The sequence below is a fragment of the Novosphingobium sp. NFX11 genome (assembly GCF_057376415.1).
Genome location: NZ_CP080384.1, coordinates 2,320,991 through 2,434,644 on the forward strand (window position 1 = coordinate 2,320,991; position 113,654 = coordinate 2,434,644).

The 113,654-nt window shown below is 66.5% G+C and carries 100 protein-coding genes, 16 pseudogenes and 1 riboswitch (2 of these 117 running past the window's edge); of the genes and pseudogenes, 49 read left to right on the plus strand and 67 right to left on the minus strand.

Going from position 1 to position 113,654, the window contains the following annotated elements; genetic code table 11:
• A protein-coding gene (locus KZO24_RS11925; protein WP_486486247.1) for a TonB-dependent receptor crosses the window boundary here: on the minus strand, positions 1-1,251 show its 5' portion. 1,092 nt of this gene lie to the left of the window's left edge; 1,251 of the gene's 2,343 nt are visible here — the first part of the coding sequence; its start codon is at positions 1,249-1,251; its stop codon lies off the left edge, out of view.
• Between the two features lie 111 nt (positions 1,252-1,362).
• Here KZO24_RS11925 and KZO24_RS11930 point away from each other — a divergent pair, with 111 nt between their 5' ends.
• The 3 genes from KZO24_RS11930 (at position 1,363) to KZO24_RS11940 (ending at position 2,847) form a co-directional block, all read left to right on the plus strand.
• Complete coding sequence (locus KZO24_RS11930) at positions 1,363-1,980, plus strand: TetR/AcrR family transcriptional regulator (RefSeq protein ID WP_486486248.1); 618 nt, start codon at positions 1,363-1,365, stop codon at positions 1,978-1,980.
• 229 nt (positions 1,981-2,209) lie between these two features.
• On the plus strand, positions 2,210-2,506 hold the full coding sequence (locus tag KZO24_RS11935; RefSeq protein ID WP_486486249.1) for a hypothetical protein: 297 nt from the start codon (positions 2,210-2,212) through the stop codon (positions 2,504-2,506).
• Positions 2,503-2,847 (plus strand): L,D-transpeptidase family protein, encoded by a 345-nt coding sequence (locus KZO24_RS11940; RefSeq protein WP_486486250.1) that lies wholly within the window; start codon positions 2,503-2,505, stop codon positions 2,845-2,847. The genes KZO24_RS11935 and KZO24_RS11940 overlap by 4 nt, the downstream gene beginning before the upstream one ends.
• On the opposite strand, the gene tilS is transcribed toward KZO24_RS11940, so the two are convergent.
• From tilS to KZO24_RS11965, 5 genes and pseudogenes are all read right to left on the minus strand, one after another.
• Positions 2,844-3,818 carry a tRNA lysidine(34) synthetase TilS gene (tilS, locus tag KZO24_RS11945; protein WP_486486251.1) on the minus strand — a complete coding sequence of 325 codons (975 nt, stop codon included), beginning with the start codon at positions 3,816-3,818 and terminating at the stop codon, positions 2,844-2,846. The two genes, KZO24_RS11940 and tilS, sit on opposite strands and share 4 nt — an antisense overlap.
• Positions 3,799-4,791 carry a tetratricopeptide repeat protein gene (locus tag KZO24_RS11950; RefSeq protein WP_486486252.1) on the minus strand — a complete coding sequence of 331 codons (993 nt, stop codon included), beginning with the start codon at positions 4,789-4,791 and terminating at the stop codon, positions 3,799-3,801. The genes tilS and KZO24_RS11950 overlap by 20 nt, the downstream gene beginning before the upstream one ends.
• A gap of 192 nt (positions 4,792-4,983) precedes the next feature.
• Positions 4,984-5,961, minus strand: a complete 978-nt coding sequence (locus KZO24_RS11955; RefSeq protein WP_285021134.1) for a helix-turn-helix domain-containing protein — start codon at positions 5,959-5,961, stop codon at positions 4,984-4,986.
• Positions 5,962-6,113: 152 nt separating this feature from the next.
• A pseudogene (gene ptsP, locus KZO24_RS11960) lies at positions 6,114-8,389 on the minus strand (phosphoenolpyruvate--protein phosphotransferase).
• 142 nt (positions 8,390-8,531) lie between these two features.
• Positions 8,532-8,687, minus strand: coding sequence for a YdcH family protein (locus KZO24_RS11965; protein ID WP_008833012.1), 156 nt, complete (start codon positions 8,685-8,687; stop codon positions 8,532-8,534).
• A 249-nt stretch (positions 8,688-8,936) separates the two neighbouring features.
• Between KZO24_RS11965 and KZO24_RS11970 the strand changes: the two genes are divergently transcribed.
• The 9 genes and pseudogenes from KZO24_RS11970 (at position 8,937) to KZO24_RS12010 (ending at position 15,303) form a co-directional block, all read left to right on the plus strand.
• Positions 8,937-9,137: a YdcH family protein gene (locus tag KZO24_RS11970; RefSeq protein WP_008833013.1), complete on the plus strand. Its 201-nt coding sequence runs from the start codon at positions 8,937-8,939 to the stop codon at positions 9,135-9,137.
• A 271-nt stretch (positions 9,138-9,408) separates the two neighbouring features.
• Positions 9,409-9,864 carry a DUF1465 family protein gene (locus KZO24_RS11975; protein WP_486486253.1) on the plus strand — a complete coding sequence of 152 codons (456 nt, stop codon included), beginning with the start codon at positions 9,409-9,411 and terminating at the stop codon, positions 9,862-9,864.
• Positions 9,865-9,932: 68 nt separating this feature from the next.
• Positions 9,933-10,816, plus strand: a pseudogene (locus tag KZO24_RS11980) (MBL fold metallo-hydrolase).
• A gap of 76 nt (positions 10,817-10,892) precedes the next feature.
• Positions 10,893-11,324 (plus strand): hypothetical protein, encoded by a 432-nt coding sequence (locus KZO24_RS11985; protein WP_486486254.1) that lies wholly within the window; start codon positions 10,893-10,895, stop codon positions 11,322-11,324.
• Positions 11,325-11,347: 23 nt separating this feature from the next.
• On the plus strand, positions 11,348-11,590 hold the full coding sequence (locus KZO24_RS11990) for a hypothetical protein (protein ID WP_486486255.1): 243 nt from the start codon (positions 11,348-11,350) through the stop codon (positions 11,588-11,590).
• 233 nt (positions 11,591-11,823) lie between these two features.
• Positions 11,824-12,810, plus strand: a complete 987-nt coding sequence (gene nadA, locus KZO24_RS11995; RefSeq protein ID WP_008833588.1) for a quinolinate synthase NadA — start codon at positions 11,824-11,826, stop codon at positions 12,808-12,810.
• A gap of 241 nt (positions 12,811-13,051) precedes the next feature.
• Positions 13,052-13,390: a hypothetical protein gene (locus KZO24_RS12000; protein WP_008833587.1), complete on the plus strand. Its 339-nt coding sequence runs from the start codon at positions 13,052-13,054 to the stop codon at positions 13,388-13,390.
• 93 nt (positions 13,391-13,483) lie between these two features.
• On the plus strand, positions 13,484-15,163 hold the full coding sequence (gene ybaL / locus KZO24_RS12005; protein ID WP_008833586.1) for a YbaL family putative K(+) efflux transporter: 1,680 nt from the start codon (positions 13,484-13,486) through the stop codon (positions 15,161-15,163).
• Positions 15,160-15,303 (plus strand): hypothetical protein, encoded by a 144-nt coding sequence (locus tag KZO24_RS12010; RefSeq protein WP_155986379.1) that lies wholly within the window; start codon positions 15,160-15,162, stop codon positions 15,301-15,303. Before ybaL ends, KZO24_RS12010 begins: the two co-directional genes overlap by 4 nt.
• 52 nt (positions 15,304-15,355) lie before the next feature.
• Here the strand turns inward: KZO24_RS12010 and KZO24_RS12015 are convergent, their stop codons facing one another.
• The 7 genes from KZO24_RS12015 to KZO24_RS12045 form a co-directional block, all read right to left on the minus strand.
• Entirely contained in the window at positions 15,356-15,658 is a 303-nt protein-coding gene (locus KZO24_RS12015) for a helix-turn-helix domain-containing protein (protein WP_486486256.1), read from the minus strand.
• On the minus strand, positions 15,624-15,899 hold the full coding sequence (locus tag KZO24_RS12020) for a BrnT family toxin (protein ID WP_486486257.1): 276 nt from the start codon (positions 15,897-15,899) through the stop codon (positions 15,624-15,626). Before KZO24_RS12020 ends, KZO24_RS12015 begins: the two co-directional genes overlap by 35 nt.
• 60 nt (positions 15,900-15,959) lie before the next feature.
• Positions 15,960-16,400 (minus strand): thioredoxin TrxC, encoded by a 441-nt coding sequence (gene trxC / locus KZO24_RS12025; protein ID WP_037522416.1) that lies wholly within the window; start codon positions 16,398-16,400, stop codon positions 15,960-15,962.
• A 38-nt stretch (positions 16,401-16,438) separates the two neighbouring features.
• The gene (locus KZO24_RS12030; protein WP_285021122.1) at positions 16,439-16,987 is read right to left on the minus strand and encodes a pseudouridine synthase; all 549 of its coding nucleotides are present in this window, start codon (positions 16,985-16,987) and stop codon (positions 16,439-16,441) included.
• Between the two features lie 4 nt (positions 16,988-16,991).
• Positions 16,992-17,903, minus strand: coding sequence for a DMT family transporter (locus KZO24_RS12035; protein WP_486486258.1), 912 nt, complete (start codon positions 17,901-17,903; stop codon positions 16,992-16,994).
• A 77-nt stretch (positions 17,904-17,980) separates the two neighbouring features.
• Positions 17,981-18,967, minus strand: a complete 987-nt coding sequence (locus tag KZO24_RS12040; RefSeq protein ID WP_036528042.1) for a TerC family protein — start codon at positions 18,965-18,967, stop codon at positions 17,981-17,983.
• A gap of 75 nt (positions 18,968-19,042) precedes the next feature.
• On the minus strand, positions 19,043-19,225 hold the full coding sequence (locus KZO24_RS12045; RefSeq protein WP_486486259.1) for an HP1242/YdcH family protein: 183 nt from the start codon (positions 19,223-19,225) through the stop codon (positions 19,043-19,045).
• A 396-nt stretch (positions 19,226-19,621) separates the two neighbouring features.
• Between KZO24_RS12045 and KZO24_RS12050 the strand changes: the two genes are divergently transcribed.
• The 3 genes from KZO24_RS12050 to KZO24_RS12060 are packed head-to-tail and all read left to right on the plus strand — an operon-like array spanning position 19,622 to position 21,013.
• Positions 19,622-20,533: an SPFH domain-containing protein gene (locus KZO24_RS12050; protein WP_271182023.1), complete on the plus strand. Its 912-nt coding sequence runs from the start codon at positions 19,622-19,624 to the stop codon at positions 20,531-20,533.
• A gap of 7 nt (positions 20,534-20,540) precedes the next feature.
• A complete protein-coding gene (locus KZO24_RS12055; RefSeq protein ID WP_069709010.1) occupies positions 20,541-20,744 on the plus strand; it encodes a type II toxin-antitoxin system antitoxin in 204 nt (67 codons plus the stop codon).
• A gap of 2 nt (positions 20,745-20,746) precedes the next feature.
• A complete protein-coding gene (locus KZO24_RS12060; protein ID WP_285021120.1) occupies positions 20,747-21,013 on the plus strand; it encodes a hypothetical protein in 267 nt (88 codons plus the stop codon).
• A gap of 214 nt (positions 21,014-21,227) precedes the next feature.
• On the opposite strand, the gene KZO24_RS12065 is transcribed toward KZO24_RS12060, so the two are convergent.
• From KZO24_RS12065 to KZO24_RS12080, 4 genes are all read right to left on the minus strand, one after another.
• A complete protein-coding gene (locus KZO24_RS12065; RefSeq protein WP_486486260.1) occupies positions 21,228-22,079 on the minus strand; it encodes a dienelactone hydrolase family protein in 852 nt (283 codons plus the stop codon).
• A 51-nt stretch (positions 22,080-22,130) separates the two neighbouring features.
• Positions 22,131-22,532, minus strand: coding sequence for a VOC family protein (locus tag KZO24_RS12070; RefSeq protein WP_486486261.1), 402 nt, complete (start codon positions 22,530-22,532; stop codon positions 22,131-22,133).
• A gap of 146 nt (positions 22,533-22,678) precedes the next feature.
• On the minus strand, positions 22,679-23,533 hold the full coding sequence (gene purU / locus KZO24_RS12075; protein ID WP_486486262.1) for a formyltetrahydrofolate deformylase: 855 nt from the start codon (positions 23,531-23,533) through the stop codon (positions 22,679-22,681).
• A gap of 11 nt (positions 23,534-23,544) precedes the next feature.
• A complete protein-coding gene (locus KZO24_RS12080; RefSeq protein WP_008832620.1) occupies positions 23,545-24,570 on the minus strand; it encodes an NAD(P)H-dependent flavin oxidoreductase in 1,026 nt (341 codons plus the stop codon).
• 146 nt (positions 24,571-24,716) lie between these two features.
• Between KZO24_RS12080 and KZO24_RS12085 the strand changes: the two genes are divergently transcribed.
• Positions 24,717-25,079, plus strand: a complete 363-nt coding sequence (locus KZO24_RS12085) for a hypothetical protein (RefSeq protein WP_486486263.1) — start codon at positions 24,717-24,719, stop codon at positions 25,077-25,079.
• Positions 25,080-25,226: 147 nt separating this feature from the next.
• Positions 25,227-26,749: pseudogene (locus tag KZO24_RS12090) on the plus strand (catalase).
• A gap of 185 nt (positions 26,750-26,934) precedes the next feature.
• On the opposite strand, the gene KZO24_RS12095 reads toward KZO24_RS12090, so the two are convergent.
• Together KZO24_RS12095 and KZO24_RS12100 are read right to left on the minus strand one after the other, a co-directional pair.
• Positions 26,935-29,214 (minus strand): glycoside hydrolase family 3 N-terminal domain-containing protein, encoded by a 2,280-nt coding sequence (locus tag KZO24_RS12095; RefSeq protein WP_486486264.1) that lies wholly within the window; start codon positions 29,212-29,214, stop codon positions 26,935-26,937.
• Positions 29,215-29,410: 196 nt separating this feature from the next.
• A pseudogene (locus KZO24_RS12100) lies at positions 29,411-30,671 on the minus strand (aspartate kinase).
• Positions 30,672-30,752: 81 nt separating this feature from the next.
• Between KZO24_RS12100 and ubiG the strand changes: the two are divergent.
• Complete coding sequence (gene ubiG, locus KZO24_RS12105; RefSeq protein ID WP_271182030.1) at positions 30,753-31,502, plus strand: bifunctional 2-polyprenyl-6-hydroxyphenol methylase/3-demethylubiquinol 3-O-methyltransferase UbiG; 750 nt, start codon at positions 30,753-30,755, stop codon at positions 31,500-31,502.
• Positions 31,503-31,735: 233 nt separating this feature from the next.
• On the opposite strand, the pseudogene KZO24_RS12110 reads toward ubiG, so the two are convergent.
• From KZO24_RS12110 to KZO24_RS12125, 4 genes and pseudogenes are all read right to left on the minus strand, one after another.
• Positions 31,736-32,176, minus strand: a pseudogene (locus KZO24_RS12110) (AAA family ATPase); the annotation flags it as partial.
• Entirely contained in the window at positions 32,146-32,721 is a 576-nt protein-coding gene (pnuC, locus tag KZO24_RS12115; protein ID WP_008830559.1) for a nicotinamide riboside transporter PnuC, read from the minus strand. The pseudogene KZO24_RS12110 and the gene pnuC, both read right to left, overlap by 31 nt.
• Positions 32,722-32,761: 40 nt before the next feature.
• Positions 32,762-33,109 carry an arsenate reductase gene (locus KZO24_RS12120; protein WP_486486265.1) on the minus strand — a complete coding sequence of 116 codons (348 nt, stop codon included), beginning with the start codon at positions 33,107-33,109 and terminating at the stop codon, positions 32,762-32,764.
• 111 nt (positions 33,110-33,220) lie between these two features.
• Positions 33,221-33,541 carry an antibiotic biosynthesis monooxygenase family protein gene (locus KZO24_RS12125; protein WP_008830561.1) on the minus strand — a complete coding sequence of 107 codons (321 nt, stop codon included), beginning with the start codon at positions 33,539-33,541 and terminating at the stop codon, positions 33,221-33,223.
• Between the two features lie 156 nt (positions 33,542-33,697).
• Between KZO24_RS12125 and aroC the strand changes: the two genes are divergently transcribed.
• The 4 genes from aroC (at position 33,698) to ahpF (ending at position 37,967) form a co-directional block, all read left to right on the plus strand.
• Complete coding sequence (gene aroC, locus KZO24_RS12130) at positions 33,698-34,777, plus strand: chorismate synthase (RefSeq protein WP_271182032.1); 1,080 nt, start codon at positions 33,698-33,700, stop codon at positions 34,775-34,777.
• A 133-nt stretch (positions 34,778-34,910) separates the two neighbouring features.
• On the plus strand, positions 34,911-35,369 hold the full coding sequence (locus KZO24_RS12135) for a YaiI/YqxD family protein (RefSeq protein ID WP_271182033.1): 459 nt from the start codon (positions 34,911-34,913) through the stop codon (positions 35,367-35,369).
• Between the two features lie 292 nt (positions 35,370-35,661).
• Positions 35,662-36,228, plus strand: a complete 567-nt coding sequence (gene ahpC, locus KZO24_RS12140) for an alkyl hydroperoxide reductase subunit C (RefSeq protein WP_008831739.1) — start codon at positions 35,662-35,664, stop codon at positions 36,226-36,228.
• A 140-nt stretch (positions 36,229-36,368) separates the two neighbouring features.
• Positions 36,369-37,967: an alkyl hydroperoxide reductase subunit F gene (gene ahpF, locus KZO24_RS12145; RefSeq protein WP_486486266.1), complete on the plus strand. Its 1,599-nt coding sequence runs from the start codon at positions 36,369-36,371 to the stop codon at positions 37,965-37,967.
• A gap of 287 nt (positions 37,968-38,254) precedes the next feature.
• Here ahpF and KZO24_RS12150 read toward each other — a convergent pair whose 3' ends face one another.
• The 3 genes from KZO24_RS12150 to KZO24_RS12160 are packed head-to-tail and all read right to left on the minus strand — an operon-like array spanning position 38,255 to position 42,271.
• Positions 38,255-39,730: an FGGY family carbohydrate kinase gene (locus KZO24_RS12150; RefSeq protein ID WP_486486267.1), complete on the minus strand. Its 1,476-nt coding sequence runs from the start codon at positions 39,728-39,730 to the stop codon at positions 38,255-38,257.
• A 4-nt stretch (positions 39,731-39,734) separates the two neighbouring features.
• The gene (locus KZO24_RS12155; protein ID WP_486486268.1) at positions 39,735-41,195 is read right to left on the minus strand and encodes a glycerol-3-phosphate dehydrogenase; all 1,461 of its coding nucleotides are present in this window, start codon (positions 41,193-41,195) and stop codon (positions 39,735-39,737) included.
• Between the two features lie 8 nt (positions 41,196-41,203).
• The gene (locus KZO24_RS12160) at positions 41,204-42,271 is read right to left on the minus strand and encodes a YeiH family protein (RefSeq protein WP_486486269.1); all 1,068 of its coding nucleotides are present in this window, start codon (positions 42,269-42,271) and stop codon (positions 41,204-41,206) included.
• 303 nt (positions 42,272-42,574) lie between these two features.
• On the opposite strand from KZO24_RS12160, the gene KZO24_RS12165 reads away from it, so the two are divergent.
• Positions 42,575-43,708 carry an MFS transporter gene (locus KZO24_RS12165; RefSeq protein ID WP_486486270.1) on the plus strand — a complete coding sequence of 378 codons (1,134 nt, stop codon included), beginning with the start codon at positions 42,575-42,577 and terminating at the stop codon, positions 43,706-43,708.
• Between the two features lie 854 nt (positions 43,709-44,562).
• On the opposite strand, the gene KZO24_RS12170 is transcribed toward KZO24_RS12165, so the two are convergent.
• A complete protein-coding gene (locus KZO24_RS12170; protein WP_486486271.1) occupies positions 44,563-46,878 on the minus strand; it encodes a TonB-dependent receptor in 2,316 nt (771 codons plus the stop codon).
• A 153-nt stretch (positions 46,879-47,031) separates the two neighbouring features.
• On the opposite strand from KZO24_RS12170, the pseudogene KZO24_RS12175 reads away from it, so the two are divergent.
• The 4 genes and pseudogenes from KZO24_RS12175 to KZO24_RS12190 all read left to right on the plus strand — a co-directional run bounded on the left by KZO24_RS12175 (position 47,032) and on the right by KZO24_RS12190 (position 52,191).
• Positions 47,032-49,044: pseudogene (locus KZO24_RS12175) on the plus strand (alpha-glucosidase).
• Positions 49,045-49,188: 144 nt separating this feature from the next.
• Positions 49,189-50,204, plus strand: a pseudogene (locus KZO24_RS12180) (LacI family DNA-binding transcriptional regulator).
• A gap of 97 nt (positions 50,205-50,301) precedes the next feature.
• Positions 50,302-51,118, plus strand: a pseudogene (locus KZO24_RS12185) (aldo/keto reductase).
• Complete coding sequence (locus KZO24_RS12190; RefSeq protein WP_211149693.1) at positions 51,115-52,191, plus strand: LLM class flavin-dependent oxidoreductase; 1,077 nt, start codon at positions 51,115-51,117, stop codon at positions 52,189-52,191. The pseudogene KZO24_RS12185 and the gene KZO24_RS12190 overlap by 4 nt, the downstream one beginning before the upstream one ends.
• A gap of 141 nt (positions 52,192-52,332) precedes the next feature.
• Here KZO24_RS12190 and KZO24_RS12195 read toward each other — a convergent pair whose 3' ends face one another.
• The 4 genes from KZO24_RS12195 to KZO24_RS12210 form a co-directional block, all read right to left on the minus strand.
• Positions 52,333-54,597, minus strand: a complete 2,265-nt coding sequence (locus KZO24_RS12195) for an NADP-dependent malic enzyme (protein ID WP_486486272.1) — start codon at positions 54,595-54,597, stop codon at positions 52,333-52,335.
• A 235-nt stretch (positions 54,598-54,832) separates the two neighbouring features.
• Positions 54,833-56,284: an efflux transporter outer membrane subunit gene (locus KZO24_RS12200; RefSeq protein ID WP_486486273.1), complete on the minus strand. Its 1,452-nt coding sequence runs from the start codon at positions 56,282-56,284 to the stop codon at positions 54,833-54,835.
• 2 nt (positions 56,285-56,286) lie between these two features.
• Positions 56,287-59,475 carry an efflux RND transporter permease subunit gene (locus KZO24_RS12205; protein WP_486486274.1) on the minus strand — a complete coding sequence of 1,063 codons (3,189 nt, stop codon included), beginning with the start codon at positions 59,473-59,475 and terminating at the stop codon, positions 56,287-56,289.
• Positions 59,476-59,481: 6 nt separating this feature from the next.
• Entirely contained in the window at positions 59,482-60,663 is a 1,182-nt protein-coding gene (locus tag KZO24_RS12210) for an efflux RND transporter periplasmic adaptor subunit (RefSeq protein ID WP_486486275.1), read from the minus strand.
• 217 nt (positions 60,664-60,880) lie between these two features.
• Between KZO24_RS12210 and KZO24_RS12215 the strand changes: the two genes are divergently transcribed.
• Complete coding sequence (locus tag KZO24_RS12215) at positions 60,881-61,378, plus strand: TetR/AcrR family transcriptional regulator (protein ID WP_486486276.1); 498 nt, start codon at positions 60,881-60,883, stop codon at positions 61,376-61,378.
• 138 nt (positions 61,379-61,516) lie between these two features.
• On the plus strand, positions 61,517-61,783 hold the full coding sequence (locus tag KZO24_RS12220; protein WP_285021081.1) for a hypothetical protein: 267 nt from the start codon (positions 61,517-61,519) through the stop codon (positions 61,781-61,783).
• A 38-nt stretch (positions 61,784-61,821) separates the two neighbouring features.
• Here KZO24_RS12220 and KZO24_RS12225 read toward each other — a convergent pair.
• Together KZO24_RS12225 and KZO24_RS12230 are read right to left on the minus strand one after the other, a co-directional pair.
• Positions 61,822-62,837 (minus strand): annotated as a pseudogene (locus KZO24_RS12225) (LacI family DNA-binding transcriptional regulator).
• Entirely contained in the window at positions 62,834-64,072 is a 1,239-nt protein-coding gene (locus KZO24_RS12230) for an MFS transporter (protein WP_486486277.1), read from the minus strand. Before KZO24_RS12230 ends, KZO24_RS12225 begins: the two are co-directional and overlap by 4 nt.
• Positions 64,073-64,231: 159 nt before the next feature.
• Between KZO24_RS12230 and KZO24_RS12235 the strand changes: the two are divergent.
• Together KZO24_RS12235 and KZO24_RS12240 are read left to right on the plus strand one after the other, a co-directional pair.
• Positions 64,232-66,698, plus strand: a pseudogene (locus KZO24_RS12235) (TonB-dependent receptor).
• A gap of 286 nt (positions 66,699-66,984) precedes the next feature.
• Positions 66,985-69,476: pseudogene (locus KZO24_RS12240) on the plus strand (glycoside hydrolase family 3 protein).
• Positions 69,477-69,587: 111 nt separating this feature from the next.
• Here KZO24_RS12240 and KZO24_RS12245 read toward each other — a convergent pair.
• The 4 genes from KZO24_RS12245 to KZO24_RS12260 are packed head-to-tail and all read right to left on the minus strand — an operon-like array spanning position 69,588 to position 73,418.
• Positions 69,588-70,739 (minus strand): glycosyltransferase, encoded by a 1,152-nt coding sequence (locus KZO24_RS12245; protein ID WP_486486278.1) that lies wholly within the window; start codon positions 70,737-70,739, stop codon positions 69,588-69,590.
• Positions 70,740-70,750: 11 nt separating this feature from the next.
• Complete coding sequence (locus KZO24_RS12250; RefSeq protein WP_486487172.1) at positions 70,751-71,242, minus strand: DUF2141 domain-containing protein; 492 nt, start codon at positions 71,240-71,242, stop codon at positions 70,751-70,753.
• Between the two features lie 14 nt (positions 71,243-71,256).
• On the minus strand, positions 71,257-72,195 hold the full coding sequence (locus tag KZO24_RS12255; protein ID WP_486486279.1) for a hypothetical protein: 939 nt from the start codon (positions 72,193-72,195) through the stop codon (positions 71,257-71,259).
• Between the two features lie 20 nt (positions 72,196-72,215).
• Positions 72,216-73,418, minus strand: a complete 1,203-nt coding sequence (locus tag KZO24_RS12260; protein ID WP_486486280.1) for a glycosyltransferase — start codon at positions 73,416-73,418, stop codon at positions 72,216-72,218.
• Positions 73,419-73,630: 212 nt separating this feature from the next.
• Between KZO24_RS12260 and KZO24_RS12265 the strand changes: the two are divergent.
• The 3 genes and pseudogenes from KZO24_RS12265 to KZO24_RS12275 form a co-directional block, all read left to right on the plus strand.
• A pseudogene (locus KZO24_RS12265) lies at positions 73,631-74,062 on the plus strand (TonB-dependent receptor plug domain-containing protein); the annotation flags it as partial.
• A 407-nt stretch (positions 74,063-74,469) separates the two neighbouring features.
• Positions 74,470-75,969 carry a TonB-dependent receptor domain-containing protein gene (locus tag KZO24_RS12270; RefSeq protein WP_486486281.1) on the plus strand — a complete coding sequence of 500 codons (1,500 nt, stop codon included), beginning with the start codon at positions 74,470-74,472 and terminating at the stop codon, positions 75,967-75,969.
• A gap of 159 nt (positions 75,970-76,128) precedes the next feature.
• Positions 76,129-77,808, plus strand: a complete 1,680-nt coding sequence (locus tag KZO24_RS12275) for an alkaline phosphatase D family protein (protein ID WP_379525416.1) — start codon at positions 76,129-76,131, stop codon at positions 77,806-77,808.
• Between the two features lie 88 nt (positions 77,809-77,896).
• Here KZO24_RS12275 and KZO24_RS12280 read toward each other — a convergent pair whose 3' ends face one another.
• The 3 genes and pseudogenes from KZO24_RS12280 to KZO24_RS12290 form a co-directional block, all read right to left on the minus strand.
• Positions 77,897-78,466 carry a Smr/MutS family protein gene (locus KZO24_RS12280; RefSeq protein ID WP_271182057.1) on the minus strand — a complete coding sequence of 190 codons (570 nt, stop codon included), beginning with the start codon at positions 78,464-78,466 and terminating at the stop codon, positions 77,897-77,899.
• A pseudogene (mltA, locus tag KZO24_RS12285) lies at positions 78,463-79,702 on the minus strand (murein transglycosylase A). Before mltA ends, KZO24_RS12280 begins: the two are co-directional and overlap by 4 nt.
• Positions 79,703-79,817: 115 nt before the next feature.
• A complete protein-coding gene (locus tag KZO24_RS12290; RefSeq protein ID WP_486486282.1) occupies positions 79,818-80,507 on the minus strand; it encodes a Tim44/TimA family putative adaptor protein in 690 nt (229 codons plus the stop codon).
• 349 nt (positions 80,508-80,856) lie between these two features.
• On the opposite strand from KZO24_RS12290, the gene secB reads away from it, so the two are divergent.
• The 3 genes from secB to trpS all read left to right on the plus strand — a co-directional run bounded on the left by secB (position 80,857) and on the right by trpS (position 84,337).
• On the plus strand, positions 80,857-81,372 hold the full coding sequence (gene secB / locus KZO24_RS12295; RefSeq protein WP_008832774.1) for a protein-export chaperone SecB: 516 nt from the start codon (positions 80,857-80,859) through the stop codon (positions 81,370-81,372).
• Positions 81,373-81,551: 179 nt separating this feature from the next.
• Positions 81,552-83,123 carry a murein biosynthesis integral membrane protein MurJ gene (gene murJ, locus KZO24_RS12300; protein WP_271182060.1) on the plus strand — a complete coding sequence of 524 codons (1,572 nt, stop codon included), beginning with the start codon at positions 81,552-81,554 and terminating at the stop codon, positions 83,121-83,123.
• A 194-nt stretch (positions 83,124-83,317) separates the two neighbouring features.
• Positions 83,318-84,337 carry a tryptophan--tRNA ligase gene (gene trpS, locus KZO24_RS12305; protein ID WP_008833119.1) on the plus strand — a complete coding sequence of 340 codons (1,020 nt, stop codon included), beginning with the start codon at positions 83,318-83,320 and terminating at the stop codon, positions 84,335-84,337.
• A gap of 150 nt (positions 84,338-84,487) precedes the next feature.
• Here the strand turns inward: trpS and KZO24_RS12310 are convergent, their stop codons facing one another.
• Positions 84,488-85,144 (minus strand): MOSC domain-containing protein, encoded by a 657-nt coding sequence (locus KZO24_RS12310; RefSeq protein ID WP_271182061.1) that lies wholly within the window; start codon positions 85,142-85,144, stop codon positions 84,488-84,490.
• 216 nt (positions 85,145-85,360) lie between these two features.
• On the opposite strand from KZO24_RS12310, the gene KZO24_RS12315 reads away from it, so the two are divergent.
• From KZO24_RS12315 to KZO24_RS12325, 3 genes are all read left to right on the plus strand, one after another.
• Positions 85,361-86,047 (plus strand): DUF4136 domain-containing protein, encoded by a 687-nt coding sequence (locus tag KZO24_RS12315; RefSeq protein ID WP_036526466.1) that lies wholly within the window; start codon positions 85,361-85,363, stop codon positions 86,045-86,047.
• A 129-nt stretch (positions 86,048-86,176) separates the two neighbouring features.
• On the plus strand, positions 86,177-86,359 hold the full coding sequence (locus tag KZO24_RS12320; protein WP_008833122.1) for a hypothetical protein: 183 nt from the start codon (positions 86,177-86,179) through the stop codon (positions 86,357-86,359).
• Positions 86,360-86,364: 5 nt separating this feature from the next.
• Positions 86,365-86,529: a hypothetical protein gene (locus tag KZO24_RS12325; RefSeq protein ID WP_271182062.1), complete on the plus strand. Its 165-nt coding sequence runs from the start codon at positions 86,365-86,367 to the stop codon at positions 86,527-86,529.
• 1 nt (position 86,530) lies between these two features.
• On the opposite strand, the gene dut is transcribed toward KZO24_RS12325, so the two are convergent.
• From dut to KZO24_RS12350, 5 genes and pseudogenes are all read right to left on the minus strand, one after another.
• Complete coding sequence (gene dut, locus KZO24_RS12330; protein WP_008833123.1) at positions 86,531-87,001, minus strand: dUTP diphosphatase; 471 nt, start codon at positions 86,999-87,001, stop codon at positions 86,531-86,533.
• Positions 86,985-88,342 (minus strand): annotated as a pseudogene (locus tag KZO24_RS12335) (bifunctional phosphopantothenoylcysteine decarboxylase/phosphopantothenate synthase). Before KZO24_RS12335 ends, dut begins: the two are co-directional and overlap by 17 nt.
• A 37-nt stretch (positions 88,343-88,379) precedes the next feature.
• Positions 88,380-89,387: a hypothetical protein gene (locus KZO24_RS12340; RefSeq protein WP_486486283.1), complete on the minus strand. Its 1,008-nt coding sequence runs from the start codon at positions 89,385-89,387 to the stop codon at positions 88,380-88,382.
• Between the two features lie 121 nt (positions 89,388-89,508).
• Complete coding sequence (gene ubiB, locus KZO24_RS12345) at positions 89,509-91,074, minus strand: 2-polyprenylphenol 6-hydroxylase (protein WP_271182064.1); 1,566 nt, start codon at positions 91,072-91,074, stop codon at positions 89,509-89,511.
• A 7-nt stretch (positions 91,075-91,081) separates the two neighbouring features.
• A pseudogene (locus tag KZO24_RS12350) lies at positions 91,082-91,853 on the minus strand (class I SAM-dependent methyltransferase).
• Positions 91,854-91,984: 131 nt separating this feature from the next.
• Here KZO24_RS12350 and KZO24_RS12355 point away from each other — a divergent pair.
• On the plus strand, positions 91,985-92,323 hold the full coding sequence (locus KZO24_RS12355; RefSeq protein ID WP_271182066.1) for a hypothetical protein: 339 nt from the start codon (positions 91,985-91,987) through the stop codon (positions 92,321-92,323).
• Positions 92,324-92,384: 61 nt separating this feature from the next.
• A complete protein-coding gene (locus KZO24_RS12360; RefSeq protein WP_271182067.1) occupies positions 92,385-92,759 on the plus strand; it encodes a DUF4870 family protein in 375 nt (124 codons plus the stop codon).
• Positions 92,760-92,881: 122 nt separating this feature from the next.
• On the opposite strand, the gene KZO24_RS12365 is transcribed toward KZO24_RS12360, so the two are convergent.
• From KZO24_RS12365 to KZO24_RS12390, 6 genes are all read right to left on the minus strand, one after another.
• A complete protein-coding gene (locus KZO24_RS12365; protein WP_486486284.1) occupies positions 92,882-93,169 on the minus strand; it encodes a DUF1294 domain-containing protein in 288 nt (95 codons plus the stop codon).
• On the minus strand, positions 93,166-93,591 hold the full coding sequence (locus tag KZO24_RS12370; protein WP_271182069.1) for an MAPEG family protein: 426 nt from the start codon (positions 93,589-93,591) through the stop codon (positions 93,166-93,168). The genes KZO24_RS12365 and KZO24_RS12370 overlap by 4 nt, the downstream gene beginning before the upstream one ends.
• Positions 93,592-93,643: 52 nt before the next feature.
• Positions 93,644-94,168: a hypothetical protein gene (locus KZO24_RS12375; RefSeq protein WP_271182070.1), complete on the minus strand. Its 525-nt coding sequence runs from the start codon at positions 94,166-94,168 to the stop codon at positions 93,644-93,646.
• A 165-nt stretch (positions 94,169-94,333) separates the two neighbouring features.
• Entirely contained in the window at positions 94,334-95,383 is a 1,050-nt protein-coding gene (locus KZO24_RS12380; RefSeq protein WP_271182071.1) for a ribonucleotide-diphosphate reductase subunit beta, read from the minus strand.
• Positions 95,384-95,595: 212 nt separating this feature from the next.
• Complete coding sequence (locus tag KZO24_RS12385) at positions 95,596-96,168, minus strand: sigma-70 family RNA polymerase sigma factor (protein WP_486486285.1); 573 nt, start codon at positions 96,166-96,168, stop codon at positions 95,596-95,598.
• 140 nt (positions 96,169-96,308) lie between these two features.
• Positions 96,309-96,569 carry a hypothetical protein gene (locus KZO24_RS12390; RefSeq protein ID WP_271182073.1) on the minus strand — a complete coding sequence of 87 codons (261 nt, stop codon included), beginning with the start codon at positions 96,567-96,569 and terminating at the stop codon, positions 96,309-96,311.
• 255 nt (positions 96,570-96,824) lie between these two features.
• Between KZO24_RS12390 and KZO24_RS12395 the strand changes: the two genes are divergently transcribed.
• Both KZO24_RS12395 and KZO24_RS12400 read left to right on the plus strand, forming a co-directional pair.
• Positions 96,825-97,223: a nuclear transport factor 2 family protein gene (locus KZO24_RS12395; protein ID WP_271182074.1), complete on the plus strand. Its 399-nt coding sequence runs from the start codon at positions 96,825-96,827 to the stop codon at positions 97,221-97,223.
• 68 nt (positions 97,224-97,291) lie between these two features.
• Positions 97,292-97,534: riboswitch (cobalamin riboswitch) on the plus strand.
• 186 nt (positions 97,535-97,720) lie between these two features.
• Positions 97,721-98,773, plus strand: a complete 1,053-nt coding sequence (locus KZO24_RS12400; protein ID WP_486487173.1) for a HoxN/HupN/NixA family nickel/cobalt transporter — start codon at positions 97,721-97,723, stop codon at positions 98,771-98,773.
• A 336-nt stretch (positions 98,774-99,109) separates the two neighbouring features.
• Here KZO24_RS12400 and KZO24_RS12405 read toward each other — a convergent pair whose 3' ends face one another.
• The 5 genes from KZO24_RS12405 to KZO24_RS12425 form a co-directional block, all read right to left on the minus strand.
• A complete protein-coding gene (locus tag KZO24_RS12405) occupies positions 99,110-99,556 on the minus strand; it encodes a hypothetical protein (RefSeq protein ID WP_271182076.1) in 447 nt (148 codons plus the stop codon).
• A gap of 190 nt (positions 99,557-99,746) precedes the next feature.
• Positions 99,747-100,463 (minus strand): alpha/beta fold hydrolase, encoded by a 717-nt coding sequence (locus tag KZO24_RS12410; protein WP_271182077.1) that lies wholly within the window; start codon positions 100,461-100,463, stop codon positions 99,747-99,749.
• Between the two features lie 48 nt (positions 100,464-100,511).
• On the minus strand, positions 100,512-101,657 hold the full coding sequence (locus KZO24_RS12415) for a pyridoxal phosphate-dependent aminotransferase (RefSeq protein WP_271182078.1): 1,146 nt from the start codon (positions 101,655-101,657) through the stop codon (positions 100,512-100,514).
• Between the two features lie 69 nt (positions 101,658-101,726).
• Positions 101,727-102,152, minus strand: a complete 426-nt coding sequence (locus tag KZO24_RS12420; RefSeq protein ID WP_486486286.1) for a nuclear transport factor 2 family protein — start codon at positions 102,150-102,152, stop codon at positions 101,727-101,729.
• On the minus strand, positions 102,149-102,949 hold the full coding sequence (locus KZO24_RS12425; RefSeq protein WP_271182080.1) for an SDR family oxidoreductase: 801 nt from the start codon (positions 102,947-102,949) through the stop codon (positions 102,149-102,151). Before KZO24_RS12425 ends, KZO24_RS12420 begins: the two co-directional genes overlap by 4 nt.
• Positions 102,950-103,077: 128 nt before the next feature.
• Here KZO24_RS12425 and KZO24_RS12430 point away from each other — a divergent pair, with 128 nt between their 5' ends.
• The 3 genes from KZO24_RS12430 to KZO24_RS12440 are packed head-to-tail and all read left to right on the plus strand — an operon-like array spanning position 103,078 to position 104,751.
• Positions 103,078-104,229, plus strand: a complete 1,152-nt coding sequence (locus tag KZO24_RS12430; protein WP_486486287.1) for a sulfotransferase family protein — start codon at positions 103,078-103,080, stop codon at positions 104,227-104,229.
• On the plus strand, positions 104,226-104,360 hold the full coding sequence (locus KZO24_RS12435) for a hypothetical protein (protein ID WP_486486288.1): 135 nt from the start codon (positions 104,226-104,228) through the stop codon (positions 104,358-104,360). The genes KZO24_RS12430 and KZO24_RS12435 overlap by 4 nt, the downstream gene beginning before the upstream one ends.
• Before the next feature lies 1 nt (position 104,361).
• Entirely contained in the window at positions 104,362-104,751 is a 390-nt protein-coding gene (locus KZO24_RS12440) for a hypothetical protein (RefSeq protein WP_486486289.1), read from the plus strand.
• Here KZO24_RS12440 and KZO24_RS12445 read toward each other — a convergent pair.
• From KZO24_RS12445 to KZO24_RS12465, 5 genes and pseudogenes are all read right to left on the minus strand, one after another.
• On the minus strand, positions 104,748-105,557 hold the full coding sequence (locus KZO24_RS12445) for an SDR family NAD(P)-dependent oxidoreductase (RefSeq protein ID WP_271182083.1): 810 nt from the start codon (positions 105,555-105,557) through the stop codon (positions 104,748-104,750). The genes KZO24_RS12440 and KZO24_RS12445 overlap by 4 nt on opposite strands.
• A 13-nt stretch (positions 105,558-105,570) precedes the next feature.
• Positions 105,571-106,355 (minus strand): annotated as a pseudogene (locus KZO24_RS12450) (SDR family oxidoreductase).
• A gap of 86 nt (positions 106,356-106,441) precedes the next feature.
• Complete coding sequence (locus KZO24_RS12455; protein WP_271182085.1) at positions 106,442-107,959, minus strand: hypothetical protein; 1,518 nt, start codon at positions 107,957-107,959, stop codon at positions 106,442-106,444.
• Positions 107,956-108,348, minus strand: coding sequence for a GtrA family protein (locus KZO24_RS12460; RefSeq protein ID WP_271182086.1), 393 nt, complete (start codon positions 108,346-108,348; stop codon positions 107,956-107,958). Before KZO24_RS12460 ends, KZO24_RS12455 begins: the two co-directional genes overlap by 4 nt.
• Before the next feature lie 10 nt (positions 108,349-108,358).
• Complete coding sequence (locus KZO24_RS12465; protein WP_271182087.1) at positions 108,359-109,390, minus strand: glycosyltransferase family 2 protein; 1,032 nt, start codon at positions 109,388-109,390, stop codon at positions 108,359-108,361.
• Between the two features lie 268 nt (positions 109,391-109,658).
• Between KZO24_RS12465 and KZO24_RS12470 the strand changes: the two genes are divergently transcribed.
• A complete protein-coding gene (locus tag KZO24_RS12470; RefSeq protein WP_486486290.1) occupies positions 109,659-110,297 on the plus strand; it encodes a hypothetical protein in 639 nt (212 codons plus the stop codon).
• Positions 110,298-110,318: 21 nt separating this feature from the next.
• Positions 110,319-110,519, plus strand: coding sequence for a hypothetical protein (locus KZO24_RS12475; RefSeq protein WP_271182089.1), 201 nt, complete (start codon positions 110,319-110,321; stop codon positions 110,517-110,519).
• A gap of 324 nt (positions 110,520-110,843) precedes the next feature.
• Here the strand turns inward: KZO24_RS12475 and ruvB are convergent, their stop codons facing one another.
• The 5 genes from ruvB to KZO24_RS12500 form a co-directional block, all read right to left on the minus strand.
• Positions 110,844-111,872, minus strand: a complete 1,029-nt coding sequence (ruvB, locus tag KZO24_RS12480; protein WP_486486291.1) for a Holliday junction branch migration DNA helicase RuvB — start codon at positions 111,870-111,872, stop codon at positions 110,844-110,846.
• A gap of 13 nt (positions 111,873-111,885) precedes the next feature.
• Complete coding sequence (gene ruvA, locus KZO24_RS12485; protein ID WP_271182090.1) at positions 111,886-112,491, minus strand: Holliday junction branch migration protein RuvA; 606 nt, start codon at positions 112,489-112,491, stop codon at positions 111,886-111,888.
• Positions 112,492-112,722: 231 nt separating this feature from the next.
• Positions 112,723-113,199, minus strand: a complete 477-nt coding sequence (ruvC, locus tag KZO24_RS12490) for a crossover junction endodeoxyribonuclease RuvC (RefSeq protein WP_271182091.1) — start codon at positions 113,197-113,199, stop codon at positions 112,723-112,725.
• Between the two features lie 4 nt (positions 113,200-113,203).
• The gene (locus KZO24_RS12495) at positions 113,204-113,554 is read right to left on the minus strand and encodes a DUF3147 family protein (RefSeq protein ID WP_008827994.1); all 351 of its coding nucleotides are present in this window, start codon (positions 113,552-113,554) and stop codon (positions 113,204-113,206) included.
• A 1-nt stretch (position 113,555) separates the two neighbouring features.
• Positions 113,556-113,654 carry the 3' end of a YebC/PmpR family DNA-binding transcriptional regulator gene (locus tag KZO24_RS12500; protein WP_271182092.1) on the minus strand. 666 nt of this gene lie beyond the right edge of the window, so 99 of the gene's 765 nt are visible here — the last part of the coding sequence; its start codon lies off the right edge, out of view; the stop codon is at positions 113,556-113,558.

Genomic DNA, 113,654 nt, shown 5'->3' on the forward strand with positions numbered 1-113,654 from the left:
CTCGGTGAAATCGAAGGTGAATTCGCCGAAGATCGCGAAAGTATTCGTATCGACGTTGGCGCGGGTGAACGCGGTCAACCCGTTGAGCGCGGTGAACAGGCGCACGTCGAAGTCGGTGTCGGCCTTGGCGGTCAGGTAATAGGCGCCCAGCAGGCCCTGCACCATGCCGCCATCGTCCCACAGCAGCTGGACTTCCTGGCTCATCTGCTCGTTGCGGTAGTAGGCGGGCACGTCCACGTCGACGGCGGGCAGCGCGTCGAAGTCGATCGGCGAGGCGGAGTTGTCCTTGCGCCACGAACTGATCGAGCGGAACGTCAGCGCATCAGTGAGTTCGGCGGTGGCGTTGATCGCGAGGCCATAGGCTTCCACCACCTGGCGCGGATCGTTGAGGCCGCCGCGCGTGTCGTAGACGTCGTCCAGCACCGGCGCGCCTGAGACGTAGCCCGGGATCAGGCGATGGCCGCCGCGCGCATTGGACTTGTCCTTGGTGTAGTCACCCGAGATGCGGATCAGCACCGGCTCGCCATAACCGCCGATGTCGACGCTGGCGCGGCCCGCCCAGATGTCCTTGTTGTAGTTGTCCTGCCCCGTCGTCAGGTTCTTGCCGAAGCCCCCGCGCGACAGCCGCGCCACCGACCCGCCGACGCGGATGAGGTCGCTGACCGGCGCGGAGGCGGTGGCGATCAGGTCGGCCTGATCGTAGCTGCCGTAAGTGCCCTTCACCTTGAAGGAGAACTCCTGCGGCAACTGCTTCGTCACGTACTTGACTGCGCCGCCGATGGTGTTGCGGCCGTAGAGCGTGCCCTGCGGCCCGCGCAGCACCTCGATCCGCTCGACGTCATAGATGTCGAGCACGGCGGCCTGCGGGCGGTTGAGGTAGACGTCGTCGAGGTAGATGCCAACGCCCTGCTCGAAGCCCGAGACCGGGTCCTGCTGGCCGACGCCGCGAATGAAGGCCGACAGCGTCGAGTTGGTCCCGCGCGAGGGCTCCAGCGTGACGTTGGGCGAGACGTTGGCGATCTCGGTGATGTCCACCGCGCCGGACTTGGCCAATTGGTCGCCGCTGAAGCTGGAGACGGCGATCGGCACATCGACCAGCCGCTCCTCGCGCCGCCGCGCGGTGACGATGATGTCGCCGCCCTCCGCCGCGGTCGCAGCCGGAGCGCTGTCCTGCGCGCTTGCAGGTGTCACGAAGCCGCCCGACAGAGCCAGCACACTCGAGGAAATGGCGAGGAATCGCACCCTTCGCATCACAGTCACTCCCATTCACGCTTCTTGTTGGCGATCTGCATATTGATAGTTGAATCGATTTTCAACTTTGAAAGTTTGCCATGGGCCACGGTCCGTTCTAACTGTGTCATCGTGAGCACAGAGCAGCCCTCCGCCGAAGGTTCGGCCAGCAAGGTCCCGCGCACCGAGCGCGGGCGGCGCACCTTGCGCAAACTGCTGGACGCGGCCGCGCTCGAATTCGGCGAGCATGGCTTTCACGAAGCCTCGATCACCGGCATCACCCGCCGGGCGGGAACGGCGCTGGGCAGTTTCTACACGTACTTCAATTCCAAGGACGAAATCTTCCGCGCGCTGGTGGACGACCTTTCGGGCAAAGTGCGCGAAGCGGCGCGCAACGCCCGGCAGCAGGACCTGCCCGCGCTGGAGACCGAGCGCGCCTCGCTGATCGGCTTCCTGCGCTTCGCGGCCGAGCACAAGGAAATCTACCGAATCATCGACGAGTGCGAATTCGTCGATCCGGCCAGCTTCCGCCAGCATTACCAGTCCACCGCAACCCGCATCCGCGAACGCCTTTCCGAAGGCATCCGCAAGGGCGAACTGCGCGAAGGGCTGGGCGAGGCGCATGCCTGGGCGATCATGGGAATGAACGTGTTCCTTGGCCTGCGCTACGCGGTCTGGGACGATGCGGAGGCGGAGGAGATCGCGGAACTGGCGAACTCGATCCTGCGCGAGGGGATCGTGAAGCGTTAGCTTACGGCGCGCCCACCCCGTCCGGCTAGGCGGTAAACCGCCAAGCCTCCCGGCCCTCCCGCAAGCGGGAAGGCGAACACGCCTTTTCTGCTCCCCTCCCGCTTGCGGGAGGGGCCGGGGTGGGCCTGCCTTCCTTCCACCACTTATACTGGCACCTAACCGCCATTTACGCGATGCTAAGGCAGTCCTGCCAGAAGCGGATTCGCCAAAGGAATCGGAATAATACCAAGTGGACGCGCGCATCTTCCTAGCCTCGGGCTTCGTCGCCCTTGCCGCCATCGCCGGCGTGCTGATCGTCGCGGCCGAGCCCGAAAAGCCCGCACCCGCATCGCTGGCCGAAGCAAAGCTCTCGCAACCCGCGCCCAAACCTGCAGCAAAACCGCCGATCCCCGCGAAGGACGAGCCTTTCGTGATCAAGCGCATCCTGCCGATCAAGGGCGCGATCAGGTACGGCGAATGGCACTGGGACGAGCATGACGTGCCCCCGGCCCGATCGTCGTCACCGTGGACCTTGAGGCCCGCGTGATCTCGGTCTTCCGCGGCGGTTACGAAATCGGCGCGGCGGCGGTACTGCTGGGCACCGCGGACAAGCCGACCCCGCTGGGGATCTTCCCGATCACCCAGAAGGACAAGGACCACGTCTCCAACATCTACACCGGCGCGCCGATGCCCTACATGCAGCGCCTGACCAACGACGGCATCACCCTGCACGGCTCCGACGTGGCGCTGGGCTATGCCAGTCACGGCTGCGTGGGCATGCCCGACGCCTTCGCCGCGAAGCTGTTCGACACCACGAAGATCGGCGACAAGGTCTATATCACCAAGGGCAAGCAGGTCGGCATGGGCGACAGCCTGGTCGGGGGTTAACCCGTCCGCTTCGGCGCGCGCACCGGCGCCCTGGCAAAGCTCCACCCGCCCGCGTTGGGCCGCGCCACCAGCTTGCCGATAGAGGCCGGCTGGCCTTGCGAAAGCCCGTCGACCAATCGCGCGATCGCCCCGCCCCGCGCGTCCTCGCCGTCGAGTTCGCGCACGATCCGCGCCACCACGCGCAAAGCCACCGCGCGTGGAGCCTGTGGGCGGTACTTCAGCCCCATCGGCTCTTTCGTCACACAGGATCGCCATTCGAGAGCCGCCATCCAGTCGAGCGCAGCATCGGCTTCGGCGATATGGGCGGCACTCTGAGCGATGGCGGCAACATCGAGCCAGTCGGCCTCTGCCAGCGCCTTGCGGATACGCACCCGATCGAAGCGATCGTTGGCGTTGCTCGGGTCCTGCGCGGCCACGAGCCCCGCCGCTTCCACGACCACACCCAGTTCGGCGCGCCGCCAGTCGAGCACCGGGCGCAACAGCAGCAAGTCCGCGTCAGGCACCCTGCTCCGCCCGCGCGCACCGGCAAGCCCCGCAACCCCGCTGGCCCGGTTAAGCCGCATCAGCAGCGTCTCGGCCTGATCGTCGGCATGATGCGCGGTTGCCAGAGCGGCCAGGCCCCGCTCCGCCGCCCATCCCGCCATGGCTTCATAGCGCGCAAGCCGCGCCTCGGCCTGCACGTTGCCGGGCGCGACGTTCACCGCCAGCGTTGCGTGAGGTATTGCCAGACCAGCACAGATGCGAGCGACTTCCTCCGCCTCGCCGGCACTTTCGGGACGCAGGCCATGGTCAACGGTCGCCGCTTCCACCCGCCCCGGCAGCGCCGCATGGGCAAGCAGCAACAGGCCAAGGCTGTCCGGCCCACCGGACACGGCGACGCCCAGACGTGCCGCCCCGTCCTCGATCCGGTCAGCCCAGATCGCGGACAAGCCGACGCGGAAGCGGTCTATCTCAGTTGCAGGCAAGTCCATTGCGCGTGGTGCTGTAGATGCCCGCCAGTCGTCCAGCCGCCTCGGCCGCATACGTTTCGCTGAATTCGGCCAGCGCGATACAGGCGCGCTTGGTGTCCTTGAGCTGCTTCATCGAGACGGCGAGATACAGCAGGCTGTCCGAGGCGCGATCGCCACGCTTGTCGGTCTGGAAATTCTGCAGGAACCATTTTGCCGCCTCGCCCGGGTTGCCGTCGTCCAGGTAAGCGCGGCCCAGCAGGTTGCGGCCAAAGCTGGCGCGCGCATGCTTGGGATACTTCTCGAGGTAGAGCTTCAGCTGCTGCTGCGCCTCGGGATAATACTTGGCTTCCCAAAGACGGAAGCCGTAGCTGTATTCGTCTTCGCCCGGATCGCCGCTCTGTGGCTTGACGATGGCCTTGACCCCATCGATCCGTGAGTTCGAAGGCGCCGTCGGCTTGGGAGCGGTCGCTACGGGTGCAGTCGTCGGACGCGGCGTGGCTGCCACGGGCGTCGGCAGCGGCGCCGCCCCGGAGATTGAAGGTCCGGAAACAGCAGCCCCGGACGCTACAGGAGCAGTCGCCCCGGGGCCGGGCACGAAATCGGACTGAACCGGAGCCGCCGCCGCCAGCTTGGCTTCGAGCTGGCCGATGCGGTTGGTGTTCTGTTCGACTTGCGCGGTCAGCTGCGCCATCCGCGCCTCGACGGCGTCCATCCGCGTGAGAACGTCGGAAAGCGGCGTGGTCGAGGGCGCGCCGGGCGTCGGGGTCGGCGTGGGAGCGGCGTTGATCTGGGGCTCGAAGAACTTGCCGTCGGCTCCGGGGAAGACCTTGCGCTGCAGGGCGCGCACTTCGGCCTCTACCTTGTTGAGCCGCAAGTTGGTGTTGGCGTCCTGCGCAAGGGCCGGAGCCGCGCCGAACAGGACCGATGCCAGCGCCGCCGTGGCCAGCCATTGCGCGCGGGCGGTGCCGCCGATTGCGCCAAGGGTACGTTTCATCGCCAAATCATCTCCATGCCGGGACCATCATTACCCGAACCATGGCCGCGCCATGGCAGCGGTGGGTGAAACCGGGGATTAACCAATGGACCGATTACGGGTGTTGCCCGAGCCGCTCCCGCCTGTCGAGGCGCGGGCGGTCGGAAAGTCGTGGAAAGCGGCCTCTCCAGGCGCTTACTACCTTAGACGTTTTTACTGCGCAGTCGGAGGTAGCAGCGATTCCGGTGTCGGCACTTCGGCGGGTTCGCGCTGGGCGGCATTAGCCGCAGGACGCGCAACCGGGCGGCGGGTGGGCACTAGTGCAGGCGCGCGCGTCGCGACCGGAGCCGGGGAAGTCGCCGCAGCAGGGCCAGCAGCGGGCGAGACGCCCGCGCCCGGAACCGCCGAACCGGCGCCCCGAGCGAGAAGGTCGGCAGGCGCCAGCGAGACGCCGGAAACGAGGCGCGGCTCGGCCGAAAGCGGCGGGATCGCCTTTCCGCCAACGGTGATCTGCAAGGCATCGGGGCGCCCGGTGCGCAACTGCAGCCCGGTAACGCCAGCCGGCACAGCCCAATTCTCACCCTTCGCGAGTTCCTTCTGCAACACCTGGTCGCCCTTGGCATCCGTCACCTTGACCCAGACCCTGTCTCCTGTCGCGGTCAGCACAACCGGACCGGCGGCGGGAACCGGGGGCGGCACAGCGGGTGGCGCGGCCTTGGGCGCAGCCGGGACCGCGGCCTGCTCCGCGACCAAGTCGGGAAGCTGGCCTTCCGGGGAGAGGAAATTGCTCCAGAACAGCAGGAGTGCGCCGATCACGACAACGATACCTATCGCCGCCGCCCATGCGAGGCCCCGCGTCGGAACACGCGCAGGGTCGCCCGGCTCGAAACTCGGTGCATATTCGACGCGCTCACCTGCATCGTGATCGAGCTGTTCGCGCACTTTGGCAGCGATCATCCGCTCGTCGAGCCCGATGGCGCGCGCGTAAGTACGTGCGAAACCCACCGCATAAGTACGTGCGGCCAGATCGCCGAGACGGTCCTCCTCCAGCGCGATCAGGTGGCGTTCGGCGATCTTGGTCTGCGACGCGATGTCCGCGCGGCTCTTGCCCAGCGCTTCACGGCCCGCACGAAGCTGACTTCCGACGCTCTGCGGTCCACGCGCAAGACCCTGGGTTTCGACGTTTTCCAATTCCGCTCCGTTCGGCGTGGTAAATGCGACCTGATCGGCGCCTAACCAAACCGTCTGACCGGATAATGTCAATCAGGCCCTACCTGTTCCGGTCAAATTTATAGGGCAAAATCATCGTCCCGCCCCGGCCGAGGCCAAAGCAGGGCTTCAGATCAGTCGATCGCAATGTCCCGCTCCGCCGCCCACGCGGTCATCACAGCGCGTAAATCGGCTGGAGGTGCCGCAAGCCAGCCCTCCATGGCCGCCGTGATCGCGGGCAGATCGACCTTGCCGACAAGCTCCTTGATCGGGCCTACCGCCGCCGGGGTGATCGACAGGCGCCGGACGCCGAGGCCCAGCAGAGCCAGCGCCTCAAGCCGCCGCCCGCCCATTTCGCCGCAGACGCTGATATCGACCGACGTGCCCTCCAGCGTGCGCACGACACGGCGCAGGAAGCGCAGGATCGCCGGGCTCAGCCAGTCGTAGCGCTCGGCCAGCTTGGGGTTCGAGCGGTCGGCCGCGAAGAGGAACTGCGTGAGGTCGTTCGTGCCGATCGACAGGAACGCGATCTTCGGCGCCAGCAGGTCCAGCTGTTCGGCCAGCGAGGGCACTTCCAGCATCACGCCGTAGCGGATGGCCTCGGGCAGCACCTTCTTCTGGCGGCGCAGATAGGCGAGTTGACCGTCGAACACGGCCTTGGCGGCGTCGAATTCCCAGGGTTCTGCGACCATCGGGAACATGACGTTGAGCGGCCGCCCCGCCGCCGCCTCCAGCAGCGCGCGGGCCTGCGCCTTGAGCAGCGCGTCGCGCTCCAGCGCCACGCGCAGCGCGCGCCAGCCCATCGCGGGGTTCTCCTCTCCCTCGCCGTCGTCGTGGCGCAAGTAGGGAGCGTCTTGTCGCCGCCGATATCGACCGTGCGGAACACGACCGGGCGATCGCCGGCGGCATCCATGACGTCGCGGTAGAGGCGTGTCTGCTTCTCACGCTGCGGCAGCGTGGCCGAAACGAGGAACTGGAACTCGGTGCGGAACAGGCCGATGCCGTCCGCGCCGGTCAGGTTGAGGTTGGCGACATCGTCACGCAGCCCCGCGTTGATCATCACCTTGATACGGGTGCCGTCGAGCGTGGTCGCAGCCACGTCGCGCATGCCCGCGTAGACGGCCTGACGTTCGCGGTTCTTCGCAAAACGTGCCTCGAATGCCTCGACCACGCCGGGCGACGGGCGCACCATCGTCGTGCCCTGATCGGCGTCGAGCAGCAGCGGATCGCCTTCGCGCACGATGCCGCGCAGGCCCCGCACGCGGCCGAGCACCGGGATGCCCATCGCCCGCGCGACGATGACGACGTGGCTGGTGAGCGAGCCTTCCTCGAGGATCACGCCCTTGAGCCGCCGCTTGTCGTATTCCAGCAGTTCCGCCGGGCCAAGGTTGCGCGCGATCAGGATGGCGTCGTTCCGCAACCCCATCGAAGCCGCCGTGCCGATCTGGCCCGAGACGATCCGCAGCAGGCGGTTCGCCAGATCCTCGAGGTCGTGCATGCGGTCGGCGAGGAGCGGGTCGTCGATCTGGCGCATGCGCATGCGGGTGCGCTGCTGCACGCGCTCGATCGCCGCTTCCGCCGTCAGGCCGCTGTCGATCGCTTCGTTGATGCGGCGCGTCCAGCCTTCGTCGTAGGCGAACATGCGGTAGGTCTCGAGCACTTCGTCATGCTCGCCGCCCATGCCGAACTCGGCCTGATTGGCCATCCGGTCGATCTGTTCGCGCATGCGGTCGAAGGCGAGGATGACGCGCTGGCGTTCGGCCTCGGTATCTTCGGCAACGATGTGCTCGATGGTGACACGCGGCTGGTGGTAGACGGCGACGCCCGATGCGAGGCCCTTCACCAGCGTCAGGCCGCGCATCTGCTCCGGCCCGGTCTGGGCGGCAGTGAGCGCGCGCGCATCTTCCTCGTCGATGAGATCGGCATTGACGATGAGTTCGGACAGAACCATCGCCACCGTCTGCAGCGCCTCGATCTCGACCTCTTCGTAGCGGCGCGGCTCGACGTGCTGGACGCAGAGCGCGCCGACCGCGCGTTCGCGGCGGACGATGGGGACGCCGGCGAAGGAGTGGAACTTGTCCTCGCCCGTTTCCGGGCGGTACATGAAGTCGGGATGCGCGGCGGCTTCGGCGAGGTTCAGCGTCTCGATCCGGTCGGCGATGGAGCCCACCAGACCTTCGCCCACCGCCATGCGGGTGACGTGGACCGCCTCCTGCGCAAGACCGCGCGTGGCGAAGAGTTCGAGCATTCCCTCACGCAGCAGGTAGATCGAGCAGACCTCGCTATCGAGGCACTCGCCTATCACTTCCACCACGTTGTTGAGTTTGGTCTGCGCATTGCTGCGCGAGGCCATCACCTCGTGAAGGCTCGTGAGAATGGTTCGGGCTGCTTCGACGGCTCCGCTGGTCATTCTTCTGGCGTAACGCAAAGTCATGGCTTTGGGAACGCAGCGGATGCCGTCGATTCAGCTTATGCGGGTGATATCGGGAATTACCCGGTTGTCCGGTGGAATTCTCCGCGCTCAGGACCCTCTACAAGACTGAGATCGGCGATCAGAACCGCCCGATCTCCTCCTTGATGCGAAGCTTGCGCTTCTTGAGAGACTGGACGACCGCGGCATCAGGGATCGGGCGGCTCAATTCCTCGTGGATCTGCCGTTCGATACCGGCATGCTTGAGCTGCAGAGCGCTGACGTGCGAATTATCCATTGGACGTTCCTCCTTATAGGGGCCGGACCCTTGCCTTACGGCAAACTGCGAACGGTGCTCTTGTAGAGCCATGACGAGCGACCTGATCGGGCGACTCGACACTGGTGGGCCGGCGCAAAAACGAAGGAACCACAATCGGAGGACCTTGCGAAGACCCCACTTGCTTCATATCGGTGAGTTGCGTGAATCATGCGTTCGGCAGGATCCGGTCCCGCCCGTGCACAGGCTTGAAACTTAAGGAATTCCGGCGTGACCGAAGAGGAAATGCGCAAGCGCCTCGAAATCCTGAAAGTCGAACACCGCGACCTCGACGCGGCGATCGATGCGTTGATGAACGCGGGTGGCGGCGGCGACATGCTGCAGATCGCGCGACTCAAGAAGCGCAAGCTGCGGCTCAAGGACCAGATCGCGCAGATCGAGGACTACCTGATCCCCGACATCATCGCGTGAAGCGCAATCCTCCCTGTTCCGTAGGAATGGGGAGGTGGCAGTCGCGCAGCGACTGACGGAGGGGTTGTCTTCCCTCCACCACCGCTTCGCGGCGGCCCCCTCCCCATCGCTGCGCGACAGGGAGGATTTACGGATCCGCGCCGTTTCCGAACCATCAGAATTAACTTTCGTTCACCCTCCGCCGTGCCGTTCAGGGACAGCGCGATATTTGCGCAGGATTATCGATTCGCCCCGCTTGCCGCCGATTCGGCGGTAGGAAATACGAAGGGTCATGTCGAAACCGGCGACCATCAATCCGCGCATCGTCGAGGCGCTCTACTGCGAGGCGCTCATCCTGTCCGACGAGGTGCGCGCAGCGTTCACGTTGTCCGGGCGGATCGACGGAGATCCCGGCCGCGTCGCGCTCTCCAGCGAGGGGCTCCGCACCACGACACGGATGATGCATGCAATCGCCTGGGTGCTCAATCATCGCGCCTACTTCATCGGCGAGATCAGCGACTTGCAGCTACGCCGCCAAGGTCGCCTGTCGCCCGCGATGCGCCAGTCGGACCCTGCGCATGCCCTTCTGCTGGAGCCCGCCACCGCCCGACTCGTCGAGGCGACGCGGGTGTTCTACGACCGCCTGCTGCGCCTCGACCAGTTCTGGCGGCTGACCACACCTGCAGCTTTCGGCGCGATCGAGCACTTGCGTGAGCGCATCGAGACGGAGGTTGCGACCGGCACCTAACGGCACTCGGCGGTGCCATAACCGCCCTCAAGGTCGACACGGCGCTTCATCCACCCCATATCGCGCCCATGAACGCTGCTGCAGAGATCGACCGGCCCTACACGGTGGCCGAAACCATCGGCCCGCTGGTCCGCCGGGTGCTGGCGCGCAACCCGTCGCCCTTCACTTTCACCGGCACCCAGACGTATCTGGTAGGCACCGATGGCGAAGTGGCCGTCATCGATCCCGGCCCGGACGAGGCCGAGCATCTGGGCGCGCTGATGGCGGCGATCGGCGGTGACAAGGTGGTGGCGATCTGCTGCACTCATACCCACCGCGACCACTCGCCCGCCGCGGCCCCCTCGCCGCGCTGACCGGCGCGCCGATCGTCGGCTGCGCGCCGCTGGTGCTGAGCGACGACGGCCCGCGCGCCGACGCGTCGTTCGATGCGAATTACGCCCCCGACCGCGTGCTGGCCGACGGCGAGGCGCTGACCGGGAATGGCTGGACCCTGCGCGCGCTCACGACGCCGGGCCATACTTCCAACCACTTGTGCTTCGCGCTTGAGGAAACCGGCGCGCTGTTCACCGGCGATCATGTCATGGGCTGGTCCACCAGCGTCGTCTCCCCGCCCGACGGCGACATGACCGCCTACATGGAAAGCCTCGCCCGCCTCTACGAGCGCGAGCAGGACGTAGTCTACTACCCCGCCCACGGCCCGGAAGTGACAAAGCCGCGCCAGCTCGTGCGCGGGATGATCGGCCACCGCCGCCAGCGCGAGCGGCAGATCCTGCGCCAGATCGAATCGGGGGTGACCACCATCGCCGCGATGGTGCCGCTGATGTACAAGGGCGTCGACGAAAGGCTCTGGCCCGCCGCCGGGCGTTCGGTCCTGGCCCATCTTCTCGATCTTGAAAAACGCGGCATTACAATGCGCAATGAAGATGAATGGACGCTGATCGCCGCGAATTAGGCGTTCGTCGACAAGTATTCGCCGTACAATCCGCCATGCATTACTATCCGCCACCATCACGGGTGGAGGCAAATTCATGGCGACCGCAGCCGGAGCGCGGGTTTCGCGCGTCTCGTTCTGGGCGAAGATGACGATCGGGCTCAGCCTGTTCATCGTCTTCGCCTTTGCGCAATTCGGTTTGCGCGGCTTCGTGCCCGTCACGCAAGTGCCGGTAATCTTTCATGTCCATGGCGTGGTCATGCTCGGCTGGCTCGCCCTCGTGACGACGCAGGCGCTGCTGGGCAACGGCAGTGGGCTGGAACTGCACCGACGGCTCGGCTGGGCGAGTGCAGTCATGCTGCCCACCATCGCCGTGCTGACCAGCCTGACCTGCTTCGCCGGGCTTCGCACCGGCATGTTCCCTCCGTTCTTCCCGCCGGCTTATTTCCTCGCGCTGATCCATGTCTCGATGCTGATCTTCGTGATGATGGTCGGCGGCGCGGCCGTGCGGACTGGCACAAGCGGCTGATCCTGGGCTCCACCATCCTCATCATGGACCCTGCGCTCGGCCGGGTCCTGCCGATGCCTTTCATCATGCCCTGGGGCGAGTGGCTGTCGATGGCGATCCAGCTTGGCATGGTCGCGCTGATCGTGCGGCACGACCGGCGCACGATAGGCCGCATACATCCTGCCACCGTGACCGTCGCGCTGGCGGTGGTGCTGGCGCATGTCCTTGTCGAGCTGCTGGCGATCACGCCGCCGTGGGTCGCATTCGCGGCGCAATTCGCGGGATAGATGTCCTGCTGTCCTCCCTGTCGCGCAGCGATGGGGAGGGGGACCGCCCGCATAGCGGGTGGTGGAGGGGAGCCCCTCCGTCAGCCCTGCGGGCTGCCACCCCCATCGCTACGCGACAGGGAGGATCAGGCGACGGCCGCGATCTGCGAAAATTCCGCTTGGGTCCTTGGGCCAGCGTCCCTAGATAGACCCCGCCCGCAGCAAGGTTCGGGCGAGGATGTACAGGAACGACCATGACCGTAATGCCCGCCGACCTTTCAGGCATCGACGTGCGCGCCGAGATCGAGCGCCTGCGCAAGGAGCGCAATGCGGTCATCCTCGCCCATTACTACCAGAAGCCCGAGCTTCAGGACCTTGCCGACTTCGTGGGCGACAGCCTCGAACTGAGCCGCAAGGCGGCGGAAACCGATGCCGACGTCATCGCCTTTTGCGGCGTGAAGTTCATGGCCGACACCGCCAAGATCCTCTCCCCGAACAAGATCGTCGTGCTGCCCGATCTCAACGCCGGCTGCAGCCTGGAAGATTCCTGCCCGCCGGAGAAGTTCAAGGCGTTCCGCGAGGCGCACCCCGATCACATCGCGCTGACCTACATCAACTGCTCGACCGAGGTTAAGGCGCTGTCCGACGTCATCGTCACCAGCTCCAGCGCCGAGACGATCCTGCAGCAGATCCCGCTGGACCAGAAGATCATCTTCGGCCCCGACCGTCACCTCGGCGGCTACCTCGCGCGCAAGTTCAACCGCGAGATGCTGCTGTGGCCGGGCGTGTGCATCGTGCACGAGGCGTTCAGCGAGACCGAACTGCTGAAACTGCGCGCCGAGCATCCCAATGCGCCGATCGCCGCGCACCCTGAATGCCCGCCGCACATCGTCGATCATGCGGACTACGTCGGCTCGACCAGTGGCATCCTGCAGTATGCGAAGACCATGCCCGGCGACACGCTGATCGTGGCGACCGAGCCGCACATCATCCACCAGATGCAGCTCTCGATCCCGAACAAGACCTTCATCGGCGCGCCCGGTGCGGACGGCAACTGCAACTGCAACATCTGCCCCTACATGGCGCTCAACAACCTCGAGAAGCTGTACATCGCGCTGCGTGACCTGTCCCCGCGCGTGGAGATCGAGGAACCGCTGCGTCTGGCGGCGAAGAAGAGCCTCGACCGCATGCTGGAGATGGCCAGCGGCACGATCGGCAAGGGCGACCTGGGCGCGCGTTGAGGGCTTCGTCGTCCCGCCTGAAGCGCGATGACCCAACCCTTCGTCATTGCGAGCGCAGCGAAGCAATCCAGGGCGGTGTAAGACTGCTCTGGATTGCTTCGCTGCGCTCGCAATGACGATTCAAGGTAAGGCATCACTCTAAAGACAAGCCACCGGTCCCGGATCAAGTCCGGGACGACGACTGGCGAAACCTCTTCGCGCTTCCTATGTTGTATGGGAACGAACCGGGGAGCCCTGAAACTTGCGTGACGTCCTCATCCTGAGGAAACTGAAGGTCTGGTGCCTGCTGCTGCTGGCCGCCGTCTTCGCACACGCGCTGATCCCGATCGAGGCTCGCGCCTCCGGCTCGGCATTCAGCCCTTCCACGGTCGAGGTATCGACCGGCCACTCCCTGCGTGTGGCTGCCGTGCGCAAGCTCGCCCCCCAGCGCGACCCGCTCGGCAGGGGGATGTTGCTCGCCGCCTCTTCCCAGGACCGGAAAGCACGGGACGCCCGCGCCTGCCCTGCCCCGGCCGCAGCCTCCGGCCCGCCCGGCTGGCGCTGCGCGCTGTCGCAACCCAGAGCCCCGCCCTTCGCCTGACACGCCGCCGGATCGCAATGCCGATCCGACAGTTTCAGCAAGGCCGGAGCGGCGCATTCCAGCGCGTCCCGGCAGCGAAGCACGGGACATCCAATGCCTCATCACACTCCCCTGATCGGCACCATCGTCGCCGGTCTGGTGATCGCCTTCTTCATGGGGGCGCTCGCCCACCGCCTGCGGGTTTCCCCCATCGCAGGCTACCTTCTCGCCGGCGTCATGGTCGGCCCCTTCACGCCCGGCTTCGTCGCCGATGCCGGGCTCGCACAGGAACTCGCCGAGATCGGCGTGATTCTCCTCATGTTCGGCGTCGGCCTGCATTTCTCGCTGCGAGACCTGCTGGCGGTGAAGAACATCGCCATCCCCGGCGCACTGGTGCAGATCGCCGTCGCCACCCTGCTGGGCATCGGCATCGGCTACATGATGGGCTGGGACCTTGCCGCCGGCTTCGTCTTCGGCCTCGCGCTCTCGGTGGCGAGTACCGTGGTCCTGCTGCGCGCGCTGCAGAGCCGCAACCTCGTCGAGACCGAGCGCGGCCGCATCGCCGTCGGCTGGCTGATCGTCGAGGATCTCGTCATGGTCCTCGCGCTGGTGCTGCTGCCTGCGCTGGCCTCGGGCCTCTCGGGAGGCGACGGCGCGGCAAGCCTGCCATGGGTGATCTCGACGACGTTGCTGAAAGTCGCGGGCTTCGTGGCGCTGATGCTGATCGTCGGGCGCCGCGTGCTGCCCTGGGCGCTGCACTGGGTGGTCCACACCGGATCGCGCGAGCTGTTCCGCCTTGCCGTCCTTGCGGTGGCTCTCGGCGTGGCGTTCGGGGCGGCCTATGCCTTCGACGTCAGCTTTGCGCTGGGTGCCTTCTTCGCAGGCATGATCCTGGGCGAAACCCAGCTGTCCCGCCGCGCCGCCGAGGAAACGCTGCCCTTGCGCGACGCTTTCGCGGTGCTGTTCTTCGTCTCGGTGGGCATGCTGTTCGACCCCTCGGTGGTGACCGAGCAGCCGATTCCGCTGCTGGTCACGGTGCTGACGATCGTGGTCGGCAAGTCGCTGGCGGCCTGGCTGATCGTGCGCGCCTTCGGCTACGAGAACGACAAGGCGCTGACGATCTCCGCCAGCCTTGCGCAGATCGGCGAGTTCTCGTTCATCCTCGCCGGGCTGGGCGCCGGGCTGGGGCTGCTGCCCGAGGCCGGGCGCGACCTCATCCTGGCAGGCGCGATCATCTCGATCTTCCTCAACCCCTTCATCTTCAACTTCGCGGTGGGCAGCACCGGTTCGGTGAAGAAACAGATGGAGGAGCAGGCCGAACAGGCGGAGATCGAGCACGAGAAAAAGCGCGAGGAGCACGTCATCCTCGTCGGCTACGGCCGCGTCGGCAAGCTGGTGGCGCACGGCCTGCGCGCCACCCCGACCGCCGTGCTGCTGATCGAAGCGCAGAGCGATCTCGCCCGCGAGGCCCGCGCCGAGGGCTTCGAGGTCGTCACCGGCAACGCGGTGGAGCCCGATGTCCTGAGGGAAGCCGGCATCGAGCGCGCCAACCGCATGCTCATCGCCATCCCCGAAGGCTTCGAGGCGGGCGCGATCTGCGAGGCCGCCCGCAAGCTGCGCCCCGACCTCTCGGTGATCGCCCGCGCCCACTCGGACGCGCAGTTCGCGCATCTCGTGGAGCACGGCTGCGACAAGGTGGTGCTGGGCGAGCGGGAGATCGCACGGCAGATGCTCGAACTGATCGGCGCCAGCGCCAGCCGCATCGCCGCCGTACCGGACGTGAAGTCGGCATGAGGGCGAGGAGAAAACCGCCCGGCTGGTTCAAGTGGGCGGTCTGGGGCGGGATCGTGCTGGCCGTCGCCGTCCCCACCGCCTGCGTGATGAACCACGGGGAGGTGCCGGGCTACGGCGCCTTCCCGTCATTGCCGCACTGAAACGAGACAGGTTTGGGTCGACGTTCTCGCCGTCATCAAAGGCAGTCGTAGTCTAGGCGAGCACTCCGGCTGCCTGCGCCATGACCTTGCGCACCATCTCCGGTTCGGCCTCGATAACCGTGAGATAGGCGCGCACGGCGGGTGGCGGCATGTGGCGAGCCAGTTCGTACTGGCGCAAGTTGGCGAGCGGAATGCCATAAGCCGCCGAGAACTGCGCCTGGTCCAAGCCAAGGCGATGCCGCAGAATGCGAAACCGCCGTCCGATATGGGCGCGTTCCAGCCCGGCTACACTGACGTCAAAATCCTCGGGATCGTTGGGATCAGCCGGAATTGCGACCGTAGTCTCTTTGTTCACCAGCATTGCTCCGTCGAACAGATATCAGCCTGACCCGATCGTCTCTCAAGACGTACACGACCGTGAACAACTTACCGTCCACCAATCCCACCGCCTTGTAGCGATCTTCGCCATCGACCAAGCGAAACGAAGGTAAGACCTCATGCCGCGTATCCTCGAAAATCCGCATCCCGAACGCCAGCCGCAAGCCGTGCTTGACCAGATTGGCCTCGTCCTTGGCAGGGTCGAACGCGAACTCCATCGCCCGTGACTTTGGGCACCGCATATAACACGGGAAGTTAAACCCCGTCCATCCGGCGACTTACCCAGCCGCCGCGGCCCGTGCCCAGGCGACGATCGCGCCGGGCGGCATCGCACCGGACTTGCGCGCGATCTCCCGGCCCTTGTGGATCAGAACGAGGGTCGGGATGGACTGGATGCCGTAGTGCCCGGCGATCGCCCCTTCCGCCTCGGTGTCGAGCTTGCCGAGGCGCATCTCGGGCTCCAGCTGCGCCGCCGCCGCCGCGAAGGCCGGAGCCATCTGGCGGCAGGGACCGCACCACGCGGCCCAGAAATCGACCAGCAGCGGCAGGTCGCTGCGGCCCGCATGAGCATCGAAATTCGCTGTGGTCAGGGTGACCGGCGCCCCGGCGAAGAGGGCCGCCCTGCACTTGCCGCATGTCCCGCCGGCGCCCAGCCGTTCGACCGGCACCCGGTTCGACGTCGTGCAGCGGGGACAAACGACGATTCTGTTATCGGACATGGACACGTCTCCTCACCATCGATGTAGGAACGCGCGGCTCAGACCGCCACTTCGCGCCACTCGCCCGGCGCGATGCCGTCGAGGGTCCAGTCGCCGATGCTCCAGCGCACGAGGCGCAAGGTCGGGTGGCCGACGGCGGCGGTCATGCGGCGGACCTGCCGGTTACGGCCTTCGCGCAAGGTCAGTTCGATCCAGCAGTCAGGCACGGTCTTGCGGAAGCGCACCGGCGGATTCCGCGGCCACAGGTCGGGCGTGTCGATGCGGCGGGCATCAGCGGGCAGCGTCGGGCCATCGTTCAGCGTGACACCCTTGCACAGCGCTTGGATCGCGGCCTCGTCCGGCTCTCCCTCGACTTGCACGAGATAGGTCTTGGGCGTCTTGTAGCGCGGGTTCGAGATGCGCGCCTGCAGGCGGCCGTCGTCGGTCAGCAGCAGCAACCCCTCGCTGTCGCGGTCGAGCCGCCCTGCAGGGTAGACGCCGGGCACCTTCACGAAGTCCGACAGCGTGGCCCGTGGACTTGGCGACTTCAGGTCGGTGAACTGCGGCAGCACGTCGAACGGCTTGTTGAGCAGGATCAGGCGGGTCATGCGATCAGTCCTTCGCGGGCTTGTCTGCGGCGCGCGCCATCGCCAGCGCCACGGCGAGCAGCACCATGCCGACCACGTCGATCGTGCCCAGCGTCTCTCCGAAGGCGAGCCAGCCGACCGTGGCCGCCAGCGCCGGCTGTGCCATCAGCGCGAGGCCGATCACCAGCGGTGTGAAATGGCGCAGCGAGTAGATCAGGAAACCCTGCCCGATCAGCTGGCTCGACAGCGCGAGCGCGACCAGCGGCGTCCAGTCGCGCGGCATGATGACTTCGCCCAGCAGCACCGCGGCGAGCAGCATCACCGGCACGCTCGCGGCGGTCGAGACGGCCAGCAGCGAATATTGCCCCCTGCCCTGCCGCACGCCGTTCAGCATGATGAGATAGACCGCGTAGAAGGCTCCGCCGAGCAGGCAGAACAAGTCTCCGACGAGGTTCGTGCGGCTAATCTCCAGCGATCCGCCCATCAGCAGGCCCGCTCCCGCCAGCGCGGCGAGGATGGCGCTGACTTCCAGCACGCGCGGCGCGCGCCGGGCGGTGGCAAGACCCCAGACCATCACGATCAGACTGCCCGAATTGCCGAACAGCGAGGCATTGCCCACCTTTGTCCGCACGATGCCGAAATGCCAGGCGGCGAGGTCCAGGGCAAAGAACACCCCCGCCGCCATGACCAGCGCGATCACCCCCGGCGACATCCTGCGCTGCACCGCAAGCTCACGTCCGGCGAGCAGCACGAGCACCGGCAGCGCGAGGGTCAGGCGCCAGAACCCGGCGGCGACCGGCCCGGTATCGGCAAGCCGCACCAGCCATGCCCCCAGCGCCAGCGCGACGTTGGCGGCCAGCAGCGCGAGGAGATGGCGCGCGGTCCAGTCATGGCCGGGTCGGACTTCGGGGACGGACAGGGCGGGAGCAGTGCTCATGGCCCGCGTCCTAGCGGCATGGCGCGGGCGGCGCACCTGCTTATTGGCGCGCCGCCCGGATCGTCAACAAAGCAGGATCAATTCGGCAACTGCGCCGTCTCTTCCCCTCTTGTCTTCCAGAGCGACCAGCCCACCCCACCCGCGATCAGCGCCAGCGTGATGCCGAGGCTCGCGAGCGGCGGGAACTTGGCGCCGCCCAGCGCAAAGTCGGCGATCAGGATCTTGCCGCCGATGAACACCAGCACCAGCGCCAGCGCATACTTCAGGTAGTGGAAACGATGCACCATCGCCGCCAGCGCGAAGTAGAGCGCGCGCAGGCCCAGGATCGCCATGATGTTCGAGGTGTAGACGATGAAGGTGTCGGTCGTGATCGAGAAGATCGCCGGCACCGAATCGATCGCGAAGACCAGGTCGGCCAGGTTGATCACCACCAGCGCCAGGAACAGCGGTGTCGCCGCCCAGACGAGGTGGCCCTTCGCGTTGGGCTCCTTCACGAAGAAGTGCTCGGCATGGTGCTGCTTGGTCACGCGCATGTGGCGCGAGATCCAGCGGATCGCGGCGTTGTTGCCGATGTCCGGGTCATGGTCGCTGGTGAACAGCATCTTGATCCCGGTGAAGATCAGGAAGGCGGCGAACAGGTACATGACCCAGTGGGCATGGGCGACCAGCGCCGCGCCGCCCGCGATCATAGCCCCTCGCAGCACGATGACGGCAAGGATGCCCCACAGCAGCGCGCGATACTGGTACTTGGGCGCGACCGCGAAGTAACCGAAGATCATCGATATGACGAAGACGTTGTCGATCGAGAGCGCCTTCTCGATGAAGTAGCCCGTGTAATAGTCGATCGCCGGCGCGGAACCCTTGGCCCACCAGATCCACGCGCCGAAGATCATGGCGATGCCGATGTAGAACACCGACAGTTTAAGCGATTCGGCGATGCCCATCTCCTTGTCGTCCTTGTGCAGGACGCCGAGGTCGAAGGCGGTGAGCAGCAGCACGACGGCCGCGAACGAAAGCCAGAACCAGGCGGGCGTGCCCAGCCAGTCGGCGAAGAGAAATTCCATGATGACGTGCCCTGTTCAGGGGAAACGGAGGCGCCGGCGCGCAGGATCGGGGAGGAAAGCGCGCCGGCGCGCGGGTTACAGGCTGGCGAGTGCGCGCGCGGGCGGCAGCAGCCGCGCCATCCTGTCCCTGAGCCTGGTTTTCCGTTTCATCAGCCGGGCGACCTCCTGCGGGTCCTTGTGGCGGCCTGTCTTCATGCGGCGGATCGCGGCGTCGAGCTTCTGGTGCAGTTCTAGCAGGCGGAACATGCGTTCGGTCATTATCGTATCCCTATCGAACGGGTTGAAGTTCGATCGGATGAGCGGCGCTGGGGTTGCGTAAGAAAACAATGCTGAACCTGCACCGGTATCACCCGATGCGGTCCGACATCACGAGGCGTGAGGGAAGTTCCCGATCACGCCGCGCCAGAGGGGCCCGGCCCGCAGAGGCTTTAATACGACCGAATCGCTCCGAGTTCAACCCATCGATCCTCCCTGTCGCGCAGCGATGGGGAGGTGGCAGTCGCGAAGCGACTGACGGAGGGGAACCCGCACGCCCCTCCCCTCCACCACCGCCTGCGGCGGCGGTCCCCCTCCCCATCGCTGCGCGACAGGGAGGATTGCTTCTGCCTCAAAATCCGATATTAATGTGATATCACTTTTAGAGGGGTGCCACCGATGTCCGATTCGCATCTGCCCATCAACGCCAGCCGGGAGAGCATCGCCTCGACCCGCAGCGGCTACCTGATGCTCATAGTATTCCTGGCGCTGCTCGTGGCGATCGTGTTCTGCGTCGTCACGCTGGCCAGCGGCGATCCGGGACCGGGCACGGTGCTGGGCTTCCTCGCCTTCATCCTCCCGGCGGTGATCATGAACGTTCTGATCCTGAGCGGCTTCTACATGATCCAGCCCAACCAGGCCGCTGCCGTCACCCTGTTCGGCAGCTACAAGGGCACCGATCGCACCCCCGGCCTGCGCTGGGTCTGGCCGTGGATGGGCAAGACGAAAATCTCGGCCCGCGCCAACAACGTCGTCTCGGAAAAGCTCAAGGTGAACGACCTTCGCGGCAACCCGATCGAGATCGCCACCAACGTCGTCTGGCGCGTCGCCGACACCGCGCAGGCGCTTTACGACGTGGACGACTACAAGGCCTTCGTGAACGTCCAGATCGAGGCCGCCGTGCGCTCGATCGGATCGCGCTACGCCTATGACGACGTCGAGGATGCCGAGATCACCCTGCGTGGCAGCCACGAGCAGGTGAATGCCGAACTGCGCACCGAACTGATCGCCCGCCTGCAGGTGGCGGGCATCACGGTGGACGAGTGCGGCCTCACTCACCTCGCCTACGCGCCAGAGATCGCCGGGGCCATGCTGCGCCGCCAGCAGGCCGAGGCCGTCATCGGCGCGCGGCGCAAGCTGGTGGAGGGCGCGGTGTCGATGGTCGAGATGGCGCTGGCGCAGCTCTCGGAAAAGAACGTGGTCGAACTCGACGACGAGCGCCGCGCGGCGATGGTCTCGAACCTGATGGTCGTGCTCTGCGGCGAGCGGGATACCCAGCCCGTCGTCAACACCGGCACGCTCTACTCGTAACGGCCCCGTGGCGTCTCCCGGCAAGAAGGCGTTCGCGCTCCGTCTCGATCCGGCGCTCTACGCGGCGCTGGAGCGGGCGGCGGCGGCGGACTTGCGCTCGGTGAACGCCGAAGTCGAAGTGCTGCTGCGCGAGGCCCTCGCCCGGCGCGGCGTCAAGGTCGAGGCGGGCGAACCGGCAAGGCGCGGACGTCCGCCGAAGGATGGAGACTGATCATGCTGCACAAGCTGTTCGAGAATGATCCGTGGTTCGCCCCCAAGCGCTACGGCTACGGCGCGGGGCTGCCGATCGCGTGGCAGGGGTGGGCGCTGCTGGCGGCCTACCTCGCCATTATCGTCGGGATCGCGCTGCCGGGGACCGGCGGCACGCTGGGCGCCCGGACAGCGTCGTTTGTCGGCGTGCTGCTGGTGACGGGCGTGTTCATGGTGATCGCCGCACGCCACACGCACGGCGGCTGGAAATGGCGCTGGGGCGGGGATTGAGGCGGTCCGTCGTCCCGGACTTGATCCGGGACCGCTGGCCGTGAACAGCCCATCTGTCGGCGCGCGCCGCCAGGGCTTCGACAAGCTCAGCCTGAGCGGAATTTAAAGACCTGCTCTCAAAACCGCTCAGCCTGAGCTTGTCGAAGCCCTGGCCGATAACGCCCGCCTAAAGACAGCCAGCGGTCCCGGATCAAGTCCGGGACGACGTGGAACATTACAACTTCGCGAAAACCGCCACCATCGCCTTCCACGCCCGATCCGCCTCGCCCGGATCGTAGGCAGGCGAATCCGGCACGCACCAGCCGTGGTCGGCGGCGTAGACTTCCACTTCGGCCGGGCGCTTCGCCGCATCGGCGGCCTTGCGCAGTTCGGTCTTCACCTCGGGCTGCTTGGCATCGTCATTGCGGGCGATGGCAAACACATAGCTGGCCTTCGTCTTGCCCAGAACCCTGTGCGGACTGTCGGGCGCCTCGGTCACCAGCCCCGCGCCGTGGAGCGACACCGCCGCCTTCACCCGCCCCGGCACCGCCGCCGCCGTGCGCACGGTGAACGGCCCACCCATGCAGTAGCCGTTGCTGCCGATCCCGCGCTTCGTATCCACCGCGTCCTGCGTGTCGAGGAACGCCACGTAGGCCGTCGCATCGCGCGTGACCGCCTCGGGCGTGAGCATCGCACGCATCGGGCCGACTTTCGCCTGACCTTCGGGCGTGCGGTACTCGGCGAAGCTCTTCATCACCGGCGCCGGGCCGGAGCGGTAGTACGGGTTGACCACCAGGACAGCATAGCCCTGCGCGGCGAGATTGCGGGCCATGATCTTCTTGGCATGACGCAGGCCCGCTATGTCGGGCCACATCACGATGCCGGGATGCTTGCCTTTCCCCGGATGGACGAAGAACGCATCGCACACGCCGTCCGCCGTGGTGATCGAAACCATGCGCTCGGTCAGTTCGCCGCCGCTCTCCGCCGCCACCGCTCCGCACCCGGTCAGCGCGAGTCCGGCGCCCAGCACCGAGAACGCGCGGCGGTCCATGCGGGTGAAGTCGTCGGCGGTATAGTCGTCACACATGTGCTGGCCTTTCGCTGCTTTCCCGGCAGCCTAGCAGAGCTTCGCGCGACCTCAATCGCCGTTGAAGTTGAGTTCCAGATTCACCGCATTGGGATCGGCGAGGAACAACTGCCTGAGGCCGATGTGCGTCAGGTCGTTGAAGCGGTAGGCGAGACCGAGTTCGTCCAGCTTCGCGCGGGTCGCCTCGAAGCCGCTGCAGCGCAGGGCGACGTGATGGAAACCGTTGGTCGATTCGCCCGGCAGGTAATCGTCGTAGCGCCCCGGCGCGGTCGTGCGATCCACGAGATGGATGATCGGCAATCCCGCCGCGTCGCGCATCCAGTAGCCCGCCGTGCCAGCGCGGATCGAGGGGTTCTCGCTGCGGATCAGGCCGAGCACGCGTTCGTAGAAGGTGGCAGTGCCTTCGAGGTCGTCGGTCAGGATGTTGACGTGATCGATGCCGCTGACCTGCATGGTGCTCTCCCTTTGTTGGACAAGGAGTACCCACCCTGCCCCCTCCCGCAAGCGGGAGGGGAATGAGAGCATCGTTCTTCGCCCTCCCGCTCGCGGGAGGGCCGGGAGGCTTGAGAGCGAAGCGAACTAGCCGGACGGGGTGGGCCTCAGCTCCGGAACACCACCGTCCGCGCTCCGTTCAGCAGCACCCGGTCCTCCAGATGCAGCCGCACCGCCTCGGCCAGCACGCGGCGTTCGATGTCGCGACCCTTGCGGACCATGTCCTCGGGCGTGTCGGAGTGCGTCACCGGCTCCACGTCCTGATGGATGATCGGCCCTTCGTCGAGGTCGGCCGTCACGTAGTGCGCGGTCGCCCCGATCATCTTCACCCCGCGCGCGTGCGCCTGGTGGTACGGCTTGGCGCCCTTGAAACCCGGCAGGAACGAGTGGTGGATGTTGATGCAGCGCCCCGACAGGAATGCCGCCATCTCGTCCGAGAGGATCTGCATGTAGCGCGCCAACACCACCAGTTCCGCCCGCGTCTCGTCGACGATGGCGCGGATCTGCGCTTCCTGCGCGGCCTTCTCGCCCTTGACCATCGGCAGGTGGTGGAAGGGAATGTCCCCCAGCATCAGCGTGTTGATCGCCTCGCGCGGGTGGTTGGAGACGACGCCGACGATCTCCATCGCGATCTCGCCGATGCGGTGCCGATAGAGCAGGTCCGCCAGGCAATGGTCGAACTTGCTGACCAGCAGCAGGACGCGGCGCGGCCGGTCGCGGCGCTGCATCGACCAGGCCATGCCGTATTCGTGCGCGATCGGACCGAAGCCTTCGCGGATGTCCTCGCGGTCCGTGGCGCCCGGATCGAAGGCCACGCGCATGAAGAAGCGGCCCTGCTCGAGATCGTCGAACTGCTGCGCCTCGGTGATGTTGGCGCCCATCTGCGCGAGATAGCCCGTCACCCGGGCGACGATGCCCGGGCGGTCGGCACACGAAAAGGCGAGGATCAGCGGCTCGGCCATACCCTTGCCCCTTACGCCGCGACGGCGCCGCGATTGGTCAGCGCGGCCTCGCTCTCGGCCATGAGCGCGGCGATGATCTCGGCCACCGGCTCCTCCTTGCCGACCATGCCGACCGACTGGCCCGCCATGATCGAGCCGCTCTCGACGTCGCCGTCGATGACCGCGCGGCGCAGCGCGCCTGCCCAGAAGTGCTCGATCTTGAGCTGCGCCTCGCCCATGTCGACCTCGCCCGCGTCCAGTAGGCGCGCGACTTCGATCTGCTTGGCGGTGAACTCCTCGGTGCCCTTGTTCTTGAGCGCGCGCACCGGGATTACCGGCAGGCGCGGATCGACCTGCACCGATGCCACCGCATCGCGGGCCGAGGCGCGGAAGAACGCCTTCTTGAACGCTTCATGGGCGATCGATTCGCTCGCGCAGGCGAAGCGGGTGCCGAGCTGCACGCCGGCCGCGCCCATTTCGAGGTATCCGGCGATCGCCTCGCCCCGGCCGATGCCGCCCGCGACGAACACGAGGTTGTCGGCGGCGAGGCTCGGCAGGATTTCCTGCGCCAGCACCGAGGTGGAGACGGGGCCGATGTGGCCGCCCGCTTCCGAACCCTCGATCACCAGCGCGTCCGCGCCCGAGCGCAGCAGCTTCTTGCCCAGCGCCAGCGTGGGCGCGAAGCAGATGACCTTGGCGCCATTGGCCTTGATCGCCTCGACGCTGCCCTTGGGCGGAATGCCGCCCGCAAGCACCACATGCGTCACGCCGTGCTTCGCGCAGACGTCGATCAGGTCGAACAGCATTGGGTGCATGGTGATGAGGTTCACGCCGAAGGGCTTGGACGTCAGCGCCTTGGTGGCGGCGATCTCGGTGTCGAGCAGTTCCGGGGTCATCGCCCCGCAGGCGATCACGCCGAAGCCGCCCGCATTGCTGATCGCGGAGACAAGGTTGCGCTCGGAAACCCAGGACATGGCGCCGCACAGGATGGCGGTCTCGGTGCCGAGGAATTCGCAGCCGCGCGCCATCAGCGCGGAAGTCTTGGTGAAGGCGGTCATGAAATTCCCATAGCCCGGATTTTTGTTCAGCCGTGCGCCATAGGGTGACGAGCCGCACCGCACAAGCGGCGAGCGACGGAACCAAATGGCGACAAGTTCGTTCAGGTGAGGCACAGTTACATGGAAATCAGGGGGTCATTTCCAACATGCAACACGACGACGAACCGCTGAATGCCGCAGCCACGACACCGTCGGGCCCGGAAGCGGTCGCCGCGCAGGGCGTAACGATCGACGAACATCTGTTCGAGGACATTCTGGATCTCGAAGGCGCGTTGCGGTTGAGTACGCAGGCCACCGCCGGTCTCGGCGCCCCGCGCGCCACGGAAATCGTGATGCTCGGCCGCAAGTTGCCCGAACCTTCAGCCGCGAAGATGCAGGTCCTTGCCGATGAAGTGCGCAAGGCCACGCAGGCCGGTGATCTGGCGCGGGTCCGCGAGTGCCATCTGCGCGTCATCGACACACTGGTTTCGCTGCGCACGACGTGCTGGGCCGTAAAATCCGAAGAATAGATCAAGTTTCATCGAGTTTCCCGATTACTCTTACATGTTCGTATAGCTTCTCCGCCTTGGCGGGCTTCGTTAGGTCTAAAGCAGAGCCGCCAAAGGGCAGCACACGCCAATCCATGACCACAGGCCCATGACCAAAGGAGAGCCGACATGCACGGATCCAACTCAGACGAGCCCAAGTGCCCTTACGGCCACGGCGCCGCTACCCCGCTGACCACGCAGTTCGGCGCTCCGGTCGTCGACAACTCCAACTCCTACACCGCCGGGCCGCGCGGGCCCCTGCTGATGCAGGACGTCTGGCTGATCGAGAAGCTGGCCAACCTCAACCGCGAAGTGATCCCCGAGCGTCGCATGCACGCCAAGGGTTCGGGCGCATTCGGCACCTTCACCGTCACCGGTGACGTCTCGAAGTACACCCGCGCGAAGTTCCTCGCCGAAAAGGGCAAGCAGACCGAGCTGTTCGCCCGCTTCACCACCGTCGCCGGAGAGCGCGGCGCGGCCGATGCCGAGCGCGACATTCGCGGCTTCGCGGTGAAGTTCTACACCGAGGAAGGCAACTGGGACATGGTCGGCAACAACACGCCGGTCTTCTTCGTGCGTGATCCCCGCCACTTCGCCGATCTCAACAAGGCGGTGAAGCGCGATCCGCGTACCAACATGCGCAGCGCGCAGAACAACTGGGACTTCTGGACCTTGCTGCCCGAGGCCTTCCACCAAGTCACTTACGTGATGGGCGATCGCGGCATCCCCAAGTCGTACCGCCACATGGACGGCTTCTCCAGCCACACCTACTCGTTCTACAACGAGGCGGGTGAGCGGTTCTGGGTGAAGTGGCACTTCAAGACCCAGCAGGGCCACGCGCACCTGACCGACGCCGAAGCCGCCGAAGTCGTCGCCGGCGACCGCGAGAGCAACCAGCGCGATCTCTACGAGGCGATCGAGCGCGGCGAGTTCCCGAAGTGGAAGGTCATGGTCCAGATCATGGACGAGGCCGAGGCCGAGACCTGCGGTTTCCACCCCTTCGATCTCACCAAGGTCTGGTCGCAGAAGGTCTATCCGCTGATCGAGGTCGGCATGATGGAACTGAACCGCAACCCGGAGAACTTCTTCGCGGACGTGGAGCAGAGCGCCTTCAGCCCGTCCAACCTCGTCCCCGGCATCGGCGTCTCGCCCGACAAGATGCTGCAGGCACGCCTGTTCGCCTATTCGGACGCGCAGCGGTATCGTCTGGGGGTCAACCACCACCAGATCCCGGTGAACGCGGCGCGCTGCCCGGTGTTCAACAACCACCGCGACGGCCAGGGCCGGGTCGATGGCAACTACGGCGGACTGCTGCACTACCACCCGAACTCGTTCGACCAGTGGCAGGGCCAGCCCGAATTCCGCGAGCCCCCTTGCGCCTCTCGGGCGCTGCCGACTTCTGGAACTTCCGCGAGGATGACGACGATTACTACAGCCAGCCGCGCGCGCTGTTCCAGCTGATGGACGATGCGCAGAAGGAGCGCCTGTTCGCCAACACCGCCCGCGCCATGGGCGACGCGCCGGACTTCATCAAGCAGCGCCACATCGACAACGCCACCCGCTGCGATCCGGCTTACGGTGCGGGCGTGGCCAAAGCGCTGGGAATGAGCGTGAGCGCGGAACTCTCGCCGGTGCCCGAACTGGCGGATTGACCTGACGGCCGAATGAAAAGGCCCCGTGTGCGGATGTCCGCGCACGGGGCCTTTTTCGTGATTGTTCCGTCACCCTTTAACAGTCATCCCCGCGAAGGCGGGGCCCCATCTGATGACCGTGCAACACGAGAGAACCGGAGATGGGTTCCCGCCTTCGCGGGAATGACTGTCAAAGGGTCGGTGTCCTACTTCGCCACCGTGAACGTCGTCGCCATGTCAGCCTTCGAATCGCCGCCGACCCACACGTCGAACGCGCTGTCGTCCTGCACCCAGCCCTTGGTCGCCGCGCTCCAGTAGCGTAGGTCGTCGGCCGTCAGGGTGAACTGCATATGCTTCGTCTCGCCCGGCGCGAGGGCGACGCGGGCGAACTTCTTGAGCTGGCGCACCGGACGCGAGGACGTGCCCACGCGCTGGTGGATGTAGAGCTGCGCCACCTCGTCGCCCGCACGCTTGCCGGTGTTGGTGAGGTCGAACGACACCGTGACCGGCTCGCCCAGCTTCACCGAGGCGCGGTCCACCGCCAGCTTGCCGTAAGCGAACGTGGTGTAGCTCAGGCCATGACCGAAGGGCCAGGTCGGCGAATTGTCCTCGTTCCAGTAGCGCTTGTCGGCGCTTCCGGGCTGGTGCGAGGGCAGGTAGGCATACGTGTAAGGCGCCTGGGCAGCGCTGCGAATCCAGCTGAAGGGCAGCTTGCCGCCGGGATTGACATCGCCGAGCAGCAGGTTGGCGACGGCATTGCCGCCCTCGGAGCCGGGATACCACGCCTCCAGCACCGCGCCGGGCTTCGCATCGCCGAGGCTGAGCGGACGGCCGTTGACCAGCACTACGACGACCGGCTTTCCCGTGGCGATCACCGCGTCGAGCAGTTCCTGCTGACGGCCCGGCAACTTCAGGTCCGATCGCGAGGCGAATTCGCCCGCCATGTTCTGCGCCTCGCCCAGCACCATGACCGCGACGTCCGACTGCTTCGCAAGCGCGATCGCCCTGGCCAGTTCCGCCTTCTCGTCGATCGCGGGATGCTCGCCGGGCTTGTTCATCGCGTCGAAGAAGGAGGGGTTCTTGCGGGTCGGCCATGCCGTTCCGGTCGCATATTCGACCTTCACGCCCGCGCCCAGCTTGGCGCGCAGGCCCGCAAGGACGCTGACGCCCTCCGGCTTGTTGGAGGAGAACACCCAGGGGCCGAGCATGTCGTGGCCCGCATCGCCGAGCGGCCCGATCACCGCCACCGACTTGAGCTTGCTGCGGTCCAGCGGCAGCAGCCCACCCGCATTGGCCAGCAGCACCGCCGACCGCTCGGCCGCGATCCGTGCGACTTCGCGGTGGGCGGGATCGTCGAAGGTCCTGGGCACCGCCTTGGGATCGACATAAGGCTTGTCGAACAGGCCAAGGCGATACTTGGCCTCGAGCAGACGCAGCACCGGGCCGTCGAGCGCGCTTTCGGCCACTTCGCCGTTCTTCACCGCGTCGATCAGCGACAGCATCGGTGAGGGGTTGCTCGGCACCGTCATCGCAAGGTCCATGCCCGCCTCCAGCGCGCGCACGGCGGCCTGCTTCGGGCTGCCCGCCATGCCCTGCTTCTCCAGCAGATCGACGCCGTTGGCATCGCTCACCACGAAGCCCTTGAAGCCCCATTCCTTGCGCAACACATCGGTCAGCAGCCACGTGTTCGCCGCCGCCGGAACGCCGTTGAGGCCCATGTAGGCGCTCATGATGTTGCCCGCGCCGGCATCGAGCGCGGCCTTGAACGGCGGCAGGTAGGTGTTGCGCAGCTGGCTCTCCGACAAGTCCACCTCGTCGTAGTCACGCCCGCCGAAGGAGGCGCCGTAGCCGACGAAATGCTTGGGGCCGGACAGCACATGCCCCGGCGTGCCGATGGCACCGCCCTGGAAGCCGCGCACTTGCGCCGCCGCCATCGCCGCGCCGAGCACCGGGTCCTCGCCCGCGCCCTCGACCATGCGGCCCCAGCGCGGGTCCATGGTGATGTCCACCATCGGCGCGAAGGTCCAGTTGATGCCCACCGCGCGCGCTTCCGAGGCCGCGACGGCCTGGCCGCGCTCGGCCGTCGCCGGGTCCCACGACGCGGCCATCGCGATCGGCACCGGCATGATCGTGTGCAACCCGTGGATCACGTCGTAGCCGATCAGCAGCGGAATGCCGAGGCGGGTCTTCTTCACCGCCAGTTCCTGCAGCGCGTTGATGCGGACCGGGTCGGTGACGAACAGCATCGAGCCGACCTGCCCCTTCGCGATCGCGGCGTCGATGTTCACCGCCGTCGCCTTCGGATTTGCCACGGTAGCCCCGCCGAAGTCGAAGTACTGGACGAGCTGGCCCGCCTTCTCCTCCAGCGTCATCCGTTTCAGCATCGCCTCCGCGCGCGACCGTGCCTCGGCCTCGGTGACGACTTTCGCCTCTTTGGCAACGACTGGTGCAGCCGCAAGTGGAGCCAGCGACGACGTCAGGGCCAAGGCGAGTACCATTCGGGAAAGGCGCAAGGTCGATTACTCCGTTGGAATGCTGATCAGCATACTTGTGCACGTGCCATATCGCGGTTTCGCGTATTTGACAGCGCTGTATCCGACGCGCGGATAGCGGAAACGAAAAAGGCGGCGCTTGCCGCGCCGCCTTTCTCTAATCCTTCGCCGGTACGCGAGAGCGCCGCGATCAGGCGGCCGCGTCGAGCCCGTAAGCGGTGTGCAGCACGCGCACGGCCAGTTCGGTCTCATCGGTGTCGATCAGGACCGAGACCTTGATCTCGCTGGTCGAGATGGCGATGATGTTGATGCCGCGATCGGCCAGCGTCTTGAACATTGTCGCCGCGACGCCCGCGTGGCTGCGCATGCCCACGCCTACGACGCTGATCTTCGCCACATTGCCCTCGGCGATCATGCGGTAGTAGCCGATGGCCTCCTTGCGCTCTTCCAGCAGCGCCTGCGCGCGGGCGAGATCGGCCTGCGGGACCGTGAAGGTCACGTCGGTCTCGCCTTTGTCCTTGGCGACGTTCTGGATGATCATGTCGACGTTGATGTTCAGAATCCGCGAGCGGCGCGAAGATCGACGCCACCGCGCCCGGACGGTCGGCGATGCGGGTCAGGGTGATCTTGGCTTCGTTCTTGTCGGCGGCGATGCCGGTGATCAGCTGGCGTTCCATGTCGCTTCCTTCAAGCTCTTCGTCACTGACGATCAGGGTTCCGGGGATGGTATCGGCGGCGGGCGCGTTCTCGTCGATGAACGAGGACAGCACCTGCACGCGCACGTTCTCCTTCATGGCGAGGGAGACCGAGCGGGTCTGCAGCACCTTGGAGCCGACCGAGGCCAGTTCCAGCATTTCCTCATAAGTCACCAGTGGCAGCTTGCGCGCCTTGGCGACGATGCGCGGGTCGGTGGTGTAGACGCCGTCGACGTCGGTGTAGATGTCGCAGCGGTCGGCCTTCACCGCCGCCGCCACGGCCACCGCCGAAGTATCCGAGCCGCCGCGCCCCAGCGTGGTCACGCGATTTTCCGGCGAGACACCCTGAAAGCCCGGGATCACCGCGATCTGGCCCGATGCCATCGAGGCGATCAGCGCCTCGGCGTCGATATCCTCGATGCGGGCCTTGGCGTGGGCGTCGTCGGTCTTGATCGGCACCTGCCAGCCCAGCCACGAGCGCGCCTTGCAGCCCATCGACTGCAGCGTCAGCGCCAGCAGGCCGGACGTGACCTGCTCGCCCGAGGCGACCACGACGTCGTATTCGGCCGGATCGTAGAGCGCATCGGCTTCACGGCAGAAGTTGACGAGGCGGTCGGTCTCGCCCGCCATCGCGGAGACGACCACGGCCACTTCGTGCCCGGCTTCCTGCTGGCGTTTGACGATACCCGCCACGCGCCGGATGCGCTCGGACCCGGCCATGGAAGTGCCGCCGAATTTCATCACGATACGTGCCAAGGCGCCGTTGCTCCCCTGCGTAAAAGACCCGCGCGGAGTGCGCGAGTGTGGATAAGAGTCGGCGGCGCTGTTAGGGGGATCATGGACAATGCAACTGCCTCTCTTCCCGCTTCGCGCGCAACAATCGATCCGAAGGAGGCCGCGCACTTCGGCGCCCTCGCCGCCGAGTGGTGGGATCCGAAGGGCACTTCGGCGATGCTGCACAAGCTGAACCCGGTGCGCCTGGGCTTCATCCGCGAGGCGATCGACGGACATTTCGGCACCGATTCGCGCGGGCTCAGGCCGCTGGCGGGCAAGCGCGCGCTCGACGCCGGATGCGGCGCGGGGCTGCTGTGCGAGCCGCTGGCGCGCATGGGCGCGGCGGTGACGGGCGTGGACGCCGCACCCGAAAACGCCGCCGCCGCGCGCGCCCATGCCGAGGCGGGCGGGCTGGCGATCGACTACCGCGCGGGCGAACTGGGATCGCTGGGCCTGACGGGCTACGACCTCGTCTGCTCGCTGGAAGTGATCGAGCATGTCACCGACAAGGCCACCTTCATCGGTGACCTGTCCGCTGCGTTGGCGGACGACGGGTTGATGATCCTATCGTGCCCTAACCGCACCGCCCGCTCGCGCGTGCTGCTGGTGGAGGCGGCGGAGCGGCTCGGCCATGTGCCGAAGGGAACGCACGAATGGAGCCAGTTCGTGACGCCTGAGGAACTGCGCGAGCTTGCGGATGGCGCCGGGCTGGAACTGGGTACGCCGCGCGGGATCGCATGGTCGCCGCTCAAGGGGCTGCACCTGTCAGACGATCTGGCGCTGAACTTCATCGCGACGGCGCGGAAGAAGTAAGCATCCTCCCTGTTCCGAAGGAATGGGGAGGTGGCAGCCCGCAGGGCTGACGGAGGGGCTTCTCCCCTCCACCACTCGCTACGCGAGCGGTCCCCCTCCCCATCGCTTCGCGACAGGGAGGATTTGGGGACCTTACCCCAGCACCCCTCGATCGCCGCCACGGCCTTCGCCTCACGCTCGGCCCAGGTTCCGGCGATGCGCACGAAGGTCACCCCGGCACGCACCAGCATGTCCTCGGCCAGCGCGGCGAAGCGGGCGCGGGTGTCATCGGTCCCGAAAAAGCGGGTGCCGTCCTCCTGCCAGGGCACATCGGGCTCGAACAGCAGGTAGAGGTCGGCCTTGGGATAGGCCAGCAGGGCTTCGGGCACTTCGCCGAACAGCATCTGCGCCCAGGCGGCGGTCATCAGCTGGTCGGTGTCGAACAACAGGACCGGCGCACCGTCATCGTCAGACAGCGCCCGGCGATTGTGCCGGGCCTGCCCCTCGGCGATGACGAGAAGGTCGGTCATCGTCAGGTCGATGCCGTTCTCTTCGCAATAGGTGCGGCCATACTCCGGCACAAAAGGCCAGCCGCGCGTGACGAGCAGGCGCTCGCACAGCACCGACTTGCCGGTGCTCTCGGCGCCGTGGAGGCAGACGGTCTTCATGCCTGCGTCCTGTAGGCGACGATCCATTCCCGCAAGGCCAGCACCGACATCAGGAGAAATACGACGTAAAGCCCCGCCGTCGCCCACAAGTCCTTGTGAACGTAGACTGCGATGGACGCGATATCGACGGCGATCCACAAGACCCAGTTCTCGATGCGGCGAAACGCGAGCAGGATCTGCGCGGCGATGCTGGCCCCGGCAATCGCGGTGTCGGCGTAAGGCAGCGAGGCGTCGGTAAAGCGGTGCATCACCCAGCCGAGGTTGAGCGCCAGCGCCGCCGTCGCCGTCAGCCAGACGACGCGGCTGAGGTTGCTCAGCAGGCGAACGGGCACGCGGTCGTCGCCCTCGCCGCCGGTCTTCGCCGCGCGCAGCCAGAGCACCCAGCTCCACCCCTGCGCCACGAAGAAGAAGACCTGCAGCCCCGCCTCTCCGTAGAGCTTCGCCTCGAAGAACACGGCGACATAGAGCGCAACCATGGCCATGCCGAACGGATAGTTCCACACGCTGCGCCGCACCAGCAGCGCAATGTTGGCAAGACCGAGCGCGGCCGCGATCCATTCGACGGTGTTCATTGCCCCGGCCCCCGAAACAGTCCCCGAATCAGGCCCCCGCTCAGACGAACGCCGCCGCCCATTCCGGCTCCTTGAAGCCGACGAGGATGCCGCCGGGATATTCCACCACAGGCCGCTTGATCATGCTGGGATTGGCGGCCATCAGCGCAGTCGCCTTCTCGGCGTCGAGGTCGGCCTTGTCGGCATCGGGCAGCTTGCGGAAGGTGGTCCCGGCGCGGTTCAGCACCTTGTCGAGCCCGGCGGCGTCGATCCACGCCGCGAACTTTTCCGGGTCCGCGCCTTCCTTCTTGTAGTCGTGGAACGTGTACGCGATCCCCTTCGCGTCAAGCCAGACACGCGCCTTCTTCACCGTGTCGCAGTTGGGGATGCCGTAGAACTCGATCGCCATGCCGTACCTATCGCCCTGAAACGCAGGCACAAGTTACGGTAAGGAGCCTGCTTCACGCGCGGCGATACACCAAGCCGCGCGCGATGCATACCGGCAAGAACATGGGGCCGATCAGCCCGGCAGCCTTGCCTTCATGTCGAAGCGCTGCACCTTGGGCATGTCGCACGTGTAGAGCGTGTAGCTCTCGTAATATTCCTTCATGCCGCGACGCTGGACCATGAGATGCTCGGCATTGCGCGCCCAGGCGGCGGCGTGCTCCGCGCTCTCCCATTCCGACATCGACAGCACTTCGCCGTCGTCCGCCGTATAGCTGCGGAACAACAGGAATCCCGGCTGCTCGGCGGCCATCGCCTCCATGGCGACGGCGTCGTGGATATAAGCGTCAACGTCGATGTCGGCGCGCTTGCGGTTGCGGAAAAGGACAAGGAACATTTGCGCTCCCTGCATCGCCGCAATCGGTTGTACAAGTGATCAAAAGCGCCATTGTGACTTGCGATTTGTCCCGCTTCGGGAAGATCGCAGCCGCTTCGACCACAATCAGCGCTCCACTGGACAAATCGCGCGATTCCCGACAAGGCGCGAGGCACCATGAGCATGAACAGCTTCGGCCGCCTCTTCCGCTTCACCACCTGGGGTGAGAGCCACGGACCCGCCATCGGCGCCGTCGTCGACGGGTGCCCGCCGGGCCTCGCCATCGACGAGGGCGTGATCCAGCCCTTCCTCGACGCGCGCCGTCCCGGCCAGTCGAAGTTCACCACGCAGCGGCAGGAGCCGGACCAGGTCCGCATCCTCTCGGGCGTTTTCGAAGGCAGGACGACAGGCACCCCGATCAGCCTGATGATCGAGAACGTCGACCAGCGCTCCAAGGACTATTCCGAGGTCGCCGTCGCCTATCGCCCCGGCCATGCCGACTACGCCTACGACGCCAAGTACGGCTTCCGCGACTATCGCGGCGGCGGGCGCTCCTCGGCGCGCGAGACCGCCAGCCGCGTGGCGGCGGGCGCGGTGGCGCGGCTGGTGATCCCCGAAGTGAAGATCCTCGCCTACGTCTCCGAGATCGGCGGCGACATGATCGATCCGGGCAAGTTCGACGAAGCCGAGATCGCCAACAACCCGTTCTTCTGCCCCGACGCGGCCGCTGCGGCGCGCTGGGAGAAGATCGTCGATGACGCGCGCAAGAGCGGTTCGTCGGTCGGCGCGGTGGTGGAATGCTATGCCAGCGGCGTGCCCGCAGGCTGGGGCGCCCCGCTCTACGCCAAGCTCGACGCCGACCTCGCGGCGGCGATGATGGGCATCAACGCGGTCAAGGGCGTCGAGATCGGCGACGGCTTTGCGGCCGCACGCCTCTCCGGCGAGCAGAACGCCGACCCGATGCGCCCGAATGCCGAAGGGCCGGACGGCGCGCCGGAGTTTCTGGCGAACCACGCGGGCGGCATCGCGGGCGGCATCTCCACCGGCCAGCCGGTGACCTGCCGCGTGGCGTTCAAGCCGACCAGTTCGATCCTCACCCCGCAAGCGACCATCAACCGCTCCGGCGAGGCGACCGAGATGTTCACCAAGGGCCGCCACGACCCCTGCGTCGGCATCCGCGGCGTGCCGGTGGTCGAGGCGATGATGGCGCTGGTGCTGGCCGATCACAAGTTGCTCCACCGCGGGCAGTGCGGTTGAGTGGGCCGAATCCTCCCTGTTGCGAAGCAATGGGGAGGTGGCAGCCCGCAGGGCTGACGGAGGGGTCGTCTCCCCCTCCACCACCCGCTACGTGGGCGGTCCCCCTCCCCGAGCAAGCTCAGGGAGGATTTGCATGCGCATCCTGATCGACGCCGACGCCTGCCCGGTGAAGGAGGAGACCTACAAGGTCGCCGCCCGCCACAAGGTGCCCGTCGTCGTCGTCAGCAACAGCGCGATCCGCGTCCCGCAAAGTGCGCTGATTTCCCGCAAGGTGGTCAGCGACGCCTTCGACGCGGCGGACGACTGGATCGTGGAGAATACTGACGCCGCAACGGTGGTGATCACCGCCGATATCCTCCTGGCCGACCGCTGCCTCAAGCTGGGCGCCAGCGTGGTTGCTCCCAACGGCAAGCCTTTCACCACCAGTTCGATCGGCAGCGCCATCGCCACCCGCGCGATCATGGCGGACTTGCGCGCGGGCGGAGACATCATCGGCGGGCCGCCGCCGTTCGCGAAGCAGGACCGCTCGCGGTTCCTCTCGGCGCTGGACGAAGTGCTGGTACGGTTGCTGAGGTCGTCGTCCCGGACTTGATCCGGGACCGCTGACGCCTTCAACCCCAGTTCGTCATTGCGAGCGAAGCGAAGCAATCCAGGGCGGCCCTACACCGCCCTGGATTGCTTCGCTTCGCTCGCAATGAGGATGAAGGAGAGTTGGCCAGACCGGTACGATGCTTTCCACATCTCATCGACAGACCCGCACAATCCATCTCCGATTGATCGCCTGAACCGATGAGCCCAATCGGATCATCGTGCTTACAATCGTCACACCCCCGGCCTATCTGAGCTTCACCAGTTTCAACCACCCAACTGAGGGAACTACATCCATGGGTATCGTCGGCAGCACCATCAAGCCGTTCAAGAACACCGCCTTCCAAGCCGGTAAGGACTTCTTCGACGTCACCGAAGGCGACATCGCGGGCAAGTGGGCCGTGTTCTTCTTCTACCCGGCGGACTTCACCTTCGTGTGCCCGACCGAGCTGGAAGACCTCGCCGGTGAATACGCCACGCTTCAGGGCCTCGGCGTCGAAGTGTTCGGCGTTTCGACCGACACGCACTTCAGCCACAAGGCATGGCACGACACCTCGGACGCCATCGGCAAGTGCACCTACGCCTTCCTCGGCGACCAGAACCACAACCTTGCCAACAACTTCGGCGTGCTGCGCGAAGGCGTCGGCCTGGCTGACCGCGCGACCTTCGTTGTCGATCCGGACGGCGTGATCCAGCTGGTCGAAATCACCCCCGAGGGCGTGGGCCGCAACGCCAAGGAACTGGTCCGCAAGATCAAGGCCGCCAAGTACTGGCGCGAGCACCCCGGCCAGGTCTGCCCGGCCAAGTGGGAAGAAGGCGAAGCAACGCTTGCTCCCTCGCTCGACCTCGTCGGCAAGATCTAAGACTAACGCGACACCTTAGGGTCGCGTACTGACGGTGTGCGGCCCGGGGTTCCCTCTCCCGGAGCCGCACCCTGTGCGCCCTTCGCGGATCCGGACCCCGGCCCGCCCCGTTCACAACGAAATCCCAAAGGACCAATGACATGCTCGACGCCAACCTGAAGCAACAGCTCTCGCAATACCTCGGCATGCTGCGCGAGCCGATCGAGCTGGTCGCCTCGCTTGGCGATGACGCGAAGTCCACCGAGACCCGCGAGCTGCTGACCACCATCGCCTCGCTCTCGGACAAGGTCACCGCCACTTTCGACGGCGACGATGCACGCCGCCCCAGTTTCATCATCCGCCGCGCCAGCGACGCCAGCGCCTGGGTGCGCTTCGCCGGACTGCCGCTCGGCCATGAATTCACGTCGCTCGTCCTCGCCCTGCTGTGGACCGGCGGCCACCCGCCCAAGGTCTCGGACGAAGTTCTGGAGCAGGCACGCGCGCTCGAAGGCTCGCTGACGTTCGAGATGTACTTCTCGCTCTCGTGCCACAACTGCCCCGACGTGGTGCAGGCGCTGACGCTGATCGCGCTCAACAACCCGCACGCCGACGTGACCCTGATCGAAGGCGGCACGTTCCAGGCCGAAGTCGAGGAGCGCGGCGTGATGGCCGTGCCCGCCGTCTTCCTGAACGGTGCGATGTGGGGTTCGGGCAAGATGAGCATCGAGGAAATCCTCGGCAAGCTCGACAGCGGCGCCGACGCCAAGGCCGCCGCCAAGCTGGCCGAGAAGAAGCCTTTCGAGGTGCTCGTCGTCGGCGGTGGTCCCGCTGGTGCCGCAGCCTCGGTCTACACCGCGCGCAAGGGTTTCAGCACCGGCATCGCGGCCGAGCGTTTCGGCGGTCAGGTGCAGGACACCATGGGCATCGAGAACTTCATCTCGGTCCCCTACACCGAAGGCCCCAAGCTCGCCGCCGCGCTGGAATCGCACGTCGCTGAATACGACATCGACGTGATGAACCTGCAGCGCGCCGAAAAGCTGATCCCGGCGAGCGAAGTGGGCGGCTATCACGAAGTCGTGTTCGCCAACGGCGCTTCGCTGAAGGCCCGCTCGGTGGTGCTGACTACCGGCGCGCGCTGGCGGAACCTCGGCGTTCCGGGTGAGGCCGAGTACAAGAACAAGGGCGTGGCCTATTGCCCGCACTGTGACGGCCCGCTGTTCAAGGGCAAGCGCGTGGCGGTGATCGGCGGCGGCAACTCGGGCGTCGAAGCGGCGATCGACCTGGCCAACATCGTCGGCCACGTCACCCTGATCGAGTTCGACGCCAAACTGCGCGCCGATCAGGTTCTGGTCGACAAGCTCAAGTCGATGAAGAACGTCGATATCTTCACCAGCGCCCAGACCACCGAGGTCGAAGGCGACGGCGAAAAGGTCAACGCGCTGGTCTACAAGGACCGCAATTCGGGCCAGGAGCGCAAGGTCGAACTGGAAGGCGTGTTCGTCCAGATCGGGCTGGTGCCCAACACCGAATGGCTGAAGGACTCCGGCGTCGAACTGACGGCGCGCGGCGAGATCGTCATCGACGAGAAGGCCGCAACCAACCTGCCCGGCGTGTTCGCGGCGGGCGACGTGACCACGGTGCCGTACAAGCAGATCATCATCGCCATGGGCGAGGGTTCGAAGGCGGCGTTGTCCGCGTTCGATTACCTGATCCGCAACGAGGCTCCCGAGGAGATCGCGCAGGCGGCGCAAGCAGCCTGAACGACGCTGAAGCTATAACGAGAGGCGGGCGGGGATCGCAAGATTCCCGCCCGTTTTTCGTGGGCGGATGGGGCTTCGACAAGCTCAGCCTGAGCGGAATTGAGAGAACACCTCTAACCCCGCCCAGGCTGAGCTTGTCGAAGCCCCACGAGCAGCGCACACGCTTGCTTCCAAAACCCCGTCATCCCCGCGAAGGCGGGGACCCAACTGATGCCGGTTCAACAGGCGCCGTCAGCAGATGGGTTCCCGCCTTCGCGGGAATGACTGATTAAGAGAAAGGCAAGCGCTCAAACCCCGTCGATATGCCGCTTCAGCCCCGCCTCCCACATCGCGATACGCCCCGAGCGCACCGCCGCGTCCATATCCGGCGCGAACCGCTTCGACGCGCTGCCCATCGCCACCGCGTCCTCCAGCGAGGCATGGAGGCCAACCCCGACCCCCGCCAGCATCGCCGCGCCCAGAGCGGTCGTCTCGATATCCGCAGGCCGCTCCACGGGCAGCGCGAGCACGTCGGCCAGATCCTGCGCCATCCAGTCGTTCGCGCTCATCCCGCCATCGATGCGCAGCGAGGTCCAGGCCGCGCCGTCGGCGGCGAAGGCAGCCTGCAGGTCGTGGCACTGGTGCGCCATCGATTCCATCGCCGCGCGCACGATATGCGCCCGGCTGGTCCCTTGCGTGAGCCCGGTGACGACACCCTTGGCATCCGGCTGCCAGTGCGGCGCGCCCAGCCCTGCCAGCGCAGGCAGGAACAGCACCCCGCCATTGTCCGCCACCGCGCGGGCGAGCGTCTCGCTCTCCGCCGCCGTCCGGATCACGCCGAGTTCGTCGCGCAGCCACTTGATGAGGCTCCCCGCCACGAAGATCGAGCCCTCCAGCGCATAAGTCCGCCGCCCGTCCTGCTGGCACAGCACCGTGCCGAGCAGCCGGTGCGAGGAACGCGGCAAAGTCTCGCCCATGTTGGTGAGGATGAAGGCGCCGGTGCCGAAGGTCGCCTTGGTCTGACCCGCCTTGAGGCAGTGCTGGCCGATCGTCGCCGCCTGCTGGTCGCCCGCAAGCCCGCTGATCGGTATCGGCGCGCCGAGCAGTTCGGGATCGCAAGTGCCCACCGTCCCCGCCGTATCGACGATCCGGCCCAGCGCACCGCGCGGCACCCCGAACAGGCCGAGCAGGTCGTCATCCCAGTCCGCGCCGTCGAGCGCCATCAACTGCGTACGGCTGGCGTTGCTGGCATCGGTGACATGCAAGCCCCCGGTCAACTTCCAGACCAGCCAGCTCTCCACCGTGCCCAGCGCCAGCCGCTCGCCCAAGGCGCGCGCCTCGGGCACATTGTCGAGCATCCAGCGCATCTTGGTGCCGGAGAAATAGGGATCGACGACGAGGCCCGTCCGCTCCTGCAGCTTGACCTCGTGCGCGCCATCCCGCAGCGAGGCGCACATCTCGGCGGTGCGGCGGTCCTGCCAGACGATGGCGCGGGTGATCGGCTCGCCGGTCTGGCGGTCCCAGGCCACCACCGTCTCGCGCTGGTTGGTGATGCCGAGCGCGGCGATGCGCCCTGCCCCGCCGACCTTGGCGATGACCTCGCGCGCGCAGGCGAGGGTCTTGTCCCATATCTCGGCGGCATCGTGCTCGACGCGGCCGGGGGCGGGATAATGCTGTGTCAGTTCCTGCTGCGCGACGTGCAGGACCCTGCCGTCCGCGCCGTAGACGATCGCGCGGGTCGAGGTGGTCCCTTCGTCGAGGACCAGAATGTGTTCGCCGTTCACGTGCTCACTCACCCATGTATGTTTTCAGTCGCGCGGCTTGTGCCGCGTCGAGCCGGAGGCCCAGCTTCGTGCGACGCCACAGCACATCCTCGGCCGTGCGCGCCCATTCGTTGGCCTTCAGGTAATCGACTTCCGCGCCGGTCAGGCCGTGGCCGAAGTCCTCGCCGGGGTCCACCGCCAGCCATTCCCGCGCCTTCGTGCCATAGGCGCGCGCCACGCGGTCCAGCGTCGCCGCATCGAGACGCGGGTATTCGCGCGCGAGGTCGGCCTTCAGCGCATCGATCGCGCCCATCGCGAAGTCGCCGCCGGGCAGCGGCGCGGTGGCGGTCCAGTCCTTGCCGGACAGCGCCGGGACCAGCGGCTGCAGCTTCTCCACCGCATCCTTGGCGAGATGGCGATACGTCGTGATCTTGCCGCCGAACACCGAGAGGAACGGCGTGCCGCCCTCCCCGTCCAGATCGAGGTCGAAGTCGTAGCCGCGCGTCGCCGCCTCGGGCTTGCCGGAACCGTCGTCCACCAGCGGGCGCACGCCGGAGTAGGTCCACACCACATCGGCGGGGGTGATCGACTTGGCGAAGTAGGCGTTGGCCGCCTCGCACAAATAGGCGATTTCCTCGTCGCTCGCCTTCACCTCGCTCAGCGGGCCGGTGTGGTCGCGGTCGGTGGTGCCGATCAGGGTGAAGTCGTGCTGGTAGGGGATCGCGAAGAAGATGCGCCCGTCGGGGATCTGGAAGAAGTAGGCGTAAGGATGCTCGAACAGGCGCGGCACCACGATGTGCGAGCCGCGTACCAGCCGCATCGCGCGCTTGGTGCGCTCACCGGCGCGGCCGACGAGGTCGAGCACCGAGGGGCCGGCCGCGTTCACCACCGCCTTGGCGCGGAAGGTGCCGCCGGACGTGGAGATGGTCCAGACGCCGCCGTCGCGCTCCAGCTTCTCCACGCCGGTGCGGGTGAGGATCGTCGCGCCCCGGTCCGCCGCGTCGCGGGCGTTGAGCACCACCAGCCGCGCATCGTCCACCCAACCGTCGGAATAGACGAAAGCCTTGCCGAACCCCGGCTTGAGCGGTTTGCCCGCCGGGTGCCGGTGCAGGTCGATGCTCTCGGTCGCGGGCAGCGCCTTGCGGCCGCCGATGTGGTCGTAGAGAAACAGGCCGAGACGCAGCAGCCAGCGCGGGCGCAGGCCCTTCACATGCGGCAGCACGAAGCGCATCGGGTGGATGATGTGCGGGGCGATCTTCCACAGCCGCTCCCGCTCGGTCAGCGCCTCGCGCACGAGGGCGAACTCGTAGTGCTCCAGATAGCGCAGGCCGCCGTGGATCAGCTTGGTCGAGGCGGACGAGGTGCCGCCGGCCAGATCGCCCTGCTCCAGCACCAGCACCTTCGCCCCGCGCCCGGCGGCATCGCGCGCGATGCCGCAGCCGTTCACGCCGCCGCCGATGATCGCGATGTTGTAGATTTCAGTCATTCACACACTCACAAGATCATCATGCTGAAGGCCGTGGCGACCACCAGCGAAGCCAGCGTCGCCGCCACCACCGGCATCGCCGCGCGCCAGCCCATCTGCATCACCAGATCGAGGCGCGAGCGCATCGCGGTGGCCGTCACCGCCAGCAGCAGCAGCGTCTTCGACAGCGTCAGGTTCAGGTGGACCACGAAAGCCGGGATCGTCACCAGCGAATTGAGCACCACCACCGCCAGAAACAGGGTAATGAACCAGGGCATCGCAAGTTTCCGGATCCAGTGCCGCTCCCCGGCATCCTCGTCCGTGTACATCAGCGAGACGACCGCGACGATCGGCGCCAGCAGCGCCACGCGGCTCAGCTTGACGATGGTGGCGTAGCTTCCGGCAATATCCGAATAGGCATAGCCGCCGCCGATCGCCTGCGCCACGTCATGGATCGAGGCCCCGATCAGGAACCCCGCCTGCCGGTCGTCGAGGTGCATCAGCCCTGCGAGCGGCGGATAGAACGACATGGCGATCGCGCTCGCCATCGAGATCACCACGAGGGTCAGCGCGAACTGCGCCTGACTGATCCGCTTCGCCCCCAGCACGCCGAACAACGCCAATGCGGCGGAGGCCCCGCAGATCGCCGTCGCGCCGCCCGCAAGGATGCCGATCGCGGTCGAGGCGCCGGTCGCCCGCGCCACCAGCAGCGCCGCGCCCATCGCGGCGACCATGACCATCAGCAGCGCCAGGAACGGCACCGGGCCGAGCGCCACGATCTGCGCCAGCGTCACTTGCGTGCCGAGCACGACGATGCCCCAGCGCAGGCAGGCCTTGGAGGCGAAATCGAGCCCCGGATGCGTGCGCTTCTCGCTGGTGACGAAGTTCAGGGCGAGGCCGATCAGCAGGCCCATAAGGATGATCGGCGCGCCGTAGTGCTCGGAAAGCCAGGCGGCGGCGATGCTGGCGATGCCGCAGATGGCGAGGCCCGGCCAGAGCGTCTTCCATATCTCGATACGGCTCGGCTTCGCGGCGGGGCCGTCGAGCTGGGCGAGGAACATCTCGCCGTAAAGGTCGCCTGCGTGTTCTGCGCTCACTGGTCCCCGTCCTTTCGCCGCATCTCTCTGTCGAAGATGCTTGCCGTATGTCCTACGTTGTCATATCCATCCTTATGACCACCCACGCAGCGGAGCAAGAGCTTTGCGCGAGGGGGCAGGAAGAATTGCCGCCGACGAAACGGCGGGATAGGGGAGAGCGAGAATGACCATCCATCAACAGACGGCCGTGCCCGAGCACGCCCCTCCCCAGCCTCCGACTCCGGCCGCGCCGCTATCCGCGCGCAGAACATACTGATCGCGCTGATCTTTTTCGCGACGGCGCTGAACTACGTCGACCGGCAGGTGCTGGCGCTGCTCAAGCCGATGCTGGAAGCGGAGTTCCACTGGGACGACCAGCAGTTCGCGCATCTCGGCTCGATCTTCCAGCTGGCGGCGGCGGCTTCGCTGCTCGGCGTGGGCTGGTTCGTCGATCGTTTCGGCGTGCGCTTCGCCTACGGTTTCGCCGTGGCCTTGTGGAGCCTTGCGGGGATGGCCCATGCGCTGGCCGCCAGCGTGCAGCAATTCGTGATCGCCCGTGCCGTGCTGGCGACCGCCGAATCGGTCAACACCCCCGCCGCGATGAAGACCGCCGCGATCTACCTGCCCGCCGCGCGCCGCTCGGTCGGCATCGGCATCATCAACACCGCGCCCAACATCGGCGCGATCCTCACCCCGCTCATCATCCCGCCTTTCGCGATGGCGTTCGGATGGAAGGCCGCGTTCCTCGTCACCGGCGGGCTGGGCCTTGTGTGGCTGGCCTTGTGGAAGCTCAACACCGCGAAGCTGACGCCCATCGCGGGACAGGCCGCGACGACACGCGGCAAGGTCGAATGGGGAGCGATCCTGTCCGACCGCCGCAGTTGGACGGTCATCGGAGCCAAGGCCTTCACCGATCTCGTCTGGTGGTTCGTGCTGTTCTGGACGCCCGATTTCTTCGCGCGCCAGTTCAATCTCAGCCAGGGCGAGCTGGGCTGGCCGATCGCGGTGATCTTCATCCTCGCGGCGCTCGGCGCGGTATCTTCGGGCGCGCTTTACCCGGCACTGCTGCTGCGCGGGGTCTCGATGAACCTCGCGCGCAAGGGCTCGATGCTGGCTTATGCCCTCGTCGTGCTGGTGATGCCGCTGGCGCTGCTGGCGAGCAATCCGTGGGTGGCGGCCGTGTGCATCGGCCTCGGCCTGTTCGCGCATCAGGGCTTCTCGACCAATATCTTCGGCATGGCGACCGAGATCATCCCGGCGCGCCGCATGGCCACGGTGATCGCGCTGGGCGCGGTGGCGGGGAACCTGACCGGGACCGGGATCATCGAGTTCGCGGGCTGGTCGCTGAAGTCGGGCCTCGGCTACGGCCCGCTGTTCGTGGTGTGCGGCGCGGCCTATCTGGTGGCGACGGCGTTCATCCACCTGATGCAGCCGAAGCTGGCGGCGGCCGAGGGTTGACGTCATCCCGGCGAAGGCCGGATCGCTGGCAGTGCTTGAGGCGATCGCTTTCGTTGGGGCGCGTTGACGAGGGTTGGGCATTGCGCGGCCAGCGGTCCCAGCCTTCGCTGGGATGACGGGCTTTTGAACGCCACCTTGACATTTATCGCCAAATAGGTTATATGGTCCAGCATCCGGAGCGATGCAGATCACATTGCTCCGGTGTATCGGGTCGGCGTCGTGGGCCGGGATGCGGTTTCAAGCCGTGGCTACGCAACCTACGCGCCCAAACGAAGACCCGGACTGTCCCTGAGTTCCCGGAAAGTGTCATCCGCCCGCTCCTGAGATACACGTCAGGACACCGGATGTCCCCGCCGGACAACCATCGGCCGATAACGCTGCGAGCCCTAACGACGGCTACATGGGACAAGTCCGATGGAATACAGGTCGAGCTGGGCTGCACCGTGAGTTACCCGGCCGCTCGCCAGAGCTTCACGGAAAACAAAACCCCGCGTCCCGGTGAGGACGCTCCCGACGCCGACCCGATGTTACCTTCGGACGCGTTGATTTCCCCGGCGTAATGGCCCGCACTCGCCAGCGGGTATTTTTGCGTGCGCTGACTGCACGCACAACGTCGTCATCCCAGCGAAGGCTGGGACCGCTGGCCGCGTAAAACCCAACCCTCGGCTAGGCGTCCTGACGATAGTTGGCCGTAACAGGCCAGCGGTCCCAGCCTTCGCTGGGATGACGGGGTTGGAGGGATGACTCGCGCGCATCCTCCCCGGCACTGGAAGGAATAAAAAACCCCCGGCGGGGAGGAGATCCGCCGGGGGTTCTTTGTGCGAGCATTCAGCGAAGGACGTTTGCGCCCGTCCTCAGTTGAACTTCGCCCGCAAGTTCAGGCCCGCATAGCGATCCGCGTCACGCGGGATCATCAGGCGCTGGCCGTTCGTGGTGTTGAGCAGCACGTAGCTGTCGTCGAGGATGTTGCGGACCATGAAGGTCAGGCGATACTTGTCCTCGGCGTCCGACACGCCGATGCTGGCGTTCCAGATGCCGTAGGGATCGATCTCGCCGCTCTCGCCGAGGTCCGAGAACTGCTTCGAAACATGGTGCCAGTCGCTCGACAGGTACAGCTTCACCGGGCCGACGGGGACGTCGTAGTCCGCGCCGATGGTGTAGCTGAACTTGGGCGCCAGCGGCAGGCGGGTGCCGTCACGCGCGTCGGGCGCGTTGGTCAGCGGGTTCGGGTTGAACTTGCGCACCTTGGCATCGGCATAGGCGGCATTGGCACGGAAGGTCAGGCCCTCGGTCGGGGCGACGGTGAGGTCGGCCTCGAAGCCCTTCGAGCGCACCGAACCGGCGTTGGTCAGGCTGGTGGTCGTCGCGCCGTTGATGAGCACGAAGTTGTTCGCCTGGAAGCCCTTGTAGTCGACCAGGAACGCGGCCGCATTCAGCTGCACGATGCGGTCGAACCACTGGCTCTTGAAGCCGACTTCGAAGCTGTTCGACTTCTCGGGATCGATCGGTTCGGCGTTGTTGGGCGCGGTGTGGTTGAAGAAGACGTTGAACGCCGGTCCCTTGTAGCCACGCGTGTAGCTGCCGTAGACCATCACGTCGTCCATGACGTCGTACTGCAGCACCGCCTTGCCGGAGAAGTTGTTGGCGCTGGTTTCCCCACGCGAAGTATCGGTGCCGTTGCCGCCGCTGGCGATAGTGCCGCCCGCGCCATAAGGCAGCAGGCCCGAAGCCGCCATCGGCAGGCCGGTGGCGGCATCGATCGCGGCGCCGCGAACGTGGGTGAAGCTGACGCTGTCATGCGTGTAGCGGCCGCCCAGCGTCAGGCGCAGTTCCGGCAGGAAGGCGTAAGTCGCCTGACCGAACAGCGCCCAGTTGCGGAACGAGACGTCGCTGCGCGAGGTCGCCGAGACATAGTGCGTGTTGACGGTGTCGGCCAGGTTGCACGGCCGCGCGCCCGTCGCCGCATCGATCGGCGAGGTCGAGATGGTGCAGGTCACGTCGCTGCGGGTGAAGTCCTGCGTGTTCTTGGAATACCACAGGAAACCGCCGACCTGATAGGTCAGCGCCTGGTTCTGCGGCGAGGCAAGGCGGACTTCGGCGGAGACCTGATCGGTCTCGACGGTGCCGCGGTCGTGCAACTGTGGGGTGCCGACGATCGCGCGCGGCAGGAAGTCGCCGTCGCGGATTTCGGTGTTCTTCCAGTTGCGATAACCGGTGACGATCGACAGCGTGTGATCGGCGAAAGTATCGATGTCCGCGCTCATCGTCAGGCTGTACTGGCGGTCGAGCGAGCGGGTGATGAGGTTCTGGTTGACCTCGCGGGTGTCCTCACCCTGCGGCGTGATGCCCAGTTCGTTGTCGATCACGGTGCCGCGCGACACGCCGGTCACTTCGGCGCAGCAATCGTCGTTGGCCTTGAAGTAGTCCGCGATCAGGCGGAAACGGCCGCCCTCGCCGTCATAGTCGATCAGGCCGCGCGCGCCGTAGTGCTCGTAGCCGTTGACGGTCTTGTCGTAGTAGGTGTTCTTGATGTTGCCGTCGAAGTTTCCGTAGAAGCCCGTCAGGCGGCCGGTCAGGTTTTCCGAGATCGGGCCGGAGACGGTCATCTTGGCGCGGTATTCGTCGTCGGTGGTGCCCGAAACGTTGGCCTCGGCCTCGAAGTCCCTGGTGCCGCCCTTCGACACGATGTTGACCAGACCCGCCGAGGCGTTCTTGCCGAACAGCGTGCCCTGCGGCCCGCGCAGCACTTCGAGGCGGTCGAAATCGACGAGGTCGAGGAACGACTGGCCCGAACGGCTCAGCACGATGCCGTCGACAACGGTGGACACACTGGGTTCGGCCGCGACCGAGAAGCTGATCGTGCCGACGCCGCGCATGACGATCGCGCTGTTGGCGTTGGTGGTGCCCTTGCGGAAGGTGACCGAAGGAACGATCGAGGTGATGTCTTCCAGGCTCTTGGCGCCGGCGCGGGCCATGGCCTCTCCGGTGACCGCGCTGATGGCGATCGGCACGTCCTGGACGTTCTGACGAACCTTCTGCGCGGTAACGATAATCTCGTCGACCTGCGCGCTGGCCGGAGTCGCGGCGACAAGCGCGACGGCCGACGCCGAAAGCGCCAGCGCGGTGCGCGCCAGAATCGCTCCGGGCGTGGTGGTGGCGTGCGAAATCATATGGTTCCCCTCCTGCTTATGCGGAGCCTGAGCGTTTGCGCCTCAGGTCGTCCTGTCGATTGCACCCCTCTTGATTGGGTCGAACATTTCTGTCAAGCGTTGTCATATCGGAACAGTGCGACGGCGACGAGCGTGCTGCAGAATAACAACAACATGGCTCATGGGACTGGAAACGTGTCGCTGACTTTCGATGTTCGGGAAGACGGATTCACCTGCCTTCTGGCTGGCCGCGCGGTTCTGCGCGGATCGCCGCGCAGCCCAGCATTCGCGGTGGCGCGCGGCGCGGCCGAGGTGGAGATGGTGCGCGGCAATTTCGCCATCAGCGATGCGCCGACCGGCCGTGTGGAGTTGGGCTTCGCCGCGCTGGACGGCGGCGATCTGGTCCTTTCGGCCAGTGCCGGGGCGGCGCCGATGCTGCGGGTTTCGGTGAAGGGCGATTCTGCTCAACATCGCGGTGCTCGATCCCGCCTACGACCGCGTCTGGGTCGATCTGGCCGCGCTGCCGGGCGAGCATGTCTGGGGCGGCGGGGAGCAGATGAGCTACCTCGACCTCTCGGGCCGCCGCTTCCCGATCTGGACCAGCGAACCCGGCGTGGGCCGCGACAAGTCCACCGAGCTGACCCGCCTGATGGACCAGAACGGCATGGCCGGCGGCGATTACTGGTGGACCAATTATCCGCAGCCGACGTTCCTGACCTCCAGCCTGTGGGCCTGTCATCTGGGCAGCAGCGCCTATTCGGTGCTCGATTTCACCGATGCCGCGCGCCACCGGATCGAGGTCTGGGAAGGCGCGTTCACCCTCGAATTCTTCGCTGCCGACGACCTGCCTGCGCTGGTCGGCGCGCTTTCCAGCCGCTTCGGCCGCCAGCCCGCCCTGCCCGACTGGGCGATCGGCGGCGCCATCGTCGGCCTCAAGGAAGGCGACGTCAGCTTCGCGCGTCTCGAGAAGATCATGGACGCGGGCGCCGAAGTCTCCGGCCTGTGGTGCGAGGACTGGATCGGCATCCGCCAGACCAGCTTCGGCCGCCGCCTGTTCTGGGACTGGTCGTGGAACGAGGCGCGCTATCCCGAACTGCCCGCCCGCATCGCCGCGGTGGCGGAGAAAGGCGTGCGCTTCCTCGGCTACGTGAACCCCTACCTCGCCAACGACGGCAAGCAGTACGCCGAGGCCGAGGCGCTGGGCTACCTCGCGCTGCGGCAGGACTCGGACGCGGTCTATCTCGTCGATTTCGGCGAGTTCGACTGCGGCGTGGTGGACTTCACCAACCCCGCCGCGCTCGACTGGTTCGCAGACCGCGTAATCGGCCGCGAGATGCTGGACTTCGGCCTTTCGGGCTGGATGGCGGACTTCGGCGAGTACCTGCCGGTCGATCTGCGCCTCCACGACGGCAGCGATCCGATGCTCATGCACAACCGCTGGCCCGTCCTCTGGGCCGAAGCGAATGCGCGCGCCGTGGCATCGCGTGGCAAGACCGGCGAGGCGGTGTTCTTCATGCGCGCCGGGTTCTCGGGCGTGCAGGCGCATTGTCCTCTGCTGTGGGCGGGCGACCAGTCGGTGGACTTCACCCGGCACGACGGGATCAACACCGTGCTGACGGCCGCGCTTTCGGCGGGTCTGGTCGGTAATGCCTATTCGCACAGCGATGTCGGCGGCTACACCAGCCTGCACGGCAATGTCCGCACCGCCGACCTGATGATGCGCTGGTGCGAGCTGGGCGCGTTCTCGCCGGTGATGCGCAGCCACGAGGGCAACCGCCCGGACGACAACCTGCAGATCGATTCGAGCCCGGAACTGCTGGACCAGTTCGCCTCGATGTCGCGCGTGCACAAGGCGCTGACACCTTATGTCCGCCACCTCAGCGACGAGGCAGTGGCGACCGGTCTGCCCGTGCAGCGCCCCTGTTCCTGCACTACTTCGAGGACGCGCTGTTCAGCGTGCAGGACCAGTACCTCTACGGTGCCGACATGCTGGTGGCGCCGATCGTCGAAGCCGAGGCGACGCAGCGCGAGGTCATCCTGCCCGGCGACACACCGTGGCGTCACCTCTGGACCGGCGAGGACTTCGCCCCCGGCACGCATACCGTGGCCGCGCCCTATAGCCAGCCGCCCGTTTTCTACTTGCCCGGCAGCAAGTTCGCGCCTCTCTTCGCATCGTTGAAGGCATGACGACACCTCCCCCTCTCTCGTCATTGCGAGCCCCGCAGGGGCGCGGCAATCCAGCGCGTGCGCACGCCGCCCTGGGTTGCTTCGCTTCGCTCGCAATGACGGACGGTGGGGCGGGATGCCGGCGTCGTGCATGGGGGAGAGCACATGAGCGAACGGTCCAACATCAAGGACGTCTCGGCGCTGGCGGGCGTATCGATCAAGACGGTCAGCCGCGTGCTGAACGGGCACCGCTACGTCAGCACCGACACCAAGGAGCGCGTCGAAAAGGCGATGCAGGAACTCGGCTTCCGGCCGAGCGTCGCCGCGCGCATTCTGGCCGGGACCAAGTCGGGCCAGATCGCGCTGATCTACGACAACCACAGCCCTTATTACATGAACCAGATCCAGATGGGGTGCTGGGAGGCCTGCCAGCAGAACGGCTCGCGCCTACTCGCGCAGCCGGTAGACGTGGCGGACCCGCTGGTCGGCGAACAGGTGCGCGGCCTCGTCACCGAGACGCATGTGGACGGCATCGTCCTCTCCTCCCCGTGACCGACTGCGTGCCGGTGCTGAAGGCGCTGGAGGGTATGGACATCCCCTTCGTGCGCATCTCGCCGGGCACCAATCATGCGATGACATCCTCGGTCTTCATGGACGATGCCCAGGCGGCGGACGACATGACCAGCTACCTCATCGCGCGCGGCCATCGCCACATCGGCTTCGTGAAGGGGCACTCCAACCACATGGCCTCGGAGGAGCGCCTGTTCGGCTACCGCCGCGCGCTAGACCGCGCGGGGCTGCCGTTCGAGCCCGCGCTGATCGCTCCGGGCGAGTTCGATTTCGACAGCGGCGTCGCCGCGGCACAGCGGTTCCTCAAGGGCAAGCGCCGCCCCTCCGCGATCTTCGCCAGCAACGACGACATGGCGGCGGGCGTGCTGTCCGTCGCGCACGACATGGGGCTCAACGTGCCCGACGACCTCTCGGTGGTCGGCTTCGACGACACCATGGTCGCGCGGATGGTCTGGCCGCAGCTGACCACGATCCGTCAGCCCACGCGCGAACTGGCGCATGCCGCCACGCAGCTTCTTCTCGAGGGCGCGCAGGCCACGCACCGGCGCCTTCCCCACGACCTGATCGAGCGTGCCTCGGTCGCCCGCATCAATCCCGATCTTCTCTCCTGACAGGAACACCCATGACCTACCTCCCTCCCCGGCCGCCCGCCGCCAGCTCGGCAAGAGCGGCATCGAAGTCTCCGCCCTCGCCTGGGGCAACTGGCGCATGGAAGGCGAAGCCGCCGATGCCGTGCGCCTGCTGCATGCCGCGCTGGATGCCGGGATCGACTTCATCGACACCGCCGACATCTACGGCTTCGACGGCAAGGGCGGCTTCGGCGATGCGGAAGCGCTGCTGGGCAAGGCGCTCGCCAGCGAACCGGGCCTGCGCGAGAAGCTGGTGATCGCCACCAAGGGCGGCATCATGCCCCCTGCCTTACGATTCGAGCGCCGAATACCTCACCAGCGCCATCGACGCCTCGCTCAAGCGCCTCGGCACCGACACCGTCGAGCTGTGGCAGATCCATCGTCCCGACATCCTCACGCACCCTTCGGAAATCGCAAAGGCCGTCGAAGCGGCACATAAGGCGGGCAAGATCCGCAGCTTCGGCGTTTCCAACTTCACCATCAGCCAGATCGCCACGCTGCAGCAGTTCGTGAGCCTGCCGATCGTCTCCACCCAGCCGGAAATCTCGGCCCTGCGCCTCGACACGATCGAGAACGGCGAGCTGGACCAGGCCATCGCCATGGACATGGCCGTGCTGGCATGGTCGCCGCTGGGCGGTGGTCGTCTCGCCGCGCCGGAAGACGCCCGCAGCAAGGAAGTCGCCGCGCTGCTCGATTCTGCGGCGGAAGAGTTCGGCGTGTCGCGCACCGCGGCCGCCTACAGCTGGATCATGGCGCACCCGGCGCGCATCATCCCCATCGTCGGATCACAAAAGGCCGACCGGATCGCGGAAGCCACTGACGCACTCAAGGTCCGCTGGACCCGCGCCAGCTGGTACGCGGTACTGGTCGCATCGAAAGGAGAGCCCCTGCCGTGAGCACCACCACTGACAAGACCTGTGAGGTAAGCTGGTTTTCGGCGCTGTGCGACGATGACTACGAGTTCCTCGGCCAGCCCGATCCGGCGCTGGCCTCCAGCTGGGAGCATTGCCGCAACATCGTGCTGCAGGCCGAAAAGGGCGGGTTCGACAACATCCTGCTCCCCTCCGGCTATGCACTGGGCATCGACACCACCATGTTCGCGGGCGCCATCGCCCCGCTGGTGGAGAAGATCCGCCTGCTCTGGGCCGTGCGCATGGGCGAGGACTGGCCGCCGCAGCTGGCGCGCCGCATCGCCACGCTCGACCGCATCCTGGGCGGCCGTCTGACGGTGAACATCATCTCGTCCGACCTGCCGGGCGAGAAGCTGGACAGCCGCGCCCGCTACCAGCGCACGCTCGAGGTGATGCAGATCCTCAAGATCATGCTGAACGGCGAGCACCTGAAGTACGAGGGCGAGTTCTACAACCTCGACCTGCCGCCCGCACGCATCACCACCGTCTCGGGCAAGTGCCCGCCGCTCTACTTCGGCGGCCTGTCCGAAGACGCGCGCGAAGCTGCGGCCAAGGGCTGCGACGTCTACCTGATGTGGCCCGACACGATGGACAAGGTGCGCGAGACGATCGCGGACATGACCGCACGCGCGGCGAAGTACGGCCGCACGCTCAAGTTCGGCTACCGCGCTCACGTCATCGTGCGCGAGACCGAGGACGAGGCGCGCGTCTATGCCGATCGCCTGCTGTCCAAGCTGGACGATGCGGCGGGCGAGGCGATCCGCCAGAAGTCGCTCGACACCGCCAGCGTCGGGGTGACCCGTCAGGCCGAACTGCGCGGCGCGGCAGGCGGTGACGGCTTCGTGGAAGAGAACCTGTGGACCGGCATCGGCCGCGCCCGGTCGGGCTGCGGGGCCGCCATCGTCGGCGATCCCGATCAGGTGCTGGCGAAGATCCGCGCCTATCAGGCCGAGGGCATCGATGCCTTCATCCTGTCGGGCTATCCCCACGCGGCAGAGGCGGATCTGTTCTCGCGGCACGTGCTGCCGCAGATCAACCACGCGCCGCTGGTGCTGTAAGATGCGTATCCTCCCTGTTGCGAAGCAATGGGGAGGTGGCAGCCCGAAGGGCTGACGGAGGGGGCAGTCCACCCCTCCACCACCTGCTATGCAGGCGGTCCCCCTCCCCATCGTTGTGCGACGGGGAGGATTTGGCTCAACTCAATGCCCGTCGGCGGCGCAGACCGCGATGCTGGTCAGGTTCAGGATGCCGCGCGCGGTGACACCCGGGGTCAGCACGTGGATCGGCTGCGACAGGCCCAGCAGCATCGGGCCGACCGTCGGCGAACTGGACGAGGCCGACAGCGCCGTCAGCGTGATGTTCGCCGCATCGAGGTTCGGCATGACCAGCAGGTTCGCCGCGCCCTCGAAGCCCGAATCCGGCACCAGCTTCTCGCGCAGCGCCTGGCTGAGCGCGGCGTCGGCGTGCATTTCGCCGTCCACGCGCAGTTCCGGCGCGACCTTGTGCACCAGCTGCGCCGCCGAGCGCATCTTGCGCGCGCTGGGGCTGTTCGACGAACCGAAGTTCGAGTGCGACAGCAGCGCCACCTTCGGATCGAGGCCGAAACGGCGCACCGCGTCGGCCGCCAGAACGGTCATCTCGGCGATCTGTTCAGGCGTCGGATCGGGCACCATGTGGGTGTCGGTCAGGAACAGCACGCCCGCATCGAGGATCAGGCCCGACAGCGCATAGACGCGCTTCACGTCGGGCGCGCGGTCGATAATGCGCAACACGTGCTCGATCTGGCCCCAGTACTCCGAGTTGCCGCCGACCAGCGCCGCATCGACCTTGCCGGTGCGCAGCAGCATCGCGGCGGTCACGGTCGGGCGGCGGTAGGTGTGGCGCAGCACTTCGGCGGTCGGCACGCCCTTGCGGCTGGCGATCGCGCCATAGGCCGCGACCAGTTCGCCCATCAGTTCGTGGTCGGTCTCGGGATCGACGAGATCGACGTGCTCACCGAGGCGGAACGACAGGCCGAGTTCGGGCAGCTTCTGCTCCAGAATCCGGCGGCGGCCCACCAGCGTCGGGCGCACCATGCCTTCGTCGAGCGCATCCTGCACCGCGCGCAGCACGCGTTCGTCCTCGCCCTCGCCGTAAGCGACGCGCTTCATCGCCCCGCGCGCGGCCTGGTAGACCGGCAGCATGAGCTGGCCCGAGCGGGTGTTCATGTTCGCCAGCGACCGCTTGTACTCGGCGATGTCGAGCGTCTTGGTTGCGACGCCCGAATCCATCGCCGCCTTGGCGACGGCGCCGGCGATCTCGACGATCAGGCGCGGGTCGAACGGGGTGGGGATGATGTACTCGGGGCCGAACACCAGCTTGCGGCCGCCGTATGCCTGCGCGACGCTGTCATGCGCGGGCATGCGCGCCAGACCGGCGATGGCCTCGGCGGCGGCGGCCTTCATCGCCTCGTTGATCTGCGTCGCGCCCGCATCGAGCGCGCCGCGGAAGATGTAGGGGAAGCACAGGACGTTGTTGACCTGGTTCGGATAGTCCGAACGGCCCGTGGCGATGATCGCATCGGGGCGCACTTCGCGGGCGGCCTCGGGACGGATTTCCGGCTCGGGGTTGGCGAGCGCGAAGATCAGCGGCTTGTCGCCCAGCAGCGGCAGCCATTCCGGCTTGAGCACGCCCGGCGCCGAGAGGCCGAGGAACACGGTGGCGCCCGGCAGCACGTCGGGCAGCGAACGCGCGTTGGTATCGCGGGCATAGCGCGCCATGTTGGGCAACATGCCCTCGCGGCCGGAATGGATGACGCCGTCCTTGTCGGTCAGCGTGACGTTCTCGATCGGCAGGCCCATCGAGACGAGCAGATCGACGCAGGCCAGCGCCGCCGCGCCCGCGCCCGAGGTGACGAGCTTGGCGTCGGCCAGCGTGCGGCCCTGCAGCACCAGCGCATTGCGCACGGCGGCGGCGACGACGATCGCGGTGCCGTGCTGGTCGTCATGGAACACCGGGATGTTCATGCGCTTCTTCAGCTCGGCTTCGATGTAGAAGCACTCGGGCGCCTTGATGTCCTCAAGGTTGATGCCGCCGAAGGTCGGCTCCAGCAGCGCGACCGCTTCGATGAACTTGTCGGCGTCGGTGGTGTCGACCTCGATGTCGAACACGTCGATGTCGGCGAACTTCTTGAACAGGACGGCCTTGCCTTCCATCACCGGCTTCGAGGCCAGCGCGCCGATCGCGCCGAGGCCGAGCACGGCGGTGCCGTTCGAGATCACCGCGACGAGGTTGCCGCGCGCGGTGTAGTCCAGCGCCTTGGCCGGATCTTCGGCAATTTCCATGCAGGGTACGGCGACGCCGGGCGAATAGGCCAGCGCGAGGTCGCGCTGGTTCACCATGCGCTTGGTCGGTTCGATGGTCAGCTTGCCGGGCCGAGGCAGGCGGTGGTAATCAAGTGCGGCGCGGCGCAGCGTCTCGTCCATGTGTTCGTCCCGTGGTCAGTGGCCAAAGTCAGCGTGCGATCCCATCGTCGAGGCGATTGGATTCGCTGCTCCCACAACACGGTTCGGGCGCGCCTGTCGAGTGCCTAAGGCGCAAAATCGGGACGATCGACACACTTCGTCATGCCCAGCGGGCACAGACGGCCATCGCACACCGGCTCGGTGGGGTGGTGCGCAAGGACCGTCCGCGATCCCGGCTCTCACCGGGACCAAGGGGTTAACGGGCGGGCTGTTCGCCTCCGACCGGAGTAGTTTCCTCCAGGCCGCCGCCCAGCGAGCGATATAGCTCCACCAGATTGCTGGCCTGCGTCAGCCGCGTGGTAACCAGCGCCTGCTCGGCCCCGTAGGCGGTGCGCTGGGCGTCGAGCGTGGTCAGGAACGAATCCACACCCGAACGGAACCGCGCGTCGGACAGCTTCGCCGCCACGCCCGCAGCCTCGGCGCGCGTGGTCTGCGCACGGATCTGGTCGCCGATGCGACCACGCTGGGCAAGCGCGTCGGAGACTTCCTTGAACGCGGTCTGCACCGCCTTCTCGTAAGTCGCGACGGCCACCTTCTGCGACGCCTTGGCGTATTCGAGATTGCCCGAACGGCGCCCGAAGTCGAACAGCGGCAGCGAGGCGCTGGGCGATCCGGTGTAAGTGTAGCTGCCGTCCTTGAACAGGCCGCCAAGCGCCGTGCTCAGCGTGCCGAGCGTGCCGGTCAGCGAGATCGTCGGGAAGAACGCGGCGCGCGCCGCGCCGATGTTGGCATTCTCGGCGATCAACTGGTGTTCGGCCTGCAGCACGTCGGGGCGGCGCAGCAGGACTTCGGAGGACACGTCACCCGGCAGTGCGTCACGGGTCATGGGCTCGGTGCCGAAGCCGGTGGGCAATTGCTCCGCCGCGACGGTGGTGCCGACCAGCAGGTTGAGCGCATTCTGGTCACGCGCCACGCTGGTTTCCAGCGCGGCGATGTCGTTGAGCGCGCCCTGATAGCTGGTTTCCGCCTGCCGCACTTCCAGTTCCGAGCCGGTGCCGATGCGGAACTGCGCGCGGGTGAGGTCCAGCGTCTTCTCGAACGCCTTCGCCGTCTCACGCGAGAGGCGCAGCTGTTCGCTGTCCGAGGCCATCGTCAGCCAGGCATTGGCGATCTCGGCGATGAGGCTGATGCGTGTCGAACGCTGGGCTTCCTCGCTGGCGAAGTACTGCTCCTGCGCCGCGCGCGACAGGTTGCGGACACGGCCGAACAGGTCGAGCTCGAAGGCCGAAAGGCCCACGGTCGCCTGATAGATCTCGATGTCCGAGCTGCCACCCGTACCACCGGCCGCGCCCGCGCCCATCAGGTTGTTGGTGTAAGTCGCGGTGCCGGTGGCATTGACCGTGGGCAACCGGTCGGCGCGCTGGACGCGGTACTGCGCCCGCGCCTGCTGGACGTTGCCCGCCGCGATCCGCAGATCTCGGTTGTTGGCAAGGCCCGCCTCGATGACCTGCCGCAGCCTGTCGTCGAGGAAGAAGTCCCGCCAGCCGATGCGCGATACGTCCTGCGCATCGGTCGGGGCGGCCGGGTAGAAGCCGCCCTGCGGCAGCGCCACCGGGACGGCGCCCGCCGGTCGCTCGTACTTGGGGGCAAGGTTGCACCCGGCGAGCAGCGTGGTGCCGGCGAGCAGGATGAGGATCGACTTTTTCATGTTCAGCTTTCCTGCGGTGCCGCGCCGTGGGCGCCGTCAGCGTGAGGCTCATCGTCGGTGTTCGTCGGCTTGCGGTCGGTCTGCCCGTGCTTGAACAGGCGAGCGACGACCACGAAGAACATCGGCACGAAGAAGATCGCGAAGATCGTGGCGGAGAGCATGCCGCCCACCACCGCGCGGCCGATGGCGTTCTGGCCGCCCGCACCCGCGCCGGTCGAGACCGCCAGCGGCAGCACGCCGAAGACGAAGGCCAGCGAGGTCATCAGGATCGGACGAAGACGCAGCCTCGCCGCTTCCATCGCCGCGTCGAAGGCGTTCATGCCGGACTGTACGCGCTCCTCCGCGAATTCGACGATGAGGATCGCGTTCTTGGCCGAGACGCCGATCGTGGTGATCAGGCCGACCTGCAGGTAGATGTCGTTGCCGAGGCCGGTGAGCCAGGCGGCGAACAGCGCGCCGACGACGCCCAGCGGCACCACCAGCATTACCGCAATCGGCACCGACCAGCTCTCGTACAGAGCCGCGAGGCACAGGAACACGATCGCCAGCGACAGCGCATAGAGCGCGGGCGCCTGACCTCCGGAGAGGCGTTCCTCGTACGACAGGCCGGTCCATTCGATCGAAGTGCCGGGGGCGAGCTTGCTGTGCATCTCCTCCATCGCCGCCATCGCCTGCCCGGTGCTCATGCCCGCGCCGGGGGCGCCCTGAAGCTCCATCGCCGGGCGACCGTTGTAGCGGTTGAGGATGACCGGCGCCTTCTTCCACGACAGTTCGGAGAAAGCGCTGAAGGGCGCCATCTGACCACCGGTGCCGCGCACGTAGAGGTCCGAAAGGGCCTCGGGCGAGGAGCGGTACTGCTGGTCCGCCTGGATATAGACGCGCTTGGTACGGCCACGGTCGAGGAAGTCGTTGACGTAGGAACCACCCCAGGCCGTGCCGATCTCGGAGTTGATCGCGGCAAGGTCGAGACCGAGTGCGGCGGCCTTGTCCTGATCGATCTTCACGTCGAGCTGGGCCGAATCGTCAAGGCTGACCGGACGGACCTGCGCCACGCGCTGGTCCTGCGCCGCCATGCCCATGAGCTGGTTGCGGGCGGCCAGCAGCTTGTCGTGACCCAGGTTGGTATCATCCACCAGCCACATGTCGAAGCCGGTGGCGTTGCCCAGTTCCTGCACTGCAGGCGGGGTCAGCGCGAAGATCATCGCGTCGCGGTACTTGGAGAACGCCCCCATGGCGCGGCCGATGATCGCCGGAGCCCGGTTGTCGGCGCCGCCGCGCTCCTCCCAGTCCTTGAGCCTGATGAACGCCATGCCTGCGTTCTGGCCCTGACCGGAGAAGGAGAAGCCATTGATGGTGAAGATCGAATCGACGTTGGCCTTCTCGTCCTCGAGGAAGTGCTTGCGCACCACATCGAGGCCCTTCTGGGTGCGCGGCAGGGTGGCGCCCGAAGGCCCCTGCACCAGCGCGAAGACGACGCCCTGATCCTCGTCCGGCAGGAAGCCGCCGGGCAGACGCGTGAACAGGAAGACCATGCAGCCGACGATGAGCAGGTAGACGAGGCCCGAACGCTTCCAGCCGTTGGCCGTGCGGCGCACGCCGCCCCGGTACTTCTCGGTGCCGCGGTCGAATTTGTCGTTGAACCAGCGGAAGAAGCGGGCCAGCAGGCCGTTGCCTTCGGGGCCGCCCTCCTTGTGGGGTTTCAGGATCGTGGCGCAGAGCGCGGGCGTCAGGATCAATGCGACCATCACCGAGAGCGCCATCGAGGAGACGATGGTGATCGAGAACTGGCGATAGATCACGCCGGTGGAACCGCCGAAGAACGCCATCGGCAGGAACACCGCCGAGAGCACGAGACCGATGCCGACCAGCGCGCCGCTGATCTCGTCCATCGACTTTCGCGCCGCCTGCTTGGGCGAGAGGTGCTCGTCCTGGATCAGGCGTTCGACGTTCTCGACCACGACGATCGCGTCATCGACCAGCAGGCCGATCGCCAGCACCATGCCGAACAGCGTCAGCGTGTTGATCGAGTACCCGAGCACCGACATCACGCCGAAGGTGCCGAGCAGCACGACCGGCACCGCGATCGTCGGGATCAGCGTCGCGCGCCAGTTCTGCAGGAACAGGAACATGACGAGGAAGACGAGCACGACCGCCTCGACCAGCGTGTGGACCACCTGCTCGATCGAGAGGCGCACGAAGGGCGTGGAGTCGTAAGGGAACGAGACCTTGACGTCGGACGGGAAGTTCTTGGAGATCTTCTGGACCTCGGCCTTCACCGCGTCGACGGTGTCGAGCGCGTTGGCGCCCGAGGCGAGACGCACGCCGAAGCCTGACGCGGGCTTGCCGTTGAACTGGGTGTCGAAACCGTACAGTTCCGCGCCAAGCTCCACCCGCGCCACGTCGCGCAGGCGGACGATGGCGCCGCCCGAAGCGGAGCGCAGCCGGATGTTGCCGAACTCCTCGGGCGTCTGCAGGCGCGACTGGACCGAGACGGTGGCGTTGAGCATCTGCTCCTTGGGAGCCGGCAGCGCGCCGATCTGGCCCGCCGAAACCTGTGCGTTCTGCGCGGTAATCGCCGTCGTGACGTCGGCGATGGTCATGTCGTAGCTGCGCAGCTTCAGCGGATCGACCCAGATGCGCATGGCGTACTGGGTGCCGAAGATCTGCAGTTCGCCCACGCCGTTGATGCGGCTGACCGGGTCCTGCAACTGGCTGACGATGTAGTCCGAAAGGTCGTTGGCCGAATGGCTGCCGTCCTCGGAATAGATCGCGGTGACGAGCAGGAAGCTCGCCGCCGACTTCTGCACCTGAACGCCCTGGCGCTGCACTTCCTGCGGCAGCAGCGGGGTGGCGGCCTGCAGCTTGTTCTGGACCTGCACTTGCGCGATGTCGGGGTCGGTGCCCTGCTCGAAGGTCAGGGTGATGGTCACCGTGCCCGCCGAGGAGGACGAGGCCGAGAAGTAACGCAGGTTGTCGATGCCCTTGAGCTGCTGCTCGATGATCTGCGTCGTCGTGCGCTCAAGCGTCTCCGCATCGGCGCCCGGATACGTCGCCGCGATCGACACCGTTGGCGGCGCGATCTCGGGGAACTGGGCGATCGGAAGGCTGCGGATGGCGATGATGCCCGCCATCATCAGGACGATGGCGATGACCCATGCGAAGATGGGCCTGTCGATGAAATAGCGTGACATGGCGCCTTACTGCCCCCTGTTAGCAGAGGGGTTGGCAGGAGCGGCGGGCTGGCCTGCAGCGGGCTTCTGCCCCTGTGCCTGACCCTGCGGCGCCACCGGCTTCACCGGCACGCCCGGACGCAGCATCTGCGCACCGTCGACGACGACCTTGTCACCCGCCTTGAGGCCGGAAGTGACCAGCCAGCTGTCCCCGACCGTACGCGGCGCGGTGATCGGACGCATCTCCAGCTTGTTCTGCGCACCGATGACGAGGACGGTGGGATTGCCCTTCTCGTCACGCGACACGGCGACCTGCGGGACCAGCAGGCCATTCGCCTTGGTCGCCTGCGCGAACTCGGCCCGCACGTACATGCCGGGGAGCAGCAGGCCCTTGGGGTTGGGGAACTGCGCGCGGATGATCTGGCTGCCGGTCGTCGGATCGACGGTCACGTCGGTGAACTTGAGCACGCCTTCCTGCGGGTAGGTGCTGCCGTCTTCCAGCTTCAGCTTCACCGCGACATTGCCGCTGGCACTCGTCAGGTCTCCGGCAAGAAGCTGCTGGCGCAGCCGCAGGACATCGGCGCTGGACTGCTGGATATCGACGAAGATCGGGTCGAGCCGCTGGATCGTGGTCAGCGCATCGGTCTGCGAGGCCGATACGAGCGCACCAGTGGTGTAAGTCGAGCGACCGATGCGTCCGGAAATCGGCGCACGGATGGTCGTGCGCGCAAGGTCGATCTCGGCCGAACGCAGTAGCGCCTGCTGCGCCGCAACGTCCGCGCGCGCCTGCTGCGCGGTGGTCACCGCGTTTTCGTAGTCCTGCCGCGAGATCGCATTGATCTTCACCAGTTCACCGTAGCGGCGGGCCAGCGCATCGCTCGATGCGATCGCGGCGCGTGAACGGGCCAGCGCCGCACGGGCATTCGCCGCCGCCGCTTCGTAAGGCGCACCGTCGATGCGGTAGAGCGGCTGCCCGGCCCTCACCTGATCGCCCTCGGTGAACAGCCGCGCGACGATCAGGCCGTTGACCTGCGGGCGCACATCCGAACTCTCGTAAGCGCTGGTGCGCGCCGGAAGTTCATTGCTGAGCGTGACGGACTGCTCGCGCACGGTGACCACGCCGACCTCGGGCGGTCCTGCCGGAGGCTGCTCCTGTCCTCCTCCACAGGCGGAGAGAATCAGCACTAGGGCCGGAGCGATCTTTTTCATGGAGTTAATCCGCCAAGAGGGTTAAAGCGTGAGTGAGCGTTCACTCATGATTCGCGCGACAGGTATTGCGTCGCAACATAAAAAGCAAGTCGGACAGGGAAATGACCAACGAGACTGCACTGGATCGCCCCCGAGCCGCCAAATCGGCCGCACGTCGAAAACACCTTCTCGACACCGCGCGTAACCTTTTGTCGAGCGAGGGTTCCATCAGACCGGAATGGCGCAGATTGCTGCGGCTTCCGGGATCGCCGTGGGGCAGATCTATCGTGACTTCGCGAACAAGGAGGCGATCATCGCCGCCATCTGCGAATCCGAGATCACGACCTGGCTGGACGAGGAAACGCTGAGCACGGCGGTTGCCGCCAACGACCGCGACGCCATTCTCGCCTGGATCGAGCGCGTCGGCTTCGAGGAGCCGGATTGCGAGGACCGCCGGCTGATGTGCGAACTGCTTGCCGAAGTAGGCCGCAATCCGGCGATCAACCAGATGCACACCAAGGTCGACAGCCGCCTTCGCGACAGCCTCGGCGCGGCGTTGGGATCGCTTGCGCCCGCAGCGCCAGCCGAGCGTCAATCGACCGTGGCCGACTTCATCATTGCCATGTCGTGGGGCATGGTGGCGCTGCGCGAACTTTCTCCCGGGAGCGATCACGAGACGCTGCATGCCCGCCTCGGGCAGTTGCTGCGACAGGAAGTCAATGCGCTGGAGAAGTGACCTTCCACACTTTACGAATGTTGCGCCGCACAAACGATTGTGACGGTAGAATACTGCTATTTTGATGCGCTGGACATTGTTTCGCGGTTGTATCATCCTGCCCTCAACGCTGGCCGAATGGCTGCTCGAGAGGACTACATGATGATCGAGAACAGTGAAGTTGATTCCGGCGAAAAGGCGATGATCCTGCTTCAGAGCCTGATCTGCTATCTGCGTGAAAAGAACGTACTGTCGCGTGCTGACATCGAGGAACTGCGCGACCGCGTAGAGGCCCGAATCGCCGAAACCGAAAAGAACCTGCCCTGCACCGCTGCCCTTGCCGCAGCGGCGGCGACCGAGATGCGCGAACTCGATAATTATTGCGGCAAGACCTATGGCGGAAAGCACCGTCGCCGGGTGAACTAAGCGCCGTTCATCGCACGGCAGCATGGGAAGACCGCCGATCAGGCCGGCCCCGTGCTGCCGCGAACGATCATCGCATGCGCCAGCATCAACCGGAACGCCGGGTGCGCGCTGTCCTTGCGGAAAACCGGATCGACGAGAATATCGACCGCCGCCGCCGCCATTTCCGCGTTGGGCTGGCGGATCGTCGTGATCTGGGGCCAGGCCGCCCGTGACGAGGCCACATCGTCGAAACCGCAGATCGACAAGGCGTCCGGGACCGCAATTCCCCGCTTCATCGCCGTGATCATCGCGCCGAGCGCCATGTCGTCATTGCAGGCGAAGATCGCGCTGGGCGCTTCGGGCAGGTCGAGCAGCACCTCGCCGAGTTCCAGGCCCGAGCGGAAGCTGAAATCACCTCTCAGAACCGCCCGGTCGTCAACCTCCAGACCGGCATGATGCAGCGCCGCCCGGAATCCCTCCTCGCGTCTGGCCGAGGCGCTGTGGCTCTCCGGTCCCTGGATGAAGGCGATGCGTCGATGCCCCAGCGACAGCAGGTATTCGGCCATCTCCCGCGCCGCCGCCCGATCGTCCATCCAGACCGCGCCCGAGCCCTCCGGCGGGTGGGAGGGGCGATCAGCACGTGAGGCACACCCGCTTCGTCGAATATACTAAGAAGTTCGCCATCGTCGCAGATCGGCGGAGCGACGATGGCGCCGTCGAGTCGCAAGCTGGACAGGCTGCCCCGCACCTGCTCCTGCCAGCCTGGGCGCCTGAGATCGACCGGCTCGACGACGAGGTGGTAGCTGCGTTCCCGGCATTGCAGCAGCGCGCCGTGCTGGACTTCGGCCGCGTAGCCGGAGACCGGATCGTCGATGAACAGGCCGAGCAGGTAGGAGCGCGAACTCGACAGGCTGCGGGCGAAGGCGTTGGGGCGGTAGTTCAGTTCAGCGACGACGCGCTGCACCGCCTCGCGAATTTCGGGGCGGACGTGGTCCTCGCCGTTGATGACGCGCGAAACGGTCTTGGGGGAGACTCCGGCGCGGGCGGCGACGTCCTTGATGGTGACCGTCTTCATGCCCGTTTCTCCCGGAAAACTGCCGCGAATCCGGCGATCAGAAGGTAGCAGGCGGCGGGAACGACCAGCGATGCGAGCAGTCCCGCCCCGTCGGCGACGATCCCCGTCAACACCGGCACCAGCGCCCCGCCGACCACCGCCATGCACAGCCACATCGAGGCAACGGGAGCCGCGCGGGCGTCCTCCGGCAGCGCCATGGCGTAGATCGTCGGGTACATGATCGCGTTGCACAGCCCCACCGAAACCAGCATCGCCGCCCCCGCGATACCCGGGCACCCAACGGCACCCAACGTGCACACAACGGCACCAAGCGACACACAAAGCAGCATCCGCGCCTCCGAAACGCGCCGCATGCCCCATGCACCGGCGAACCGGCCGACCATCGCCCCGCCCCAGTAGAGCGCCACGAGCTGCCCCGCCGTCACCGCACTCACGCCGAGGCGGTCGGGCCGCATCAGGATACTGGGAAGCAGCCCGCCGATGGTCACTTCGGCGCCGACGTAGACGAAGATCGCCGCCGTTCCCCAGCGCAGCCGCCGCGATTCGGAGAACACGCTGAACAGCCGGTGCGTCGGCACGAAGCCCTCGCCGGTGGGCTTCGTCTCCAGCGCCTTGCGGTGGCGGGCATAGGCGAGCGCCAGCACGGCGGTGACCAGTGCGGTCAGGACGAACGGCAGCGTCGCCGCCGGCCGCCATTCGTGCCCGCGCTCGACTTGCGCCAGCAGCAACGGGGCGCTCACCAGCGGTCCGGCGACAGTACCGAGCGAGTTGAACCCCTGCAGCAAGGTCAGCCGCCGCGCCGCGCCGCGCGAAGGACCGATGACGGTGACCACGGTGTTCGACGCGATCTGCAGGAAGGTCTGCCCGCCCGAGAGCAGCAGCAGCGCGCCGAGCACCAGCGCGAAGGACAGGCTGCCCTGCGCAACCGCCAGCGCGGCGCAGCCTGCCGCCATCACCGCCAGCCCCGCCGCGATCGCGCGGATGTAGCCGGCTGCGACGATGAAGGCGGTGATCGGCAGCGCGAACAGCAGGTAGCTCGCATGGAAGGCCAGCTGGACGAGGAACGCCTGCGTGTAGTCGAGCGCCAGCATCAGCTTCAGTTGCGGCACCAGCAGGCTCACCGACGAGGTCAGGAACCCGCCGATGAAGAACACCCCCACCGACAGCCGGAACAGCAGCGTAGGCGCATCGGTTTTTTCCAAGGAAGTCGGGGCCTTCGCCATCAGGGCTGTCATATATGCGGGGCATCCTTAACGCGCTTGCCTCTGCCGGGAAAGCTGCAGCCGTCCATATCACGATTTGACATCGATGTCAGAAACAATGTTGACAACGTTGTCAAGCTTTGGTCTACGAGGCGCCGGAAAGCAGCGAAGGTCTGCTTCAGGGAGAGAGAGATGACACGCAACGCGCTTATCGCGAGCACTGCGCTCGCGGCCGCACTCTGCATGACCACCACCGCCAAAGCCCAGGACGCCGCGCCTCAAGGCGCCCCGCAGTCAGCCGCTCCGCAGGCGTCCGACGGTGACATCATCGTCACCGCCACCCGCCGCGAGACGACGCTGCAGTCCACCCCGATCGCGGTTTCCGCCTTCGGCCAGGCGCAGCTCGACAAGCAGCAGGTCAAGGACGTGACCGACCTCGCCCGCTTCGTCCCCTCGCTGCAGTTCAACCAGCAGGGCGACCAGTCGGCGGTGCTCCTTACCCTGCGCGGCATCGGCAACGACAGCGCCTATACCGAAGTCGCCGACCCCGAAGTGGCGATCTACGTCGACGGCATCTATTCGCCGCGCTCGCAGGGCGCATCGGTGCTGATGTACGACATGGAGCGCGTCGAAGTGCTGCGCGGGCCGCAGGGCACACTGTTCGGCCGCAACGCCACCGTCGGCGCGCTCAGCCTGATCTCGGCCAAGCCGAAGCTGGGCGTTTTCGAAGGCAACGTGGAAGTGACCGGCGGCAACTACGACCGCCTCGGCATTCGCGGCGCCATCAACATCCCCATCACCGACACGCTGGCCGCCCGCGTCGCCTTCGTCAGCGACCGCCACGACGGTTACGCCGACTACCAGCCCGCACCCGACATCGCCGGCATCAACAAGTCGGCCTTCGTCACCAGCGGCAAGAAGTATTACGCCGCCGACCAGAAGTCCCTGCGCGGCTCGCTGCTGTGGCAGCCGAGCGACAGGTTCAGCTGGAACCTGTCGGCCGAGGGCTTCTGGGACACCGGCGCCCCGGTCATCGGCCTGCTGCAGACCCGCGCGCGGGCACCAAGCGCTGGTCCACCCTGTCCGACACCGCGCCCGACACCGACCGCTATTCGGCCGCGGTGCGCAGCACGATGAACTACGACATCACCGATGGCATCCAGCTGAGCTACATCGCCGGCTGGTCGCGCATCGGCGGCTCGACCCAGACCGACGCCGACGCGGGCGCCCTGCCCCCGACCGGCGAAGTCGACGCCAGCGGCAACGACCTGCCGCTCGGCGCCTTCGGCGAGAACCGCACATTGTCCTCGCGCTATGATTTCCAGAGCCACGAAGTGCAGCTGAAATCCTCGGGCGAGCAGACCTTCGACTGGATCCTCGGCGCCTACTACAGCCACGAGAAGAACCGCATCCGCTTCGACATCGACCAGCGCAACGGCTACCGCGACGGTACGTTCAGCTGGGCGGGCAGCTTCATACAGGCCAACCGCCAGATCGATCTGCGCGCGGCCTTCGGACAAGTCGTCTGGCACGCCATCGACGCGATCCGCGTCACCGGCGGCCTGCGCTACACCTCCGACAAGAAGGAGGACATCGGCGGCCGCAACGTGACCTATTCGGGCGACGGCTGCACCCCGGCCGACCTCGCACCCGGCGGCGCCTGCCAGGCGGGCATCTTCGGCGCCTACCCGGGCGCCACCGCCGAGGAACTGGTGAACCTGCTGCCGGGCTTCTCGATCTCCAGCAACGACGTGAAGGGCAAGTGGGACAAGCTCACCTACCTCGCCCGCGTCGACGCCGATCTGGCCGAGGACGTGCTGGGCTATGCCAGCGTGAGCACCGGCTTCAAGTCGGGCAACATCCAGGACAACGCGGGGCTGACCGATCCAGAGACGCTGACCAACTACGAAGTCGGCCTCAAGAGCCGCTTCCTCGATCGCATGATCACCCTGAACCTTGCCGCCTACTACAGCGACTTCAAGGGCTATCAGGTCAACCAGGCCGTCACCTTCCGCGACGACGAGGGCAACGTCACCAGCAGCCAGATGATCACCCAGAACGCCAAGGGCGCGAAGGCATATGGTCTGGAAGCGGAACTGACCGCCAACTTCACACCCAACGATCGCCTGCAGTTCTCCGGCACCCTGCAGAAGACCAAGATGGACGATCTGGAAAGCGTCGACGGGCGGCTCTACGATGGCGGCAAGGCCTCCTCGATCGTGCAGCTCAAGGGCAACGAACTGGCCCACGCGCCGCGCTTCTCGGCGACTGCCAGCTACGAGCACGACTTCGTGATGGCCAGCGGCGCGACGATCACCCCCGCCTGACCACGCATTACGAAACCGCCAGCTGGCTGAGCTACTTCAACGGCGACGCCAACCCCTTCGTCAACGCCAACGATCCGGCCGACAACATGCCGAACCGGGGCACCAATGGCACCGACTGGGATCGCCAGAAGGCGTACTTCCGCTCGGACGCCTCGCTGCGCTTCACGTCGGCGGACCAGAGGTACTCGGTCGAGGCCTTCGTCATGAACATCGAGGACAAGAAGATCCGCACCAACGCCAGCGCCTTCGGCACGCCGCGCTATGACCCGGTGTTCCTGTCCAACCTGCAGGCGCCGCGCACATGGGGTGTCCGGGCGAAGGCCAGCTTCTGATCCTTGTTACCCTCTCCCCCTTCTTCCTCCTCTCCACCCGCTCAGGCTGAGCTTGTCGAAGCCCCCGAGGCTGGGCGCTGTGCTCCCATCCTTCGACAGGCTCAGGATGAGCGGTGGTAATGGGGAAAGGTCGGAAGGAAGGCCCCCCGGTGACCCGCGCGCGCCGCACCTCCTCCGCGAGTGCGCAGGTCACCCCGGGCGGCGGCGCGGCAAATATGCCCGTCGCCGCCCCTCCCCGGCCACGTTCGGCCATGATCGCGACCCAATCATCAGGTAAGGACGCCCTATGACCGTCGACTCCCATGTCTCTCTGGCACGCATCTCCCTCGCCGCCCTTGCCGTGGGCCTGCTCGCCGCGCCGCTGGCGGCCCAAAGCCAGCAGCAGAACCAGCAGCCGCCCGCCTCGATCGCGCACCCGGACCTCTGGCCGCAGGTCAAGGCCCAGCCGCAGCGCGATCCGGCGGTGGAGAAGCGCGTCGAGGCGCTGCTGGGGACCATGTCGGTCGAGGACAAGGTCGGCCAGCTGATCCAGGTGGACATCGGCTCGATCACGCCCGCGCAAGTGCGCGAGACGCGGATCGGCTCGGTGCTGAACGGCGGCAACTCCGGCCCTTACGACGACGAATATGCCCCGCCTGCCAAGTGGCTGAAGCTGGCCGACGAATACTACGACGCCTCGATGGCGGCACCCGGACCCAAGATCCCGATCATCTGGGGCACCGATTCCGTCCACGGCAACAACAACATCGTCGGCGCCACCCTCTTCCCGCATAACATCGGCCTCGGCGCCGCGCGCGACCGCGACCTGATCCGCGAGATCGGCAAGGTCACCGCGCTGGAGACGGCGGCGGCGGGCCTCGACTGGACGTTCGCCCCCACCCTCGCGGTGGTGCAGGACGACCGCTGGGGCCGTACCTACGAAAGCTATTCCGAGGAGCCCGAAGTCGCCGCCGACTATGCCGGCGCGATGATCGAGGGCGTGCAGGGCAAAGTCGGCACCAGGGGCTTCCTCGCCCCCGACCGCCTGATCGCCACGACCAAGCACTTCCTCGGCGACGGCGGCACCGGCGGCCGCGACCAGGGCGACACGCGCGTCTCCGAACAGGTGCTGCGCGACGTGCACCTCGGCGGCTACCCCGCCGCGATCGAGGCGGGCACGCAGTCGGTCATGGCCAGCTTCTCCAGCTGGAACGGCGAGAAGATGAGCGGCAACAAGTCCCTGCTGACCGACGTGCTGAAGGACCGCATGGGCTTCGACGGCTTCGTGGTGGGCGACTGGAACAGCCACGGGCAGGTCCGGGGCTGTTCGAACGAGGACTGTCCGCAGGCGATCAATGCGGGCCTCGACATGTTCATGTATTCCGGCCCGGCGTGGAAGACGCTCTACGCCAACACCCTGCGCGAGGCGAAGGACGGCACCATCCCGGCCGCCCGCCTCGACGATGCGGTGCGCCGCATCCTGCGCGTGAAGCTGCGCGCGGGCACCTTCGACCGGGGCCGCCCCTCCAGCCGCGCCTATGCCGCGAAGTTCGCCAACATCGCCTCCCCGAGAACCGTGCCGTCGCACGTAAGGCGGTGCGCGAGTCCATGGTGCTGCTCAAGAACGAGGGCGTGCTGCCGCTCAAGCCCACCGCCAATGTCCTCGTCGCGGGCGCGGCGGCGGACAGCATCAGCCAGCAGGCGGGCGGCTGGTCGATCACCTGGCAGGGCATCGACGTGCCCAACTCCGCCTTCCCCAATGCCCAGTCGATCTGGAAGGGCATCGAGGAAACCGTGAAGGCAGCCGGCGGCACCGCGACATATGCGCCGGACGGCCAGTTCGCGAAGAAGCCCGACGTCGCCATCATGGTCTTCGGCGAGAAGCCCTATGCCGAGTTCAAGGGCGACATCCCCAACCTCGAATACAGCCCCGGCGACAAGCATGACCTCGAAATGCTGCGGGGGTTCAAGGCGGCGGGCATTCCGGTGGTGGCGGTGTTCCTCTCCGGCCGCCCGCTCTGGGTGAATGCCGAATTGAACGCCTCCGACGCCTTCGTCGCGGCGTTCCTGCCCGGCAGCGAGGGCGGCGGCGTCTCCGACGTGCTGTTCGCGGGCAAGGACGGCAAGCCGAAATACGATTTCCATGGCAAGCTCAGCTTCTCCTGGCCCAAGCGCCCGGACCAGTACGTCCTCAACCGCCGCGATCCGAACTACGATCCGCTGTTCCCCTTCGGATACGGCCTGACGTATGCCGCGCCCGGAAAGCTGGGCCAGCTCGACGAAACGCGCCCCGCCGGGCTGGAGCAGGCCGCCCCCACCGTCTTCTTCGAACGCGGCCAGACCCCGCCGGGCTGGGAGATCGCCGCCGAGGGCGTGCGCCAGTCGGGCGTCGACCACCGCGCGCAGGAGGACGCCAGGCGCCTGACCTTCAACGGCCCCGGCAGCGTAGCCTTCACCGCCCCGCGCCCCTTCGACCTCTCGCGCGAGAGCAACGGCGAGATCAGCCTCGTCTTCGAGTACCGGCTGGAGGGTAAACCCGCAGGCGCGCTGATGGCCGGGTTCCTCAGCGGCGGCAAGCTGGCGAGCGTGCCGGTCACCGGCGCCCTCTCGGCCACCGCGCCGGGCCAGTGGGGCCGCCTCGCCATCCCGCTCAAGTGCTTCGCCGCGCGCGGCGCGGACATGGCGAGCGTCACCGCGCCGCTGGTGCTGAAATCCACCGCCGCGGCGGACCTCAGCGTGTCGGACGTCAAGCTGGACTACGTCTCGGTGCCGATGACCCAGTGCGGGGACGAGAAGTAACCCTCCCCATTCTCCCTCCCACTTCGTCATTGCGAGCGTAGCGAAGCAATCCAGGGCGGCTCAATACTGCTCTGGATTGCTTCGCTTCGCTCGCAATGACGAGGCTTTGGTTTACGCCGCGCGGCGCTCGCGCCGCACGCTCGTCTCGTAGAGGGCGCAGAGGTCGGCGAAGTGATCGTCGCTGGTGCGGGCGACTTGCGGATGATGCTCGCGCTCGAACAGCACCTCTATGATCGCGCGCGCCGCTGCCGCCGGGTCGCAGGCGGTGTACGTGAGGCCGCCGCCGTTCGCGGCATGGTCGACCGCACCGCCCTCGTCCGGGACCACGATCGGCACGCCGCTGGCGCGGGCCTCGGCGGCGACCATGCAGAAAGTCTCCGCCTCGCTGCCGTGGACGAGCGCGTCGGCGCTGGCGATGACCCGCGCGAACGTATCCGGGTTGCGCTCAGGCTCGAACAAGCGGACGTGCGGATTGCCGGCTATGTGCTTGAGCACGGTGCGCTGCTCGCGCCCCTCGCCGAACAGCACGAAGCCCACCGGCCGGTCGCGCGAGACCGAGGCCACCGCGTCCAGCACCAGGGGCCAGCGCTTTTCCGCCGCCAGCCGGCCGACACCCAGCAGCAGGCGTGCGTCTTCAGGCAAGTCGCAGGCGGCCAGCAACTGCGCGCGCAGGACGGGATCGCGGTTCTGCGGGGAAAAACGGCCGGGCTGCACGCCCATCGGCACCGTCACCGTATTGGCGACGCCCCCGTCCGCCAGCCGCCGCGTCAGGCTGGAATTGGCGCAGACGACATGGTCGAAGCTGCGGCTGTGGCGGCGCAAGTGGTCCCAATAGACCGAAAACTGCCAGTCGATCGTGCGCCGCGCGAAGACCTGTCCGAACCAGCGGTAGGCATAGGCGGAAAGCGGATCGGCATGCATGATCATGCTGCGCGGCGCATCGCCCGCCCAGTCGGCGACGAGACGCGCGCTGCGCCAGGGCGAGGCGGCCTCGACGAAGTCCGGCTGCAGTTCGTCGAGCGCGGCGTGCAACTGCGGCGCCGAGGCGAAGTACCAGTACTTGCGGTCGAGCGGAAAACGCGGGTTCTTCAGCGTGATGATGCGGGCATTCGGGCCACGCTCGATCACCGCGTCCTCGTCTCCCGGCGCGAGGATCACGATCTCATGGCCCAGCGCAGCGCCGATGCGCAGCTTCTGCTCCACGTAAGTACGCACGCCGCCGCCCTTGGGCGTGTAGAAGGCGCAGACGTCCACGATCCTCATGCTTTGGCCCCTTACTTCGACGCCAGCGGGGCCACGCCCAGCCCGCGACGGTAGTTCATCACGATGGAGATCGTCTTCGGCCCGCTGCCGACCGACGCGCTGGCCTTCTCGGCGCTCGGCTTGCTGAAGCCGAGCCGGGGATTGCCCGCAAAACCGATGCCGTCGATACGCCAGCCGAACTTGCGGTTGCCGTCCCGGTCGTGGAGCAGGCTCACCGCGTAGTCGCCGGGACCGGGCACGCGCACGCACAGGCGCACCGGGCCGCTGGCGGGGACCGGCACCTCGACGCGGCGGAAGGTCTTGCCCGCGCTCACCAGCACGTTGTCGTCGGCGAGGAAGTCCGCGTTGTTGGCTGGGTAGACCTCCAGCTTGAGGGTGCCGATGCGGTCCTTCAGGCCCTTCACCTGCACTTCGAAGGAGGAGCCTGCCTCGTCCGGCCGACAGCGGCCCTCGGCCTTGCCGAGATCGGGCGTGGAGGGAATGATCGCAGCATTCGCCAGCATCAGCAGGGACAGGATCACGGGCGTTTCTCCGGATTGGCGAGGTCGTTGAAGGCGATGAGCGCGCCCAGCACGAGGTGCGCGGCGGTGATCAGCCCGGCCATCAGCGCCATGAGCGTGCCGATATCCCGCTCCTCGCCCAGCACCACGACGGTTATCCCTGCGAACAGCAGGTCCTTGTTCGGCACCAGCGGCAGGCGCGAGACGAGCAGGCGCAGGGTCGAAAGGTAGAGCCACCAGCTCAGCGCGACATCGGGCAGCACGATGTGCCACAGCAGCGCGAGGAACACGGTCGAGACGACGATGCGCGCCAGATGGACGCGGGTGATCATCCAGAGGTCATCGCGCGAGAGGCTGAAGACCTTGCGGCGGAAGGCCATGGCGCCCAGCGAAATCGCCAGGATCACGCCCAGCGATCCGGTCAGCAGGCGCCCGTCGATACCCAGCTTGTCGAAGCCGAGCGAAGGCACCGCGAAGACCAGCAGCGCCATCGTCACCACGTTGCCGGTGACGGCCGAGAGGATCGACACGTCCTTGACCGTGCCGAACGGAGCGGCGGTCAGGGTGACGCGGCTGCGCGCCCAGGTGTAGAAGTACGCCTCGCCGAGATAGCCGAGCAGCAGTTCGTTGTAGATCTTCTTGCGCAGCAGCGCGAGCACGCCGCTGCCCGGAATGCGCCACAGCTTCCAGTAGATCAGCCACTCGCTGGCGGGGGTGATGAGGTAGTAGCCGGCGAAGATCAGCCAGAAGCCCGGCGATGTCGGGATCATCTGCGGCAGGCGGCGCAGCTCGACGCTGTTCGTCTCGTGCAGCACGGCGGCGATGACCGCCAGTGACAGCAGGATGGAGAATACCGCATTGCGGCCGCGCTTCGCGGTGCGATCCTGAGGGGTCAGTTCGATGGCCGCCAGATCGACGCCGTCTACGGTGGCAGCCACGGTTGCAGATTGAGACAAGGTGATCTCCGGGGTGACAGTCACTGGGAGCGCCGCAGCGACCGGCAGGGCGCCAGCGTGCTGAGGGCAAGGTCGCGGCGGCGCTCGGCCTCGCGGCGCGAGACGACCGCGCGCATCAGGTCGAGGTAGCGGCGCGCGGCGCCTTCGAGTTCGTAGTGCGCGGCGACGGCGCGGGCGCGCGTCGGATCGCCGCGCAAATCGCGCAGGGCGGCGATCCCTTGCGCGAAGCCATCCTGGCAGCGCACCGGGACCATCAGGCCGGTGCGACCGTGGTCGAGCAGGCTCGCCATGCTGACGCAGCAGTCGGTGGCGAGGATCGGCATGCCCGCCGCCAGCGCCTCGACCACGACGCCGGGCAGGCCCTCGTAATCGGAGCTGAGCAGCAGCGCGTCGTGTTCGGCCAACAGCGGGTCGATCGTCGCCAAATGGCCGAGAAACCTGACCTGCCCGGCGATGCCGAGCGATCCGGCGAGCGCTTCGAGTTGGCCGCGCTCGGGGCCGTCCCCGGCGATTGTCAGGCGATCCTCGGCGCGGGCTCCGGCGGCGAAGGCGCGCAGCATCAGCGCGAAGTTCTTCTGCGGGGCAAGGCGTCCCGCCGCCAGGTAGCACATGCCCCATGCCGAGGGCGTGCGCCGCTCGATGCGGCCGAGCTGGATCAGGCGGCGGCGGTTCAGGATCGGGTTGGCGATCACCTCGACCCGGCGCGGCTCGGCCAGCATGCATTCGCGCACTTCGCGGCGCATCGGTTCGGACAGCGCGACCAGCGAATCGAACAGCCCGCCCTGCGCCCGCAGCCAGGCACCGTAGCCTCGGCGCATGGCACCTGACATGTCGGGACGGTGCAGCGCATTGCTGATCTTGAGCAGCATCGGCGGGGCGTGGTGGCCCATCAGCAGCTTCATGGCCGCGCCGATCACCGCGTACGTATTGCCGGGGCAGAACACCACGTCGACACGGTTTTCGATCAGGAAACTGTAGAGCGTGTGGACCATCCACGGCGTGCGCCACGATGCCGTTGCCTGCTGGAACCGGGGCCGCGTGGGCAGGCTCCAGTAATCGAGCGCGGGCGCACTGCACAGACCCGCGCCGCCCGGACGGCCGAGAACCACGGTAACCTCGTGCCCCGCTTCACGCCATTGCGCGGCCAGGCCGAGGGCGACGCGCTCGACGCCGCCCGGCTCAAAGCTGTGAATGGGGATCGCTATGCGCAATGGTTCCTGCATGTCCTTCCGACGCCGCCAGCCGTCTGATTCCGCAGGGCCTCTATGGGCGGGTCATTTCGGGTTTGTGACGGTCAGTCCGCCCGTCATGCGGCGGACACGCCAGCGACTTCGAAACGTCTCCGAATTGACTGCAGGGCGTCAGAATAGGCGCGCAGATGCTGCGCCGCACAAGCCCGCGATCACGGGCAGCTCAACAGGGGTTTCACCAAGCCATGCGCGCCATTTCGATCCGCCGTATCTGCGTCCTCGGCACCAGCCTCGTGGCGATCGCCGCGAGCGCTCCGGCCTTTGCCGAAGACGTAGCCGATGCCGCCGCCTACGAAAGCGCGGACGCCGCTGACGCCATCGTCGTCACCGGCCAGCGCACCACCTACAACAACGCCGCGCTCGACGAGACGCTGATCGACGACAAGTCGCCGATCGCCTCGGCCATCGACCTGATCGGCACCCTGCCCGGTGTGCAGGTCAACGAAGGCGACGCCTTCGGCTTCGACGACTGGTCGACGACCTACTCGATCCGCGGCTACCAGACCAACCTCGACACCCAGCAGGTCGGCCTGACCATCGACGGGTTGCCCAACGGCGGCTCGGGCTACGGTGGCGGCTCCAAGGCCAACCGCTTCATCGACACCGCCAATATCGGCACCGTCGAGGTGTTCCAGGGCACCGCCGACATCGCCTCGCGCTCGAACGAGGCGCTGGGCGGGACCATCAATTTCGTCACCGCAGACCCGATCGACGACATGCGCGTGCGCCTGTCCGGCTCGGTCGGCGACTATGACGCCAGCCGCTACTACGGCCGCTTCGACACCGGCCTGATCGGCGGCGTCGCCAAGGCCTGGTTCTCCTACGGCCACCAGCAGGCGACCGACTGGATGGAAGGTTCAGCCAAGAACCACCGCGACAACTTCGCGATGAAGTTCATCGTCGATACCCCGGTCAAGTTCACCGGCTATGCAAGCTACGACGACGCCTTCGAAAGCAACTACGACCAGGTCTATTCGCAGGCGCAGTACGACAGCGGCGCCTACACCGACGGCCTCGTCGGCGTGTGGACCGGCGTGCCGGTGGCCGACCAGCAGTACCGCCAGGTCTGGAACACCAAGCGCAAGAACTTCTTCGCCTACCTGAAGGCCGAGACGAAGATCGCCAACGCCATCGATCTCAAGGCCTCGGTTTACTACCACGACATGGCCGGACGCGGCGATTGGGCGCCCCCTACATCGTCAACGTCGGCCAGGACACCTCAGGCGTCCAGACCGAGATCGACGGCACCACCACCGTCCGGGGCACGCCTGCATGGTGGGCTACGCTGCCCGCAGGCTCGGGCACGCCGACCTATTTCGCGATCAACGCCGCCGGCCAGATCGTCGCCCCGACCGCAGCAGGCGCGATCCAGCAGCAGTCGTACCGCCACACGCACTACCGCAAGGACCGTCTCGGCGGCACTCTCGACGGCGCCTGGACCATGCAGTTCGGCGAGATCGAGAACACCCTGCGCGGCGGCGTCTGGTACGAGGACACCCATCGCCGCGAATGGCGCGACTGGCACCACGTGACCGACACCAGCGTCGGCCCGGCCTATGACGCGACGCCCTACTGGACCCAGTACGACCGCAAGTACCCGCAGACCACCTTCAAGTGGTATGCCGAGGATCAGGTCCAGTTCGGCCCGGTCACCGCGAACTTCGGCGTCAAGCAGTTCATCAACCACCTCGACCGCACCGACCTGTTCGGCGAAAGCGCCGACGTCAGCGTCAAGTCGAAGTCGAAGGTGCTGCTCTCGGGCGGCATCCAGGTCGAACCGATGACCGGCCTCGACCTGTTCGGCGGCTACTCGGAGAACTTCAAGGCGCTCTCCGACACCCTGCTCGAATACAGCGAGGACGCATTCTCCAGCATCAAGCCCGAGACGGCCGAGAACTGGGAGGCCGGTGCGCGCTACGAGAGCGGCATCCTTCGCGCCTCGGCCACCTGGTTCAAGAGCAAGTTCTCCAACCAGGTGATCTTCGTGCCGAGCAATTCCTCGGCCGGGCCGGACTACCTGAGCGAAGGCGACGGAAGCTTCTTCAACGCGGGCGGCATCGATTCCGAGGGCTTCGAACTGCTCGCCAGCGTCCGCCCCGTCACCGGCCTCAGCCTCTACGGTTCGTATACCCACATCGATGCCAAGTATCGCGGCACCGGCAATGCCGAACTGGACGAGGAGCAGGGCGTGACGGCGGGCAACCGCGTCGCGGGCATTCCGAAGGACATGTGGGTGCTCTCGGGCACGTACAACTACGGGCCCGTCACGCTGGGCCTCACCGGCAAGTACACCGGCAACCGCTTCGTCGATGCGGACAACGCATGGGTCGCGAAGAACTACTTCATGACCGACCTGTCAGTGGCCGTGAAGGGCGATGCGCTGACCGACAGCCTCAAGGCGCTGCAGTTCGCGCTCAACATCACCAACCTGACCAACGAGAAGTACATCGGCGGCATCTCGGGCAACTACGCCTTCCTCGGCGCGCCGCGCACGATGGTCTTCAGCGCCACTGCCGACTTCTGACGGCGGCGCGAGAGGACGGGTCGGCGTTCGGGGGACGCCGGCCCGTCCTTTTCTTTTTCCAAGAACACCAGGCACAGGATTACCCGCCATGACCACGCTTCGCACCCAACAGGTATCCCGCCGCGCCCTCCTCGCCGGCATGGCCGGGGAGCCGCGATCATGGCCCTCTCCATCTCCGCCCCGATCTCCGCCCTCGCCGCCGCAGCCGCGAACCCGGTGTTCCGCCACGGCGTCGCCGCGGGTGATCCCGACGCTTCGAGCGTGGTGCTCTGGACCCGCGTGACCGCGCCCGCCGCCACCGACGTCCAGTGGGAACTGTCGGACAGCCCCGCCTTCGCGAGGATCCTGAAGTCGGGCTCCGTGCGTACGGATGCGGACCGCGACTTCACCGTCAAGGTGCTCGCCACCGGCCTTCCGGCGGGCGGCACGTTCTTCTACCGTTTCCGTATGGGCAAGGCGATTTCACCGATCGGCCGCGCCCGCACCCTGTCCGAAGGCCGGGTGAATACGCTCGGCATCGCGCTCGCCTCGTGCTCCAACTACGCCTTCGGCTTCTTCAACGCCTACGACGCGATCGCGAAGGACCCGGCCGTGGACTTCGTACTCCACACCGGCGACTACATCTACGAATACGGCGGCAAGGACGGCTGGGGCGAAAACATCGCCCGCACCATCGGCCGCGAGCACGCCCCCGCGCATGAGATCGTCACCCTTTCCGACTACCGCACCCGCCACGCGCAGTACAAGACCGATGCCGGGTCGCTGGCGATGCACGCACAGCACACCCTGCTCGCCTGCTGGGACGACCACGAGAGCGCCAACAACCCCTGGACCGGCGGCGCGCAGAACCACCAGCCCGAAACCGAGGGCGACTGGGCCACGCGCCGCGCCGCCTCGATCCGCGCCTACTACGAGTGGATGCCGGTGCGCGAACCGGAATGGCTGCCCGAGTGGCCGGACGTCAAGGGTCGCACCCGCATGCAGTTCTGGCGCGCCTACCGCTTCGGCGACCTCGCCCTGCTGCACACCCTGGAAACGCGCCACACCGCCCGCGCGAAGCAGATCGAATATATCGACTATGCCCAAGGCATCGTCGATGACGCCTCGGCCGAAAAGTTCAGGCGCGACGTCCTTGGCGCCGCGAACCGCCCGCTGATCGCACCCGAACTGGAGGCCGACCTCGAAGCCGCACTGGCGCGGTCGGTGAAGGACGGCCAGCCCTGGCGCGTGATCGGCTGCCCGATGGTGATCGGCCGCCTCGACGTGCCCGATCTCGCCAAGCTCGGCGTGCTGCCCGACCCGTTCCCCAAACTCGCCGCCGCGAAGTCGAAGGACGAACTGGCGAAACTCGCCGCCGATCCGCATGTTTCGCTGGCATGGCGCGGCCGCTGGAACCTGCCCGACTATACCGACGCCTGGGGCGGCTACCCCTGGGCGCGAGAGCAGTTCTACGCCTTGTCGCGCCGCGCAGGGGCGGGCGATCTCGTCTTCCTCTCCGGCGACAGCCACAGTTTCTGGACCAACGACCTCGCCGATGCGCAAGGCCGCCCGGCCGGCATCGAGTTCGGCACCGCGGGTATTTCCTCGCCCGGCGACTTCATGGACAGCGGCTTCGGCGAGGACATGTCGCGCAAGCTGGACAAGGCCTATGCCGATCACATGCCCGAGGTCGTGTGGACCGACAACATGCACCAGGGCTACGTCCGCATGCAGTTCGGCCGCGAGACCGGCACGGCGAGCTTCGTGGCGGTCAGTACCGTCCTCTCGCGAGACTATACGACGAACGTGATCCGCAAGGACGACTTCCGCCGCGATGGCAAGCGCGTCCGCTTCGCCTGAGCTGAACAGCGAACGTCAAGGACCGGCATGGGCGGGGACTGTCCCTCGTCCATGCCATTGCCTGCCCATCCGCCGGAACAGGCTGTAGCTATCGCCGCTTCTTCAGCACTACGTAGATCGCACCCTGCCCACCATGACGGCGGTGCGCGCCGCGAATAGCGACGATGTCCGACGCATGGTCGCTGGCCGCGAGCCAGTCGGCGATCTTGGCGCGGATCGCACCCCGCGCGCTGCCTCGATCCGCAGCGTCCACCGGCCGCGCCTTGCCGGTAACGATCAGCACCACGCGCGCCCCCATTGCCTTGGCCTGCACCAGCCCGTGCATCAGACGCATGTAGGCCTGGTCGAGGTTCGAACCGTGCAGGTCGAGGCTGAAGTCCGGCAGCAGCGTGCCCTTGGATATCCGCTTTTCCCACGAGCCATCGAGATTGACCGGCACTTCGACACGCGGCTTGGGCGCGGCGACTTTCGGTGGGAGCGGCGGCGGAATGCGGCCCTTGACCTTCTTCACGGGCAGCGGTGGGGCTATCGGGACCGGCATCGCGGGCGCCTCAGGCTCAACCCGTTTTCGGGGCGCGACGAGCGGCTTGACGGTGCGGGCGACTTGCGCCCAGACCGCCTTCTCCTCTTCCGTAAGCCTGCGCCCCGGCCGCTTCATCGGGCGCCGAGGCGGGTCAGGACGCCCTTGGGCAGGAGGATCAGGGCACTGCCGCGACCACTCATGCCGCCTGCGGTCACGCGGGCCTTTGCCCCTGCCCCCAGAAGGTGTCGAAGCGGTTCGCGCCCTTGATCGCGCCGCCGGTATCCTGTGCGATCCACAGCCCGTTGGCCTCGCGGCGGTCCATATCGAGGTACACAGGGGCACCCAACGGCACATAACGGGGATCTACGGCCACAGAATTGCCCGCTCGCACGGGCACATTGAGCGCACCGAGCGGTCCATCACCATTCAGCACCTTGAAGAACACCCACGAGCGATTGCGCTCCATCAGCGCGCGCCCCTCGACCGGATGCTCGCGGACATATTGCATGATGCCCTGCATGGAGCCGGAATACTGACCCGGTCCGGAGCCGACCAGCCCCTGATCGCGCATGACCCCGCCGATGCCGGTATAGGGCAAGCCGTTCTGGCCCGCATAGCCGATGCGCGTCACCGTGCCGTCCGGCGCGACGAGGCGGCCGGAGCCCTGCACCTGCAGGAAGAAGAACTCGACGGGATCGGCGGCCCAGGCGATCTCCAGCCCTTTGCCCGCCAGTGCCCCCGCATCGATCTGTGCGCGGTCGAAATAGCTGGTGAAGGTGCCGTCCGGCGCATAGCGGCCAAGCGGCATGCGCCCGCTGCTGAGCGGCGGCGCATCCCCGGCTTCGCGCGCACGAGATCGGGCGGGAAGGCGTAGACCGGCACCGTATAACCGGGCTGCGGCGTGCGCCCGCCGGCGATCTCCGGTTCGTAGTAGCCGGTGGCGTAAGAGGAGCCTTCGCCGATGCGGGCGGTCTCGAAAAAGCTGGAGAAGAACAGCGCGGGCGATCCCGCGCCCCAGTTCACGGCGGCGGTGCAAGCCTGCCGCCAGTCCTCGGGCCGGGTCAGGCCACTGCCGTCCTTGCGGACGATGAGCTTCGGGCAGCTTTCACGGAACGAGGCGAGAGCGCCCGCCGCATCGGCCGCGCCCATCCGCAGCGCCGACAGCGCAGGACCACGGCGCACACCGGCAGCCAGCGCGTTCTGGAGAGATGAAGGCTGGGTCGTCGGCCCGGTCGGCGGAAGCGTGGGGCGCGGGCCGCCGGTCTTCGGGATTACACCGCCGCAAGCCGCGAGCGTGGCCAGCAGACCACTGATCAGAAGAGCGCGCCAGGCGTCCCGGATCGACCGCCCGGACACCACCGCAGGTGCCATAGTCTCCAGCGCCAAAACAAACCCTCCCCGCAAAGCAGACGCCCCGCGCCGGGGTGGCACGGGGCGGATCAGGCTTTGTCGGCTAGCAGTCCAAAGAAGGGGGATCAACCCCGGATCAACCTTCGTCGGTCTCTTCGAGGACCCAGTCGGGATTAGGCGAGTTCACGGCGCGACCGAACGTCCAGACGTCGATTGTCTCGATCGCGTCGTCGAGCGAACCGGCGACCACCTGACCCGCGGCGTTGCGAGTGACGGCGGCAATGTCGGCGCGGAAGCGCAGGGTGATACGAGCATAGCCGTTTTCCACGCCGGCAGCGGTGAAGCCGGTTTCCTCGATGCGGATCAAGCGGTTGTCGAGCGTCTCGCCGGCCTCGATACGGGCGTCGATGGCGGCGGCGAAACCGGCATAGACGTCATCGTCGCAAAGCTGGCGAAGTTCGGCCTTGTCGCCCTTCCAGAAGGCTTCGAGGATCATGCGATAAGCACTGCGCGCGCCGTCGAGGAAGGCGGCGGCGTCGAAACGGCGATCAGCCTGCGAAATCTCCGCCAGGCCACGCTCGACCGAAGGCGGCGCGAGCGGGATCGCACGCTGGCGGGGCTGTTCGGCGCGGGCGCGGTCATCGCTGCGCTGATCGGGACGCGGCGGCGCGGAAACGCGCGGAGCGCCCGGCTTCTGGCCCTGGCGACCTTCGAAGCGTCCCTGGATGGGCTCCTCTTCATGCTCGGCGCGGCGGCCGAGCACGGAGTAAAGCCTCAAGCCAAGGAAGGCTGCGATCATGGCCAGGATCACTATTTCCGGTGTCACGTCCCTAATTCCATCCTTCTGAGGCGCCCCGTCTGTGGCACCGTGGCCGCAACCGATCAAAGACCGGCCTGAAGCCCCATCGCACTCCGGCGCAGTTCCGAAGACTCGAACGTGCCTTCGGCTTAGCACTCGAACATAGCCCCAGATAGGTACGCATTACAAATGAACAACGCGTGAGTGGCTCGTTCGGGGCATTTTCCCGGCGGATCGAGCCCCTCGAAGCGATGTGCGCGCAACTTCGGGACACAACCTCTACAATTTTCCCGACGCTCGGGTGTTCCCCGCGCCCGCAAAATGTTTTACCCGCCCCCGCTGAACGTTTCAGATTCCATTGCGGGACACAGATCAGATGGCCGACGAAGGCAACATCATTTCCGACCTCGACCTCGGCAACGGCGAAGACACCGCCCCCGCCGCAGGCATCATTTCGCAGTACATCAAGGATCTCTCGGTCGAGAATCCGAACGCCCCCGAAGCGTTCTCGTGGCAGGAACAGCCGCAGATCGACGTGCAGTTCAACATCGGCGCGCGCGCGATCGAAGGCGAAGTCCACGAAGTCGAGCTGAAGATCACCTGCTCGTCGCGCACCAGCCTGGGCGTCGCCTTCGCGGTCGAGCTGAGCTACTGCGCGCTCATCGGCATGCGCAACCTCGAAGAGGCCCAGTCGCACGCGTTCCTCTTCGCCGAGGCGCCGCGCATCCTGTTCCCTTACGCTCGCCGCATCGTGTCGGACGCCGTGCGCGACGCCGGTTTCGCGCCGCTCATGCTCGAGCCGATCGACTTCAACGGCCTCTACGTGCAGCAGTTGCAGGCGCAGCAGCAGCAGGCCGAGACCGGCATGGGCGAGCCGGTCGGCAACGCCTGAACCGATAGCGGGCGGGGTTAGGGTCAGTCGTCGTCCCGGACTTGATCCGGGATCGCTGGCCGGGCCCCGCCCACCTCTCGGCAAGACGCTTCATCGGAAGCGCCTCGCCTGAAGACAGCCACCGGTCCCGTATCAAGTCCGGGACGACGAGCAGGGGCTTGCGCCATGAGCTTCACTGCATGAACCTCGCAAAAGCCCTCGCCAGCGTCGGCGGACTGACGCTCGCCAGCCGGGTGCTCGGGCTTGCCCGCGACAGCCTGTTCGCCCGCTTCGTCGGCGCAGGCTTCGCTTCCGACGCCTTCCTGATCGCCTTTCGCCTGCCCAACATGTTCCGGGCTCTCTTCGCGGAAGGGGCCTTCGCCTCGGCCTTCATCCCGATGTTCAACCAGAAGGTCACGGACAAGGACGGCCCCGGCCTCCCGGCTGGCATCACTTTCGCCGAAGAGGCGTTGTCGGTGCTGCTGCCCGTCCTGATCGTCATGACCGTGCTGCTCGAAGTGCTGGCCTGGCCGGTGACGCTGCTGCTTTCGGGCGGCTTCAACGACGTCACCCACGACCAGTTCGCCTTCGCGGTCATGCTCAGCCGCCTGACGATTCCCTATCTCGCGCTGATCAGCCTCGTCTCGCTGCTGGGCGGCATCCTCAATTCGCTGAACAAGTTCTGGGTCAACGCCGCCGCGCCGATCCTGCTGAACCTGACGCTGATCGTGGCGCTCCTCGGCTTCCATTCGGACGACCCGCTGATCACCGCGCGCAACCAGGCGATCGGTGTTTCCGTTTCCGGCGCGCTCCAGCTGCTCTGGCTGGTGCTCGCCTGCCGCGCCAACGGGGTGTCGATGCGGCTGCGCATGCCGGTGTGGAACGTCGACGTGAAGCAGTTGCTCAACCTGATCCTGCCTGCGGCTGCCGGGGCCGGAGCGGTGCAGATCAACCTCGTCATCTCCACCGCGCTCGCCGCCTATCTGCTGGCGCACGGCTCGGTGACCTACATCTATATGGCGGACCGGCTGAACCAGCTGCCGCTCGGCCTCATCGGCATCGGGCTCGGCACCGTCCTGCTGCCGACGATCTCGCGCCAGCTCGGCGCGGGGCAGGAAGCCGAGGCGATGGAGACGCAGAACCGCGGCCTCGAACTGGCGCTGCTGCTCACCCTGCCCGCCGCCGTCGCGCTGATCGTCTGCGGAGAGCCGATCGCCGCTGCCCTGTTCGGCTACGGCAAGTTCGACGCGGGCGACGTCGCCCGCACGGCCGAGGCGCTCGCGGCCTTCTCGATCGGCCTGCCGAGCTACATCCTCGTGAAAGTTCTGACGCCCGGCTACTATGCGCGGCAGGATACGAGGACGCCGGTGCGCTACGCGACGATCTCGATGGTCGCGAACCTCGTCGGCAATCTGGTGCTGATCGTGCCGTTGCAGCACATGGGGCCGCCGCTGGCGACGGCGCTGGCTTCCACCCTCAACGTGGCGATGCTGTACCGCACGCTGGTGAAGCGCGGACATTTCACCGTCGATGCACGGCTGAAGCGGCGCGGGCCGAGGCTGGCGCTCGCCGCCGTGGCGATGGGCGCGGCGCTGTGGTTCGGGCAGGACCTGATGATGCCTTATGTGCACGGCACCTGGCTGGTACGCGGGCTGGCGCTGGCCGTGCTCGTTTCGGCGGGCTGCGCGGTCTACGGCATTGCCGCTTTGGCGACCGGCGCCTTCACCCGCGCCGACCTCGCTCTCCTGCGCCGCCGCAAGCGCGCCGCCTGAAGGGTTCCATCGATGCGCGAACGTGCTATGAGCCCCGGCCATGCAGGATCGTGCGATCTTTTCCCACCCACGCTGCGCCCCTTTGCGCCGCGTTCATGGCGATGGCGTTCGGTCACCCGCTGACCGTACCTGCATTCGTGCCCTGTACGGGCGCAACCCTCACATCCATCGACAACTGACTTAAGGACGCGACCATGCGTATCGTCTCCGGTATCCAGCCCACCGGCAACCTGCACCTCGGCAATTACCTCGGTGCGATCCGCAACTGGGTGAAGATGCAGGACGAGGTCACCGCCGAGGGTGGCCAGTGCCTCTACTTCCTGGCCGACCTCCACGCGATCTCGATGCCGCACACCCCCGCCGACCTCGCCGCCAACACGCGCGAGATGGTCGCGGCGCTGGTGGCCTGCGGGCTCGATCCCGACCGCTCGATCCTGTTCAACCAGGCGCAGGTGCCCCAGCACTCCGAGATGCAGTGGCTGCTCAACGGCACCGCGCGCATGGGCTGGCTGAACCGCATGACGCAGTGGAAGGACAAGGCGGGCAAGAACCGCGAAGGCGCCAGCGTCGCGCTGTTCACCTACCCGGTGCTGCAGGCCGCCGACGTGCTGCTCTACCAGGCCACGCACGTGCCGGTGGGCGAGGACCAGAAGCAACACCTCGAACTCGCCCGCGACATCGCGCAGAAGTTCAACAACGACTTCTGCGCCGAAGACGCGCCGCTGTTCACCCTGCCCGCACCGTTCATCCCGCCCGAGGCTGCGCGCATCATGTCCCTGCGCGACGGCACCGCCAAGATGAGCAAGTCCGACCCCTCGGACATGAGCCGCATCAACATGACCGACACCGCCGATGCCATCATGCAAAAGGTGAAGAAGGCCAAGACCGACCCGGAGCCGCTGCCCTCGGAAAAGGGCGGCCTCGAAGGCCGCGCCGAGGCGAAGAACCTCGTTGCGATCTACGCGGTCATGGCGGGCACCACGGTCGAGGCGGTGCTGGCCGAGTTCGGCGGCGAAGGCTTCGGCAAGTTCAAGCCCGCGCTCGGCGAACTGCTGGTCGAGAAGCTGGCGCCGATCAACGCCCGCTTCCTCGAACTGCGCGAGGACCGCGAGCGCCTCGACGCGATCCTGTGCAAGGGTGCGTCCAAGGCCCGCGAACTGGCGATCCCGACGCTGGAAAAGACCTACAACGCCCTCGGCCTCGTGCGGGGTTAAAATTCGTCTGGAAAATGCCCGGTGGGCATTTTCGTAGCAGCACCGGGCCCACTCCCCACCCGACCACCCATAGGGTACTATCGTTGGGTGGTCAGGTGGGGAGTGGGCCGGTGCCGCCAAATCCGCCTGCGGCGGATTTGCAGACAGGCGTTAAAGCCCCAGCAGCTTCGCGCGTCGCCGGACCCACGGTTCGGCGAGCGCGGAGACTACGCCCAACGCTTCCAAGCCTTCCGGGTCGCCCTTGTGCTCTCCGGCGATGAGCAAGCCGAAGACGCGGCGTACGCTCCAGTCGGGGAACGGCCGGTCGATCAGTTCAAGCGCATCGCCCGCACCGACCTCGCCATCCTCGATCACCCGGTAGTACCAGCCCGCCCGGCGCGATTTCACGCATCCGGCGTTGACCTTCGCCCCGTCGAAACGATGATCGAGCTTCCAGCACGGCTGGCGCCCCTGGCTCACCTCGACGAGCGCGCTGCCCATCCGCCAGCGATCGCCGATGAAGATGTCTTCCTCGGTCAGCCCATCGGTCGCGATATTCTCCCCGAAGGCGCCGTAATCGGCCAGCAGCGGATGGTCGCCGATCGCTTCGCGCCACCAGTCATAGTGGTCGTGGGGGTAGTGGTGGATGGCCTTGTCCGGCCCGCCATGGACCGAAAGATCGGCCTGGCTGTCCCCTTCGAGGCCCAGTCGGTGGACCTTCACCCGACCTTGCACCGCCGTCTTGGCGATGGCGCTCGGCTCGTCGGCCGCGCGGAACGGAGCGACCTTGCCGCAAAGTACGGAAAGAATGGGGAACGGACTCGTCATGACCGGGCTTTATTCCTACATGAACGATACGCGATCAAGTCGTGAAGCCGGCCCGAGGGCGGTGGATGCGGGATGAACCGGCGGAACGGTCCGTCGCTCGTCCAAGTCCATTCAACCTCTATTCAGGGCGTTGATTTCACGACAGTATCGTAAAAGAATCGAAGGCCGCGCCGGAGTGGGGCGTCTGGATCTCTTCGGGTTCGTGGAGCAAAGATGATGACACACCATTCCGGATCGCAGCTCGGCAGGCTGAAAATGGCCGCTGCCGCCGTGCTGCTCATGGCGCTCGCCGCGTGCGCGACGCCGTTCAAGGCCGACGTTTCGCGTTTCGCGACCCAGCTCCCCGCCCCGCAGGGCCAGAGCTTCGCGATCGTCGCGGACAATCCCAAGCTCGCCGGCGGGCTTGAATTCAGCCAGTATGCCTCGATGGTCGGCGATCGCATGGCCAAGCTGGGCTACACCCCGGTGGAAGACCCGGCCAAGGCCACGCTGATCGTGCGCTTCGACTACGGCGTCGACAATGGCCGTGAGCGCGTGCGCAGCACTGGCGTGGGCGCAGGCGCGTTCGGCCCGTGGGGCGGCTGGGGTCCCTATGGCGGCGGCTTCTACGGCCGCGGGTTCTACGGTCGCGGCTTCGGCTGGGGCGGCCCGTGGCGCTATGGCTGGTACGACCCGTTCTTCGACAACGGCATTCAGTCCTACACCATCTACACCAGCGGCATCGACCTGAAGATCGACCGCGCCGCAGACGGCCAGCGCCTCTTCGAAGGCAAGGCGGAAGCCGTCTCGACCTCCAATCGCCTGCAGTATGTCGTGCCCAATCTGGTGGAAGCAATGTTCACGAATTTCCCCGGGAACTCCGGAGAGACCGTGCGCATTACAGTCGCGCCCGAGAAGAAATAAGCACGAAATCAGACAGGCTCCCCCTGCGAAGAGTGGGAGACACCGAGGGACGGGTCCGCTGAAATATTGCGGGCCCGTCCTTTTGCTATGGGGCGTCAGGCGCTATCTGGCGCCCCATAGGATTTATTGATGCATAATTTCATGGCCATCCTCTCGCAGCTGTTCTGGGGCGTCACCATCGGCGCCTTGAGTGCTGCGTTCGAGACGCTGGCCAAGGGCGCGATGATGCTGGGCGGCCTCGGCGGTGCGGGCTGGTATGGCCTGAAGTGGCGCAAGGCCCGGCGTGAGCGGGACGGCAAGGGCAAGGACTGACGCTTTTGTCCTGGCTCGTTGAATGGATCTTCGAAGGTCTTATCGAAGCAACCGCCGAAGCGATCCACCACCGTTATGGCTGGGGTGGATGCGCCTCGCTGATCCTGTCGCTCGTCGCGGTGATCGGGGCCTTGCTGTGGTGGGGCGGAGTGTTCAGCTCCGCCGCCTGAATCAGCTCCCCAGCGCGACCACGCCGCCGGTCGAGCCGAAACCGCCCTCACCCCGCGCCGTCTCGTCAAGTTCCTCGACGGCCACCCACGAGGCGCGCGTCACGGGCGCCAGAACCAGTTGCGCGACGCGGTCGCCGCGGCGAATGTCGAAGCCTTCGGCGCCGTGGTTGATGAGGATGACCTTGACCTCGCCCCGGTAGTCCGAATCCACCGTCCCCGGCGAATTGGGCACCGAAATGCCGTGCTTGAGCGCAAGGCCCGAACGCGGGCGTACCTGAATTTCGTAACCCACCGGGATCGCCACCGAGAGGCCGGTGGCCACCGCATGACGCCCACCGGACGGGATCGTCACGTCCTCGGCCGAGACCACGTCCATGCCCGCCGCGCCTTCGGTGGCGTAGACGGGCAGGTCCAGCCCCTGCCCGTGCGGCAGGACCTTGACCATGACGGGGACTTCATTCGGCGAGTGCATCGGCAATCCTTTCGACGAGGGCGCGCGCGACGTCCCCCTTGGGCATTTCGGGAAGGGAAACCACCTCGTCGGCCATGACGATGTGGACGGTATTGGCATCGCCGCCCATGACGTCGCCGGAGACGTCGTTGGCGACGATCCAGTCGGCCCCCTTGCGCACACGCTTGGCCTGGGCATAGCGGATGACGTCCTGCGTCTCCGCCGCGAAGCCGACGACCAGCGGCGGGCGGCGCAGGCCATGGGCAAGGCCGGCGAGAATATCGGGGTTTTCGGTCAGTTCGAGCGGCGCGATGGCGCCGCCGTCCTTCTTGAGCTTCTGGTCGGCCGAGCGCACCACCCGCCAGTCGGCAACGGCGGCGACCATCACCGCAACGTCAGCCGGAAGCGCGGCGTCGACGGCCTCGGCCATCTCCAGCGCGCTCTCGACATCGACGCGGTCGACACCCGGCGGGGTCGGCAGGTGGACCGGCCCTGCCACCAGCGTCACCCGCGCGCCCGCCTCGGCGGCGGCGGCGGCGATGGCGAAGCCCTGTTTGCCCGAGGAACGGTTGGCGATGTAGCGCACCGGGTCGATCGGCTCGTGCGTAGGCCCGGCGGTGACGAGGACGTGCTTGCCGAAAAGCCGCAGCGGCTCGTCGGAGAGCGGGATCAGTTCGAGCGCGCCGGGATCAGTGGCGGGCGCCGCCCGGGCACTGCCCTTGACCGCCAGCGGCGAAGTGCTGGCGGGTATGGCACGCGGCCCGCGCGGGATCATCGTGGCGGAAAGGCCGCCCGGCTCGTCACCGACGATACCTTCGGGGCCATGGCCGAGGCAGCGGGCGATGTGCTCCCAGATTTCCGCCGGTTCGGGCAGGCGGCCTGGGCCGTATTCGCCGCAGGCCATCGCGCCCTCGTCGGGCTCCATCACCTCGACGCCGGAATCGCGCAAGGTCTGGACGTTGCGCTGTGTCGCGGCGTGGAGCCACATGCGCACGTTCATCGCGGGAACCGCGAGCACCGGCTTGTCGGTCGCCAGCAGCAGTGTGGTGGCCAGATCCCCCGCCAGGCCCGCCGCCATCTGCGCGAGCAGGTCCGCCGTCGCCGGGCAGACGACCACGAGGTCGGCCTGGCGGCTGAGCTGGATATGGCCCATCTCGGCCTCGTTCTTGAGGTCCCAGAGCGTCGTGTGGACGGGGTTTTCCGATAGCGCCGCAAGCGTCATCGGGGTGACAAACTTCGCGCCCCCTCGGTCAGCACGCAAGTCACCGAGCCGCCTTCGCGGCGGATGATGCGCACGAGTTCGCAGGCCTTGTAGGCAGCGATGCCGCCGCCCACGATCAGCAGAATGCGCGGTCCGTTCATGACTGGGGCTTCTGCAACAGCGTGAGCATGGGCGCAATCAGTTTGGCACAGGCCCTTGGGCCGCCGCTACCAGTTGCATCACCGCGCGCGGAGCAAAGACCAGCCCGGCGAACATGACCGGCGCGATCATCGCCCCCCAGTAGAAATTGTCCCACCGCCCGACGAGCATGAACGCAAGCCCGTATCCCGCGCAAAGCAGGAACCCCGCCAGCCCCGAGCGACTGCGCCAGCCGAGCCAGCCGAAAGTCATCAGCACCACCGCAGGACCTGCGAGAAAGTGCGGAAGCCAGCGCAAGTTGCTCGACTGCACCACATTGACCAGCCAGCCCGCCATGCCACGCATGACCAGCCATGCCGGGCCGTGCGGGTCGCTCGGCAGCACGTCCCTCGCGATGATCGAGAGGTGCCAGGCGAGGCCCGCGAAAAACACCGCGATCAGCAGGGCCCACGCCGCGCTCTCGCGCCAGTTGCGGTTCCACAGCGCGAAAGCGGCCATGAGCAGCACGTAAGGCAGCGTCAGTTCACGAATCGCCAGCGCCAGCGCGGCGCAGAGGAAGGCCGCGATCCAGCGCCCACCCTGTCCGTCCCGGCCGATCCGGTGCAGGCCGAAGGACAGCGCGATCAGGCCACCGGCCCAGAGTTCATGCAACGGAAAATAGTGCCGGTTGAGCTGCAGAGAGGCACCCACGAATACCATAGCGGCACCCAGACGCTGCACACGGCCGCCATCGTCCGTGTCCACGCCCAGACGGCGCCACCATACCGCGACGATTCCCAGCATGAGCGCCATCGCCGCGGCCATCTGGCCGCGCTCGCCGAGCATCGCGTTGATATAGGCCAGCGTCGGCAGGCGCACCGCGATGCCGGGGTTCACCGGATAGTTGCGCGCCCTCTGCTCGGGCACGATGAAGTCGTAGTAGTTCTCGCCCTTCTGGATGCGGGCGATGGCGACCTCGTACAGCGCGAGGTCCTCGTCATAGGGCTTGTCCGGGGTGATGACGGCCTGGCCCCCGCGTCCACCGGCCCTTCGACCGCACCCTCCCACGGCGAGCGATTGCCCGGCTTGTTGGTCGGCGCGATCATCGAGGCGATCAGCACCAGCGCCAGCAGCGCAAGCGCCAGCCGGGCAAGTCCGGGCGAGAGCCGCGCGAAGCGGCCCCTGTCCGTCAGTTCAGAAGAGTCCAGTACGTCAGTGCCCACGCTGCCGCGCCCCCAAGGATTGCGGCTAGAGCATAGCCACCCCAGTGGTTACTTTCGCGTTTACGGCGCTCCCAGATCAGCTCCACCTCGGGCAGCGGAGCCTGTTCCGGCGCGCCGCCCTTGGGCGGGAAGCGGTCCTCGATCCGGCGAACCAGCGCGGGCAGGCGCATCAGCGTCTCGATATCCTCGCGCACCCGGTCGACGATCATCGCCTCGGGGCCGAGTTCGTCGCGGATCCAGTCCTTCACGAAAGGCGCCGCGACGTCCCACATGTTGATCTCGGGATCGAGGGCGGTGGCCAGCCCCTCGACCATCACCATGGTCTTCTGCAGCAGCAGCAGGTGCGGCTGCACCGCCATGTCGAAATCGCGGGTGATCGCGAAGAGCCCATCGAGCATCTGTCCGACCGACAGCTCCGACACCGGCTTGCCGCGCATCGGTTCGCCCACGGCACGCAGCGCGGTCGCGAATTCCTCGACCGTGTGATAGCTGGGGACGTACTGCGCCTCGAAGTGGATTTCGGCGACGCGGCGGTAATTGCCGGTGGTCAGGCCGTAGAGGATTTCCGCCAGCCACAGCCGCGCCTGACGGTTGATCCGGCCCATGATGCCGAAGTCGATCGCGACGATCGTGGTATGTTCCGGCGCCCCCTGCACGAACAGGTTGCCCTGGTGCATGTCGGCATGGAAAAACCCGCAGGCAATCGCCTGCGTAAGAAAAGTCAGCACCAGCCTGCGCGCGAGCTTGGGCATGTCGTGCCCGGCCTCGCGCAGCGCCGCGAGGTTGCTCATCTTGATGCCGTCGATCCATTCGACCGTCAGCACCGAGCCGTTGGTGCGGTCCCAGTCGATATCGGGAACGCGGTAATCCTCGATCCCCTTCATCGCATCGGCGAGTTCGGAGGCCGAGGCGGCTTCGCGGCGAAGATCGAATTCGCGCTGGGTCCAGCGCTTGAGGTTGGCGATCACGGCACGCGGACGCAACCGCGCCGCTTCGTTGCCAAGCGCCTCGAGATGCGCTGCGGCCCATTCGTACGTCTCGACGTCGTGCGCGAACTGCTCGCGGATGCCGGGACGCAGCACCTTGACGGCGACGTCGCGCCCGTCCGGCGTAACCGCGCGGTGGACCTGCGCGATCGAGGCGGCGCCTACCGGAGTTTCCTCGATCGAGGCGAAGATGCGCTCGAGCGGGCGGCCGAAGGTGCTCTCGATCTGCGCGCGGATCGCCGCGAAGGGCACGGGCGGCAAGCTGTCCTGCAAGGTCAGCAGGTTGTGCGCAGGACCTTCGCCGACGAGGTCGGGCCGGGTGGCGAGCGCCTGCCCCAGCTTGATCGCGGCGGGGCCGATCTCCTGGAAGGCGCCGGCATAGTCGGGCTCGGCCGGCTGGCGCGTGCCGAAGCGCGCGATCCGGCACAGGCGCTTGACCGGCGCCGGGGCATTGCGGTCGTTCTCGATCCCGCGCAGCGCCCCATGGCGCGCGAGGACGCGGCCCCACTTGAGGAGACGCGCGATGTGGACGGGGGTGGAAGTCACCGGATCGTCAGACCTTCCAGCCCGAATGGATCGCGACGAGGCCGCCGAGAATCGGCTCGACCTTGGTATGCTTGAACCCGGCCTTGCGGATCATCCCTTCGAATTCCGGCATCGGCGGGAAACGGCGGATCGATTCGATCAGGTAGCGGTACAGAATCCGCGTCCCCGGCGATCATCGAGCCGATCTTCGGGACCAGCTTGTGCGAATAGGCGTCGTAGACTTCCTTGAAGCCCGGCCATTCGGTGGTCGAGAATTCGAGGCAGAAGAAGCGGCCGCCGAACTTGAGCACGCGGTGCGCCTCGGCCAGCGCCTTGTCGATGTGGGTGACGTTCCGGATGCCGAAGGCGATCGTGTAGGCGTCGAAGAAATGGGCCGGGAAGCTCAGTTCCTCGGCGTTCTGGCGCGACCACACCAGCGTGTCGATGCCGCGCTCCATCGCGCGCTCGATACCGACGTCGAGCATGTCCTGGTTTATATCCGAGACGGTGACCACCGCGCCCTCGGCTTCCATGCGAAAGGCGATGTCGCCCGTACCGCCCGCCATGTCGAGGATCTGCTCATCGGGCCGCGGACGCACGCGGCGCACGAACTTGTCCTTCCACAAGCGGTGCATGCCCACCGACATGGCATCGTTCATCACGTCGTACTTGCGCGCGACGGAGGAGAAGACGGCGCCGACGCGGCTTTCCTTGTCCTCGGCCGCGACGTCTTCATAGCCGAAGGAAACGGTTTCGCTGCCGGTTTCGGGGCCGGCCTGGCCACTGATTTCGCTGCTCATGGCGCAGTCCTCTAAACGGCCGGGCGCGCCTGCGCCACCGCTTTTACCGCAAGGATGTGACGGGATTCGTCATGCACAGGCGCCGCCGCCTGCGGCATTCTTGTCCGCGTCCCCATTCCCGGAGAAACGCGATGGCCGAAATGTCCCTCCAGCCCACCTTCAGCCTCGCGCCCGAGAAGCTGTGGCAGGCGATCAATCCCTGGACCTGGACGTTCGAGGGCTCGCAGGTCGGGCTGGTCAACGTCAACATCGGCGAGACCAAGTACCCCGAGACCGAGCGCGCGATCCTCGATGAAGTCGGCAGTTACGGCCGTCAGCTGGGCCGGATCGGCGATGCCCTGGAAGTGCTGATCGCCCATTTCGACACGGCCCGGCTCTCCGAGGCGGAGCGCGACGCATTGACGATCCTCGAAGGCGACCTCGCCAAGATCCGCCGCATCAAGGCTCGCGAACGGAAGAAGGCGCAGTGAACTTGCCAGCCCGGCCCAATGAAGGCACCCTCCCTTCAGGGGAAAACAGGAGGAAGAACCAATGACCGACTTCGACCCAAGACCCGCGAGTTCGGCGCCTAAGTCGGGTTTCGACTTCAACCAGCCGACGATCATAAACCTGCTCTATCTCGCATCCTACGTGACCGGAGTGACGGGCATCGTCGGCGTCGTGCTCGCCTATGCCTGGCGCGGGGACGCGAAGGCCGCATGGGAGGTGTCGCACTACGAATATGCGATCCGCACGTTCTGGCTGTTCTTCCTCGGCATGGCGGTAGGCACGATCCTGACGCTCGTGCTGATCGGCATCCCGATCCTGATCGCGGTGTCGGTTCTGGTGATCGTGCGCTGCGTGATGAGCATCCTCAACGCGCAGAAGCAGGTGCCGATGCCCAATCCGGGCAGCTGGCTGGTCTAGAATTCAGACCCATCCGTCGTTGCGAGCGTAGCGAAGCAATCCAAGGCTGTTGAACTCCGCCCTGGATTGCTTCGCTACGCTCGCAATGACGATTTTATGAGGCGGTTGCGGGCGGCGCCTTCTCAAAAGGCACGATACGCGAGGTACGCCAGACCCGCCGCCTGCACCGCGGCGATGGTGTGGAGCTGGGCGACGAAGGGTTGCTTGCGCGTCTTGTGCCGGAAGGCCCGGCGCCCGGCATAAGCGCCGGGCGTCCCGCCCGCGAGCGCCAGAAACAGCAGGCGTGCTTCCGGGATACGCCGTTCTCCCCGCCGCGCGCGGGCCTTGTCGATACCGAAAGCAGCGAAGGCGACGAGGTTGAGCCCCGCCGCCAGCACCCACAGAACGTCCGTCAAATTCAGGCCGGTCACAGGCGGGCGAAGATCGACACCGCAAGGTTGATCCACAAGGCGAGCGTGAACAGAATGCCCAGAACGAAGGCCCCGCCCCGGTGCGCCGGGTTATTGTAGGTCATGTGGATCAGGCTCTGCACCACCCGCGCGGCGACGTAGCCCCAGGCGAAGATCAGTGTCCAGCGTCCCACGACCGCCACCACGAAAGCGGTGAGGCAGGCGGCATAGAACAGCGTCGGCAGTTCGAACAGGTTATCATAGTGCCGCACCGCCGCGCGGGCGCTTTCGGGCTCGGGCGGGCCGATGTGCGCACGGTAGTAGTCGGGATCCATCGACTTGATGATACCGGTGCGGGCGACCGCCATGCGCACGAAAGCCACGAACGTCAGCGCGACCACCACCAGCATCGGCAGGAAGATCAGGGTCGGGTTATGGGACATGCGGCGGCCTCCTTCATTGATGGTTCCGCGTAAGCGAGCGGGTATCGCCCGGTCAGTTGCCGGGCGTTGCAGCCGTATCCGGCGCCACGTCCGCAGGCGCAGCGGCCTCCGGTTCGTCCTGTTCGTCCGGGAGCGGACCACCCTCGGGCCCCAGCTTCTCCCAGGCCTCGTCGGCGTCGGTCGGCGGCGGAGGCGGAGCGGCGGCGACGATCGGTTCGGGCTTGAGCCGGGATTTCGGGGTGCGGATGGCGTAATGGTCGCCGCCGTCCTTGCTGAAGGCATAGACCTGGGTGAACGGCACACGGTACTCGGCCGTCCCGTCCGAGACGATCACTTCGTTACCGGCGAGGCGTTCGACGGTGCCGATGGCGAAGCCGTCGTCATCGACGAGCGGAAGGCCATGGACGAGTTCCTCGCGGGACACATTGCGCACGGTGACCGCGTTCTCGTCAAGCAGGGCGCGCTTGCCCGCCTTGCTGTCAGCGGAGACGGGGGCCGGCGTCTGGGCGAGCGCCGGCGAGGCGGTGATTGCAGGAGCGAGCGCAAGCGCGCTCAGCAGCAGCATGGTACGGGGCAAGACCGTTTCTCCGGACAGAATTCTCAGGAGAAATGCGCATGAAGCACGCCGGTTGCCAAGAGCTACCCGCTGCGGGCGGCCGGAAACATCCGGCAGAGTAGGAAATTGAACGGCCGGACGGCGGGAATGGAGGAAAAATTGCCCCCATTCCCGATCCGATACGACTTACTCCGCCGCCACTTCGCCGAACAGGCCGGGCTCGGAACCGTCGTCCACCAGCGGCTCGTCGTTCGCGCGCACCTTCTTGCGCGAGTCGAAGTTGGCCCACACGGTGTTCCAGTCGCCGCGCGTCGCGCCCTTCGAATATTCCGTGGAGCGCGTCTCGAAGAAGTTGGCATGCTCGACGCCGTTGAGCAGCGGCTGCAGCCAGGGCAGCGGGTGGTCCTCGATCAGGTAGATCGGCTTCATGCCCAGCTGGCCGAGGCGCCAATCGGCGATATAGCGGATGTACTTCTTGATATCCTTGGGCGTCATGCCCGGCACCGGACCCAGCTCGAAGGCGAGGTCGATGAAGTTGTCCTCGAGACGGATCGTGGTCTGGCACTGGTCGGCGATATCGTCCTTCACCGCCTTGGTGAGGCAGCCACGCTCTTCGCAGAAGGCGTGAAACAGCTTGATGATGCCTTCGCAGTGCAGCGATTCGTCGCGCACCGACCACGAGACGATCTGGCCCATGCCCTTCATCTTGTTGAAACGCGGGAAGTTCATCAGCATCGCGAAGCTGGCGAACAGCTGCACGCCCTCGGTGAAGCCGCCGAACATCGCCAGGGTGCGGGCGATGTCCTCGTCGTTGTCGACGCCGAACTTCTGCAGGTAGTCGTGCTTGTCCTTGAGTTCCGAATACTCAAGGAACGCGCCGTACTCGCTCTCGGGCATGCCGATGGTGTCGAGCAGGTGCGAATAGGCGGCGATGTGCACCGTCTCCATGTTGGAGAAGGCGGTGAGCATCATCTTGATCTCGGTCGGCTTGAAGACGCGCGCGTACTTCTCGTGGTAGCAGTCCTGCACTTCCACGTCGGCCTGCGTGAAGAAGCGGAAGATCTGGGTGAGCAGGTTGCGCTCATGCTCCGAGATGTTCTGCACCCAGTCGCGGCAGTCCTCGCCCAGAGGCACTTCCTCGGGCAGCCAGTGGACCTGCTGCTGGATCTTCCAGTAGTCGTAAGCCCAGGGATATTCGAAGGGCTTGTAGGTCTTGCGGGCTTCGAGAAGGGACATGGGCGGCTCCGGTGGATCGTCTGAAATTGCGTTCACCCACAACGCTTTCACGCTTGGGCGGAAAGGCCAGAGATAGGCAAGATCGCGCGCAAATCGAGTGCGTGAATCATCTTCCCACAGGAATATGTGGGGGCAAGGAAAAAGTGCAGCCCCAAGGGGTTGTGGGTGTGATTAATTTCGCCGCCCTCGCATGAATCCCCGGATTGTGCCGGTCAGAGGACTTCGGCGACGCCTTTCAGGCTCTCTCCCAGCTTGTCGATCGCCTGCGCTTTCAGCTGGTGCACACGCGGGATCGAAACTTGCAAGACCTCGGCGATCTCAGCGAGGTTCAGTTCCTCGACGAAGTAGAGCTGCACGATCAGCTTGAGCCGATCCGGCAGGTCGGTGATCGCCGCGATGACCGCGCCGCACATCTCGACATCGACCAGCATCGCGAAGCTGTCAGGCGTTTCCGTGGCGCAGGTCATCGACTGATCGGAATAGACCTTGTCAATCGGCTCGAAGCGCATCGGGCGGGCGGCGTCCTGCAGCGAAACCAATTCGCACTCGCCAATGCCCATCGCCTGTGCCAGTTCGTCGGGCCTCGGATCGCGGCCGAGCCAGCCCCGGAGCTGCGTCTCTTTGTCGGCCAGCATGCGGCGTCGCTCGGACGTCCCGCGCGTGCCCGGCGCGGCGCACGAGGTCCAACATCGCCCCCTCACCCGCATCTTGGCGTAGGCGGCGAAGCCGTCCTCAGTCTGAAGGTCGCGCATCTGCACGCATTCGGTGAGGGCCGCCAGGCCCAACTGCGCTAGATCCTCTCCGGGCGGCCCGATGCCGTGGACGTACCAGGCTTACCGCTTAACCATCGGCAGGAGGCGGCGAACCCGGTCGGCCACGTTGCCCTCGTTAGCGCTGCGGGCGGAAAAGGACATCTGGTCGATATTCATGCGACCCAACTTTCTTCGGAGGCGCTTTCTTCAACGGGGGCGGAAAGGCCCATCGCATCATGGGGCCGGCCGGCGCAGCCGATCTCGTCGATCACTTCGATCGGCTGCGCCGCAGGCATTCGGAGATCGAGGGGACCAGGCACAGCAGCGCGGCGAGCGCGCGAAGTGCTGGGCTCCACCACTAGTGCCAGCGGCAGGGAATGCACGACGGCATCGCCGAAGACCGCTTCCACCGCATCGAGGGCGCGGCCGACCACGAAGCGCTAATCCCCACCGACCCGCATGACCCGAGGAACCGGTGGATTTCGGTGTCGGTGATGGATTGAGGAGGTGCGACTGACTGCTGGGGCTTCGACAAGCTCAGGGTGAGCGGCAGTAGCGCAAACCTCCAAACCCGCTCAGGCTGAGCTTGTCGAAGCCCCGAGCCCAAACGCATCCATTGCCACCGCGATGCCCCTCCCCTTGCTTCGCCTCCCGCATCACCACACCCTCCCCGCAAAAGGGAGAGCCTCATGCAATTCACCGGCCCCGCCGAGGACCGCGCCGCCATCCGCGAACTGATGGAGACGTACGCCGACGCCGCATCGCGGATCGACAAGGCGCAGTGGCTCGATTGCTGGGCGCCCGATGCCGAGTGGATCACCAGCCACGCCGAAGTCCGGGGCCACGAGGCCCTCTCCCGCACCTGGGACGATCTGTTCGCCACGATGGAGGCGATGGTCTTTTTCGCCATGCCCGGCGCGATCCAGGTTTCGGGCGACACTGCCAAGGGCCGCTGCCACGTGCGCGAAATCGCCCGGATCGAAGGCAAGGTGATGAAATTCGCCGCCCGCTACGACGACGAACTCGTCCGCCATGGCGCGCGCTGGCGCTTCGCCCGGCGCATTTACGCCATGAACATCGCCGAATAGCGCGCGCCTCTTGCGGCGGGACGGCCGCGCGATTAGGAAAGCCGCGTCGAAGCGCTCATCCCGAGCCTTTCGACAAAGATCGCGCCGGTGCCCCGCAAGGGGCTTAAAAGGGAACGCGGTGAGGATGTTCTCATCCAAATCCGGGGCTGTCCCTGCAACTGTAAGTGGCGAGCGCGATGCATAGGCCGGTGCCCCGAAGGTGGACACCGGCAGCCACTGGGCCGGACGCTGCGACATGCGAGGCCACGGGAAGGCCATGCATCAAGCGATGACCCGCGAGCCAGGAGACCTGCCTGCGTCCGGTCGCTCTTGCCTTGGTCCAGGGGATGGCCGCGGCACGGAACTGTCCGTCTGAGCGACGCAACGTGCGGCGGGGGCCGCATCGGCGCGAGGGACGCCGGGCGCTGCCGCGTCCGTCCGGGGCCTCCCGTGCCGACCGCGCCGACGGCGCGGCAGTCCCCGTCAGGTCGCCGACGCGAAGACGGATCATGACGCCGATGTCGCCTGCGAAAACCCCTCTAAAGAGCCGGATAACTGTGCTCTTTTCCGTACTTGTCGCCGCCAACCTCCTCGTTTGGGGCTGGGCCTTCAGCCTGTTCCACGCCAGCCCGGTGATGCTGGGCACCGCCCTCCTCGCCTGGAGCCTCGGCCTGCGCCACGCCGTCGACGCCGACCACATCGCCGCCATCGACAACGTCACTCGCAAGCTGATGCAGGAGGGCCAGCGCCCGATCACCGTGGGCCTGTGGTTCGCGCTCGGCCATTCCGCCATTGTCCTGATCGCCGCGACTACCATCGCGCTGGCAGCAGGCACTCTCGATGATTTCGAGGCGTTCGGCCGCTCGGGCGGGGTGATCGCCACGATCATTTCGGCGACCTTCCTGTTCCTGATCGCGATCATGAACCTCGCGATCCTGCGCGGGGTCTGGCAGCGCTTCGTCGAAGTACGGCGCGGCGGGACCTATGCCGAGGAAGACCTTGACATGCTGCTCGCCGGGCGCGGGCTGATCGCGCAGATCCTGCGCCCCGTGTTCCGGCTGGTGCGCCATGCCTGGCACATGGCGCCGCTCGGTTTCCTGTTCGGCCTCGGTTTCGACACCGCCACCGAAGTCGCCATCCTCGGTCTGTCCGGCGCCCATGCGGCAGACGGGATTTCGTTGGGCTCGGTACTTGTATTCCCGGCGCTGTTCGCAGTTGGCATGGCGCTGGTCGATACCGCCGACGGCGTCATCATGCTGGGGGCCTACGAGTGGGCCTTCGTCAAGCCGATCCGCAAGCTCTACTACAACATCGTCATCACGGCCATCTCCGCCATGGTGGCGCTGGTGATCGGCTCGATCCAGACCGCCGCGCTGCTGTCGGAGAAATTCGGGCTGGAGGGCGGCGTATGGTCCGGGGCGGCCTCGCTTTCGGAGCAGTTCAACACGCTGGGATTCCTGATCATCGGCCTGTTCGTGGTGTGCTGGTTACTGAGCTGGGCCGTGTTCCGCTGGGGCGGGCTGGACTCGGTAGAGATGCGGGCAACGGCCAACCCACCCCGCTGCGACTAGGTCGCAAACGACCAACCCTCGGTCCCTCCCGCAAGCGGGAGGGACCGAGAGTGGATCTTTTTCAACGCAAGAAAGCCCGGACCATGAGGAACCACGGCCTTTTCGAGATCTTCCGGGACAGGAAGGCTCTACATAACATTGCGTTATTAGTGCAGCAGCGAGAGGACGCTCTACTGGCTCTGGTTGGCCCGTGCGAGCATCGCGGTGTGGCCCTTCGGTCGTCAATGCCTATGTCACCACCAAAGTGGACGGCGCACCCGTCGTCATCCCCTCCCGGCCGGGCTTCTGACGGGACAGTTCGGGGAAACCTGTCAGCCCGGCTGCCGGTTCAGGCTGTCAGTGAAGGCGGATGGAAGTCGAGGCCAACTGGACATCAGCGGCATGCGGCGCGCGCTCGCCCTTCGCCAGCACCGCAGCGACGTGCCCGGCCAGCATCGCCAGCGCAAGCGTCGAGCCCTCAGCAATGGCCTCCTCGGAGCCGCCCGGCGGCACCACGGTCGCAAGGCAGGTGTCGTGACTGCCGCGCGACAGCATGAAGGGCATGTCCGGGCCGATGATCTCAAGCACGGCGCTCATCGCCGCGCCGCATTCGAGCATCGCATCGATACGCACACGGTCGAGCGGTATGGCACCGTCGATGCCGACGCCGTCCAACAAGGCCAGCGCTTCGCGAATACGGTCGATCTCCTCGCACGCGGCACTGCCCGCGCAATCGTGGAGGAAGTCACGCAGACGCCTCGCATGAGCGCGATCGCCGCCGACATTGTTCGAAGTACTTGCCATTGCCTTATCGTTTTCTTTCGCGTCCGAAGGGTGCGCCACAGTCCCCAGACGTGGCCCGGCGTCAATACGCAGTTCCATATAGCCCGGATTCGCTGTCCCACCTTGTTACATCTTATAGAGGCTAGGTGAAACACCCGTGTATTCAGGGCTGCGCAGACTCCTTGCGGAAATCCCCTTAGGGAAACCGCCTCTAGAGCCGCGCTATCGCGTCAAGTCTATCAGCCACCCAGTCCGGCTCGGTAAGCATCAGGTCATGTCCAGTCTCTATATCCCAGACCCTACCGTGAGATCTCTCGGTCAGTAACTTCATGTCACGCCCCGATATTGTCGAGGTGCAGACGATATGGCTCTCCGGAATGGCGCGCATCGCGGCTTCCCGGGTGAGCACGAGGTTCTGCTCGAAGCATCGCCATGGCTGGACGGTCAACCGGGCATCGATCCATGGTCCCAGCACCGAATCGGTCACTCCGAAAAATGCGGCCATGCCGGGCATCGCCGCCATAACGACTCGCACGCCGTCGATCTCATTCAACCCTTGCCTGGCGCCATGGATGGCTTCGTAAGCGTGCTCGCAAAGTGATTCGCCGTCGCGCGGATAGGCCGCGTCGAGATAGACGCGGTGGCCGACACGTTCGGGTTTGCGGTCCGCCGCGCCGGTGATGACCATGTCGCCATAACTGTGGCCGACGAGGATCGCGTCAGTGAGATCCTCGAAATCCAGAAGCCCGGCGATGTCGGCAATGTGAGTGTCGAGATCGATCGTGGCGCTTAACAGGTGCGCGCGGTCGGCAAGGCCGCTCAGCGACGGTGCGTGCACATCGTGCCCGAGCGCCCGCAACCGCTGCGCTACCGGCTTGTAGCCCCAGCCGCCGTGCCCGCCGCCATGGACCCGAACGAAAGTCGACACGCCGCCCCCTGATTATGATCCACAAAGGATCACATCAGTGCGCTTGTGTCAGGCGCCGACAATCTCCTGGCGTGCCGCAAACCATGCGATCATGCGGTCGATCGCGTCCTCGATCTCGGGTGTGGAGACCGCGAAGCTCAGGCGGATGAAACGATGGCCGTCGACCGGATCGAAGTCGATGCCGGGCGCCGTGGCGACGCCGGTGTCGGCAAGCAGTTGGCGGCAGAAGGCGAAGCTATCGTTGGTCAGGTGGCGGATGTCGGCCCAGATATAAAAGGCACCGTCCGGCGGCGCGATCCGTTGCAGGCCCAGGCGAGGCAGCGCCGCCAGCAAAAGCTCGCGGTTACGGGCGTAGCTCGCGTGGTGTCCTTCCAGTTCCTCGACGCAGTCGAAGGCTACCAGCCCGGCATGCTGCGCCAGCACCGGCGGGGTCAGGAACAGGTTGGCGATCCGCGCCCGCGCCGCGTCAATCAGGTGGGGCGGGACGACCAGCCAGCCCAGTCGCCAGCCGGCCATCGAGAACCACTTGGAAAAGCTGTTCACCACCAAGGCCTCCGGCACGTGCTGCAGCACGGAGTCCGCCGTCATGCCGTAGGTCAGTCCGTGATAGATCTCGTCGGAGATGACGGTGATGCCTTTGCGCGCACAAACCTCGGCGATGGCCGCAAGCTCCTCGGGCGCGATGACGGTCCCGGTGGGGTTCGCCGGGCTGGCGAGGATCAGTCCTTCCGGCGCCGGGTCGAGCGCGTCGAGCGCGGCGGCAGTGACCTGATAGCGCTCGGCCGGCCCGCAGGGCAGTTCGACCGGCTCGATGTAGAGCGTGCGCATGGCATTGCGGTACGCGACGTAGCCCGGGCGAGCGAGCGCCACCCGCGCGCCGGGACGGAACAGGCACGACAGCGCCAGCACGAAGGCCGGCGATGCGCCGCAGGTCAGGAACACCTGCTCGGGCGAAACCATGACGCCATAAGCTTCGGCATAGTGACGCGCGATCCGCTCGCGCAGTGCCGGGCTTTCCCAGTATCCGCCCGCCTCTGCATCCAGCACCGCGTGGGCGGCGGCGATGGCGGCAGCTGGAGCCCCCGTCGAGGGCTGGCCGTATTCCATGTGGATCACGTCGCGCCCCTCGGCGGCGAGTTCGTAGGCGAGACGGCCGATGGTGGTGGCGTGGAAGGGTTCGACGTGCGCGATCATGCCCGCCTGCTACGCGCAGCAAGGGCGCGATGCAATGCGGGCGCCTTGCGGGATCGGTGCGATGCGCGCTCAGGATGCGAAGACGGTGTAGATCCGCGCGTCGAACAGCCACCGGCCGTCCAGCCGCACAGATCGGTCGTGATATTCGCCGGTGACCTCCTTGTCAGTGCCAGTGATCCGCGCCACCATCATCGCATTGGCCCGCGCAGTATCGCCCGTGACCTCGATCATCAGGTTATGGATCAGCGGCACCGGATGCGGCCTTCCCTTTCCTTCGAGCAGAAACGCAACCAGTGCCTGCGGAGTGTCAAACCGCTGGCGCACGACGTGTTCGGCACGGTCCGGCGCACCGGAGCGGACCTCGAAAGTGCCCGTTGAAGCGAAAAGCTTTGAAATGTCCTCATAGGCCTCTCGCCGCACGGCGCGGGCATAGCCGTGAACGAGATCGGCGATGGCGCTTTGTGCCTCAATCCGGGCCAGGCGGTCTTCGGTCATGCGGCTGCCCCTTCACTCGCATCCCGCCGCTCGCAGGCGGCGCGGATCGCCGCGAAGCGAGGCTCGACGCTGCGCCAGACGCGGGTGTGAGTGACGATGCAGGGTTCGTCGGCTTCGATGCCCGCCAGTACCATCGCGCCGACATGGTCGGGCGTCACGCTGGAGAGCGGCATCGCCCCCGCATACTGACGGATCTCGCCCCCAACCTTGCGGGTGTTCTCGGCGAGGTTCGTGGCGACATAGCCGGGGCAAAGGAGCGACACGCCGACGCCATGCGGCGCCATCTCCTGCCGCAGAGCCTCGGTAAGCGCGGTCACGCCGAACTTGGCGACGGCATAGGCCCCCACGCCGGGCACGCTCGCGGTGAGACCGGCCTGGGAGGACGTATTCACGATATGCCCCCTGCCTCTCGCCCGCATGTCGGAGGCGAAAGCGAAGACGCCATTGGCGATGCCGGTGAGATTGATCGCCACGATGCGATCGAAGCTGGCAGGGTCCATATCCGCGAACTCGCGACCGTTGGGAGCGATGCCGGCATTGTTGACCAGTACGTCGACCGGCCCGAAAGCGCCCTGCGCCTCGGCCTTGGCCCGTGCCCAACCGTCCCGGTCGCGGGTATCGAGCATGACGCCGTGCACCGCCTCGCCCCGATCGCCCAGCACCGCGTCGAGGCGTTCTGCATCGATGTCGGCGATGGTCACCCGGATGCCCCTGCGGACCATCGCATCGACGATACCTAGGCCGATGCCGCTCGCCCCGCCGGTGACGAAGGCGTGCCGTGCCTCGCTCAAATCCATGGTTTTCACCTCTCCTGATCGCGACCTCGCCGCTTTGAGGGAATTTTGAAGAAGCGGGCACCGCCTTGCAATCGGCAACACCGCTGTTCATCACCGCCGGGACGATAAGAACAGGGAGATGCGCCGCCATGACTGTGGACGATGTGATCGCGGCTGCACGCAGCCAGACCGGACTGACCGAAATCGGCGACCCGGCCGCACTGGAAGGACTACAGAGGCTGATCGATGCCTATGCCGAAGAGGCACGCTTCACCGAGCGCGGCACGCAGCTCGCGCAGCGCGATCTGGTGAAGTACATGGCGGGCCGCATGCGGATCGAAGACTGGCTGGCCCGTCATCCCGAACTCCTCGAGCGCCCCGTCGAAAAGCCGATGTTCGTCTTCGGCCTGCCGCGCACCGGGACCACTCTGGTCATCAACCTGCTCGCCGCCGACCCCAAGCGCCGCTCGTTCCTGCGCTGGGAATCGCATGATCCGGTGCCGCCGCCGCATTTCCACGAACTGGCTGCCGGTCCTCGCTGGAAGGCGATGCAGGACCAGACGCAGGCCTCGCTGCAATATATGCCGCAGATCGCCGCTATCCATTATGAGGACGCGCATAGCCCGACCGAGTGCCAGTTCTCGATGACCTACTCGTTCTGTGCGCAGGTGTTCAGATCGCAGGCCGACATTCCGAGCTATCGCCACTGGCTGCTGCACGAGGCCGACTATCGTCCGGCGTTCCGCTTCCACAAGCGGCTGCTGCAGCTCCTGCAGGCCGAGACGGGAGGGCGATGGACGCTCAAGAACCCGTGGCACCCGTTGTTTCTGGATGCGCTGTACGAGGTCTACCCCGACGCGCAGTTGGTCATGACCCACCGCGATCCCGCCGACGTACTGGGATCCATCGGCAGTCTGATCGAGAACGTGCGGCGGATCTATTCGGACGAGATCGACCTGGAAGGCATCGGCCGGACCTTTATGGAGACCTTCGCGCTGATGATCGAGCGGCAGGACGCATTCCGCGCCGCCCATGGTGCGGATGCCATTCTCGACGTCCAGTACATCGATGTGATGAAGGACCCCATCGGCACCTGCCGCAGCATCTACGACCACTTCGGCGAGCCCTTCACGCAAGAGGCAGCGGCCGGGATGGAAGCCTACATGGCAGCCAATCCCAAGGGCAAGCACGGCAAGCACGACTACTCGCTGGAACGCTACGGCCTCACGCGCGAGGGGGTTCATGCCGCATTCGCCGACTATATCGAGCGCTACCGTATCCCCGTGAAACAGGGCGCATGACGCATCTCGGCAAGCGCTACGGCCAGCTCGTCCAGATGAGCTATGCCACGCGCGACATGGACGCGGCCCTCGCCCATGCCGAGACGCAGCTGGACATCACCGGCCTGCGCCGCAGCAGAATCCGAGATTGAGGTGCTGTCCTACGGAGAACGCCGCAGACTGGGCGTGAAATCCGCGATCGCCAACGTCGCAGGCCCCCGCGGCCTGCGCCAGTTCGAGATCATCGAGCCGGTGTCTGGCGTGACGGGTATCTACACCGACGCGGTGGACCTTTCGGCGCAGGTCCTCGCCTTTCACCACATCGGTATCGCCGTGCCGGGACCTTATACAGAATGGGAGGCCCTCCTCCACGACGTGCGCGCGAGCGGGGACGCGCTGGCCCTGCAGTTCCCCGCCGAACCGTCCGCCCAAGCCGGGATTTGCTTCTGCTACGTCGATACACGCGAGAGGATCGGCCACTTCACGGAATACCTGTGGGCCGACCCTTCGCTGGCGGGAATAACGGTCGCGCCCTGGCTCTAGGTGCCGTCGCTATTGGCGCTGACGATGCCGGGACGCTCCGCGCCCATGCCCGAGAAGCCGATCGAATAACCACCGTCCACCGGCAGAATCACCCCGGTGATGTAGGCGGCCTCGTCGCTGGCGAGGAACAGGGCGGCGGAGGCGATATCCTCGGCGCGGCCCCAGCGGCCCATCGGTATCCCGGCCAGCGTGGGAAAGCCCTCCGGCGGCGAGTCGTGCGATTTCGATGCCTCGACCAGTCCGGTCCACATGGTGCCCGGGGCCACGGCGTTCACACGGATGTTCCGGTCCGAATAGTCGAGTGCCGCGACCTTGGTGAGCTGGTGCACGCCCGCCTTGGCCGAACTGTAGACGCCGTGGTGCTTCCACCCCACCACCGCCGAAGCCGAACTGGTGTTGACGATCGCACCGCCGCCCGTCTTCAGCATGGATTCGATACCGTACTTCATGCCCAGGAAGACGCCGCGAATGTTGGTGGCGTGAACCTTGTCCCACAACTCGGTCGTCTGGGCATGCAGGGGGCCCATCCCGCCGCCGAAACCGGCATTGTTGCACAGCACGTCGAGCCGACCGAAACGCTCCTCGGCCCTGGCGATCATGGCCTGGACTTGCGCCTCGCTGGAGACGTCGCAATGGATCGAGACGGCATCGCCACCGAGATCGGCCGCAACCTCGTCTTCATTGCCCGAAATGTCGGCCAGCAGCAGCCTGGCCCCTTCCGCATGGAACAGCTGCGCCATCGCGCGCCCCATCCCGGAACCTGCACCTGTGATTATGCAGACCTTGTCCTGAAGCCTTCCGGCCATTTTCCTTCTCCCTTCAAGCCGATGTGTCGATCGTCGGCCGGATCGATATTTCCGAGATGTTCGCGCGGCGCGGCATGGCGAGGATGAAGACGATGGCCTCTCCGATGTCGCGGGGCTTCACCGCACCTTCCTTCGCCACATGCGCCTGGATCGCGGCGCGCCAGTTGGGATCGGAGATGTTGTCGCCCACTTCGGTCTCGGTCGCGCCCGGCATCAGCGTCGTGACGCGGACATTGCGGCCGCCCAGTTCCTGCCGCATGCCATCGGTCATCATGTTGACCGCGTGCTTGCTGGCGGAATAGGCGCTGGTCATCGGCCCACCCTTGCGACCGGCGAGCGAGGAGATGGTGATGATGTCGCCCTCTCCCTGCTCCAGCATGTGCGGGACGGCGGCAGCACAGGTATAGACGGTGCCCATCAGGTTGATGTCGATGACTCGCCGGTAGATCGCGGTGTCGCAGTTCTCGATGCCCCCGCCTCCATGATTCCTGCCGAGTTGATCAGGATGTCGATGCGCCCCAGCTTCTCGACCGTCTCTCCCACCGCGCGGCGGGCGTCGTCCTCCACGGTCATGTCACCCGGAATGGCCAGCGCCGTTCCACCCTCTGCCTCGATCCGGGCGACGAGGCCCGACAATCGCTCCGCCCGGCGCGCCGACAGGACGACGGCCGCACCGGCTTCCGCCAGGCACAGCGCCGCCGCCTCGCCGATGCCCGACGAGGCCCCGGTCACGAGCGCGACTTTTCCTGCAAGGGGTTTGGTCATCGGCGGCAATCTCCCGTTCGTTTTCGTATGCATTGGCTGCCCCCGAGCCGCCGCACAGTCAACGGAAAATGCTGAACCCTGTTATAATCGCTCAGGCGCGACGGAGAAGATGTATCCGATCACCTGGTTTCGGAGGAACGGCGATAGAGTACCGAATCGCCCGCACGCACTACCGGCTGCCATCCGCGCAGCGGCAGTTCGGGCGCATGCCAGACTACCCAGAGCCGGGGGATACCCGCCGGAACCCGGTCGACCGCTGCCAGAAGCTGGTTGAACCCCTGACAACTCTCGCCGACCAGCGCTCCAGTCGCCGCATCGAAGAAAGGGCCGGCGGCGGGGTTGTCGATGCTCATGAGCTGGCCGCCCGGCATCGCCCACTGGTCGTTGGCGAAAGCATGGCGGCGCATCATCGCATAGCTGGCGAGATGGACGTCACGCACGCGCGCCTGCTGCTGGATGAAGTTGACGCAGGGCAGCGCGATGAAGGTCAGCAGTTGCGAGCCGCGCGGGATCTGCTCGATCACCGCCTGCTCCTCGCGGATCTGCTCGTCCCAGGCGGCCATGCTCACCGTATTACCGACGAGGCGCAGGGCGGTGAAGACGATCCCCGCGACCAGCAGCAGCCTTTGCCTACCCGCGCCGAGGTCGATCGGACACGCGCAGATCAGCGCGAGGGCATAAATCGTCGGCGTCAAGCGCATGTCCGCGTAGGCCGAGCCGTAGATCGTGCCCGGCATCAGCATAAACAGCCCCAGCAGCACAAGCGTCCCCAGCGCCAACCCCTTGTGAAGCGCGAAACGCGGCGAGCGCCAGACCACGACAATCAGCCCCGCCAGCAGGGCCGCGCAGGCATAGTCCCACCCTTCCCACCGGTCGGCGAAGACGTTGATCAGGTGATAGAGCTTGATCCCCATCCGGAACCAGTTCTCGTTCGGCAGGTGCCCGGTCGGGTGCGGCCATGCCATGCTGGCTAGCTGCGGCACCAGCAGGCAGGTGCTGGCGAGGAAGCCGCCGCACAGCGAGGGCAGCAATCGCCCGGACCGCTCGAAACGCGCCACCAACTCGCAGCATCCAACGAGCACGCACAGCGTCGCCCAGGCTGCAAGGTGACACACCCATATGACGCAGACGACAAGACAGAACACCAGCCAGCGCCGACGCGGATGCTCCGCCATCGACGGGCTGATCCACCAGGCCAGCGCCAGCGTGACAAGCGCCATGCCCAGCGTGAAGTTGAGGAAGCCGAACTGGAACGGGTTGCCCAGCGCCAGCGGCGCCGCGAACAGCACCGTCATCGCCACGCGCCCATGCGCGGCGCGGGAAAGGCAAAGGTAGCCCGCCACCTGCAGCGCAACGATCAGGATCACAATGCCCTTCACCGCCAGCCTGAGGCCCACTATCGGCTCGAACACCCATGCCAGCAGGTCCGCGCCGAGGTTGGGCAGCAGGTTCCATCGAAAGCTGTACCACTGCGCCAGATCGGCACTGTGCCCGCCGTCCATCTGCACCATGTAGCGCGACATGTGCGCGGGCAGGTCGGTCAGCGGCGGCACCACCGGCCAGAGTAGCGGGACCACGGCCAACAGCACCAGCGCAGCGCACCAGCGCAGCGGGATCGCCCCGGCTTGTGTAGTCACCGGGCAGCCCGTCCGGGGGTGAACACGAAGTGGCGGGAGAGCAGGAAGAAGCACAGCGAATAAGCCGCCATCGCCGCGCCCTGCCCGATCAGGCTCTGCGCAAACCCGAGCCCGCGCATGAGTGTCAGCACGCCGAGATTGGCTGCATAGGACAGCGCGAACACGGTCAGGAAGCGCGCCACTTCCCCGGCCGCGACCGGCCCGCGTACCGAGAAAGACCAGACCCGGTTGAGCACAAAGGACAGGCACACGCCAACCGCATAGCTACAGGCATTGGCCGGATAGTCGCCTACCCCCAATCGCAGCAGCGCCCAGATGACCGCCAGCCCCGCCAGCGTATTGAGCACGCCCACCAGCCCGAAGCGCAAGGCGGCCATCATTGTCGTCATGTCCAGCGCGTCAGCCGCGCGGATCGAAGGCGGCGACCGTCAACGGCACCTGTATGACCCCGCGCTCGCTCGCCCGCGACTGGCTGCGAACCTCGCGCACGATGAACAGGGGCCGCCCCTTGCTCTCGATATAGAGCCGTCCGAGGTAGTCGCCGAAGACGCCGAGGATGATCAGCTGGATGCTGCCCATGATGAGCATCACCGCAATGATACTGGTCCAGCCGACGATCGTCCCCTCCTCGAACCAGCGCCAGATCGCCCAGGACAGCATCGCGAAGCCCGCAACCCCCGTCAGCATGCCCAGATGCGAGGCAATCCGCAGCGGCACCGTCGAGAAGCTGGTGATCGCATCGAACGCGAGGCGTATCATGCGGCGCAGCGGATAATGCGTCTCGCCAGCCGCGCGCGGCGCACGCTCGTAAGGCAGCGCGACCTGCTCGAACCCGATCCAGCTCACCATGCCGCGAATGAAGCGATAGCGCTCGGGCATGGCGTTGAGCTGGTCGACGACGCGCCGGGTCATCAGCCTGAAATCCCCGGTATCGACAGGAATGTCCTGCTCGGCGAGGCGATTGAGGAGCTTGTAGAAGACCGATGCGGTGCCGCGCTTGAAAGTACTCTCGCCATGGCGCGCGATCCGCTGGCCGTAGACTACATCCGCACCCGCCTCGATCCTGGCGATCATCGCGCCCAGCAGTTCGGGCGGGTCCTGAAGGTCGGCGTCGATCATCATGACGAGGTCGCCGCGGCAAACCTGCAACCCCGCCGTCACCGCCAGCTGGTGGCCATGGTTGCGCGAAAGATCGACGCCCAGCACGCGCGGATTGCGCTCGGCCAGAACACAGATCAGCGGCCAGGTGCGGTCAGTGGAACCATCGTTGACGAGGACGATCTCGTAATCCTCGCCCACCTGATCCCGACAGGCGGCCGCGAGCCGTGCTTCCAGCATGAGGAGGACCGCCTCCTCGTTGTAGCACGGCACCACGACCGAGAGGCGCGGGCAGGTCCGTTCGGCGAACGGCAGGATAGGTTCCATCTTCATGAGTCGGCCCCGCGAAACTCGGCTGTGCTTCGAGGAAGCCGTATCGACCACTTCTGGTTAACCGGCCGTAAAAGACGCTGATTTGCCGTGGGCATACGAAAAGGGCGAGGTCCGCGAACCTCGCCCTTCCACATAGGGCACCGCCTTTGGCGTCGCCCTCCCCGTGTTCGGATGTCAGGCCGTCCTGCCGCGGGCCAGTCGGCGCCGTCCGACGATCGCTGCGGCTGCGGCGCCGAACAGGATCAGCATCGGCGGAGCCGGCACGTCGGTGCCGCCCGAAGTGGTGGTGGTCGAACCGCCCGAGGACGAACTGGACGACGACGAAGAAGACGAGGAACTGGAGCTGCTCGACGAGGTCGAACCGTTCGAGCCGCCCGAGGTCGAGGAAGACCCCGACGAAGACGAGGAGCTGGACGACGATCCGCTCGACGAACCCGTAGAGGTCGCTCCGCCGGAGGAATGGTCGTTACCGCCGCTCGATGAACTGGAGGATGAGCTGGACGAGGAACTGGAAGACGACGAGGACGAGCTGGAGCTGCTCGTGCTGGTCACGTTGCCCGAGCTGGTCGACGTGGTCGAGGTGATCCCGCCGGTGGTCGTCGTGGACGTCAGACCGCCCGTGGTCGTGGTCGAAGTCAGGCCGCCGGTGCTCGAACTGGACGTGGAAGTGACGCCGCCACTGGTCGAGGTCACACCGCCCGTGGTGGAGGTCACGCCGCCCGAAGTCGAAGTGACGCCGCCGGTCGTGGAAGTCACGCCGCCGCTGCTGGTCGAGGTGATCACCACGTTGCCGCCGCCACCGCCGCCGCTGCCTCCGAAGAAGCCGCCGAAGAAACCACCGCCAAAGCCGCCGAAGCCGCCCCCGCCGCCGATCACCACAGGCGCGCCGCCGCTGCCGCCCGAGTAGGACGGCCCCGGAGCGGGCGGCATGTACGGCGCGGGCATCGGCACCATCGCCATCTGCGGCTGGTCGCAGCAGGTCCGCTTGATGATCTTGCGCACGCGCTTGGTGGTGCGCGGCTGGTCCTTGCGGACGATGCGCTGGGCCGGGCGTTTCTTTACCGGAGCGGCCTTGGCCATCTTTACCTTGCGGTACTCGGTCTTCGCCGACTGCGTCTCGGCGACGTGAACGGCGCCGCCGCCGATCACGGCACAGCCCGCCGCACAGGCAGACAGTTTAGCAAGGGCCATCCGAACCGACATAACGCGTTGCTCTCTTTGTTTCGCACCGGAGGCCCGAAGGCCCTCTGGGGCTACCGTGCATCCATCTGCCAGAAACAACGCAGAGACACGTTAATGCGGCAATGTCATTCACCCGCAATTCACCGTCCCGATGCGGGAAACTCGGTTAATTTATCATTCTAACTCAGAGGGTGTACCGAAACGGGACTGTTGCTTCGGCGGGTTGTAAAGCAGACCGACGCTTTTGGGGCGAATGTGCCGCCTGGCGCACTCACCCTTCCGAATCGAACAACCCGCCCTGAGGACCGGCCGGAGGAGTCATGCCAAGGTGGCTCCAACCCCGATCGTTGAGGCAGCGCCCCCGTGCCGTGCGGGCGACGAGGCCCAACTGGATGAGGTACGGCTCAATCACTTCCTCGATCGTGTCGCGCGGTTCGGACAGTCCCGCCGCCAGCGTCTCCACGCCCACCGGACCGCCCTTGTAGATGTCTGCGATCATCCGCAGATACCGGCGATCCTGCGCATCGAGGCCAATGGCGTCCACTTCCAGCCGGGTGAGCAGATCGTCGGCGATCGCACGGGTAATGGTGTCCGATCCCGCCACATGCGCGAAATCGCGCACCCGCCGCATAAGGCGTCCTGCAACGCGCGGCGTACCACGCGCACGGCGGGCGATCTCGGTCGCCCCGCCCTTGTCGATGCCGATGCCGAGCAGACCCGCGCCGCGGCTGACGACCTTCTCCAGTTCCTCGACGGTGTAGAACTGCAGGCGCACCGGGATGCCGAAACGGTCCCGCAGCGGCGTCTGCAGTAGGCCCTGTCGGGTCGTCGCGCCGATCAGCGTGAAAGGTGGCAGATCGATCCGCACCGAGCGCGCCGACGGACCTTCGCCGATGATGAGGTCCAGCGCGCGGTCCTCCATCGCCGGATAGAGCACTTCCTCGACCACAGGATTGAGGCGATGGATCTCGTCGATGAACAGGACGTCGCCCTGCTCCAGATTGGTCAGCAGCGCGGCGAGGTCGCCCGCCTTGGCGATGACCGGACCGGAAGTGGCGCGGAAACCCACGCCCAGTTCGCGCGCGACGATCTGCGCCAAGGTCGTCTTGCCAAGCCCCGGAGGCCCGAAGAACAGCACATGGTCCATCGCCTCGCGCCGCGACTTGGCACTTTCGATGAAGACGTGCAGGTTGTCCTTGGCCGCCGCCTGCCCGACGAACTCGGCGAGCGTCTTGGGCCGAAGCGCGGCATCGGCGTCCTCGACCTGGCGATTGGGGGAGAGGATTGGGTTGTCGGTCATTTACTGAAAAGCTCTATCCCGTCGCCAGCTTCAGCGCCACGCGCATGAGGTCGCCCAATGCGGCATCCTCGCCAAGCTGATCGACCGCCTTGCCAACCGCCGTCGCCGCAACCGCAGGCTTGAAGCCAAGGTTCTGCAGTGCCGACAGGGCATCGGCGCTGGCCGAGCCCGCAGGCGCAACCGCCGCGATGCCGGGCGCTCCTGGCGCGGTCGGCATGCCGCCGGCCTTGTCCTTGAGTTCGTTGACGATCCGGCTGGCCAGCTTCGGCCCGACGCCGTTCGCGCGCGCCACCATGGCGCTGTCGCCGCCCGCACAGGCGCGTTGGAGTTCCTCGGTCGTCAGAGCGGAGAGGATCGCCAGCGCTACCTTGGAGCCGACACCCTGCACCGCCGTCAGCAGACGGAACCAGTTGCGCTCCGCCCCGGACGTGAAACCGATCAGGCGCTGGTCGGTTTCCGAAACCTGCATCTCGGTATGGACGACGACGCGATCACCCCGGATACCGAGATGGTCCAGCGTCCGCGCCGAACAATGGACGAGGTAGCCCACTCCGTTGACGTCGATGATGGCCCAGTCGGCGCCGGTGTCGTCGAGCAATCCTGTCAGCTTGGCGATCATGGTTTGTTCCTATGGCAGGAAGGGATTCGGGGCGCCAGAGGAAAAGAGAGGCAGGCAGGGGTTTACCACCCCTGCACCCCGTATAGCGTCGAGGCCACGCGCGCCGCTTCGTCATGTCAGACGGTGAGCCGGGAGACATTGAAAGCCTGCGGCGCAATGTGAGGCGGCCGCTGCTGCGCGCGCGACAACGACAGTTTGGGGGTCTGGGGCGATGGCCCCAGGACTTCCCTTTCACCTGTGACTGCCCAGCATATTCGCATGAGTAATCGCCACCGCCAGAGCATCGGCGGCATCTTCACCTGCCAGCTTCACGCCCGGCAGCAGCACCATCAGCATCGCCTGGACCTGCGCCTTCGCCGCCCCGCCAGTGCCAACGATCGCCTTCTTCACCAGCTTGGTCGAATATTCCGCCACCGGAATCCCGGCGCGCGCCACGGACAGCATCGCGACACCGCGCGCTTGCCCTAGCTTGAGGGTGGACTGCGGGTTCACGTTGACGAAGACTTCCTCCACCGCGCCGGTATCGGGCCGGTGCTGGAGGATCACATCGGTCAGCGCGGCGTCGAGTTCGACCAGCCGCTCGGCCATCCCGGCCTTGGCGTTGGTGCGGATCTGGCCGTTGGCGACGTGGCTGAGGCGGCTGCCGCTCTTGGCGACGACGCCCCAGCCCGTGCAGGTCAGGCCGGGGTCGATGCCGAGGATAATCATGGTGTCAGACCTTCAGCCCGAGCCGCGGCCCGAAATGCATCATCAGCGAATAGAGCACGATGGTCAGCACGCATCCGGCCAGCAGCGAGGCCCAGAAACCAAGGCCATTGCGCAGCAGGACCGGCATCAGCAGGAACATCGGCAGCGAGGGCAGCACGTACCAGAACGTCGCCCCGGCATGGACCGCCATGTTCTCGGCATCCGGGCGGGCCTGCCACAGCAGGATCATGCCCAGTACCGAGACCAGCGGCAGCGAGGCGACAAGCGCGCCCAGAGCGGGCAGGCGCTTGCCGATTTCCGCGATCGCCACGATGAGAACGCCCGAAAGCAGGGCGCGGGCGATCAGTGCCAGCATATCAGCCGAGCGTTTCCATGACCTCGTCCGAGATCTCGTAGTTGCCCCAGACGGTCTGGACGTCGTCGTCGTCTTCGAGAGTGTCGACCAGCTTCATCAG

Coding starts and splice junctions, on each gene's coding strand:
- tilS (WP_486486251.1), bottom strand. CDS start 3,818: ATGGACTTGCCTGCAACTGAGATAGACCGCTTCCGCGTCGGCTTGTCC.
- KZO24_RS11950 (WP_486486252.1), bottom strand. CDS start 4,791: ATGAAACGTACCCTTGGCGCAATCGGCGGCACCGCCCGCGCGCAATGG.
- KZO24_RS11965 (WP_008833012.1), bottom strand. CDS start 8,687: ATGGATAATTCGCACGTCAGCGCTCTGCAGCTCAAGCATGCCGGTATC.
- KZO24_RS11975 (WP_486486253.1), top strand. CDS start 9,409: ATGTCGAAACCGGCGACCATCAATCCGCGCATCGTCGAGGCGCTCTAC.
- KZO24_RS11985 (WP_486486254.1), top strand. CDS start 10,893: ATGGCGACCGCAGCCGGAGCGCGGGTTTCGCGCGTCTCGTTCTGGGCG.
- KZO24_RS11990 (WP_486486255.1), top strand. CDS start 11,348: ATGGACCCTGCGCTCGGCCGGGTCCTGCCGATGCCTTTCATCATGCCC.
- nadA (WP_008833588.1), top strand. CDS start 11,824: ATGACCGTAATGCCCGCCGACCTTTCAGGCATCGACGTGCGCGCCGAG.
- ybaL (WP_008833586.1), top strand. CDS start 13,484: ATGCCTCATCACACTCCCCTGATCGGCACCATCGTCGCCGGTCTGGTG.
- KZO24_RS12010 (WP_155986379.1), top strand. CDS start 15,160: ATGAGGGCGAGGAGAAAACCGCCCGGCTGGTTCAAGTGGGCGGTCTGG.
- KZO24_RS12020 (WP_486486257.1), bottom strand. CDS start 15,899: ATGGAGTTCGCGTTCGACCCTGCCAAGGACGAGGCCAATCTGGTCAAG.
- trxC (WP_037522416.1), bottom strand. CDS start 16,400: ATGTCCGATAACAGAATCGTCGTTTGTCCCCGCTGCACGACGTCGAAC.
- KZO24_RS12030 (WP_285021122.1), bottom strand. CDS start 16,987: ATGACCCGCCTGATCCTGCTCAACAAGCCGTTCGACGTGCTGCCGCAG.
- KZO24_RS12035 (WP_486486258.1), bottom strand. CDS start 17,903: ATGAGCACTGCTCCCGCCCTGTCCGTCCCCGAAGTCCGACCCGGCCAT.
- KZO24_RS12040 (WP_036528042.1), bottom strand. CDS start 18,967: ATGGAATTTCTCTTCGCCGACTGGCTGGGCACGCCCGCCTGGTTCTGG.
- KZO24_RS12045 (WP_486486259.1), bottom strand. CDS start 19,225: ATGACCGAACGCATGTTCCGCCTGCTAGAACTGCACCAGAAGCTCGAC.
- KZO24_RS12050 (WP_271182023.1), top strand. CDS start 19,622: ATGTCCGATTCGCATCTGCCCATCAACGCCAGCCGGGAGAGCATCGCC.
- KZO24_RS12060 (WP_285021120.1), top strand. CDS start 20,747: ATGCTGCACAAGCTGTTCGAGAATGATCCGTGGTTCGCCCCCAAGCGC.
- KZO24_RS12065 (WP_486486260.1), bottom strand. CDS start 22,079: ATGTGTGACGACTATACCGCCGACGACTTCACCCGCATGGACCGCCGC.
- KZO24_RS12070 (WP_486486261.1), bottom strand. CDS start 22,532: ATGCAGGTCAGCGGCATCGATCACGTCAACATCCTGACCGACGACCTC.
- purU (WP_486486262.1), bottom strand. CDS start 23,533: ATGGCCGAGCCGCTGATCCTCGCCTTTTCGTGTGCCGACCGCCCGGGC.
- KZO24_RS12080 (WP_008832620.1), bottom strand. CDS start 24,570: ATGACCGCCTTCACCAAGACTTCCGCGCTGATGGCGCGCGGCTGCGAA.
- KZO24_RS12085 (WP_486486263.1), top strand. CDS start 24,717: ATGCAACACGACGACGAACCGCTGAATGCCGCAGCCACGACACCGTCG.
- ubiG (WP_271182030.1), top strand. CDS start 30,753: ATGGACAATGCAACTGCCTCTCTTCCCGCTTCGCGCGCAACAATCGAT.
- pnuC (WP_008830559.1), bottom strand. CDS start 32,721: ATGAACACCGTCGAATGGATCGCGGCCGCGCTCGGTCTTGCCAACATT.
- KZO24_RS12120 (WP_486486265.1), bottom strand. CDS start 33,109: ATGGCGATCGAGTTCTACGGCATCCCCAACTGCGACACGGTGAAGAAG.
- KZO24_RS12125 (WP_008830561.1), bottom strand. CDS start 33,541: ATGTTCCTTGTCCTTTTCCGCAACCGCAAGCGCGCCGACATCGACGTT.
- aroC (WP_271182032.1), top strand. CDS start 33,698: ATGAGCATGAACAGCTTCGGCCGCCTCTTCCGCTTCACCACCTGGGGT.
- KZO24_RS12135 (WP_271182033.1), top strand. CDS start 34,911: ATGCGCATCCTGATCGACGCCGACGCCTGCCCGGTGAAGGAGGAGACC.
- ahpC (WP_008831739.1), top strand. CDS start 35,662: ATGGGTATCGTCGGCAGCACCATCAAGCCGTTCAAGAACACCGCCTTC.
- ahpF (WP_486486266.1), top strand. CDS start 36,369: ATGCTCGACGCCAACCTGAAGCAACAGCTCTCGCAATACCTCGGCATG.
- KZO24_RS12155 (WP_486486268.1), bottom strand. CDS start 41,195: ATGACTGAAATCTACAACATCGCGATCATCGGCGGCGGCGTGAACGGC.
- KZO24_RS12170 (WP_486486271.1), bottom strand. CDS start 46,878: ATGATTTCGCACGCCACCACCACGCCCGGAGCGATTCTGGCGCGCACC.
- KZO24_RS12195 (WP_486486272.1), bottom strand. CDS start 54,597: ATGGACGAGACGCTGCGCCGCGCCGCACTTGATTACCACCGCCTGCCT.
- KZO24_RS12200 (WP_486486273.1), bottom strand. CDS start 56,284: ATGAAAAAGTCGATCCTCATCCTGCTCGCCGGCACCACGCTGCTCGCC.
- KZO24_RS12205 (WP_486486274.1), bottom strand. CDS start 59,475: ATGTCACGCTATTTCATCGACAGGCCCATCTTCGCATGGGTCATCGCC.
- KZO24_RS12210 (WP_486486275.1), bottom strand. CDS start 60,663: ATGAAAAAGATCGCTCCGGCCCTAGTGCTGATTCTCTCCGCCTGTGGA.
- KZO24_RS12215 (WP_486486276.1), top strand. CDS start 60,881: ATGGCGCAGATTGCTGCGGCTTCCGGGATCGCCGTGGGGCAGATCTAT.
- KZO24_RS12220 (WP_285021081.1), top strand. CDS start 61,517: ATGATGATCGAGAACAGTGAAGTTGATTCCGGCGAAAAGGCGATGATC.
- KZO24_RS12230 (WP_486486277.1), bottom strand. CDS start 64,072: ATGACAGCCCTGATGGCGAAGGCCCCGACTTCCTTGGAAAAAACCGAT.
- KZO24_RS12245 (WP_486486278.1), bottom strand. CDS start 70,739: ATGAGGATCGTGGACGTCTGCGCCTTCTACACGCCCAAGGGCGGCGGC.
- KZO24_RS12250 (WP_486487172.1), bottom strand. CDS start 71,242: ATGCTGGCGAATGCTGCGATCATTCCCTCCACGCCCGATCTCGGCAAG.
- KZO24_RS12260 (WP_486486280.1), bottom strand. CDS start 73,418: ATGCAGGAACCATTGCGCATAGCGATCCCCATTCACAGCTTTGAGCCG.
- KZO24_RS12275 (WP_379525416.1), top strand. CDS start 76,129: ATGGCCCTCTCCATCTCCGCCCCGATCTCCGCCCTCGCCGCCGCAGCC.
- KZO24_RS12280 (WP_271182057.1), bottom strand. CDS start 78,466: ATGAAGCGGCCGGGGCGCAGGCTTACGGAAGAGGAGAAGGCGGTCTGG.
- secB (WP_008832774.1), top strand. CDS start 80,857: ATGGCCGACGAAGGCAACATCATTTCCGACCTCGACCTCGGCAACGGC.
- murJ (WP_271182060.1), top strand. CDS start 81,552: ATGAACCTCGCAAAAGCCCTCGCCAGCGTCGGCGGACTGACGCTCGCC.
- trpS (WP_008833119.1), top strand. CDS start 83,318: ATGCGTATCGTCTCCGGTATCCAGCCCACCGGCAACCTGCACCTCGGC.
- KZO24_RS12310 (WP_271182061.1), bottom strand. CDS start 85,144: ATGACGAGTCCGTTCCCCATTCTTTCCGTACTTTGCGGCAAGGTCGCT.
- KZO24_RS12315 (WP_036526466.1), top strand. CDS start 85,361: ATGACACACCATTCCGGATCGCAGCTCGGCAGGCTGAAAATGGCCGCT.
- KZO24_RS12320 (WP_008833122.1), top strand. CDS start 86,177: ATGCATAATTTCATGGCCATCCTCTCGCAGCTGTTCTGGGGCGTCACC.
- dut (WP_008833123.1), bottom strand. CDS start 87,001: ATGCACTCGCCGAATGAAGTCCCCGTCATGGTCAAGGTCCTGCCGCAC.
- KZO24_RS12355 (WP_271182066.1), top strand. CDS start 91,985: ATGGCCGAAATGTCCCTCCAGCCCACCTTCAGCCTCGCGCCCGAGAAG.
- KZO24_RS12360 (WP_271182067.1), top strand. CDS start 92,385: ATGACCGACTTCGACCCAAGACCCGCGAGTTCGGCGCCTAAGTCGGGT.
- KZO24_RS12370 (WP_271182069.1), bottom strand. CDS start 93,591: ATGTCCCATAACCCGACCCTGATCTTCCTGCCGATGCTGGTGGTGGTC.
- KZO24_RS12380 (WP_271182071.1), bottom strand. CDS start 95,383: ATGTCCCTTCTCGAAGCCCGCAAGACCTACAAGCCCTTCGAATATCCC.
- KZO24_RS12395 (WP_271182074.1), top strand. CDS start 96,825: ATGCAATTCACCGGCCCCGCCGAGGACCGCGCCGCCATCCGCGAACTG.
- KZO24_RS12400 (WP_486487173.1), top strand. CDS start 97,721: ATGTCGCCTGCGAAAACCCCTCTAAAGAGCCGGATAACTGTGCTCTTT.
- KZO24_RS12405 (WP_271182076.1), bottom strand. CDS start 99,556: ATGGCAAGTACTTCGAACAATGTCGGCGGCGATCGCGCTCATGCGAGG.
- KZO24_RS12415 (WP_271182078.1), bottom strand. CDS start 101,657: ATGATCGCGCACGTCGAACCCTTCCACGCCACCACCATCGGCCGTCTC.
- KZO24_RS12420 (WP_486486286.1), bottom strand. CDS start 102,152: ATGACCGAAGACCGCCTGGCCCGGATTGAGGCACAAAGCGCCATCGCC.
- KZO24_RS12425 (WP_271182080.1), bottom strand. CDS start 102,949: ATGGATTTGAGCGAGGCACGGCACGCCTTCGTCACCGGCGGGGCGAGC.
- KZO24_RS12430 (WP_486486287.1), top strand. CDS start 103,078: ATGACTGTGGACGATGTGATCGCGGCTGCACGCAGCCAGACCGGACTG.
- KZO24_RS12435 (WP_486486288.1), top strand. CDS start 104,226: ATGACGCATCTCGGCAAGCGCTACGGCCAGCTCGTCCAGATGAGCTAT.
- KZO24_RS12445 (WP_271182083.1), bottom strand. CDS start 105,557: ATGGCCGGAAGGCTTCAGGACAAGGTCTGCATAATCACAGGTGCAGGT.
- KZO24_RS12460 (WP_271182086.1), bottom strand. CDS start 108,348: ATGACGACAATGATGGCCGCCTTGCGCTTCGGGCTGGTGGGCGTGCTC.
- KZO24_RS12465 (WP_271182087.1), bottom strand. CDS start 109,390: ATGAAGATGGAACCTATCCTGCCGTTCGCCGAACGGACCTGCCCGCGC.
- KZO24_RS12475 (WP_271182089.1), top strand. CDS start 110,319: ATGTACGGCGCGGGCATCGGCACCATCGCCATCTGCGGCTGGTCGCAG.
- ruvB (WP_486486291.1), bottom strand. CDS start 111,872: ATGACCGACAACCCAATCCTCTCCCCCAATCGCCAGGTCGAGGACGCC.
- ruvA (WP_271182090.1), bottom strand. CDS start 112,491: ATGATCGCCAAGCTGACAGGATTGCTCGACGACACCGGCGCCGACTGG.
- ruvC (WP_271182091.1), bottom strand. CDS start 113,199: ATGATTATCCTCGGCATCGACCCCGGCCTGACCTGCACGGGCTGGGGC.
- KZO24_RS12495 (WP_008827994.1), bottom strand. CDS start 113,554: ATGCTGGCACTGATCGCCCGCGCCCTGCTTTCGGGCGTTCTCATCGTG.